This window comes from Exiguobacterium sp. PHA03 (assembly GCF_041945985.1).
Classification (GTDB): domain Bacteria; phylum Bacillota; class Bacilli; order Exiguobacteriales; family Exiguobacteriaceae; genus Exiguobacterium_A.
Genome location: NZ_JAUTYQ010000001.1, coordinates 55,976 through 171,318 on the forward strand (window position 1 = coordinate 55,976; position 115,343 = coordinate 171,318).

The following is a 115,343-nucleotide window of genomic DNA, read 5'->3' on the forward strand; positions in this document are numbered from 1 at the left end:
GGTGTCGTTGATACGGCACGTCAGGAAGGCTTGCACTACGAGATGGATCGTGTCATCCCAGCCAATACATTCGAGGCTCATCGCCTGACTCAATTTGCAAAAAAACATGGTAAGATGAATGCAGTATCGGAAGCTTTGTTCACAGCTTATTTCATGAATGGAGAAGATTTGAATGACCCAACCATTCTGACGCGGATCGCAGTAGAAGCAGGACTTGCTGAAGCAGATGTCACAGCGTTTCTCGCATCAAAAGAACTGGCGACAGATGTTCGAGAAGAAGAGGCGATGGCACAACAACTTGGTGTTCGTGGTGTACCGTTCTTCGTCTTCGACCGAAAATATGCTATTTCCGGCGCACAACCAGTAGAAGCATTCGAACAAGTCTTCGCGAAGATCCGCCAAGAACAAACACTTGAAATCATCGCTGAAGGTGATACGTGTGGTGTCGACGGCTGTAACTGATCACATTATGATTCCATCACAAAGGAGTACGAAACCCTTATGAAATTCATCTTCCATCCTGAGATTCGCGATGCGCGAATCAATCTCGCTGTCGAAGAGTTCATCTTGAACAACCTGAACGTCAATGAAGAAGACTATTTCTTGTTTTATATCAACGGTCCATCCATCATCGTCGGAAAAAACCAGAACACGAATGAAGAAGTTAATTTGAAGTATGTCGAGGAAAACGGCATCCACGTCGTCCGTCGTCTTTCCGGCGGTGGCGCTGTTTATCATGATGAAGGAAACTTGAACTTCAGTTTCTTGACGAAAGATGACGGTGATTCGTTCAACAACTATAAAAAGTTCACGGAGCCGGTCGTGCAAGCGCTGCATAAACTCGGTGTCGAAGCGGAATTATCTGGACGAAACGATATTCATGTCGGAAGCCGGAAAATCAGCGGGAATGCCCAGTTCACGACAAAAGGACGGATGTTTAGTCATGGTACGCTGATGCTCGATTCGAACATCGAAGAAGTCGTCAATGCGCTTGTCGTCAGTGAAGAGAAGATGCGTTCCAAAGGCATTAAATCGGTTCGGAGTCGTGTCGCAAACATCTCGGAATTCCTGACAGAACCGTTGACGATGGAACAATTCGTCGATCATCTCCTTGCCTCGATCTATGAAGGGAAAGAGATTGAACGGTATATCTTAACTGAAGAAGACTGGGATAAAGTACGTGCCATCTCGGCAGAACGTTATGGCAACTGGGAATGGAATTTCGGAAAATCACCGAAATTCGATGTCATTCAAAAAAAACGTTTCCCGATCGGAACGATTGACTTCCGATTGAATGTCAAAAAAGGCATCATTGAAGAAGCGAAGATTTACGGTGACTTCTTTGGCGTCGAGGACGCGGAAGAAATCGCACGGGCGCTTGAAGGTACACGTTATGATCGCGCGTCTCTTCGCGAAGTGCTCGGTCGGTACGAATTGAAAAAATATTTCGGCGCCGTCGAACTTGATGAGGTGCTAGACGTTTTAGCGTAAGTCTTTATGGGAAAACTCCTTCTATCAACAGCATAGGGGGAGTTTTTTTCATGGGCTATAATAAAGATAACTTTTTAGAAGGTTCGTTGACGGACTTTATCGATTTTGAACAGATTTCAAAACAATTACCGAAGACGGAGGATGAACAACCGTTACCTTATTATGAGCGTGATGATTATAAGGCAGCAGGTAAGCTTGAAGGAAAGGTCGCAATCGTCACAGGCGGCAATTCTGGAATTGGTCGTGCTGTCTCGATTGCTTATGTCCGTGAAGGGGCAAAGGTCGTCATTGCTTTCTATGGCGATCAAGAGGGAGCAGAAGAAACGAAGGCGCGTCTTGAAGAATTAGGAGGCGAAGTCCTACTTTCTAAAGGAGATATTGGGGACGCAGACTACTGTGAAACACTTGTTCAAAAAACGATCGACCATTTCGGTCGCTTAGATATCGTCGTCAACAATGCAAGTATGCAAAAACCAGAAGATAGTCTGAAGGATATCACGGATGAGTCGATGGAGAAGACGTTCAAGACAAATATCTTCGGAATGATGCGTCTTGCCCGTGCCGCACTACCGCACCTTTCACTTGGTTCTGCCATCATCAATACAACATCTTCGACAGCATACGAGGGGAACGCATTATTGATCGACTACTCCGCTACTAAAGGAGCAATCGTTAGCTTCACGCGGAGTCTTTCAATGAATCTGGCAAAAGAGGGAATTCGTGTCAACGCCGTCGCGCCCGGTCCGATTTGGACACCACTCATCACGGAGACGTTCCCGGATGAATCAGTCAAGACGTTCGGTAAGAATACACCTATGGATCGCCCAGGGCAACCGGCCGAGATGGCATCTGCTTATGTCTTCCTCGCCTGTAACGATTCAAGTTATATGACAGGACAGGTCCTTCACTTAAATGGTGGTGTCATCGTTAACGGTTAAAAAGAAACTCGGTGAAAACGTTTCCAAAAAGTGTTACACTATCCATACGGTCGCTTTTGACTACGTATGGATTTTTTTTACGTAAAAAATGAATAGTCATTCATTCGAAAGGGGAATTTTGCTCATGCTTGGATTGATTCAATCCGTTGAGGAGACAGCTCGAACACATCCGGACACAACGGCGTATGTGTTTGAGGACACGCAAGTCAGCTATCGTGAGTTCGTCGAGAAGTTTCACCGGGCAGCCGGCGCGCTTGAAGCAAATGGAATTCGAAAGGGCGATCATGTTGCGCTTATCTTAGGGAACAGTCCATCCTTCCTAGTCGCGTACTATGCCATCATGAAACAAGGAGCTATTGCAATTCCAATCAATCCTACATACACGCCGGATGAAATCGGGTATATCCTGATGAACGGTGATGTGAAAGGGATTTTAGGCATTGCTCCGCTTGTCGAAGCTGCAAAAGATCGTCTCGTTCATTTACCGAACCTCAAGATTGTCGTCTCTGTTCCCTATGCGGATCAGGAAGGACCAAACGAAACACATCAACAAGTTACGTTCATCACGCTCGATCGCTGGCTCGAAATCGAACATCCATTGACAGACGTGACGAATGAACTGGATGACATCGCCGTCATTCTCTATACAAGTGGGACGACAGGAAAACCAAAAGGTGCGATGTTATCGCACCGTAATCTGACGTCAAATGCGCGCTCAATCGGAGATTATCTACACGTATCAAGTAAAGACCGGACACTTGCCGTATTACCAATGTTCCATGTCTTTTGTTTGACAGTCGTCGTCAATGCTTCGCTCGCACATGGAGCCTCAATCATCATTGCTTCACGGTTTTCACCACAAGAGACGTTTGAGTTAGCGAAAAAAGAACAGGTGACGATTTTTGCAGGCGTGCCAACGATGTATAATTTCTTACTGCAAACCGTGAAGGCACATCCGGAATACGCGACCTATTTTGAGTCAACCCGTCTATTCGTCTCAGGAGGAGCGAGTCTTCCAGTACCACTCCTTGAAGCGTTTGATCAGACATTCCAGTGTCATATCCTCGAAGGATACGGTTTATCGGAAGCATCGCCCGTCACTTGTTTCAATCCGGTCGATGGTGTTCAGAAACCAGGCTCGATCGGTACATCGATCGTCGATGTTGAAAACAAAGTTGTCGATGAACTCGGACAGGAATTAACAGATGGTCAGGTCGGAGAATTGATTGTTCGTGGACCAAACGTCATGACGGGTTATTACAAGATGCCAGAAGAGTCGCAAGCGACGTTACGCGATGGCTGGTTATATACGGGTGATTTGGCTCGTCGTGATGAAGATGGTTATTTCTATATCGTCGATCGCAAAAAAGATATGATCATCGTCGGTGGCTATAACGTCTACCCACGTGAGGTCGAAGAAGTGCTCTATCAGCATCCAAATATCATTGAAGCCGCTGTTATCGGCATACCGGACGAGGAGATGGGCGAAGCTGTCAAAGCATTCGTCGTTGTCCGTGAGACGATGACAGAAGAGGAGGCGCGGACATTCTGTGGCACATCACTCGCGAAATACAAATGTCCGACACAGATTGAGTTCATCGATCGATTACCTCGTAATACGACCGGAAAGATTTTACGGACCGTGTTGAAGAAGCAACCGACGAATTCATGAGTGTTTCAAGAACTTCAGGTTTCTGAAGTTCTTTTTCTGTGCATAGACAAGAAGGAGGGGATACGAATGAATATCGCATTGATCGCACATGATGAAAAAAAAGATGAGATGATGGGGTTTACACGAGCTTATGCTGCATTCTTCAAGAAAAATACATTGTATGCGACAGGAACGACCGGGCAACGGATCATGGAAGCGACAGATTTACATGTTCATCGCTGTAAATCTGGACCACTCGGCGGTGATCAAGAAATCGGAGCCCTCGTGGCGCAAGGAAAGATCGATATCGTGATTTTTTTACGCGATCCGCTAACGGCGCAACCGCATGAACCGGACGTCTCCGCACTCATTCGATTATGCGATGTGTACGATCTGCCGCTCGCAACGAATGTCGGAACTGCCGAAATTTTAATCAATGGACTTGAACAAGGACAATTCGATTGGAAGGAAATCATTCGAAAACGTCATGAACTAGAACAAAAAAAGTTTTTAGATGATTAATTTTGTGAGAACGCTTCTCATTTTCGTTTAAGCATGCTATAGTCAGTTTGAGGATGATACTGATTATCAATTGCGATGGAAAAGGTGGCGAAGAAAATGGAGATTCTATTAATGACGGGTGTAACAGTATTGCTAGGAGGCGGCGTTGGATTTTTGACGCACGTCGTGAAAATGGAACGACTTCAACAGGTGGCACCTGCGACTTCAAAGAACAAGCAAGTAGCGTATCCAGCGCTCCGTCTCGTCAAATAATAGAAAATTTATGACTTCGCCTTTCTTTTCTTTTGAAAAGAAAGGTTTTTTTGAATTATTATCCACTCTCCCATAATTTTGCGGAATTCCTTTGATACACTGAAACAAAGCACATTAGTCGAGGAGTGAGAGCCATGCATACAATCTATTTGGTTGATGATGAAGTGAACTTGAATCGTGTACTCGTAAAGTACTTGGAACAAGAAGGTTGGCAGGTTAAATCGTTTACATCTGGTGAGGCAGCTGCTTCTGCGATCGTAGAGAAGCCAGATTTGTGGATTTTAGATATCATGCTACCGGATATGGATGGTTTTCAATTGATTAAGCGAATCAAGGCGCATGATGAAACGACACCCGTCATTTTCATTTCGGCGCGTGATGAGGATATCGATAAGATCATTGGTCTTGAGATGGGATCGGACGATTATATTGCGAAGCCGTTCCTTCCGCGCGAACTGGTCATTCGTGTCAAAAAAATCTTAGCACGTACGTATGCGACACCGAAAAGTGGAGTCATTCAATACGGCGATTATATGATTTATCCTGAGAAACGAATCATCGAGGAGAACGGTCAAGAAATTGATCTAACCTCAAAAGAGTATGATCTACTGATTTTATTTGCGACACAAATCGGGACGCCGATGTCTCGCGAGCAGATTCTCGTCAGTGTCTGGGGTGACGATTATTTCGGTTCGGACCGCGTCGTCGATGATCTTGTCCGTCGTGTCCGTAAAAAATTATCGAAACTGGAACTCGAAACGATCTATGGTATTGGCTATCGCTTGGTGTCTGCATGAAAAATCGCAGTCTCGGATTTCAGATTTGGGCGATGTTTCTGCTCGTCATCGTCACATTATCTGCAGTCATTCTCCTTGTCATCCGCTCATCGATCGGAAATTTCATCGATGAACAGGTCTATTCGACGCTTGAGAATAGTGAGGTCTTCTTCTCGAAGGATGCCTCTGTCATCGAGATGCTACAAGATAATCCGATTGAATTCGATCGTCGAAAACAAGAATCTCGATCAGTTAATATCCTATTGCTATCTAAGAACGGAAAACTTTATTACGGTGGGGCACCGCAACAACTGATCAATCAGATGTACCGTGATGCAATTGATCAAAAAACAGTTACGGCAAAGTATACGACGCGTCTTGATAAAGAAGACGTTTATTATAGTATTCGTAAAATGGAAGAGAGCGGCGAAACCTACTATCGTGTCTCTTACGTCTGGGATGCTTATCGACAAGAACTGATTACACAACTGTTTTCAAAAATCGGCTTCGTCGTCATCATCGGTAGTATCTTTACGTTATTCATTGCCTTCTGGTTGGCGCGTCGTCTAACACATCCGCTCGTCGAAATCGAAAGAGCAGTCGGGAAAATCGCGGCTCAAAAGTGGGATACACCACTTCCGCTCGATCGTGGGGATGAAATCGGTCGACTGGCACGGTCCGTCGATGCGATGCGGATGGATCTTGAAAAGCAGGATAAGGCACAAAAATCGTTGCTTCAAAATATTTCACATGATTTGAAGACGCCAATCATGGTCATTCGAAGTTATGCTCAGTCCATTTCAGATGGGATCTATCCAGATGGTGATTTAACCGGCTCCGTATCGGTCATTGATGAGGAAGCGGAACGATTAGAGAAAAAAGTGGCGGCTCTTCTTTACGTCACGAAGCTCGACTATTTCGAGCTCGATCGTTCTACGTGGGATAATGTCGATATCGATCGGATGATACACCTGCTGAAAAATCGTTTTTCTGGAACGAAGTCACTCGAATGGCATGTTAGTGGAGAAGCGGGGATCGTCCTTGGTGAAGGGGAACAATTACGAGTTGCACTCGAAAACGTCATGGACAACGCGATTCGTTATGCTGAAACACAAATTGACATCCGACTGTCTGGGACAGCGGATCAGGTTCATATCGAAATTGAAAATGATGGACCGCCACTTGATGACTCTTCGCCCTTGTTTCATCAATTTTCACGGGGCAAAGAAGGGAAGTTTGGGCTTGGTCTTTACATTGTCAAAAGGATCGTTGAGCGTCATGATGGTACGGTAGCAATTGAGAATCGCCCTGCGGGAAATGGAGTCGGGAAAGTTTGTGTGATTTTTAATTTCCCACGTCACTTTATTGAACAAGAGGAAAAAAAGCCAGAAGAATTTTAAAAACGGGATCCTAGGATCTCGTTTTTTTCATTAGGAAATAATCGGTATACTCATGCAGAGTAGAAGGAAGTTTGATATAACCAATATAATTCGGGAAGGGAGTGAAGGAGATGTCATACCCAGTTACGGAAGAAACGTTAGCTTTGATTCCACGATATGGTCAATATGGTGAACCACAGACACTTGTCATCAAGGAGCATTCGGAAAGTATTTTAGAGGGTCATCCGATTAAGTTGATTGAAGAATCCTGTTTATATTTTGGTTCATCGATGCGTGGACGGATCGAAGCAGCGCGACATATTCTTGGTCCGAACCGAAAGACACCTGTTTTAGTAGATTGGCAGGCACAAACGATATTTTTTCCGACGACCGCAAAAGAAAAGGCGGAATGCATTTGGATCAATTTCAAGCAAATGAAGACTGTTCAAAAAAAGTCTGGAAAAGTACAGGTAGAGTTTCAGACAGGTCAATGTATTGATACGGACGCATCCGCATACAGCATCGAACGGCAACGAATCAAAACGTTGGAACTGGCGTATGAAATGCAACGGCGCTTCCAATTGCCGGAGTTTAAGAATCGATGAAAAGTGGAAACACATAACAGGAATCTTACTTATGTAAGGAGAAAGAAGTAGAGAGAGAAATCATAGGGAGGTGAAGCGGTAACTTTTACCGCGACACGATGAATGAATCATATGAATGGTTAAATCGCCGAAAATTGCAGCCTGGATTTGGTGCGACTGGAGGCAGACGCTTTATCAGTTCCCGCATCGTGCGTCCGGAAAATACACCGGGTAAACGAATCAAAGGAATCAAACGCGCGCGACAACTAGTCGTCGATGATGCCGGAAATCGCCGTTGGGTCACGAAACGAATCGTTGTGACGGATGCTGCGAAGCATGTCACGATGAATCGTCGAACATCGATCGCCTTAAAAGAGACGAATGAATCGCGACTTGAACAAGTCAAACAAAAACTAGCATCTAATAAAAAAGTCTTACTTCCAATCTTGGCGGCAACAGGAATCGCTGTCGCAGGTGGCGTTCTTGCCTATGTCCTTCGCCGGAAGAAAAAACAATCCGATCAATAAAAAAGAAGCCGTTCTCCAGTTGGGAGGACGGCTTCTTTTATGTCTTAAAGGAATCGTTTCCGTAAAGAAGTCGAAAGTGCTTTGTCTGCGATTTCTTCTAGTTCCGTCAAGTTCGTCGGATCAAAGCTATCATTGTAGAACCGACCTACAAAGTCGACACGGTCGTAATCGAGTTCCTTGAAAATCAAGTGTTTATGATCGTCATAAAAAACGACACGGTAGTAATCAGAACCGCGTTCAAGGGTGACGAGACCTTTGATATGGTCCAATTTTTTTTGTTCTTCGGTTTGTTCTTCTTCGAGTGTATCGTCCTCGTTCGTCGATGCTTCTGCTTGCTCAATCGCATTCTTTACGAGTTCCGGTCGTTGTTCTTGTTCTTCCGTCATGTTATATCGCCTCCATTTATTATTTTACATGGAAATGGACAGATGAGAAAGAAAAATCCCTCAGTCCATCTGGTGTGCTTCGCAAACACGTAAGACATTCGTTGCGCCAATCCGTAATCGCTCGAGGAGTTGGAGTCGCGCTTCTTCATTTGGAATCGTATCAAGAGAAGCTATTTCCATCAGTTCCAACCAACGGATGGCATGCTCTTTTTGAATCGGCAATAGCCGGTGAATCATCGCTAAACTCGTCGGCGGTTGATTCGGATCGCGTGGACCTCCTGTCATTTGGGTCAAGAAGGCGAATTGTGCCTGTTCGACACGGTGTCGATCATCAGGGAATAACGGACGCAATAAGGAATCATGGTAGACTTGATGATAGAACGAATGAATCAAAGAGGTGAGTACTTGCTCGCCTCCAAGCATTTCATAGAGCGACAAAAATCATCACCTGCCTTACATTAGGATGTGTTCTGATTATAGCAAATCCATATCGAAAAGACATGCGTCGAAAACAGTACATTTGTTCTTATTTGTGCGATAATAATGATACATAAAAACGTAGAGGAGGTTTTCTTGATGAACCATATGCACATTGGTCGTGCTGGTAGTGGGAAAACGACACAATTGATTGAGCGCGTCGTACAAGAACTCGAGCAACGACCACTAGGCGAGAAGATGTATTTCATCGTTCCGGATCAGATGTCATTTGAAATGGAGCGTCGGATTGCGACAGATGAACGGATAGCAGGTCTTGTTCGTCTCGAAGTCATGAGTTTACGGCGCTTTGCGTTTCATATTTTACGCGATTACGGAAATCAAGCAATTCCATTTCTCGATGAGACAGGAACACAATTATTACTCCGACAGGTCGTCGAGGAATCAGAAGACGAGTTAAAGATTTTTAAGCGTACGAAAAATATGCCAGGATTTTTCCAAGGACTTGATGAACTCATCGCGTCGTTTAAACGCTCATTGATCGAGCCAGATATGTTGCGTCAAGTGAGTGATCGGTCTCTCGAACGGTCACCAAAATTGAACGATCTTGCGTTGATTTATGAGCGCTTTGCGGAACGAATCGTCGATAAGGCACTCCATGCGGATGATTATTATACGACGTTACTTGAGTTGCTTCCGAAAGCGCGACTGGATCAAGCGACGATCATCGTCGACGGATTTTATGAGTTTTCGCTTCAGGAACAACAAGTACTGCTTGCCTTGATGCAACAAGTGGCTGAAATGCATATTAGTTTTACAATGGACGCGGCGGATCCTTATGCAAAACAAACGTCTTTTGGTGTGTCCCAGCGTTGCTACATGCAGTTGATCGGGCAAATGCAGGAGCAATCGATTCCGTACGAAGAAATCTTGTATGAACAGCCAATCAAATTTCAATCAGAAGGGCTACGGCATTTAGAGCAGGCCTTGTTAAAGCCAGGTTATCCATCTGTCGATCATGACGTTGACGGCTTTCAGATGACAGCTGCAGTCAACCGGCAAGTCGAAGCAGAATCAGCCGTGCGGAAAGCGATTCAACTTGTTCGACAAAAAGGGTATCGATTTCATGAAATGGCATTCGTCGTACGACATCTTGAACCGTATGCGGATCACTTGGAACGAGCCTTCCACATGTATGATGTTCCGTATTTCTTGGATCAACGTGAGTCGATGATCCATCATCCGCTCGTTGACTTGATTCAATCTGCTTTAGACATCGTGACATCGGGTTATCGGGAAGAAACGGTCTTTCGTTTACTGAAGACGGAGCTCTTACCGATTCCAGCAGAAGATGCGCGTCTAGCGCTCGATCGTTTCGAGACGTTCGTGCTCGAACGCGGCATCAAAGGGTCGATGTGGCAACAACCGTGGCAATTAAAGCGACGCTTAGCAGAGGAAGTTCGCTTAACGGAAGAGGAAATCGCGCAAGAAGAGGAATTGAATCATCTCCGTACGTTCGTCGTCGACTTGATTGAACCGTTACACCGTCGGTTAAAGCAGGCAAAGACGATGAGCGCGTATACGAAAGGTCTTTATCAATTCCTCGAAGAACAAAAAATTGCAGAACATTTAATGGAATGGCGCAAGCAAGCATTAGAGCAAGATCAGTTACTTGCTGCTCGGGAACATGATCAAGTGTATGAAGCGATTCTTCACCTATTCGAACAGCTAGAAGCTGCTGCGCCTGAGCATACTTTATCAACGGACTTGTTCGTCCAAATGGTCGAGACAGGACTTGAGAGTCTGCGTTTTGCACTTGTCCCCCCATCGCTTGATCAAGTCATTGCGACGGATTATGTGCGTGGACGATTGCAACGAGTGAAAGTCGTCTTTTTATTGGGAGCGAATGATGGTCTGATTCCGTTCGTCCAAGATCAATCGAAGTTACTGTCCGAAAATGATCATGACTTTTTACATGAACATGGTATTCCGGTCGGAAAAGCGTCCCTCGATGTGTTTGATGATGAACTATTTTATCTGTATCAAGGGATGATGGCTCCAAGTGAAGCATTGTATGTCAGTTATGCGCTTGTCGATGAAGAAGGAAAGGCGTTGCAGCCGGCAGCAATTACGAAACAATTGAAGCGGCAACTGTTGCTTGATCGTCCGATCAAAACACAGTTTGCGGAGGCTGGCGAACATGCACCGCAAGAACAACTCGATTTCGTGACGAGTCCCGATCGCGCGGCAGCAGCGACGGCGATTGAACTCCGCCGTTTGCAACGACGTTATCCGATTCAGCCAATTTGGTTTCAAGTATATAATTCACTTCTTGAAAACGGACAAGGACGCGAACGAATGGGTCTATTCTCAAGTGCCTTGTTCTATCAAAATCAAGCGGAAGCGTTACCGGAAGGGTTGGCGCATCGCTTATATGGCGAGTCTCTGCAAGCGAGCGTTTCGCGTTTTGAAACGTATAATGCTTGCTCGTATAAACATTTTGCTCGGTATGGACTTCGTTTACGCGAGCGAAAGCTCTATAAATTCGAAGCGCCGGACATCGGAAATCTGTTCCACGGCGCATTAAATGATCTGTCGCTCAGTATCAAAGCTTCCGGACGGCACTGGCGCGAGCTCGATAGTGAGACATGTGGAACACTTGCGAAGGAAGCTGTTGAAAAGGTGACACCAGAAATCCAGAATGCAATTTTGATGAGCTCAAGTCGATTTGGTTATATCAAGAAAAAGTTGACGGATGTCGTCGAACAGACCGCTAAGATGCTCGTCGAGCAGGCGAAGCGAACGGATTTTGAACCAGATCTATTTGAAATCAGTTTTGGGAATGCGACGTTTCCACCATTACGCTTTACGCTACCAGACGGAACGGAAATTGAATTCACAGGACGCATTGACCGTATTGATCAGGCGATGATCGGTGACCAGTTATACGTCCGTATCATAGATTATAAGTCGAGTGCACGAGGACTAGATTTTGCGGAAATCTATTACGGACTCGCCATACAGATGTTGCTATATTTGAAAACAGTCGTGGAACAGTCAGAGTTGCTGTATCAACAGCAGGCAAAACCTGCTGGTGCGCTGTATTTCCATGTTAAAAATCCGATGCTACGAGGCGATTTATCTGCTGATGAAGCAGAACGTAATCGACTATTACTCGAGTCCTATCAGATGCAAGGCGTCATTCTCGAGAATGATGAGGTACTGCGAGCGATGGATCATATTGCATACGATGAACGAAAAAAATCCCCACTCGTCAAAGTGACCTTCACGAAAAATGGACTGCATAAATCACAGACGAAGGGTGTTGTACAAGAGGCAGATTTATCGGCACTGATGGATCATGCGTGGGAGGCATTAAAAGACAGCAGTCAAGATATCTATGATGGGGATATTGCAATCAATCCATTCGATTATCAGGAACGGACACCGTGTAGTTTCTGCGAATATCGTTCAGTCTGTCAATTCGATGAATCACTCGGAAATCAATATCGTCCATTAAAACCGATGTCTGAAAAAGAGGTACTGGAACGATTGAAGGAGGATGAAGAATGAGCGTGCGTTGGACGGAAGAACAACAACAAGCCATTTCAGCAAGGGGAGGACATATCTTAGTCTCAGCAGCTGCTGGATCAGGGAAAACAGCTGTCCTTGTCGAACGGCTGACGCAACGATTGATCGATCCCGAAGATGAGTTGTCGGCGGATCGGATTCTTGTTGCTACCTTTACGAATGCAGCAGCGCGTGAGATGAAAACGCGAGTCATTGAGGTCATGGATCAGCGTATCAAAGAGGCACCGGATGATCTGTATCTAAAAAAACAACGTCAATTAATGAACCGGGCACAAATTACGACGATCCATTCATTCTGTCTATCGATTCTACGTGAGAATTATTACCGGATCGGTTTGGATCCGGCGTTTCGGATTGCTGACGAATCTGAACTGTTATTACTGCAAGATGATGTCTTAGAAGCGGTCTTTGAGTCGTTCTATGCCTCTGAGGATCCGGGATTCTATGATTTGATCGATAGTTATACATCAGATCGGGACGATCAAGCGATGCTTTCGCTGATTTCAAATCTCTACCGTTTTTCTCGATCCTTACCTGATCCGGAAGCGTTTTATGCGCATTTAATCAATCAGTACGATCAACCAATCGATCCGGATGAGTCTCCGCTCATGCAACGATTGGTCGAACTGGAATGGGAGACGTTGTCGAATCTACTAGGACGTTATCGAGAACTTGCTTTTGAATTGGAACAGTCCGGATATACGGAAATGGGACAGATGATGCGACAGGATATCGCTCCTTTTGGAGTACTTGAAACGTCAGTACGGCAATGGTCGATGGTTGCTCTTGCGTTTCAAGCAGTAGAGTTCGGTCGTTGGAAAAGTCCGCGCGGAGATGAAGGCATCAAACCGTTCCAGACAGAGCGGACACGACTCGTTGCAGAATTCAAGAAAATGAAAGAACTGTTTGTCCAAAAAACAGGTGTCGATTACTTGGAGGATTTACGATCACAGCTCCGACATGTAGAAACGATTGTTACACTCGTGCGTCAATTCGCAAATGATTATCTCGAAGCGAAACAACAACGTGGAATTGTTGATTTTTCGGATCTTGAACATTTTGCATTAGAGATCTTGACGGAAGAGGGACAACCGTCGGATGTGGCAAAACTTCTAAAGGAACGCTTCGTTGAGGTACTGGTCGACGAATACCAAGATACGAATGAAGTCCAGGAACGCATCATTCAACTGGTTTCGAAAACGGACGAGGCAACAGGGAATCTATTCATGGTCGGTGATGTCAAACAGTCCATTTACAAATTTCGACATGCAGAACCAGGATTGTTCCTGGAGAAATTCAAACGATTCCAGCAGACCGACGTCGGAACACGCGTCGATTTAACAAAGAACTTCCGCAGTCGCCTCGAGGTGTTGGATGGAACGAATCAAATCTTCCGCCAAGTCATGGATGAGACAGTCGGAGAAATTGATTACGATGAAGCGGCGCACCTTCGACTCGGTAATTTAAGTTATTTAGAATCAGAGCAAGTCGACCCTGAATTACTCTTGATTGATCCGCTTGATAGTGAAAAAGAAGAAGTTGAAGCACGAGCGATTGCAACACGAATTCTAGAACTCGTCGACTCTAAACATCCACATCTGATTTACGATGCGAAATCGAACCGATTCCGGACATGCGAATACCGTGACATCGTCGTCTTGGCCCGTTCGCGCGGCAAGCGTGTTCAGGCACTCGTTGAAGTACTCGAACAGTATGAGATTCCGGTCTATGCAGATACGACGGGCGGATATTTCCAAGCGACGGAAATTCAAATCATGATGGCGTTACTCAAGACAATCGATAATCCACTTCAAGATATCCCGTTCGCCAGTCTGTTACGATCGCCGATTTTCGGTGTGGCGGATCGTGATCTAGGGCGGATTCGAGCAAAACAAAAAGAAGGAAGCTTTTATGAGGCGGCACTCGCGATGGCGACAGAGGAATCAGCACTTGGTATTCGAATAGACGAGATCATCCGTCAGATTCAAGCATGGCGAACCGAAGCACGTGGGAGTGCGCTTCCTGCCTTCATTCGATCATTGTTTGATCAGACTGGCTATTTTGAGTATGTCGGCTGTCTCGCTGGAGGCAGAAGTCGTCAAGCTAACTTAAATGCCTTATATGAGCGGGCAAAGCAATATGAGACGTCCGGTTATCGTGGGCTATATCGTTTTCTACGCCTGATCAATCGGTTGATCGAACGAGGAGAAGACTTCGCAGAAGCCCGTTCGCTTGGAGAAGACGAGGACGTCGTTCGAATCATGACGATCCACCAATCAAAAGGACTCGAGTTCCCCGTGACGATTGTCAGCCAATTGACGAAGCAATTCAACAAACAGGATCAAATGCAGGCCATTCAGTTGCATAAGACGTATGGCATTGCTCTAGACGCCATTGATCCGATTCGTCGTTTGCGATCTGGAACGCTATTGAAGGAAGTCATCCGTCGGGAAATGGATCGCGAGATGAAGGCAGAAGAGATGCGCGTCTTGTATGTTGCGATGACTCGAGCGAAGGAAAAATTGATTCTCGTCGGGACAGTCAAGGATTTAGAAGATCAAATGGTGGCCTGGCAGATGACGCCACTCGACGAAGTCTTACTACCTGAAAATGACCGGCGCCAAGCGAAGAGTTATGCGGAATGGGTCGTTCCGGCAGTCTTACGCAGTAGTTTACTACGTCCGGATGAGACGAACTGGTCGATTCGCATGATGTCTTTAGAGGAGTTAGCACCGTATCAAGAAATCTCAACACTCGTGGAGCAACTCGAACACGTCCAAAAGCTTGAAAAAATTGATGTGCCCGTCAATAATACGCACGTCAAAGAAATCGTTGAATCGGCATTTTCGTATCAGTATCCGCATCTACTCGCGACAGAGACGGCAGCGAAACAGACCGTTACGGAACTGAAGCGCGCGGAACAGTTGGAACGCGCAGCATTTGAAACGACGTATCGCCAGACGACGTATTACCGAACGCCACAATTCCTTGGACCTGTACTTAGTGGAGCGGAACGAGGAACGGTCCTACACCTAGCGATGCAATTATACAAACCGGATACAGCGATTTCAGAACAGATCGATCAATGGGAAACGATGGAACGAATCACACCTATCGAAGCGACGACGATGCGGGAAGCAACACCACAGTTGCAAGAGTTCCTAGACTCCGAGATCGGACAATTGTTCAGCGAACGACTACGGACAAACCACGTCTATCGAGAGTTACCGTTTACGTATAAAATCGGAGCATCACGTTTTCGGAAAGACTGGACGGGTCCAGTGGATGACGCAGTCATGCAGGGAATCGTCGACTGCTTGATTCAGGATGGGGAGTCATATATCTTACTCGACTATAAATCGGATCAAATCGTTACGACGGAAGTCGGACAGACACCTGCTGATGTGTTACGTGAACGGTATGCGACTCAATTGAATCTATACCAAGAAGCATTAGAAGCTATTCTTCATATTCGAATCTCGCGGAAAGTCATTTATGCTTTTGCTTTAGGAGAAACGATTGATTTAGTTTAATTTTACGACTGAGACCTCTCTTGTCCTCCTACTTCAGGTAGAGGCGAGGGAGGTTTTAGTATAGTTCGAAAGAGGGATGAGGAATAAAGGAATAAAATCAAGGTATGGAGTGATTTCCGTTTCTTATTGTGAAAAAACTGTGTAAAATAAAGAAGATATGTCACTTTAATGATGGATAATTTTGGGAGGTTTTAATAGATGGCACGTATTTTATTAGCAGAAGATGAAGATGTCTTACGTATGTTGGTACTTGATACACTAGAAGATGAAGGATATACGATTGATGAAGCGACGGACGGAGACGAGGCATATCAAAAAATCATGAACACGGAATATGACCTCGTTCTGTTGGATTACATGATGCCTGGGATGACAGGAATCGAAGTCATCGAAAAAGTTCGACAACATCCAGATAAGCAACACTTGAAAATTATGATGTTGACCGCTAAAAGTCAACAATCTGATCGAGAGCGCGCGGAAGAAATCGGTGCAAACTACTTCTTTTCGAAACCCTTTAGTCCTCTTGAGTTGATTGATGTAGTAGGAGGAATATTGAGTGATCACCAAGTGGATTAATCGAAAAATCGGACGCCAACTTATGGCATCCTTTTATGTCGTATTAGCTACATTGATGATTTCATCATTGATCGTCTACAACTACACGGATACGAAATTGCAAGCGACACGGGCGAAATTAGAAGACATCCGAGATCGCAGTGCACGCGCAGGGGCTCTATGGGAAGAATGGCAGGATGTTCAATTCAACATGCGTGGCTATGCCTTGATGGGAAATGAAGAATTATATACCCAAGTTATGGCTCAACAAGATAAGATTGCTCAGCAAACGGATTGGTTCGAAAAAAATGCAATCTACGATCAAGGAAAGGCATTCGCCCAGTCCTCGAGAGAACTATATCAATACTATTTCGATGCAATCTTGCCGCTTGTTCAATCCTATGTCAAAGCGAAAGAGTCAGGAGATATTACAGAATCCTTCTTGAAAGGAACGACGCTAGCCGAATTGCCACTCGGTCAAAAGTTGTTAACTGAAGGAAAGATTCAGTTAGATAGTCAAGGAAACATCGATGTATTATCAGAGATTAATAAAAGTGAACTGGCACTCGGCGGTTATCGTGAATTTTTGGAAGATTGGGCACAACGGACAAGTGATCAATTGGAGCAGGAAATCCGAACGACGCAACTGATTTGGTTAGCGAATATCGTCGTTTTGATCGCTGTTTTGATCTTCTTCATCTATCCATTCATTCGTCGCATCACGATTGAATTATTGTCTCTCGTTAAGAACAGTCAACGGCTTGCGAATGGTGAAGATGTTTTAAGCGTCAAAGTACCGAATCGTAAAGATGAGATTGGTATTTTAGCACTATCGTTTAATCAGATGGCAAGTTCGATTTCTGAGAATAAACAGCATCTATTGGCAAAAAATGAAGAGTTGCAAGCCCAGCAGGAAGAATTACAAGCGCAGCAAGAAGAATTGCAAGCACAACAACAGGAACTTGAAGAAGCATTGGAACTGACGATGCGCAATGAACAACACCTTCAGTACCGGAATGATCTGACAGAGACGCTCGCGGCACGTGAATCGTTGACCGCTTATCCGGAAATCATCGAGAAGCTCGTCACGATCACGGATTCTGAAATTGGTGCATTAGTATTCGTCGATGAGGAAGAGAGTTATTCCGTCGTCACCTATGGTATGACGGATGAACTGGCAGAGCAGTTACTTCAAAACGATGCGTCACTGTTAAAACGAGCAGAATCACTCAAGACACCAGTTCACTCCTCTAAACAAGTCGTGAGCAATCATCCGTTACCGTACCCGTACTATATGTATGAAACGGCTGTGCCGATTCTCGATCCAACCGCAGATGATATCATCGCGTATATCTATCTGGTCCGTTACCGCGATCAGTTTACGAATGAACAGATGCGGGATGTCATGTCCTTCTCTCGTCAATTGTCGTTATCCCTTCTCCGGATGCGTTTGTTTGACGAAATGACGAGAGAAAAAACGAAAACGGAACGGATTCTCGATTCAATTCGTGAAGCGGTCATCTATCTTGAGCCAGGGAAAGAAGAGGTTTTCGTCAATCGACCACTGTACGATCTATTCCCGGAACTGCGATATGGTGTCCAGGCGGAACAAGAAACACTTCAAACATGCTTAGAAGTCATTCAATCCGTCGTCGATGAACCGGAAAACTTCAGTCGATATGTTGATTCAGTTCTTCGTGGAGAATTACCGACAGATAGTCTACAGTTCTCGATTAGAAACGAAACGGTATTCATTCAATTTTATGTCGAGGTGATTCACATTCATCAGGTGCATAAAGGAACGATGCTTGTCATGCGGGATGTGACGAAAGAAACCGAAATGGATCGTTTGAAATCAGAACTCGTTTCGACTGTATCTCATGAACTTCGAACACCGCTTTCTTCGATTTATGGTTTTACAGAGCTCATGCTCAATCGAGATATTGAAGAATCGCGCCAAGATCGATACTTACGGACGATCCATTCCGAAACAGAACGTCTTGCGAATCTCGTCAACGATTTCTTAGACGTCCAGCGCATGGAGTCAGGTACACAATCGTACAAAAAGACATCTGTGAACATTCATGCGATTGCTGAAGAAACGACACACTTTTATGCGGCTTCGACACAAGCCCACCGGATTACGTTCCGTCACGAAGGAAATCAGTTGCCTGTCATTGAAGCAGATGAAGAAAAAATCAGACAGTTACTCAATAATTTATTGAATAATGCGGTGAAATACTCACCATCTGGTGGTGCGATTGATGTCGTACTCACGACATCACGTGATCAAGTCATTCTTCAAGTTCGGGATGAGGGAATCGGGATTCCGAAACAATCACTCAGTCGTCTATTCGAAAAGTTTTACCGCGTCGATAACTCGGATAGTCGGAAAATCGGTGGTACGGGCCTTGGTCTAGCCATCTGTAAAGAAATCGTCACCGGTCATGGGGGAGAAATTCATGTGGAATCGGTCGTAAGAGAAGGGAGTCTTTTCACTGTCAAATTCCCACTCGTTCAGTCCACACATGTGACAATCTCCTGAATAAACCATATAGCAACAAAATAACACTAGGTGTTCGTACGGAAATCAGATACGATGAAATAGGAAAAGAAAGGAGGAAATGAAATGCCAATCACAGCATTCGTTCACACACACGTCTTACTTTGGGTACTTTTATTGGTTACGTTCTTCGTCGCGTTTTCGATGTACAAGAACAATAAGAAAGCCGCAAAAGGCATTCATATGGCGTTCCGTCTTCTGCTTTTATTGACGTTCGCGACAGGTCTTTACCTGTACATTAAAATCATGGGGGTGTCTGAAAATCCAGATCCACTCTACCATGCGAAGATCACAGCAGGTCTTTTGACGCTCATCTTCGGAGAATTGACACTCGTTCGTGTCAAAAAAGGAAAAGCCTATTCCGGTTTCGTCATCGGATTCATCGTGCTTGTCCTTGTGACAGTATTCCTTGGCTATTCGCTTCCATACGGTATGAAGTTTTTCTGATTTTATGCGAAATCAAAGAGTCCTTTTCGACCTTTTGGGTCGAAAGGACTCTTTTTGTCGTGTCTGCTAGTAATTTTTGTTTACAAGTGGTTGTTATTTGGGAAAAGGGATGTATTACACAGTAGAGAGGGGAACGCTTGTGGCACAGTTGAAGGAATGGACGAAGGTCTTCCGGGCACGGAAATGGATGAAACGCGCAGAACCGGTGTTACCACTCTGGCATGGATACATCGGTTATAAATATGGGTTATTCGATGCTCTTCAATCGGGAGCGACGCAGGCGGAAGCGCAACTACGGATGCGACGTCCGCTGACACAGGAAGCGTTATCCCGCTGGTTTGAGGTTGGCGTAGCTGTCGGTCATTTAAAGAAAAAAGATTTACGTTATACGGCGACGCGTCATGTATTGCCAGAACTTTCTCAATCAGACGATCGTAGTATCGGTTTTATGTTATCTGAGATGATGGAGCTACATTTACCCGCCTTGTTCTCTTATCCACAATTCCTAGAAGAGGGGCAACAGAAAGTCTTTAATGGAGAAGAACATGGCGACATCGTTGCCGAAACGTCGGCACTTGTCGAGACCGTTGCTTTCCCGGCTGTACGTCATATCATTCGAAGTCGCAATCTGACATCACTGCTCGATATCGGCTGTGCCTATGGCGGTTATCTTCGCAAAATTCATGAGGCGTTGCCTGATTTGCGACTCGCTGGAATCGATATCGAAGAATCGGTCATTGCAGAAGCAAAACGACGAGATACGAGCGGAGAGATTGACTTCGTCGTCGGAGACATCAAAACGTTTGACGTAAAAGAAACGTATGATGGTGTCATGATGAATAATATTTTGTATTACTTCCCACAACCGGAACGTCTTGCTTTACTAAAAGGGGTACGCCGTTTTGTCAAAGATGATGGAACAGTCATTCTCGTCACTCCACTTCGTGACAGTTCACATGGTGCACCGTTCTCAGCAGCATTCAATGCCTTTATGACACTGCATGAGAATTTGTATCCATTACCAAGCCAGGAAGAATTGAAAGAAGATTTATCGAAAGCTGGGTTTGGAAATATTTCGATCACACCATTCTTAAAAGAAGGTGCTTGGTATATCGTGACTGCAAACGCCACTTCCTAAGCGAAGTCTGGCGTTTTTACAGTTGGAAGACAGTTCAAATTTGTCGCTCTTACTATGTGCTTAGTATAATAGTTGAAACGATGAGAGATAAAAAGGAGAGATTTGGGTGAAGCGACGCGTAGCAGTGATAGGAGCAGGACCAGGGGGACTTGCATGTGCCTTGTTATTAGCAGGAAAAGGAGTAGACGTCACCGTTTATGAAAAACAACCGCAAGTCGGTGGACGAACTTCTGCCGTCAAGCTAGGTGAATACACATTTGATCGAGGACCGACTTTTCTTAATATGCCGCATATTTTAGAAAACGTCTTTCACGAAGCCGGTCTACGGTTAGAAGATTATTTAGATCTAAAGGCACTTGATCCGATGTATACACTCTATTTCAAAGGTGGAACAGAACAGTTTACGATGACGACGGATCGGGACCGGATGAAAGAGACGATCGAGCGCCACTTTCCGGGAAATGGGGAAGGGTACGATCGATTCATGGCAGAGCAAGCGTTAAAGCTCGGTAAGTTGATGCCGATTCTACAGACACGTCATGACCGATTAACGGACTACTTGTCACCGCGTGTCTTAACAGCACTTCCGCGTCTCTCACTCGGGCGATCACTTTATGATGTCTTGTCCGACTATTTCACGAGCGAAGAACTGAAGTATGCCTTTACGTTCCAAGCGAAGTACTTAGGGATGTCGGCTTGGGAATGCCCAGGAGGTTTCTCCATCTTGTCTTACATGGAACATGCATACGGTGTCCATCATCCGATTGGTGGGATGCATCAGGTGCCACTTGCGATGCAACGTGCCATCGAAGAACTCGGTGGAACGGTTCAGTTAGGTACAGGCATCAAGCAATTGATCTTAAACGGCAAAGTCGTCGAAGGGGTCATCCTTGAGTCAGGTCAGCATGAGTTATTTGATGAAGTTATCGTCGGTGCTGATTTCGCACATGCGATGAATCACCTTGTACCGGAAGGAGTACTGAAAAAATGGTCCCGACCAAAAATTGATCGCAAAAAATTCTCGTGTTCGACGTTTATGTTGTATCTTGGCGTCAATCGGACATTCGATGCGCCACATCACACGATTTATTTTGCGGAAGACTACGAGAAAAACGTTCGCGAGATGACGCAGACTTTAGAATTATCCGATGATTTTTCATTTTATGTTCAAAATCCATCCGTTCTTGATCCGACACTAGCACCTGAAGGAAAGTCCGCCATGTATGTGTTAGTTCCGGTTCCGAACAACTACTCGGAACTCGATTGGTCGATCGAAGGACCAAAATTACGTCGACGTGTTCTGGATACGCTTGAAACGCGTTCACCGTATCAAGGGATTGAAGCGGCAATCGAAGTCGAAGAGATGTTCACGCCGGACGATTGGGAAGCGATGGGGATTCATCAAGGAGCGACGTTTAACCTTGGGCATCAGTTGACACAGATGATGTATTTCCGACCGCATAACCAGTTTGAAGAGCTGGATCACTTGTATCTTGTCGGGGGAGGCACACACCCAGGGAGCGGCTTACCAACAATCTTCGAATCCGCGCGTATTACGGCAGAACTCGTGCTCAAAAAAGAAGGGGTGCGGACATGAAAATAGGATTCGTAGGAGCAGGCGTCGGAACACTGCATGCAGCACTTTTGCTGACAGCAAGACATCCGGGAGTCGAGATTACGATTTTTGAAAAAGAAGCGCATGTCGGTGGTCGATTACGATCCGTCGATTTTGAATCCGGTGGACGCATCGATGAAGGTCCGACAATCGTCCTGATGCCAGGTAAGTTGAAAGAGCAGTTGGCAGAAGCAGGCGTGACGGGAGTAAAACTCGAACGGGTGGATCCATTGTATGACCTTCACTTCGACGACGGGACCGTCGTTACGAAAGTATCTGATGTCGTGGACCAAGCCATTGCGATCGAACGCCAATTCGGCGAAGGTCGTGGATTTTATGAATTCATGCATCAAAAAGAAAAGGATTATAAGACGAGTGTATCGAAATTTTTAGAACGTGGTTATCGTCGGAAAACGGAGCTGTTGCATCCAGAAATGATGCGTCCATTATTACAGATGCACGCTTTAGAGACAGCGCATGATCATTTGAAGCGATACTTCAAGAGTAAATATTTGCGCATGGCATACAGTTTCCCAACATTTTATATCGGAGGAAATCCGTATACGACACCATCCATCTATGGTTTGATTCCATACCGGGAACAAGCAGAAGGTGTCTGGTATGTAAAAGGCGGTTATTTCTCACTTGCTGAACGCATGTATGACACATTAGTCGAACGAGGTGTCCGGTTCGTCTTCGAGGCACCCGTTGAACGAGTCGTCGTTGACCAGGGACAGGCGAAGGAAATCGTCTTACAAGGTGGAACACATGAAGCATTCGATCAAATCGTACTAAATGGAGAGTTTCCATTAATGGAACGTCTTGTGGAAGGTAAACAACCTAAAACATATACTCCTTCAGGCGGGACGCTATTGCTGTATTTCAAGATGAAAGGGAAAGTTGACTTACCGGTGCATCGATTTTTGATGCCGAATGACTTGGAACCACTCATGACAAACATCTTTAAAAAAGGACGATTACCTGAACATCCGGCAGTCTATCTGTTCCATCCGAGTCAGATTGATCGTAGTTTAACAGGAACGGACGATAGCGTCGTCTATTCATTAATTCCTTCTCCCCGTGGCTATGGTGTGAAAGATTATGAAAAAGTAGACTTCGTCGAGACCGTACTCGAAAAAATCGAGCATCATCATCCGGGATTTCGGGAAAAGATACAAGAAATGAAGATTCGTACACCGAATGATGCACAGGCATTTGGACTATACGAAGGTGGCAGTTTTGGAATTGCTCCGACGATTCGTCAATCAGCTGCCTTAAAGACACAGGCAAAACCATATCCAGATATCGATCGACTATATGCCGTCGGTGCATCGGTGCATCCGTGTGGAGGAGTACCAGTCGTCATGATGGGCGCAACGATACTCGTAAACCGAATGGAACAAGAGATGGGGTGGAAACATGAATTCAGTGACGATCCAGAACGCGTATATCAAATGTGAGGAAGTCATTCAGTCCGGATCTAAAACGTTCTATAAAGCCTTTTCACTCTTACCAAAAGCAGATCGACAAGCTGTTTATGCGATTTATACATTTTGCCGGTTCCTTGACGATACCGTCGATGAGTCGGATACGCCGAAAGAGAGTTTACTAGCTTTCTTGAATGAATTCAAACGATTCCGCAATGGTGAAGTACTAAATAAACCGTTATGGATTGCGTTAGCAGATGTATTTGAACGTTACGAAATGGATGAGACACCCTTTCTCGAACTCGCGGAAGGTATGCGTTGGGACATCGAGAAAAATCGTTATCAGACGCTTGAGGAGACAGAGCAATACAGCTACTACGTAGCGAGTACTGTCGGTTTGATGTTGTTGCCCATCCTTGCACCGCAACAGCCTGATCTCCGTAAATCTGCTATTGATCTTGGAATCGCGATGCAACTAACGAATATATTGCGAGACGTCGGAGAAGATGCAAAACGCGGCCGCATCTACTTGCCCCATTCATGGATGGAGACATATGGTGTCACAGCGGAGTCATTACTCGCTGGTCGCCCTTCAGGAGACTTCATTGGTCTTTGGGAAGAGGTTGCACTTCGAGCAGAGCATCTGTATGATGCGGCGATTCCATCGTTTGATCGGTATCCGCGGGAGAGCAGACGCGCTTTAAAGGCAGCTGCCTTCTTATACCGTGGTATTCTCGATGCGGCACGGGATAATCATTACGACGTCTTTACGAAGCGGGCGTACGTCAGCCGTTGGCAAAAGATGAAGTTGCTCGCAACGATTTAATACAAGACCATAGAAAAAAGACCTTGGCGGGGACCAAGGTCTTTTTTCTATGGTCTGAGACCGGGGAGTCTCAGATTACTTCTACACCAGAGCGAACATCTGGACTACGAGATAGGTCTGTTTCGACCACGGGGATGGTCTTTTCTTTATCGAGCTATCTGTGGACCATTCGGATGAGACGATCTAAGGGGGAACGTCGTAAGTCATGCGAATGGACACACGATGAGTCACGTGATGAAATGGGTGGGTCCCATTTGATTTCGCTGGTTAGAAAAAGTAAGTTCTTCAACGCTCTTGACTCGGGGAAGTCACCTTGCGCTTGATTGAGGATGTGGGGTCAATCACTACCTCTTGAACTCGAAGTAATCGTATCAAATCTTAGTTGTCCGTACAAGTGATTGATATGCAATTCACATAACGTTCACAGGGTAGCGGCGACAGCAGAGACGATTCGTTCACTTGCTAATTTTCCTGAAAGCGTCACCATTGGACTACCACCACCAGGATGCGTTGATCCACCGGCAAAAAACAAATTGTGAACATTCTTTGAACGGTTGCTCGGACGGAGGAAAGACGACCGGATGCCATTGGATGACAAGCCATACAACGAGCCGTGATAAGCAAAGAAGGTTTGTTCGATATCCTGTGGTGTGACCCGTTGTTCGTAGACGACATCTGATGAAATATCAATTCCAAACGACTGCAACCGTTGATTGATCAGTTGATCATACGTATCAAAATCAATCGCATGTCCAGTATCTGTAGCAGGCGCGTTGACGAGTACAAACAGATTGTCACCCGCTTGTCCCATTTCTGGGGCTGTGACGGAAGAATTGGAGATATAGATCGTCGGTTCCTCCGCATAACGTTTTTCATCAAAAAGTGCTTTGAACTCTGCTTCGTAATCTGAAGAGAAGAAGACGTTATGATGAGCCAGTCCTTCGATTCGCCGTGAGAGACCGATGCAACGGACATAGGCAGAAATGGACGGTTCGACTTGAGCAGGCGTCGGATTTTTAAAATCAGGTCGTGCGGTTTCTGAGATCAGACGTGGATATTGTGTCAACAAATCACCGTTCATGACGACGAAGTCGACGGGTAGATACTCTAAATGATTCAATTCGATTTCCGTTGCTTGTCCGTCGACGACTTCGATCTGGGTCACCTCATCTCCAAGCCGGAAGACGACACCGAGTTCTTTTGCACGTCGAGCGAATCCTTCTGCGATTGCTGTATTGCCGCCATTCGTGAAGTAGACGCCGTCATTTAGTTCTAAATGAGCGATTAAACTGAAGGTAGCAGGTGTTTGATACGGACTGCTCCCGATATATGTCGCATAACGATCAAGTGCCTGAATTAACTCTTTATCCTTAAAGTAGTGTTTATGCAGTCCATGGAGACTTTGAAAGGGATGCACTTTTAGCATGTCACGCCAAAGGGAAGGGCGGACATATGAATCGATATTTGTGAAAAATTGTCGTTTGGCGATCGTATGCAACTTCGCGACTTCCTCTTGGTAACCGGTAATATCGTTTTTCGCCAACTGACCGTTCGTGAAACGATCTACTTCTGTTCGCATCGCTTCTCGCCCAGACGAAAAGGTTAACGTGCGTCCGTCTGAAAAGTGATTGATCGTATGGCGCTCGAGTTTCGTAAATGTAAAGTATTCATCGGGATCTGCTCCGGACTCGAGAATGACAGACTGAAAGACTTCCGGCATTGTGATCGTATTCGGTCCGAAGTCGAAGCGATGTCCTTCTGTGACGACCGGCATCATCTTGCCGCCAATATGTGCATTACGCTCGACGACAGTGACACGAAACCCTTTTGCCGCTAATGAAATGGCGGCGCTGAGTCCACCAAGACCGGCTCCGATGACAGCTATATGTTTCATACTATTGATTCCTCCTTATGAATAGGTTCGACCCTTCCATGTGATTTCCCGTTTCCTAAAGCTTCGAATCATCGCACTGGCTAGCAAGATGACATAAAGGAGTACCGCCAGTGGGTGAAGCCACCAAACATGTCGGATTTGTGCCGCACGATCGATCCGGAATCTTGCTAAGTAAAGAAGAATCAGTGCGCCACCCATCTGCCAGGATGGGTGAAGGATGAGATAAGGTAGGACACTTGCTTGAATCAAGTAAAAGAGTAGAAAGTATGATCCGACGACGTAGGAATCGTTCATCCCACGAAAGACATTCTTTAGAAAACCTTGCCAGACCTCTTCATTCGTGGCGTACATGTCGCAAGAAACAACTGGGGCGACTTCGACAAGTGTCGTTGTCCATCCATGTCGTTTAAATGTACGACAAAGCTCTAGGTCGTCTACAAGAGCCGTTCGAATGCTGTCATGTCCACCGACTTGTTCGTAAGCATGTCGTTCGACGAGGACGACCATTCCGTTCGCAGCGGCAAAAGCCGGATGTTTCACCTTGCGAAACGGAATCGGAAGATGCTGTGCGATAAGAACATGTTGTATCGGAATCAAACACTTCCCGAGAAACGTCGGTACAGGAAATGACGGAAAACCAGAAAGGAAAACGGCTCGTTCTGTTCGTAACGTTCCGTATAAGCGACAAATTGCATCAGGTGTCAGTGTCACATCAGCATCGAGAAATAAGAGATAGTCCTCTGTCGTTCGTCTCGCGAGTTGATGACACGCATGGACCTTTCCTGCCCAGCCTACTGGTAAGGGAAGACCATCAATCACCGTAAAACGATTGTCTTGACCAATCCGATCGAGCAATAACTCACGCGTCCGATCGGTCGAACGATCTTCATATAAGTAGACGTGCATACCTGATGTCAAAGCGGGTTCCAGTGCGTCTAATAATTTTCGTACATTGCGCTCCTCGTTACGTAACGGGATGCAGATTGCTAGACTATCTGGTTGAACGGCATCCGTTAATCGAGGTAAAAAAGCTAAATTGACCCATGTGTAGAGACAGACAGCTAGAGCGAGGAAAAAAAAGAACCAACTCATGACCGAAGTGCCCGTAACCAGCGCTCCGTTCGCGCAGGGAGTGGTTCCCTTCGTTTTGAGATACAGCGATACAAATCAACACGCTCTGCCATCGCATCTGCTCGTATGTCGTCATATAGTGCTGTTAGCTCTACTGTCAGACGTTTTACTTGGACACTGGATCGTTCGTCAGACAATGGATAAAAGCGACGCGTCCTTACATAGACATCCGGTTGCTGTTCATGTCCGTACGAATAGTAGAAGGCGACGAGAGACACGGTATCCGCATGACGCATTAATTGCGTTGCTCCACTTGCTAAGTGCATCGGTCGTTCTTCTTGATGCCGTTCCTCACCTTGAGGAAACATCCAGACGCTGCTGCCGTTTTGGAGTCGTGCTTTTGCATATTGAAGGCTTTTCTTGATATCAGAGAACGATGTCCGGTCGACAGAGAAAGCTCCGAGACGGGAGAAGAATGGAAAACGGGCGAGTCCTGCCTGGTCAATCATGACATAGGGGTCGTGATGGAAACAGGTTTGATCTAAATGAAAGAGAATCATACCGTCCCACCAAGAACTATGCGTAGCAAGCATGAGTCCTGGGACGGGTAAATCGTCTGCTCGATATAAGACACGGTGAAAATGACGCTGAATCAAAGCATGATCAACATACGCATGAAATACGGATTCAGCTAATTTGCTTTTGTTTGCTTCTTTCAACGATAACCCCTCGTTTCACAATGAAATAGACGATGAACGCACTTAAGCTGACCAAAGTGACGCCATAGAGACCAGCAACTCCTGCTGTTACACCGAATAAAGTGTGCAACATCAAAAAGAGATACTGATTGTTTTGTTCGAGTGCGGCATCCGTCGCTTTGACTTGATAGCGATTGATGAAAAAGGAAAAGACAAGCGCCGTTCCATACCACCCGAAGAAATTCTGTGTCGGAATATCGTAATACCAGCCACCGTCTTGCCAAAGCCAATACGATTTCACGTTAGCAGCAACAGGATCGATCGCTAAATCGAGCCAAACGGCAAACAATGGAACGAGAATCAGTGTACTATAGCGAAATGAGAACAAACGGGAGAAAGCGAGACTCGCACCCATGACCGACAACCATGCAGCCCCAATCGTAATCGGCACACCTAATAACTGGACACCGAAATCCGACTCGTAACGATATGTTCCGAACGGCCAACCGGTATGGACCCCAATCGACTCAATGATGATCGAACCAAAAAAGATAAAGAGGATGACAAGACGTCCCTTCGGTAAGACATGCCAAAAATAGAGAGCTGCGTATAAGCCGGAAGCGAATAAAAAGACGGCATTGGCCCACTCGAGCCAAGGGGGAAGCAACGAAAAACCCACTAAGATCAAGCCAATGGCGAACCAAATCGAAAAGAAAATCCAAAGAAGTTTATGAAACTGCTCCATGCGTGACATTCCTCCATTTCCAAAATAGCTTCTGTCATAAGTATACCCATATATCTTGAAAACGAGCGAGGGAGAAGCGGTCTTATAAAAAAAGTGGTTCGGCTTCTCGCAAGAGAAACCGAACCACTTCCTATCATCATCCGTTTGAATGTTGTTTTTGCTTCTTCTTTTTGATAAATGAGAAAAGGAGAAACGCGATATACAACGGAACAGCAACGAACCAAAACGTCGACCACTCATTGCTACGCGCAATCATGACATACGTCACGTACAGCAACGTAAAGGTGATGACGAACGTATGGCGCGGAACGGGAATGTCTTTAAAGCTTGGAATCTTGACACGACTGACCATCAAGAAGGCAAGACCTGTGAAGACAAGTGGGACCATCAAGTCGTTCATTCGTCCGCTAAACAACGTGACGACAGCCAAAATACCACCTGCCGCTGTAATCGGTACACCTGAAAAATAAGCAGATGCCACATTCGTTGCCGATAAATTAAACCGGGCAAGACGGAATGCGCCGAACAACGGGAACAGAGCAGAGATTAGTAAACCAACTTCTCCGAATTCGTAGAAATACGTATAGTAGGCCATCATTGCAGGTGCGACACCGAATGTCACGATATCTGCTAATGAGTCCAGTTCTTTTCCGAAGTCGCCTGCTACACCAAGCATCCGAGCAAGACGTCCGTCCAAACTATCAAGCATCATCGCGATGACGATTAGTAAGGTGGCATTTTGAAAATCACCTTTTGCTGCCATGACGATGGCTAAAAAACCACAATACAGATTTCCGAACGTAAATAGGTTGGGTATTGAATTACGAACACGATCTTTCCACAAAATGATTCCTCCTGCCACTTCATCGATACTACTCATCATACCATAATTAGGAGATGGAATTCAGCCGTTCGTAAAGAGAATCCCCTGAGTGAAAGATAAAAAATCATGAGGATTCAATCGAACTTGATGTCCACGTTTTCCAGCGGATATGATGATGAATGGTTCATGGATAGCACGATCCGATAAAAGAACCGGAAAATTCTTCTTAGCACCGATGGCAGAGACACCACCTCGAATATAGCCAGTCAGGAATTCTAACTCCTTCATCGGAACAAGCGCGACTTTTTTCGAATGCAATGCTTTAGCCGCTGCCTTTAGAGAGAGTTCTTCTTCCCCCGAAATGACGACGAAGACATATTTATTTTCGACCATTTTCAAAACAAGGGTTTTAAAAATGGTCGAAAGGGGGTAATTAATCTTTCTAGCGACGGCTTCAGCAGATAAATCATCAAGATCAACAGGATAAGTGAGGGATTCAAAGTCAATCTTAGACTGCTTCAGAAGCCTCTCGACGTTCGTTTTGCTCATGTGTTTCTCCTTTGACGAGTGAGTATTGGACCCATTTCCGTCCGTGCCAACGTTTCATGGCGAAAATGCCACGGAACCATTCGTCAGCAGAGAAGGCAATCCAGATTCCAAGTAAACCGAGACCGAAACCAAGACCAAGCGTATAACTTAGGACGACCGCGATTCCCCACATCGATAGAATACCGATGGCGACAGGGAAACGAACATCTCCTGCCGATTTAAGAGTTCCCATGAGCACGATGTTCATCGCGCGACCTGGTTCAAGAATGACGCTTGCCCAGAGTAGTGGGATACCGATTGCAATGATTTCGGGACTCGATGTGAACGCTGATAGAATCGATGAACCGAATGAAGCAAGAGCGACAGCTGAGATGAAGCTTGCGAAAACAGCGATCTTCAATGTTTTCACAGCACGTCCGTATGCTTGTTCAAATTGTTGAGCACCAACTTGGCGTGCGACGAGTAATTGAGTTCCTTGAGCGATGGCAAGCGTAAATAGGAAACAAAGCATCGTGATGTTTGATACATAAACACGAGCAGACAACGCTGCTTCACCAATTGTTGCGATGAATCCTGTGATGATGAGTTGTGAGAATTGATACGAGATCCCTTCACCAGCAGATGGGATTCCGATGTTCATGATTCGTTTCACATCCTCACGATTGAAATGAATCAAGTCTTTTACTGTAAAACGTAAAGAAAGTTTGCGGTAAACGACAAAGAACAACACAAGGACAGCGATTGTCCGGGCGATGACGATCGACCAAGCGACACCAGCAACACCGAGAACGGGAATGCCGAAGAGTCCAAGAACAGCGATGACGTTACCAAAAGCACTAACGAAATTCATGAGTAGCGTGACGTACATAGCATTTTTAGTGAATCCATGACTCCGAAGAATCGCACCCAGTGTCAGTGAGATGGCTTCTAAGAAAAGGAACAAACCAACGATCTTAATGAACGTTTCGCCATAAACGAGGGTCTCTCCTTCTAATGAGAAAAATCCAAGAAGTTGTCTTCCGAACAAGACGACGGTCAGAGAAACGATGAGACCGGTATACAAGTTAATTGCAAAAGCGGATCGAGCAGTTTGGCGAGCATTTTGTGTCTTTCTTGCACCAAGATACTGACCAATGATGATCGTTGCACCGACCGATGTGATATTGAATAAAATGATGAAGATATTCAAAATTTGATTGGATACGCCGACTGCCGCAGCAGCGCTATCCGAGTAATAACTTAAAATCAGCGTTGCAATGATTCCGAGACTCATATGCAGTGCGATTTCAATGAATAATGGCCACGTAATGTGGAATAAGCTTGGTTGCTTGACTGTTTTCATAAAATAAATCCCCTTTGTTTCATAAAACGAATAGTGTTTCTTTATCTTTTTGAAACTATACGCCTTCAATTTTCATAATGAAAGAGGGTTTTTTGTCTTTCATCGAAAAAATAGAGATTTAAAAGGATTTTCATAAAATATCACGAATACATCATAATGAACAATCATTCATTTTTAAAAGGTAGGGGAATCCGATGAAACGAGAACTGAATTATGTCGTCAAGGATCAGATTGCGACGTTAACGCTCGCTCGACCGAAACAATTGAATGCATTAACCTCGAATTTATTAGAAGAACTCGCAGACGCTTTAGAAGAAGCAAATCAAGATGAAGAAGTACGAGTCATCGTCTTGACTGGTGAAGGACGCGGTTTTTGCGCAGGACAAGATTTAAAAACTGTCTCTCCTGAGCTCGACCATGGTGAATATCTAAAGCAGTATTACCATCCTGTCGTTCGGGCAATCGCTAAATCGAAAAAACCGACGATTGCTGCCATCAATGGTGTAGCGGCAGGTGCCGGTTTATCATTGACGCTTGCCTGCGATTTCCGGCTCGTCCACGCGGAAGCGAAATTGTCGCTCGGATTCATCAATATCGGTCTTGTCCCGGATGCAGGAGCTCCGTATTTCTTACCTCGGCTAATCGGTGCAGCAAAAGCAACGGAGCTTGCGTTACTTGGTGATACGATATCAGCAGACGAAGCCGTTTCGCTCAATCTTGCGACACGAAGCATCGAATCAGAGAAATTTGGAGAAGAGGTCACAGCTTTTGCTCGTCAGCTAGCGAATCGTCCGACGAAAGTGATCGGGTACATTAAGCAGCTGCAAGCAGCGAGTTATGAAAATAATTTGGAGGAAATGCTCGCTCAAGAAATCGTCTACCAGTCACGTGCTGGAAAAACGGAAGACCATCGTCATGCTGTTGAATCCTTCATCGAAAAAAAACGCCCTGTTTTTGTCGGACGATGAATCGAAGAACATAGGAAGAACATATATAGAAGAAAGACGTCGGAAACGCACGATGCGCCGACGTCTTTTTAATTCAATTTCTTTTTGATTTTTCGTGCGGTCGCATGGGTGCGATTCGTTAATCCTGTAGAGATACGGAATAGTAAAATTCCAAGAAAAGCAGAAACAAAAATGTATATCCCAGTCAATGTCACGAATGCACCACTAGCGAGCGTGATGAAAAGTATCGAAAATTCACCACGTGGACCAAGACAGAAGCCAGATTCGATCGCATGATAATTCGATAGACCAAAGTACCTTCCGCCGAGGTAACCGACTAAGAATTTAGAGACGACTCCCCAAATGACAAGAGCGAAGAAAAATAGATCAATCGGTAATCCGTCAGTCAACTCGAATGACATTCCGAACGTGATAAAGAACAATGGTAATAATAAGTCTTGAAACGGCGTGACTAGTCGTCTAAGATAACGCGTCTCATCCAGTTCGGTTAACAGAATACCGATGATAAAGGCGCCAAGTACTTCTGACAATCCGAATAAAATACCGATACCGGAAAATAACAAGATTAACCCGATGATTCCGATGCCGGCATCAGGATGACGGTAGAGTGAATCGACGAGACGTTTCCGTCTTCGGATGAATAACGTCATGATGATTAAAGCAATGAAGAAGAAGGCGAACCCTAAAAAGATGATGCTGATTTTGGCAACCGAGAACGTCTCAGTCCCTAAAACGAACGGGGCCGTCGTCAGTAGGATCGGTGCCATCAAATCTTCGAAGACGAGTAAGGACAGCACGAAGCGATTCACATCCTGATGTTTATCCGGTTCCCGATCGAGCAGTCGAGCTGAAATCGAAGAACTCGTCGCATACAAGACACAGCCGATCAAAAACGATTCGGCGATGGAAAAACCGAACGATAAAGTCAACAGGATTGTTCCACCAAACGAAAGTAGAATATCGATGACTCCTGCTTTCCAAATGGAACGGAGCTGAATCAGCAGGTCCGCCACTGAAAATTTTAGGCCGAGTAAAAAGAACAGGACGATGATGCCCGCTTCTCCTCCGAGTTTCAGTTCTTCGGGAGGATCGTAATAAAATCCAAGGACGATTCCAATCAAGATGAAGGCCAGAATACTCGGGACGTGGAATCGTTCACTCAAGTAACTGATCGTAAACAATCCAATGAGGATGAGACCGGCGTAAAAGAAAATTTCCATGGAGGATGTCCTCCTTTCTGTACCCTATACCCTAATTCGATGGCATTCATTAACTTGTTTTTATCTTGGAGAACGGATACAGAAAAAAGCCTGTACACAAAACTTCTTTTTAGAAGGTGGGTGTACAGGCTTTTAGGTGGTTATAAGACTTGAACGATCGTTCCAGAATACGCGGGGAGAGAAACATCAAGTGTCTGCTGGTGCGTGTTCGTCAATAAATCAAGTCCTCGACCAGCTTGTGGAGCGGTCAGCGAAACAGGAACATCTGAATTGTTGAAGTAGATATAATACAATCCTTCCGGGCTCATGCGACGCATGATGATCGTATTCGTCTCATCATTCGCATGAACGAAAGAAATGTGACCTTGGTTCGCAAGCGTCTTATGCTGCTTTCGAAGCTGTAACAAGTGTCGCGTATAGGCGAATAACTCCTGATCCTGCTCCTCTGGATCCCATGGCATGCATTTCCGACAGCCTGGATCTTGATCGCCATCGAGACCGATTTCATCACCATAATAGATGACGGGACTACCCGAGAACGTCAACATCGATAACAAGAGAAGACGAAGCTTTTGTTTGTTATTGCCAGCACGCGTCAACGCACGTGGTGTATCGTGTGAACCGATTAAATTAAAGGTCACTTCATTGACATTCATCGTGTTTGAGAACAATACATGCGACATATCGTTCGCATACGAAGTTGCTTTAGTCTTATCTAAAGCAAAGAAATTCAAAGCGGCATTCGTAAATGGATAGTTCATGACGGCGTCAAACTGGTCACCGAGCAACCATTCCTGTGAGTCATGCCAAATTTCACCAAGGATATACGTGTCAGGGTTGACTTCCTTGACGACTTGACGGAAATCACGCCAAAATGCGTGATCGACCTCGTTGGCGACGTCGAGTCGCCAGCCATCGATTCCGAATTCCTCGACCCAATAGCGGGCGACATGGAGTAAGTATGACTTTACTTCATCGTTCTCGGTATTGAATTTCGGCATCTCAGGTACGAAAGCAAATGTATCGTAGTTCGGTAGCGGTTCGGTCACGAGTGGGAAATCGCGCAAGTGGAACCATTCCTTATATGTCGAATGACTACCATGTTCACGGATATCAGCAAAGGCTTTATGGTGGAAGCCAGCGTGATTAAAGACGGCATCTAGCATGATGCGAATACCATGTGCATGTAACAAATCAACCATTTCCTTGAATTTTTCTTTCGTGCCGAACTGTGGATCAATTTCTAAGTAATCGATCGTATCGTATTTATGATTCGATTTCGCCAAGAAGATCGGACAGAAGTAAATGCCAGTAATACCGAGCTCAACAAGGTAGTCGATATGATCGATGACACCTTGGAAATCTCCACCGAAGAGATTCGTCGTCGATGGTGCCGTGCTGTTCCACGGAAGTGTACCAGCAGGATCGTTCGTCGTATCACCATTTGCAAAGCGGTCCGGGAAGATTTGATACCAGACCGTATCCTGGACCCAATCCGGTGCAGTAAATACGTCGACTGCATTAAGGAAAGGAACGCAGAAATAATATCCAGTGTCATCAAGTGGTTTTTCGTCGAACCATCCACGCTCTGTAAAGATTTGGCTTGTCGCACCGTCATGGAGACGGAAACCATATCGTAGACGACGGAAGGGTGGAACGACATCAATGAACCAATAATCATATAGTTCATCAGAGCCACTACGCTTCATCGGCGTTTCGAATGTATTCCAGTAGTTTGATTTCGAGGGATCGAAGTTCCAGTCGGCGGCATCTGGGTTTTCAGTATGCCAATCATACGGATCGCCCCAAATCAAATCGACGCGATCAACGTCATTTTTTTTTGTTTGTAAACGGATGTGGATCGTTCGCTCGTCATACTTATAGACGAAGGGAGACATCGCACGGTGAAACACAGCTTCTTTGAACATGGCAGTCACTCCTTAACGCAATCGCTTGCATCGTATTGATTATATCTTCGACCTAAGAATAGTAAAGCGCTTTCTTAAAGTCAATTGCAATCCCATGAAATCAAGGATTCCTGATAAAAGTCGAGAGTATGATGCAATCGTTTGCATCATGTTGTGCAAACGATAAAAATGAAAACGTTTTCTTTTTGTTTGCTTATCCAATCTAGCATTTGATTCAAATAATGAAATCAGAAATAAAAAGTTTTTGAAATGTAAGAAAATAATTGATTAAAAGGTCTTGTCAAAAGGATTTTAGATTGTATAATAAAAATGTAAAGGTGATGCAAACGTTTTCATAAAACGCTTACAACCATTTGGTTGTTATCATGGGAAAATGGTTGTGCCTTTATGCAAACGTTGTGCATTAAAACGTATCATTCATAAGTTAACTTGGGGAGGAAATTTCAATCATGGAAATGAAAAAATTCGTAGCAGGTCTTTCTGTATCTGTCATGGCAATGGGTGCACTTGCAGCATGTGGCGGTGGATCAGATTCTGATTCTTCATCTTCAGAATCAGGCAGTAAAAAACCATCTAAAATCGTCGTCTGGGAAGATACAGACAAAGCTGAAACGACAAAAGCGGCAGCTAAAGCGTTCGAAGAAAAAGAAGGCGTGAAAGTCGAAGTCAAAGAAGTCAAAATGACGGATCAGCAAAAGAAAGTAGCACTTGATGGACCAGCAGGTAAAGGACCAGACATCATGCTTCTTCCTCACGATCAAATTGGTACAGTCGTTGACCAAGGGTTGATTGCTGAACTTAAAGACGGAGAAAAAGCACTTGAGCCGTTCCTCGATACTGCAAAATCAGCAGTAACGTTTGACGGGAAAGTCTACGGATATCCGAAAGCCATTGAAACACCAATCCTCCTTTTCAATAAAGATGAACTAAAAGAAGCACCAACTTCGATGGATGACTTATACAAACTGTCTACTGAAAAGAAAAAAGATGGTAAGTACGGATTCCTTGCTCTGTGGGACAACTTCTACTTCGCATACGGTCCAATCGGTGGATACGGTGGTTATGTCTTTAAAGACAATGGTGGCAAATTGGATCCAGCAGATATCGGCTTGAACAATAAAGGTGCCGTCGAAGGAATGGATTACATCGGTAAATGGTATAAAGAGGGTCTCTTCCCGAAAGGTCTCATCGGTGGTGGCGGTGGTCAAGCCATGGACCAACTCTTCGGTGATAAAAAAGCTGCAGCTGTCATGAACGGACCATGGGCTGTTGCAAGTTATAAGGAAAAAGGTATCAACCTTGGAGCTTCGGAACTTCCAAAACTTCCAAACGGTGAACCGATCAAAACTTTCGTTGGTGTAAAAACATACGCAATTTCAGCATACTCAGAAAATGCTGAGTGGGCTGAAAAGTTCTTGGCTTCTCTCACTGGTAAAGATAACGCGAAAGCAATGTTCGAGAAATACAACGAGATCCCACCAGTCACTGAACTTCAAGAAGATGCAACAATCAAGGACAATGAAGTCGCAGCAGCAGTCTTCGCGCAAGCGAAAAACGGTGTACCTATGCCGAACATCGCTGAAATGGGTCAAGTTTGGGAGCCGATGGCAGCAGCACTTCAACTTGTTGCAACGAACAAACAAGACGCACAAAAATCAGCAGATGATGCTGTTAAACAAATCAAGCAACAAATCGAAGCAAACAATCAATAAGCGTAAGTGGAACGCATGAATCCATGACAAAGAGATAAAGAGAGGGGGATCTTGGATTCCCCCTCATCTTTATGGTTGGAAGAGAAGCCTGAGGTCAGACATGACCTTTGGAAAGGAGAACGGACGATGGCTGCGATTGCAACACCACACCCGACGAATCCAACGCCTGAAAAAAAGACGAACCACCGCAAGATTGCGGCGCTGATGTCGATCATTCCAGGAGTAGGACAACTATACAATAAACAATTCCTTAAAGGCGCGACATTTTTTATTGTCGTACTTTCATATTTCCTCGTTAACTTTGAACTGTTCTTCAAAGGAGCCGGAAATGGTCCTGGCGATCGCGGAGCGATCTGGGGCTTGATTACACTCGGTGAGGTACCAGGCGTAAGGGGGGATCACTCGATCTTTCTAATGGTCGAGGGCATCATTGCCTTGATTTTACTTGTCTTTGGTATCGCCATTTACGTCTGGAACTTTATCGATGCGTATCGAATCGGTAAGTTACGTGACATGAACCTCGAAGTACCTTCCTTGAAGATGCAACTACGGAACTTCCGCGATAACGGGTTCCCGTACGCGATGTTGATTCCTTCACTAGTACTTTTAGTGTTCACGGTCGTCTTACCGTTGATCTTTACATTCTTGATTGCGTTTACGAACTACAAATTCAACAACTCACCACCAGCGAAGCTGGTCGACTGGATCGGCATCCAAAACTTCCTGAACATTTTCACCGTCGATATTTTCCGTGATACGTTCGTGAGCGTTCTTGGTTGGACGCTTGTCTGGACCGTCGCTTCGACGACAGGGGTCATCGCAATTGGAATTGGCCTTGCAGTCTTGCTGAATCAAAAAGGACTCAAAGGAAAACGTTTCTTCCGTTCGATCTTGATTCTTTCATGGGCAGTACCAGCGTTCATCACGATTTTGATCTTCCGCTCGATGTTCAATGAAACTTTCGGTGTTTTCAATACGACATTGTTACCAGCGATCGGTCTTGAGAATGGTCTCGACTGGATGACGGATCCGACGTATACGAAGCTTGCCTTGATTGGTATTCAGTGGTGGTTAGGATTCCCATACATCATGACGCTGACGACAGGAATCTTACAGTCGATTCCTGAAGATCTTTATGAAGCGGCGACGATTGACGGAGCAACAGCAGGCGAGAAATTCCGCCTAATCACGTTACCGATGATTCTATTTGCAACGGCACCAATCTTAATCACGCAGTATACGTTCAACTTCAATAACTTCAATATCATTTATCTCTTCAACAATGGTGGACCGGCAGTACCGGGACAATCAGCAGGTGGAACGGATATCTTGATTTCATGGATTTACAAATTATCGCTCGGCTCAAATCCGCAGTACGGATTCGCAGCAGCCATCACGCTTGTGTTGTCGTTCTTTATCATGACGATTGCCGTCATTCAGTTCAAGCGTTCAAAATCATTCAAAGATGAGGATATGATCTAATATGAGAAAACAAAACCGAATTAATATGGCGTTGTCATATCTCATTTTGACGATCGCCTCCATCATTATCGTCTATCCACTTCTTTGGGTCGTGGGTACCTCACTGAACCCAGGGAAAAGCATTACATCGGATATTTTCCCAAGTAATCCGACATTAATTCACTATTTCGATTTGTTTGATCCAGCAAAAACGGATTACGGCATGTGGTACTTGAATACGATTAAGATCGCCGTCATCACGATGGTGGTATCCGTCGCTTTGATTACGTTAACAGGATATATTTTTTCACGTTATCGCTTTGTCGGTCGGAAAAATTCACTAATCCTATTCCTCGTGTTGCAGATGGTACCGCAATTCGTTGCAATCATTGCGATTTATGTCCTGCTTAATATGTTAGAATTATTTGATACGCATCTGGCGCTTATTTTACTCTATTCAGGTGGCGCGATTCCAATGAATACGTATCTTGCCAAAGGATATTTTGATACGATTCCAAAAGAACTTGATGAGGCGGCACGGATGGATGGTGCCGGTCACTTACGAATCTTCTGGCAAATCATCTTACCGCTCGCAAAGCCGATGGTCGCCGTCATCGCGTTGTTCAACTTCATGGCTCCATTTAACGATTTCATCTTAGCATCGCTTGTGCTGCGTTCTCCTGAGAAACAGACGCTTGCGGTCGGGTTGTATAACATGGTGTCAGAGCAGTTCGACAACAACTTTACGTTATTCGCGGCAGGTGCCGTATTATCAGCAGTTCCAATCGTTCTTCTTTTCTTCGCATTCCAGCGTTTCTTCGTTTCTGGTTTGACAGCTGGTGGAACGAAAGGATAATCATAAGGGGGAAATCAGCGGCATGAGACGAGGCATAATGCTTCTCCTCTTGCCGCTTCTCTTGTCTATCGGACTTCAACCGATGATCGGGGAAGCAGCAAGTTGGGAAAAAGAACGGATGTATTTCATCATGGTTGATCGGTTCGAGAACGGAGACCCGAGTAATGACCGAGAGGCGGATCCTGAGAATCCAAAAGCCTTCCAAGGTGGAGATTTAGCAGGGGTGACGAAACGTCTTGATTACATCAAGAAAAAAGGCTTCACATCAATTTGGTTAACACCAATCTTTAAGAACCGTCCAAATGGGTATCATGGATACTGGACGGATGATTATTACGAGATTGATCCGCATTTTGGAACAAAAGAAGAGTTCAAGCGTCTCGTCAAGGAAGCGCATGACCGAGATATCAAGGTCGTTCTCGATCTTGTCGTCAATCACTTAGGACCGAATCACCCAATGGTCAAAGAAAAACCGGACTGGTTCCATAAAAATCAACCCATCATGAACTGGAATAACTCATCGGAAGTCGAAAATAATTGGTTATTTGATTTACCAGACTTCAATACGGAAAATCCTGAAGTTGTGAATTACTTAATTGATGTTGCGAACTACTGGGTCGATGAAACGGGTATAGACGGTTATCGACTGGATACGGTTCGCCATGTGCCAGCCGCATTTTGGAAAACATTCATTCCTGCAGTAAAGGAAAAGCATCCAAACTTATTCTTACTGGCTGAAGTGTTTGACGGAGATCCGCGAAAAATTGCCTCCTATTCAAAATTAGGCTTTGATTCCGTCACGAATTTCCCGTTTTATTATGGGGTTAAGGACCAGTTTGCCCGCAAAAATGGTTCAGCGGAAGAACTCGATTCAGTTTATAATCGAGATACTACGTTTAATCCGAATGCTAAAGGACTTGCAACTTTCATTGACAATCATGATGTCAAACGTTTCATCACGGAAGCGAAGATTAGTGGCGCAAAAGAAGAGGAGCGTCAACTTCGATTAGCGCTGTTTGCACTCTATGCTGCTCCAGGTATGCCAATCGTCTACCAAGGAACAGAGGTAGCGATGCCAGGCGGTGAGGATCCCGGAAACCGGATGATGATGACATTTGATGAAAACAAGAAGATGCAACAGTACGTAAAAACGTTGAATGAGATGCGCGAGGACTACCCAGCGTTTGCCACAGGGAAGCAACGCTTGATCGCAAAAACGGATCATATGGCGGTCTACTCACGGGAAACCAAACAACAACAAGTCGTTTATGCGATTAATCTTGGGGAGAAAAAAACGAGCTTACGTGTATCTGCGAAGGAAATCGGTAATGATCAGCGTTTGAGAGGTCTTTTATTCTCAGACTTGGTGCGTCAAGATGGTGACGCGTATGAAATCACGCTCGATGCAAGTAGCGCAAATAGCTACGTCATCGAAAAATCACAAGTCAATTGGTGGTCGATCGTCGCAATCGGTGCAATCGCTCCAATTTTAGCGCTCATACTTCTTCTCGTTCACCGTAAACGGATGCAACGTCAAACGAAATAAAATACTTAAGTAGGGGAAATGTGAGGTGAAGGGGATGCAGGTAACAATCAAGGATGTAGCACGGGAGGCAAATGTCGCACCCTCGACGGTGTCACGCGTCATCGCGAACAGTTCGCGTATCAGTCAAAAGACAAAAGAACGGGTACGACAGGCGATGGATGAACTCGGATACTATCCGAACGTTCATGCGCGCAGTCTAGCGAATCGGACGACACAAGCGATTGGTCTCGTCATGCCGAGTGCCGCAACAAAAACGCTTCAAAATCCATTCTTTTCGGAAGTCATTCGAGGGATTAGTACAAAAGCGCATCAAAATGGATATTCGCTTTATATGACGACAGGTGTCTCGGAAGAAGAGGTTTACGAAGGTGTCGTCTCGATGGTTCAGGGTCGCCGCGTCGATGGTGTCGTCGTTCTTTATTCCCGAACGGATGATAAAGTCGTTCAATTTTTGCAAGACTCGAAGTTCCCGTTCGTCGTCGTCGGGAAACCATTCAGTGATTCGTCGCACGTCACGTATGTCGATACGGATAATTATCTGGCAGGTCGAGAGGTAACGAAGTATTTACATCAACTCGGACACGAGTGCATCGCATTCGTAGGTGGCGCACAGGACTTAGCCGTGACGCAAGAGCGTGTCGGCGGATACAAGACGGCTCTCATGGAAGAGGGCATTCCAATTCAAGAGTCTTATATTGTCAGCGCACCATTTATGACGACAGGAGGGGCTGAAGCAGTCAAACGACTAATGTCACTTGAACACCCACCGACCGCTGTCGTTGTCAGTGACGACATGATGGCACTTGGTGTCATGAGTACGCTCAATGAGATGGGCATCAGTGTACCAGATCAAATGGCTGTCGTCAGTTTCAATAACTTGTTCATCGCAGAATTCTCAAGTCCACCGTTGACTTCTGTCGAAATCAATATCTTTGGACTTGGCTTTGAAGCAACGAATTGCTTGATTGAACAAATCAATGAAGATGCGACGCCTTATGGGAAACGCGTCATTGTCCCACACTATCTTGTCGTCCGTCAGTCTTGTGGCGGAAAATCCGAAGCATGAAACGAAAGTCTATGTTTAAACCGACGGGTTTAATCATAGACTTTTTTTGATGCAAGAGACATCTATTCCTAGTAAAAGGAAGCGGTTGCAGAAAAAGAAATTTATTTTCGTGCAAACGATTGCATTGAAGCTTTTTATGTGTACAATAAAGAATGTAGAGTACAGATGAAACGCTTACATGATCAGGCTAGCTGACATGTTTAGCATAAAAGGAGCGACTTGACGATGAAACGACTTTTTGAGGTCAATGAGTGGAAAATTACAGAGCTTGGTTTTCATCCAGAAGATAATCGACTAGCAGAATCGATGACATCGATCGGAAACGGTCATATGGGAATGCGCGGTACATTTGAAGAAGAGTACACAGGTGACACACATCAAGGCATGTATGTCGCAGGTGTTTATTATCCAGATAAGACACGTGTTGGTTGGTGGAAAAATGGTTATCCGGAATACTTCGCGAAAGTACTCAATGCTGTCAATATCATGGGCTTAAAAGTATCCGTTAATGGAAAAGCAGTTGATTTGAACACGTGGGAAGTCGTCGACTTCAAACGCGAACTCGATATGCAACACGGTGTGTTGTCACGGACGATGCTGTTGAAACATGGGGAAGAGGAAATAAAAGTTGAATCCAAACGTTTCTTCTCGATTGTCGATAAAGAAATCGCAGCCTTGCAATATACGGTAACACCTGTCAATTTCGAAGCAGAGATCATCATTGAATCGTATCTCGATGCGGATGTTGAGAATGAAGACTCAAACTATGATGAGAAGTTCTGGCTTCCCGTTGAACACGGAATCGAAGAGCGTTTTGGTTACGTCACGTCGAAGACGAAAAAGCTTGATTGGCATGTGACAGCAGCTATGATCACGGATGTCGAAGGCGCACGTTGTGAAGTCGTTGACGGCAATACGCAGTATGTCGCGAATCGTTTTACGAAACGAGCAGTAGTCGGAGAAGGTGTCACTGTCGAGAAATTCGTTGCGCTCGTAACGAATCGTGACTATGACATCGACGCATTACTGGAACAAGCGATGAAACGGGTTCATACCGCTTTCGAATCCGGATTTGATACATTACTTGCGACACATGAAGCAGCGTGGTTGCATCACTGGGAAGAAGCAGACGTGAAGATTGAAGGAGATGTCGAAGCACAACAAGGGATTCGATTTAATATCTTCCATATGTTCCAGACATACACAGGCGAAGATTCACGTCTTAACATTGGACCGAAAGGATTCACGGGCGAAAAGTATGGCGGTGCGACGTATTGGGATACAGAAGCGTACTGCTTGAACTTCTACCTCGCGACGTCGAAGCCGGAAGTGGCTTGGAACCTACTCAAATATCGGCATAATCAATTACCGCAAGCAAAAGAAAACGCGGATAAGAATGTCGGGATGAAGGGTGCGCTTTATCCAATGGTGACGATGAATGGAGAAGAGTGCCACAACGAGTGGGAAATTACGCATGAGGAGATTCACAGGAACGGCGCGATCGCGCATGCGATTTATAATTACACGAACTACACGGGTGACACGTCGTATCTCGGACAATACGGATTTGAAGTGTTAGTCGAGATTGCTCGTTATTGGGCAAGCCGTGTCAATTATGTGGTGCATAAGGATGTCTACATGATTCTTGGGGTGACGGGACCAAATGAATACGAGAACAACGTGAACAACAACTGGTATACGAATCTGATCGCAGCATGGTGTCTCGAATATACACAGACCGTTCACCGTCATCTAGCACAAGAAGAACCAGAACGTTTGCAAGAACTCATGCATCAATTAGCGTTGACGGATGAGGAACTGGCGAAGTGGGCAGATATCGACGCGAAGATGTATTATCCAAAAGATGAAGCAGCTCCTGGTATCTTCATGCAACAGGATGGCTTCATGGATAAGGAACAAATTTTGGTCGCTGAACTCGATCCCAAACATCTTCCGCTGAACCAGAATTGGTCTTGGGACCGGATCCTTCGCTCTGTATTCATTAAACAGGCAGATGTCCTGCAAGGTCTCTACTTCTTGACGGATCGCTTCAGTCTAGAAGAGAAGAAAGCGAACTTCGATTTCTATGAACCACGTACGGTTCACGAATCATCATTATCTCCATGTATCTACTCGATCATTGCAGCGGAAGTCGGCTATGAGGAAAAGGCAGTTGAATTGTACCAACGTTCGGCACGACTTGATCTCGATAACTACAACAATGATACAGAAGACGGATTACACATCACGTCGATGGTTGGATCTTGGATGTCGATCGTCCATGGATTCGCTGGATTACGGGTAGCGAACGATACGTTGTCCTTTAAGCCGATGTTGCCAAAAGGCTGGACGAGCTATGCGTTCCGGATGCAGTGGCGCGGTCATCATATCCATGTCCATGTTCAGCCAAACGCCGTCGAAATCACTCAGACGGAAGGCGAAGCATTCAGCTTAAACGTTCATGGAACGACTGTAGAAGTTCCGGCAGGAGGAAATATTACGGTGCCAGCTTCGATGACAGTATAAATACGATGAAAAAGAACTGATGCCAAGTCGGTTCTTTTTTTTGTAACACGAATTAGAGGACACCTTTGTCACAAATGAAAACGCCATCATGAAAAAGAACATCAATCTTTGGAAATCTTGACTATCCGACGACATTTGAATGTGCTAAAGTGTTTCAAGATAGTTATGAATGAGAGGAGAACGGCATGTGACAGCAGTAGTAAAGGAAAGTATGTTAAAAGTGATCGTGGCTACGATCGGAGGATTCGTCATTGCCGTTGCCATGAACTGGTTTTTGATTCCAAGTGGTGTTTATTCGACTGGATTTACAGGACTTGCCCAAATCTTGACGCAAGTCCTTCAAAATACAGCGTTTGCGTTTGGTGAAAACGTTTGGTTCTTAGCGCTGAACTTACCTTTGATCGTGCTTGCATGGATCATGTTAGGTCGGAGTTTTACAATCGTCACGTTGATTTCGGTTCTGGCAACGACAATTTTTATTGGTCTTATTCCTCAATATGCTGTCATACCAGGTGATCAGACACTGAATGCAGTGTTTGGAGGGGTCTTGCTTGCGATTGGTACCGGTATCACGATTAAATTCGGTGCTTCAACGGGTGGGTTTGATATCGTCGCCCTCATCTTTGCCCGTTTCTCCGATCGCAGTGTCGGCTTATATCTGTTCGTCTTGAACTTTTTGATCGCATTATTGGCAGGTGCGTTGTTCGGCTGGTCGACTGCCTTATATACGATCGTCTTCATCTACGTGACTTCTAAGGTCGTCGATGAGATTCATACAAGTAACCAACGCTTGACGATTTTTATTGTCACGAATCATGCGGATGACATCACGACGGCTCTGCATCAGCATATCATTCGTGGAATCACGCAGATTCCTTCGATCGGTACGTATTCACGAGCTGAGAAAGCGACGTTGATGATGGTCATTGAGCGTCACGAATTGCGGGATATCGAACGGATTTGTCGGGAAGCGGACGAGACAGTATTCATCAACGTCGTCGCGACGGACTCGGTCGTTGGATACTTCCGAAAAGGATAATGAAAAAGGCACTTGCTCTGCGATATGCAGCAAGTGCCTTTTCGTATCTCTTCATGCGAGTCCTAAGACATGTTTTAAATAGTACGCGATACCATCGTCCTCGTTTCGCTTCGTCGTGCCATTTGCCAGGTGTTTTAAGGCAGGGATGGCGTTTCCCATTGCAACACCATGACCAGCATACTCGATCATTTCCAAATCATTTTCCTCATCACCAAACGCGACGATCTGTCGGGAATCAATCCCGAGATGATGCGCGATGTGAGCAAGACCGATCGCCTTACTTGTACCTTTTCGCATCACTTCGACCATGAATTCAGGTTTTACCCATTGACGATTAAGTACTGTCTCAGCATGGACACCGGATAGTTCGGAACGAATCTCATCGACATGTTCTCCTTTAGCATGAATCAAAAGTGACGTTGGTTCGTGAAGAAGTACTTTTCGTAAATCTCCTGTTGTGACAGACAAGGCATGATCGGTATAAAATTCGTAGATACCGACTGGATCATATTGAAAATAGACATGATCCGTGACTTCACAAACGATATTTTGTGTCTTTGTTTCAGCGACGGATTCCAAAATATGTTGGACGGTCTTGAGTGGAATTGGATGGTGCTGGACTTCAAAATGAACATTCTGCGGGTGATGGACGAGACCACCGTTAAAATTAACGATCGGTGTCGTTAATCCAAGCTGTTCGTAATATTTTCGAGCGTGACGGAACGGTCGTCCTGTCGCAATGACGACTTCGTGACCGTTTGCACGTGCACGTTGAAGCGCAGCGATGTTCGCCACACTGATCGTTTTATCATCCTTTAAAAGGGTGCCGTCGAGATCGACAGCAATTAAGTGACGAGTCATGATGAAATCCTCCGCTTTCTTTTCGTTAGTTCTACTGTAGCATACGAAGTGACAGTCGCCTGTATGAATTGATGAAGTTTTTCAAGGAAAAGAAAGCGTTTGAAAAAAACGGAGAAAGGCTGTTGCTTAGATTAAAAAATGGTATACTACAAATCGTAGGACAACACTATAGTACGTTATGGAAACGGAGGGGAAATCATGCGTTTTCTCGTTACATTCTTTTGGTCATTCTTACTCGTGAACACAGCCGTGTTCATCGTATCAGCGGTTGATGCAGTATCGTATAGCTTTGGATTCGCGACAGCGATGTCTGTCGTCACTTCACTTGTCGTCTTCGCACTCGATGCCGTCAATGAAGATTTAGGTCTTGGTCAAGGGACTAAGGCAGAATAAGGAAAAGCGAGATATCGTCACTTGGACGATAGGCTCGCTTTTTGTCTTAAGGAGGAATGAGCGATGATCGTTATCGAACAGGTCATGTGGCAACAGATGCCGCAAAATATCTACATAGCAGGAAATCAGATCATCGGAATCGGTTCCTATACCATAGATGAAGCACTGATTACACACCGGATTGATGGTCGCGGCAAACGGCTAGTTCCTGGTTTCATCGATGGACACTTACATCCAATTGGTGGAGGAGGGGAAGGCGGATTTGCGACACGAACGGCTCCGTTGACTGTTCGTGACATATTCGAAGGCGGTGTCACGACAGTCGTCGGATTGCTCGGAACAGATGGCTGGACGCGAACCGGAATTGATCTACTGGCACACATACGAGGATATGCCGCATCCGGTATTCGTCCCTTTCTCTTGAGCGGAAGTTACATGGTGCCACCCGTCTTCCTGACACATTCGACAGGGCATGATATCGTCCTCATCAATGAAGTGATTGGCATCGGAGAGATTGCCATCAATGATCACCGATCGACACAGCCGACTGCCCATGAACTCGCGCGGTTAGCATCAGAGGCTCGAATCGCCGGCATGGTCAAAGGCGTGTCGGGAACGATGAACGTCCACATCGGAGACGGGAAACAAGGGCTTGATTTATTACATGAAGTGATTGAAACGACTGATATTCCAATAGGGCAATTTCTCCCGACGCATATCAATCGGAGTGAACGGATTTTTGAGGCGGGACTCGCTTGGGCGAAACAGGGCGGACGAATCGATTTCACGACGTGTACGACAGAAAGCTTCGTTGATGAAGGAGAGATTCCGGCAGGGCAGGCTGTTGCCCGTGCTCTAGCAGCGGGAATCCCACCCGAGCAGATCACGATGTCGAGCGACGCTGGTGCAAGTCTTCCGGCGTTTGATGATGCAGGTCGATTAGTGCGAATCGATACAGGAAAACCATCTTCCTTGATGCAAGCCGTGCGCGATGCAGTAGAGCATGGTGTTGCTTTTGATCATGCAATTTCGACGATCACGCGACATGTCGCGGATGCATATGGCGTTTCGGGTGGGCAGGTAGCGACCGGAGAACGTGCTGATCTGTTACTGATTGATGACGCTTTGCAAATCGATACGATTCTTGCGAATGGTCATGCTATAATGATTCAGAAAAAATGGCTTATACCAGAATGACGGAGGGATAGACGTGTCAAAGAAGTCGAAACGAAAAAACACGAAAAAACCGCAATCCAAAGCGAACTGGATTACAGCGGGAGTCATTGCCTTGATCGTATTGGTTGGGGGATTACTGCTCGTCTTCACGGATCGTGATGATTCCGCATCGAAGAATGGCAATCTAACAGCTACACAAGTCTCGGATAAAGTAAAATCCGGTGACGAATTCTATACGTATTTCTATCAAACGGGATGCGTGCACTGCGAAAAAGTAAAACCATATCTTGTTCCGCTTGGTGAAAAACAAGACATTCCGTTCGAACAAATCGATCTTGCTTTCGAACAGTCAGCTTGGGACACGTTTGGCATCGAGGGTACACCGACGGTCGTTCATTTTAAGGACGGTAAGGAAGTCGGACGGGTAGCTGGTGAACAAACAGAAGACAGCTATAAAGAGTTCTTTGCTGGAAAAGAAGTAAAGGATTCAAAAGAAGAATCGTCCGGTGATCTCAATGATTAAAAAATGGTTCTACTCTCGCGTGTTCGAGTTAAATGGACACCCGCTTGTTGCCAAACAGCTGAAACGGTTTGCGATGAGCCGGGTCAGTCGTCCGTTCATCGGTCCGTTCGTTCGGGCATATGATTTGAATATGGCAGAAGCGACTCGGAATTTAGAAGCGTATTCGAGTTTACATGACGTTTTCATTCGTCATGTCAAACCGGAAATGCGACCAATTGATCAATCAGAAGGCGCATTCGTCAGTCCGTGTGACGGTATGTTGTCTGTCGTTGACGACTTGACGGCTGATAGCCGCTTTACCGTCAAAGGACAATCGTATACGGTATCAGAGTTACTCGGTTCCCATCACGAGGCGCAACAATATGTCGGGGGACGTGTGATGATCTTTTACTTGAGTCCGCAAAACTACCACCGTGTCCATGTACCGATGGACGGAACGATCCGGACCAGTTATACGCTCGGTCGGGATTCGGCACCGGTGAATGAGATCGGTCTCACACATGCGCTTCGTCCATTGACACGGAACTATCGTCGCGTGACACGTATCGTCCAAGGAAAACATGCACTTGAACATGTCATGGTCGGTGCACTCAACGTCAACTCAATCGTTCGGACAAACGAAGCAAAGGAACTTCGTCGAGGAGATGAGTTCGGATACTTTTCTTTCGGTTCAACGGTCGTCCTGATCTGTCCGAAAGATGCATTGACATTAGATACACAAGCGATTGGACCAGTTTTAATGGGGCAACGCCTCGGACAATGGCATTCATGAGAGCGAGGCGCCCGTTCAGGGCGTCTCCTTACGTTTAGGAGGAATGAATCATGCCGGCAATGGCATTAGCAGAAATCGGAAGTACACAGGTCCAGACATATATCGCACTTATCATTTTTTTAGTGACCTATGGCTTCATCATCAGTGAAAAAGTAAGCCGGGCGATCGTCGCTCTACTCGGAGCGCTCGCGATGGTCATCGTCGGCATTGTGGATCTCGAGACTGCATTATTTGAATACATCGAGTGGGGAACAATCGTCTTATTAATTGGGATGATGATTCTCGTTACGATTGCCAATCAATCTGGATTGTTTGAATATATTGCGATTCGTGCAGCGAAGACAACAAAAGGCGACCCAATCAAAGTGTTGATTCTATTATCCGCATTGACGGCACTTGGATCTGCCTTTTTGGATAACGTCACGACAGTCTTATTGATTGTCCCAATCACTTTCTCGATTACAAAGATACTTAAAATCGCGCCGTTTCCGTTCTTGCTCGCCGAAGTATTATTTGCGAACATCGGTGGGACGGCGACCTTGATTGGCGATCCACCGAACATCATGATCGGTGCCGCGAATCCACACTTAACGTTCAATGCCTTTTTGCTGAATCTTGCACCGATCATCCTGATCATTACGGTCGTGACGATCGGCATTCTGTACTTCGTCTTCCGGAAGCAACTGCATGTCGAGGCAGAAGATCGACAAAAATTGATGGAAATCGATGAAAAGAGTTATATTGTCAGTCGAAAACTCGTCACGCGGAGTAGTGTCGTACTCGTTAGTACGATTGCACTCTTCGTATTGCATCCGATGCTTGATCGAATCGGACTCCATCTCGAAGCACCAGCGATCGCAATTCTTGGAGCGACCGTCCTGATGTTGCTAACGATTGAAAACGATCATCAGCTAGAAGGAATCTTTGCACGTGTTGAATGGACGACGATTTTTTTCTTCGCCGGACTATTTGTACTTGTTGGTGGAATTCAGGAAGCCGGTATCATTCGATATCTTGCGGAGAAGACGATTGATTTGACAGGCGGTGACATTCAGACGACAGCAACTGCTGTTCTTTGGTTGTCCGGTATCGCGAGTGCGACGATTGACAACATTCCGTTTGTCGCGACAATGATCCCGCTCATCAATGATGTCGCTGCTGGGATCGGACTTACACCAGCAGATGCGAAAGTGGATGTTTTATGGTGGTCCCTCGCACTCGGTGCATGTCTCGGTGGTAACGGGACATTGATCGGTGCATCGGCAAACGTCATTGTCGCGGGTCTTGCGACACGACAAGGTGAAAAATTCACCTATATGCGCTTTTTGATTTACGGAGCACCGATCACGATTGTGACGTTGATCCTATCCCAACTCTATTTGTGGATTCGGTATTATTAAGAAAACGGGAGGTTCGCCTCCCGTTTTCTTTTGTGCGTCGCTCTTGCTACCTGATTGTGCTATAATCGAACGATAAGAGCATAACTGTTTCTTAAACTTAACTATAGAGCTAGACCATTATCTGGAGGTTTTATTCTTGTTCAAACGACTTTATCCGAAACATTTCGTGGCTTCGATCTACGATATCGACCTTGAAATGCTCAAACGAAACGGTGTCAAAGCTATTTTGACCGATCTTGATAATACGCTCGTCGCATGGAATATCGCAGATGCTCCAGACGAATTGGTTGCTTGGCTGGATATGGTGAATAATCAATATGGTTTTGACGTCATCATCGTATCGAACAATAACGGAGACCGCGTTAAGAAGTTCGCGGATCCACTCGGACTGCATTATATTGCGCCTGCTCGAAAACCGCTTCCTATCGGGTTTAAACGGGCATTGACGGAATTCGGCTATCACGCGAAAGAAGTCGTCTTCTTAGGAGACCAACTCTTCACGGATGTACTCGGTGCAAACTCCGTTGGAATCGAAGTCATCCACGTTCAACCCGTCGTTAAGACGGACGGTGTCGTCACGAAATTCAATCGCCTGATGGAACGTGTCATTTTCCACCGGATGAAACGCAAAGGAATCTATAAATTGACACAACGCGTCAAGGAAGATCCTTCTGCACTGAAGCATCCGATCGAAACACTTCGTCAGGATAAGCAACAATAACCCTGTCAGATCGGTAGATGAAAGGGAAGGCAGTAGTCGCAACATGTACGGCGAGAGGTCGGAAGTTACGCTCTTGGAGTAGCGAGCAGGGCGCTACGGTGAAAAGAGAAGGGAAATCATTCCCGCATGCGGCTCAACATAATATGATCGAAGAAATCCACTGCGCTGGTTGTGGTGTCGCCATTCAAACGGAAGACACAAAAGCACCAGGATACGCACCTAAATCTGCACTTGATCGTGAAATGGTCATTTGCCAACGTTGTTTTAAATTAAAGCACTACAATCAAATTCAAGATGTATCTTTATCGGACGATGATTTTGTTAAAATCTTAGACGGAATTGGTCAAAAAGATGCACTTGTCGTTAAAATCGTTGATATCTTCGATTTTAATGGAAGCTGGTTACCGGGATTACATCGGTTCGTCGGAAAAAATGATGTCTTACTCGTCGGGAACAAAGCCGATTTATTACCGAAGTCACTGAATCCGAACCGTCTCATGAACTGGATGCGTCAAGCATCGAAAGAACTTGGATTACGTCCAGTTGACGTTCATCTGATCAGTGCGAAAAAAGGTCACGGGGTCGATGAACTTGCTGAGAAAATCGATTATTATCGAAAAGGACGCGACGTCTATGTCGTTGGTTGTACAAATGTCGGGAAATCGACCCTGATCAACCAAGTCATCAAACGTTTCGGTGAAGAGGATGAGGCCGTCATCACGGTCAGTCACTTCCCAGGAACGACACTAGATTTAATCGACATCCCACTTGACGATAACTGTAACCTGTATGATACACCGGGGATCATTAATCATCACCAAATGGCTCACTACGTTGATGCGAAGGACTTGAAGCTGATCACACCGAAAAAAGAGATCAAGCCGCAAGTCTTCCAAATCCATCCGCAACAGACGCTCTTCTTTGGAGGTCTTGCGCGATTGGACTATATGGAAGGGAACAAGCGTTCATTCGTCATCTATATGTCGAACGAATTGAAAGTTCACCGGACGAAGCTTGAAAAAGCAGACGATCTATATGCGAACCATAACGGTGAGCTGTTGTCTCCGCCGAACGAAAAGACGCGTGAGATGCTACCTCCGCTCGTCCGTCATGAATTCAGTCTTCGCGACAACATGAAGACGGATATCGTCTTCAGTGGACTCGGGTGGGTTGCGGTTCATGGAAAAGGTGGACGTGTCGCTGCTTATGCCCCGAAAGGTGTCGCTGTATCTTTACGTGAGGCGCTCGTCTGATGCGCTTTGCCGTCATCGGTCATCCGATTGCCCATTCACTTTCACCTGAGCTGCATACAGCTTGGCTGGAAGCGGCTGGGCTTTTCGGCTGTTATGACCTTATCGATGTAACGGAGCATGAATTGCCACGAATCATTACGAAATTACGTACGCATCAGCTAGATGGAATCAATGTGACGATTCCCCATAAGACAGCAATCATTCCGTACCTGGATCGGCTGGAGCCGGCAGCTCAAAAAGCGGGTGCCGTCAACACGGTATACTGGAAGAATGGGCAGTTGATTGGTGCGAATACAGATGGAATCGGATTCGTCCGTGCGTTGACAGAACGTCGTCCGTCATTTCAAAAGACACTTGTCCTTGGTGCGGGCGGTGCAGCACGAGGAATCATTGCTGCGCTACCGGGAGATGTGACGCTCACGAACCGCACAGAAGAACGCTCTAGGGTGGTTGCCGATGAATTCGGAACACACGTTTTGCCATGGCACGAAACATTTGATTTAACGAGTTACGACGTCATCATCAATACGACCTCTGTCGGGATGGCGCCACATGTCGAAGCACGTCCGATTGAATTGACAGAGACGAACGCTTTGATTTGTGATATTATTTATCGACCGACGCCGACCCGTCTATTACGTGAAGCGACTGAAAAAGGTCTCGACACACTCGACGGCGTCCCGATGTTCGTCTTACAAGCGGCTGAAGCATTTGAACGTTTCACCGGACAAGCACCTGATCTCGCACTTGGCGAGCAGGTGATACGAAAGCAATTGGAGGAATTTTAATCATGTTAACAGGTAAACAAAAACGTTTTTTACGCGCGACAGCTCACGATTTAAACCCGATTTTCCAAGTCGGTAAAAATGGAGTCGGTGAAGCGATGTGCGCTGATTTGATGGATGCGCTCGAAAAGCGGGAGCTCTTGAAAGTACAAGTACTACAAAATTGTGCGGACGCACCAAAGGATGTCGCACAAGAACTCGTCGCAGGAACGAATGCTGAACTCGTTCAAGTCATCGGAAAAGTCATCGTTCTCTATAAAGAATCAAAAGAGAACAAGACGCTCGAATTGCCACGATGAAAATCGGACTGATGGGCGGAACGTTCGACCCTCCGCATATCGGTCATCTCCTGATTGCCGAACAAGCGCAGGAACAACTCGAACTTGATGCGGTCTGGTTTTTACCAGCAAATGTACCACCGCATAAACAACGTACTGTCACAGACGCAACTAAGCGTCTCCGTCTTGTAGAAGAAGCAATTGCATTGAACCCTGCCTTCTCTGTCTCTGCGATTGAATTTGAGCGAAAAGAACCTTCCTATACGTATGATACGATTCGTGCACTCAAGCACCGATACCCAGAGCATGAGTTTCTGTTTCTAATCGGCGCAGATTCACTCGTTAGTCTCGATACGTGGTATCAAGCTGAACGGTTATACGAGGAAGTCGTCTTTGGTGCCGTCGCTCGACCGGGAAGTCGGTATTTGATTCCGCGTGGTGCCCGTGTGAAAGCGGTCGATATGCCATTATTAGAAATTTCTTCGACGGATATCCGGCAACGGGTCGCGCGCGGACGGAGCATTCGCTACCTTGTACCGGAAGCCGTTCGACAACGGATTGAGGAGTGGAATCTATATGCGCCTTGAAGAAGCACGTCAAATCATTGAAAACACATTGCCTGAGCGACGCTATGTGCATACGTTAGGTGTCGTCGAGACGGCACGACACTTGGCTCTTAAATATGGTGTTGACGAAGAAGAAGCAACACTTGCTGCCATGCTCCATGATTATGCAAAATACCGCGATACGAATGAGATGCGTTCGATTGCCGTCGAATTGAATCAACGGATCTTACTTGACTATGATGACGAACTACTTCATGCGCCAGTGGGTGCGGAGCTTGTGCGTCGAGAACTTGGTCTTGATTCAGACGTGATTTATCAGGCCATCGCGAATCATACAACAGGGGCACCTGGTATGCCGTTACTTGATCAAATCATCTTCGTCGCGGATGCGATTGAGCCGAATCGTAGTTATTCGGGTGTCGAAGCGCTTCGTGAAGTAGCCGAGCAGGATTTGACGGACGCCGTCATCGCAACACTCAGTCAGACGATTCATTTTTTATGTACAAAACAAGCTATCATCTTTCCGCGAACGATTGAGACCTATAATGCCTTCGTCGCGGCCAAACGAAAGGGGACCGTCCTATGACAGTCGAACAAGAATTACAATTAATCGTAAATGCCATCGACGATAAACGTGCTGAAGATATCGTCGTCCTGAATATGTCGAGCATCTCACCAGTTGCCGACTATTTCGTCATCTGTGAAGGAAATTCAGAAAAACAAGTACAGGCGATCGCGCGTGAACTCAAAGAAGTCGCGCACGAACATAACCTGCCGATCAAACGCCTCGAAGGATTCGATGCGGCACGTTGGGTGTTGGCGGATCTTGAAAACGTCGTTGTTCATGTCTTCCACCGTGACGATCGTGATTACTATAACCTCGAAAAACTATGGGCAGATGCTCCAAAGGTTGAAGTCGAGGTCAACTAATGGCATACGAACAGTTCGCCTACATCTATGATGAATTGATGCAAGACGTCCCTTACGATCAATGGGTTGACTGGGTCAAAGCATACGTTCCGATTGGAAGTACAATTGCTGATATCGGATGTGGAACGGGTACGGCGACGCTTGCATTAGCAGCCCACTATGAGATGCTCGGGATCGATTTATCTGAAGAGATGCTCGAAGTCGCGCAGGAAAAAGCGATGGAAGAAGGATTGACTATTCAATTCTGGGCGCAAGACATGCGCGAAATCGAATTGCCGACACCTGTCGATGCCGTGACGATCCTATGCGACTCCTTGAATTATCTCCAGACGGAAGAGGATGTCAAACAGACGTTTACACATGTAGCAGCGATTCTAAAGGAGGGTGGACGTCTCTTATTTGATACACACTCCCCTTACAAAATGGAGACGCTGTTCAATGGGAAGACGTACGCGACACATGCGGAACAAAGCTCGTATATCTGGTTCGCGGATCCTGGTGAAGCGCCGCTTTCTGTCGTCCATGAACTGACATTCTTCATCGAGGAGGAGGATGGTCGCTATGAGCGTGTCGATGAAACGCATCATCAGCGGACGTATCCTCCGGCACAATACGTAACATGGTTACGCGAAGCCGGATTCCGGGTTCTCGCGGTCACAGGCGATTTTGGACCGGACGCTCCTTCTGAGACAGTCGAGCGGATCTTCTTCGTTGCCGAAAAAATGTAAAAGTGATTTCATCCGTCTTCTTTTAGCGATACACGTTCGTGTTGCTTGAAGGAGACGGATTTTTTTGTTCGTGAAACAGATGCTAATTCAAAGTAACGGTATGGATGGTAGGACTTTCATCCGACGAAACACTGCAGGATCGTGCTGTAAAGAATGGTTAGTGCGTATTCCTTCGTTTCCTGAAGTCTGTAGTGACCTGTTAGAGTCGTGGGAAAAGGAGGGATTCGTCTTGACCGTTCCACGTTTGCAACAGATAGCAGGTCTCGTCGTCGTCCTGCTGCTCATCATTTTATTGTTCGTACCATTACCCTCTTGTTCAAATGAAGCGATGGTCGATCAACCGTCCTTAACGGATAAACAACAAGAGGCAAAAGCAGAGCCAGCAGAAAAGGACACCTCGATTCGTGACAAACTCATCATGGTCGACGTAAAAGGAGCAGTAGAAGCGCCTGGACCTTATCAATTCCATTTGGGTGATCGAGTGAAGGATGCAATCGAAAAAGCAAAGACGACTGAAAAAGCCGATATTCGACAAATGAATCTCGCGGCACGTCTCATTGATGGACAGGAAGTCATCGTGCCGGTGAAAAAAGGGAAAGGTCAGCCAAAACCAACGAAACGCTCAAAAGCAGAGATACCGAAAGGATTGATTGACCTCAATGCGGCAACGGCGGAACAGTTGATGGAGGTTCCGGGAATTGGTCCCGCCAAAGCAGAAGCGATCTTAGCCTATCGTGAGGAGAAGGGGGGATTTGCGACATATGAATCACTCGGAGATGTGAAGGGCTTTGGGGAAAAGACGTTAGAATCGCTTAAATCCTACCTGATCGTCTACTGATGCCACTTCATGTGCTGTTCGTCCTCTTACTCATCGTTGCCATCAAAGAATCGATTTGGTGGTTAGTGCTCCTCATGCTCTTCGCTGTCTTGAAATCATGGTCTTTTTCAATCGGTCGTCTCTTTTTTCTGTTCATTCTGAGTTGCCTATTCATCGGAATGGGTCATCTGTCACCTGAACCGCATGACGTCTCGTCTGTTGACATCTTGTCAGGGAAGCGTAATGGGGATCGAATTCGTTATGAGGCAGAGAGTAACGGTCAATCGGTTCTATTGACGGCAACGATTACGGAAGAAGAAACAGGATACGAACGAATCGGGCACTCCTGTCGCGTAAATACGGAACCGCTCGATGTCCGCCAACAATCGAATGCTGGAGGGTTTGATGAACAGCAATTCATGCATACACATCGTTACGCTGGAAAGTGGGAAGTCCGTTCATTTGATTCCTGTCATCGGACACCTGGGTATGCGGCAGAAGGAAGACGGGTACGTGAAGTATGGCTAAAGCGGATCGAAGAATTGTTACCACAAAAGCAAGCATTCTACGTCGAAGCGCTTGTGTTTGGTGAGGATCGACTAATAGATCAAGTGACGCTCGAACGGTTTAAGAAATTCGGCTTATTACATGCAATCGTCATCTCAGGATCACATATCGCTTTTTTAGTATTTAGTTTGCTGTATGTCTTACGAAAAATCAGAATGACAAAAGAAAAACGACTCGATATCGTTCTTATCTTACTGCCGATTTACGGATGGTTGACGGAGTGGAGCCCTCCAGTCACACGAGCTGTTCTTGTCGCGATCATTCTGTTACTCGGTCGTCGTTTCCACAAACCGTTAGATCCGGTGGAGGTCATTGCAGGGGTCGCGGCTTTTCAATTGGCGATTCAACCGACTGTCATTTACGATATCGGATTTCAATTGACGGTCGGACTGACGCTGTTTCTTGTGCTGTCGAGACGACTAATGGGTTCGGTTCGTCGTCCTTGGAACTGGCTGCTGATCAGTGCTTGGGCACAGTTTGGAACACTCCTCTTTTTGCAGGGGATTGAACAGACGACTGTTTCAATTTGGTCGCCATTGTTGAACCTATTGATTGGTAGCTGGATTGAATGGGTGATTCTGCCGGGATCGTTCATTCTCGCGACACTTCCGTTCTTACCGATTCGTTCAACGTTTCAGATCGCGCATCAGTATGCGATTCAATGGATGGATCAAGTGTTACGACTGGCGGAGGATTTACCGTTGGCGATGGTTGCCGTTCCGGCATTTTCTCCGATCGTCTTGACGATCGTCGTTGTCGGAATCGGAATTGCTTGGTTCATTGCTGAGCGGAGATGGTGGGGGCATGTTCTCCCGTTGATCCTTTTACTTGCGGCATGGGGCTACACCGAGTGGCGCGCACCTGAGCAAGTCACGTTTTTAGATGTTGGGCAAGGCGATAGTATCGTGCTTGAGAAAGCAGGAGAGACATTCGTCGTGGATACCGGTGGCGTTTATCAACAAACGACGCATCCACTGCTCCGTCCGTTTGATCCAGGTAGTCATATCGTCGCTCCCTTTTTATTCACACGAGGAGAAGCCGAAATTGACGGTCTGATCGTGACACATGCTGATCACGATCACGTCGGTGGACTTCTAGGTGTACTGCGCCAAGTTCGCGTGAAAACCATTTATTTAGGTGCATATGACAACATGGATGAGAAGCGAAATGATTTGATTCGTTCTATCGAAGCCACTGGAACGCGTGTTGAGTTCGTTCAAAAGGGGCAAACGATTCGTCCTTGGTTACAGGTACTTGCACCAACTGGACGAAAAGAAGAAGAAAACGATCGGTCTATCATATTACTCGCACAGATTGCCAAGCAACGTGTTTTACTGACGGGCGACGCTGGACTAGCAATCGAAGACGAGTTAAAGATTGGTCCGATCGATATTCTAAAAGCAGGTCATCATGGTTCGAACACGTCGACCGGTGAAGAACTCTTACGAAAGACGAATCCGAAGATTGTCATCTTGTCAGTCGGACGAAAAAATCGATACGGGCATCCACATCCGGACGTCCTCGAACGAATCGGGACAGATCGGATCGTCTTTCGAACGGATGAGGACGGGAGTGTAACTTGTTCTTCAGCGGGCTGTGAACCTATGATAAAATAAAAAAACAGCAACCCCCCAAGGTTGCTGTTTTACTGATTATAGACTTAAGAACTTAATTGCGACACCGATGATGAACAAGACTGCGAAGAAGCCGAATGATGCACCAAAACCAACGGCAGAGTCGAGCGCATCGTTGCGTTTTGATTGAATATCGTTCTCGAACGCGTTTTCACTTGGTGGGCGTACTGAATGTGCCATGCTGCATTCCCCCTTAATAGATTCCGCTTCTAGTATAGCGGAATAAAAGAGGATTATCTATGATGAAGTTAAGAACAAACTGTGAAATGTGGTGGGAATGATGAAAACTCCTTGGCTCGTCAACGGAAAATTAGCAAATTTATACTTATTATATGGAACGGAACGACATCTGTTAGAAGAATGGGAACGTGAAATCGTGAAAGCGGCTCTTCCGGACGGAGAACGCTTTGATTATATGAAAATCGATTTGAACGACCAACCGCTTGATGCGGTGCTTGATGAAGCAGAGACGGTGCCATTCTTGAGTGACTACCGTGTCGTCGTTGCAAAACCTGCAACGTTTCTGACAGGAGCAAAAGATAAAAAACAACATAACCTCGAACGGTTAGCAGATTATATCCTACAACCGGCAGACTATGCGGTCGTTGTCTTGATTGTCGAAGCAGAAAAGCTCGATGAACGAAAAACCGTCGTTAAACGATTGAAGGAGCGCGCGACGGTGCTGGAGGCGAAAAAACCGACGACCGAAGAGCTGTTCCGCTTCGTCCTGGATGCCGTCAATGACAAAGGGTACCGGATGGAACGTCCGGCGATCGAGCGGCTTATTTTCCTGACTGCTGAGATGTGGGGGACATTAGCGCACGAACTGGAGAAGTTGATGTTGTTCGCAGGAGATCGACCGACGATCGAAATCGAGGATGTCGATTTGTTGGTTCCGCGGACATTAGAGGACAACGTTTTTCAATTAACGGACTACTTGATGAAGCGTCAACTCGAACCAGCAATCCGTTTGATTCGTGACCTTGAAAAACAGGGACAGGAAGTGTTGGCCCTTCTTGGGCTGATGGCACGGCAATATCGGATGATGCTGTTATCGAAACGATTAGCAGAACAAGGATACGGAGAACGACAAATCGCATCGAAAGTCGGAGCCCATCCCTATGCGATCAAATTGGCATTACAATCTGCGAAGAGGTTTACCTTTGCGCAGCTCGAGCAAGCACTCATCGCCATCACGACGACGGATGAAGGCATGAAGACGGGGCGCGGTGATAAGAAGATTCTATTCGATGCGTTGATCGTTCGCTTAGCGACACTATAGAGGAGGAGAATGATGATGGAAGTCCAGCTCATAACAGCAGAAGAAGTCATCCCATTACGGCATGAAGTGTTGCGTCCGCATCAACCACGTGAAGCGTGTGTTTATCCAGACGATGCGCGTGCCTCGACGTTTCATCTCGGCGGGATAAAAGCACAACAAATTGTCGCGATCGGTAGTTTCTCGGAACAATCACATGAACAAGCGCCAGGAGCGACGTACCAACTTCGTGGCATGGCGTCGAGTGAACAAGTGCGTGGTGAAGGATATGGTCGGGCGCTGATCGAAGAAGTCCGTCGTCTCTTGAAAGAACGACAAGTGACAGCTTGGTGGTGTAACGCCCGCGTTACGGCCCTTCCTTTTTATGAGCGTCTTGGACTAGAACGTGTTGGAGAACCGTTCCTCATTGAAGGAATTGGTCTTCACTATGTCATGATCGACCGTCTAGACGACAACTAAGACAACAAATGGCGGACGAAGGAATCGTTTCACACGAGTCCTTCGTCCGCCATTTCACATCATATAAAAAAATCGCCACTGGAGATACCTCCTAGTGGCGACCCATCACCGTATTCTTCGGAAAGAATTAAAGTGCGTTTACGAGTTTAGCGAGACGTGATTTGTCACGACCAGCTTTGTTGCTGTGGATGAGACCTTTAGCAGCAGCTTTGTCGATTTTTTTAGAAGCTGTAGCGAAAGCAAGGACCGCTTGGTCTTTGTTACCTTCAGCTGCGAAAGTTTCGACTGCTTTAATCGCTGAACGCATTGCCGATTTACGTTGTACGTTAGCGACGCGGCGTTTTTCAGCTGTTTTAACGCGTTTGATTGCTGATTTAATGTTAGCCATGGATGATTCACCTCCAATAAAACTCATTCGAGATTTATATTCGCATATCTGCAGTTATCGTTCAACAGAACAAACACAATTGTAGCAAACGTTTTTCTTAAAAGCAATACGACGTCTAGGGAATCTTCACATTTTGTTTTTCGGGTAAAACAAAACGAGATAGTACAGTGAAGCGCTTTTTGGTATAATGAACCGTATGTACGTTTGAAAATAAGGTAAGGTGACTCTAAACATGACGAATGAAGACCGTTTAAAGCGGCAGAAGAGTATTCGTAACTTCTCGATCATTGCCCATATCGATCACGGGAAGTCGACACTCGCTGACCGGATTTTAGAAAAAACTGGCGCGTTGACATCGCGCGAAATGAAAGATCAGACACTTGATGCCATGGATCTCGAACGTGAGCGTGGCATCACGATTAAACTCAACGCTGTTCAATTGAAGTATACAGCAAAAGACGGGGAAGATTACATTCTTCACCTCATTGATACACCTGGACACGTCGACTTCACATATGAAGTCTCGCGTTCACTTGCAGCTTGTGAAGGGGCTGTCCTCGTCGTCGATGCGGCGCAAGGAATCGAAGCGCAGACGCTTGCGAACGTTTACTTAGCACTCGACAACGATCTCGAAATCCTTCCGATCATCAACAAAATCGATTTGCCTTCTGCAGACGTCGAACGCGTCCGTCAAGAAATCGAAGATGTCATCGGACTTGATGCGTCTGAAGCCGTTCCGACATCCGCGAAAGCCGGAATCGGAATCGAAGAAATTCTCGAACAGATCGTCGAGAAAGTACCAGCTCCGACGGGTGATCCGTCTGCACCACTCGAAGCATTGATCTTTGACTCCTATTATGACGCTTACCGTGGTGTCGTAGCATCGATTCGAATCGTCAACGGAACAGTTAAAGTCGGCGATAAGATTCGGATGATGTCGACAGGTAAGGACTTTGAGGTTCTGGAACTTGCCGTTGCGACACCAAAACCATTACGTCAGCAAGAATTGACGGTCGGTGATGTTGGAACGTTGTCTGCTTCGATCAAAACGGTCGGCGACGTACGTGTCGGGGATACGATTACGCTTGCGAAACAGCCAGCTGCTGAAGCGCTGCCGGGATACCGTAAGATGAATCCGATGGTGTACTGTGGACTCTATCCAATCGATGCTGCGAAATACAACGATTTACGAGAAGCGCTTGAAAAACTACAACTTAGTGACGCGGCGCTTGAGTTCGAACCAGAGACATCACAAGCACTTGGATTCGGATTCCGTTGTGGATTCCTCGGGATGCTCCACATGGAAATCATCCAGGAGCGGATCGAACGTGAATTCAACATCGATATGATCACGACGGCACCGTCCGTTATCTATCACGTGACGACGACAGCGGGTGAAGTCTTGCATGTTGATAACCCATCGAAGATGCCGGATCAGCAAAAAGTTGAATTCATTGAAGAGCCGTTCGTTAAGGCTGCTGTCATGACACCGAATGATTACGTTGGTGCAATCATGGAGTTGTGTCAGAAGAAACGCGGAACATTCGTCGATATGCAATACATCGATACGACACGTGTCAAAATCACCTATGAATTGCCGTTATCTGAGATCGTCTACGATTTCTTTGATCAGTTGAAATCGAGTACAAAAGGATATGCGTCACTTGATTATGAATTGATCGGCTATCAACAGTCGCGTCTCGTCAAGATGGATATCCTTCTTAATAACGAAAACGTCGATGCGCTCAGCTTCATCGTTCACCGTGACTTCGCGTACGAACGTGGAAAGGTCATCGTTGATAAGCTGAAGGAATTGATTCCGCGGATGCAGTTCGAAGTGCCGATTCAGGCAGCAGTCGGAACAAAGATTGTCGCGCGTTCGACGATTAAAGCATTACGGAAGAACGTTCTCGCGAAATGTTACGGGGGAGACATCTCTCGGAAACGGAAGTTGCTCGAGAAGCAAAAAGAAGGTAAGAAACGCATGAAGATGGTAGGCTCAGTAGAGGTACCGCAAGAAGCCTTCATGTCCGTTCTATCTATGGACGAAGATTAAACAGGTGGGGGGCGCTTGCGTCCCCTTTTTGGTTTTTATAGAGAAAGGATGAGGCGAAATGGGAATACGCGCCGCATATGTCCACATCCCTTTTTGTGAACATATTTGTTACTACTGTGATTTCAATAAAGTCTTTTTAAAGAATCAGCCCGTCGATGAATACCTCGATGCGCTTGAACGCGAAATCGAACTGACGCTGAAACAATACCCGACAGATCATCTCGAGACGATCTTCATTGGTGGTGGCACACCAACTGCTTTGAATGAACCACAGATGCAACGTTTAATGGAAATCATTCAAAAGCATTTGTTGCCACTAACAGGTGACGATTTAGAGTATACGGTCGAGTCGAATCCGGACGGTGTATCGGAAGAGAAACTTGATATCATGAAGACAGGTGGTGTCAATCGTGTCAGTTTCGGTGTCCAATCGTTTGACGATGGTTTGCTCGAACGCATCGGTCGAACGCACCGGGAAGCGAAAGTCGCGCAGACGCTCGATGCAGCAGCGAAACGATTTAATAACATCTCCGTCGACTTGATGTTCGGATTACCGAATCAGACGCTCGATCAGGTCCGCTACGACGTTACACGGGCGCTACAATTACCGATTACGCATATTTCATCCTATTCATTGATTTTAGAACCACACACGGTTTTTGCGATTCAAGAGCGAAAAGGAAAACTACCGCTACCGACGCAAGATCTCGAGGCAGAGATGTATCAAGTGATGATCGAAACGATTGAAGCAGGTGGTTATGCACAGTATGAGATCTCGAACTTCGCAGAAGTTGGAAAAGAGAGTCGTCATAATCGCGTCTACTGGGAAAACGATGAGTACTACGGATTTGGTGCAGGCTCACATAGCTATATCAATCAGACGCGTCGTGCGAACATCGCACCGATTCCGCACTATATCAAGGCGGAAGGGTTACCGGTTCGAAAAGAGACGCCGTTGACGAACGTTGAGCGGATGGAAGAAGAGATGTTCCTCGGTCTTCGAATGAAGGACGGCGTATCGCTCGAGCGTTTCCAGGAGAAGTATGGAGTAGCGTTTAAAGATGTATTTGGTGAAGTCATGAAACGGTTGTTGCCAAACGGTCTCGTCGAGCAGACGGAGACACATATCCGTTTGACGCCAGCCGGAATTCCGCTAGCGAACGAAGTCTTTGCAGAGTTCATTGGTGAAGCGCAAGTACAATGACATAAGAGTAGCTGAAATCAATGAAAATGAGAGAAGCGGTGTTTCCCAAATGTGGAACACCGCTTCTCTCATTTTTTCGACTTCCTTAAAAAATACGCAGTCGTTCCGATGACCGCGATGAACAGCCAGACAAAGACTCCCGCCATTGCCAATAATTCAATCATCCGATTCATCCTTTCCGTTCTTTGTTTCACTGTATCGCAGAATGGGAAACTGTTCAAAGGGTCACGCAATTCGGTTGACATCGGGCGGACAATTCCTTATAGTAAAAGATGTAATTAGCACTCGTTAAAAGTGAGTGCTAACAAAATAAGGTGGTGAAGAAGGTGCTGACGGATCGTCAATTGTTGATTTTACGTGCAATCGTCGATGATTATATCAAGACTGCTCAACCCGTCGGCTCACGGACGCTCTCAAAACGAGACGACGTGACGTTCAGTTCCGCGACCATTCGTAACGAGATGGCGGACCTCGAAGAGATGGGTCTGATTGAAAAGCCACACACTTCCGCAGGACGGATTCCTTCCGAACTCGGATATCGTTTTTATGTCGACCATCTGATTCGTCCGGAAAACATCACACCAAAAGAAGCACAGGCATTGAAGTCACTCTTTGCCCATTCCGTGAATGAGAATGATCGGTTGATTCGGCACACAGCAGACCTGTTGAGTGATTTAACCCATTACACGACACTTGTACTTGGACCAAAAGAAGACGGACAACGACTGCATCATCTAGAATTAATTCCTCTTGCCGAGGGTCGTGTCGTCATCGTTCTCGTCACAGAGACGGGACATGTTGAACACAAGACATTGCAATTGAATCAAGCGTTGTCCCAGGAAGCAGCGAGCCGACTGATGGAACGTCTGAACCAGACGTTGCGCGGTACGCCGCTCTCAGCCTTACGCAGTCGTCTGCTTGAGGAAATCCGTCGCTTCCGTTCAGAGCATTCTGAGCAGACGGTATTGCTCTCGAAAGCACTTGATCTCGTCTTGACGGATCAAGAGGAGCGACCGTTCATTTATTTGGGCGGGAAAGCCAACATGTTCGATCAGCCTGAATTTCAGGACGTCGCAAAACTACGACCTGTTCTCGAACTGATCGAACAGCAAGAAGCTGTTCTCGATTTCCTACGACCGAATCTCGATAATCAAATCTTGATTACGATCGGGAGTGAGAACAATATGGATGCATTAAAAGATTGTAGCGTCATCCGGGCCCATTATTCGGTCGACGGTGTCTCAATTGGGACACTCGCATTGATCGGACCGAAACGGATGGATTACAACCGGGGAATCAACTCGATCATCCATCTACTTCAAGCATTCCAAACCGAATTGCATAAGAACAATTTGGATTGAATATAGAAAGGGGCTCGATTCAGAGTGGAAGAAAAAGAACAGAATCAAAACCTCCAACAAGAAGAAAACGTGACAGAGCCGACTGAAACCGTCGAAGTCACAGAAGAAGAAGTCATCCAAGCGGATCTCGTCGAAGACGAGAAGCCGGACTTCGAAGCACAACTCGCAGAAGCAAAAGCTTCAGAATTACGCCTCCGTGCGGATTTTGAGAACTTCAAGCGTCGTAACCGTGTCGAAGCAGAGAACCGCGCGAAGTATTCTTCACAAGCGATCGTCGAAAAGCTGTTGCCACTCGTCGATAACTTGGACCGGGCGCTCCAAATCGAGACGGAAAACGAGGAGACGAAATCTGTCTTGACGGGTGTCGAGATGGTAAAACGTCAACTCGTCGAAACGCTTCAAAATGAAGGCGTCGTCGAGATTCCAGCTGTCGGTGAAGCGTTCGATCCGAACTTACACCAAGCGGTCGTTCAAGAAGCGAGCGAAGAACACGCATCAGGTGTCGTCATCGCTGAATTCCAAAAAGGGTACAAATTGCACGATCGTGTGATTCGTCCGAGTATGGTTAAAGTAGCTGAGTAATCAGCCTGTACTTCATTATTCCAATCATTGAAAGCGAGGAAATAGATCATGGCAAAAATCATCGGTATTGACTTAGGTACAACGAACTCATGTGTTGCAGTAATGGAAGGTGGCGAACCCGTCGTCATCGCTAACGCAGAAGGAAACCGTACGACACCATCTGTCGTCGCATTCAAAAACGGTGAGCGTCAAGTAGGGGAAGTTGCAAAACGTCAAGCAATCACGAACCCGAACACGATCATGTCGATCAAACGTCATATGGGTACAGACTATAAAGTAGAAGTTGAAGGCAAAGACTACACACCACAAGAAGTCTCTGCGATCATCCTTCAAAAATTAAAAGCGCAAGCAGAAGACTACCTCGGTGAAAAAGTCACAGAAGCTGTCATCACAGTACCGGCTTACTTCAACGATGCAGAACGCCAAGCGACAAAAGACGCTGGTACAATTGCTGGTCTTGATGTAAAACGGATTATCAACGAGCCTACAGCAGCAGCGCTCGCTTACGGTCTCGAAAAAGGCGAAGATCACACGATCCTCATCTATGACCTTGGTGGCGGTACGTTCGACGTGTCGATCCTTGAGCTCGGTGATGGCGTCTTTGAAGTAGTTTCAACTGCAGGTGACAGCCGTCTTGGTGGAGATGATTTCGACCAAAAAATCATCGATCATCTCGTAGCAGAGTTCAAAAAAGAAAACGGCATCGATCTTGCTCAAGATAAGATGGCGCTTCAACGTTTGAAAGATGCAGCTGAAAAAGCGAAAAAAGACCTTTCAGGTGTTTCTTCAACACAAATCAGCCTTCCGTTCATCACAGCTGGCGCATCAGGTCCACTTCACTTGGAAATGACGCTCTCACGCGCGAAATTCGACGATCTCACAGCAGATCTCGTTGAACGTACGATGGAACCAACACGCCGTGCTATGAACGATGCAGGTCTGACACCAGACAAAATCGACAAAATCATCCTCGTTGGTGGTTCGACTCGTATTCCTGCAGTTCAAAAAGCAATCCAAGACTTCACTGGTAAAGAGTCGTTCAAAGGGGTTAACCCGGATGAAGTCGTTGCCCTCGGTGCAGCGGTTCAAGGTGGCGTATTGACAGGAGACGTCAAAGACGTCGTTCTTCTCGACGTAACTCCACTCTCACTCGGTATCGAGACAATGGGTGGCGTGATGACGAAATTGATCGATCGTAACACAACGATCCCAACTTCGAAATCACAAGTCTTCTCGACTGCAGCAGACAGCCAACCAGCTGTTGACATCCACGTCCTCCAAGGGGAACGTCCAATGGCAGCAGATAACAAAACACTTGGTCGCTTCCAATTGACGGACATTCCGCCAGCACCACGTGGTGTGCCACAAATCGAAGTTAAATTCGACATCGACGCGAACGGTATCGTTAACGTTTCTGCGAAAGATCTCGGAACGAACAAAGAACAGTCGATCACGATTCAATCATCAAGCGGTTTGACTGAAGCGGACATCGAGCAAATGGTCAAAGATGCAGAAGCAAACGCGGACGCAGACAACAAGCGTAAAGAAGAAGTCGAATTACGCAACGAAGCAGACCAACTCGTCTTCGCAACAGATAAAGCAATCAAAGACCTCGGTGAGCAAGTCGCTGACGCTGATAAAGAAAAAGCAGAAGCTGCAAAAGAAAAAGTAACAAAAGCTCTCGAAGGAACAGACATCGAAGCAATCCGTTCTGCAAAAGACGAATTGTCGACAGTCGTCCAAGAGTTGACACAAAAAGTCTACGAGAACATGGCACAGCAACAAGCGGGCGCTGAAGGCGCACAAGCTGGTGGTCAAGACGACAACGTCATGGACGCTGAGTTCGAAGAAGTCGACGAGAAAGACAACAAGTAATTCATCCGACCGATTTTTCGGGCGCTAGAGAGAGCCAAAGCGTATCCGCGCTTTGGCTCTTTCCATGTCGCACGAAGTTCGGTAAAATCAAACAGTATGAAATGAATCGGAATAGAGAGAGGAAGACTGCACGTGGAAAAACGCGATTATTATGAAGTACTAGGCGTCGCGCGCGATGCCTCATCAGCGGAAATCAAACGCGCGTACCGTAAGCTTGCCCGGACGTACCACCCGGACGTCAACAAGGAAGCGGATGCGGATGCGAAATTCAAGGAATTATCGGAAGCGTATGAAGTGTTGTCCGATGACAATAAACGAGCACGTTACGACCAATTCGGTCACCAAGATCCATCACAAGGTGGCGGTGGATTCAGTGGAGCTGAAGGATTTGGCGACATCTTCGACATGTTCTTCGGTGGCGGACGTCGTCAAGATCCAAATGCCCCACGTAAAGGACAGGACTTACAATACGTCGAGGAAATCGACTTCATGGAATCGGTCACAGGCGTCGAGAAGACGATCACGATCCCAGTCGAAGAAGATTGCGGTACATGTCATGGTTCGGGTGCTAAACCAGGAACACATCCAGAAACATGTAAACGATGCGGTGGTTCGGGGCACATCAACGTCGAACAAAACACGATGTTCGGTCGTGTCGTCAACCAAACGACGTGTTCGACATGTCATGGGCGTGGACAAATCGTCAAGGAGCCATGTGAAACATGTCGTGGAGCCGGTCGTGTCCGTAAAAACAAAGATGTCCGTGTCAAAATTCCAGCAGGGATCGACAATGGGCAACAAATCCGCTTAGCAGGCAAAGGGGAAGCCGGTGTCAACGGTGGACCAGCAGGTGACTTGTATGTCGTCGTCCGTGTCGCAGCACACGAACTGTTCGAACGTGTCGATGATCATATCGTCATGGATATGCCACTTACATTCGCACAAGCAACACTCGGTGATGAGATCGAAGTACCGACCGTTCATGGCAAGGTCAGTCTGAAGATTCCAGCGGGCACACAGACAGGATCACGTTTCCGTCTCCGCGGAAAAGGGATGCCGAACGTCCGGTCCGGTCATCATGGTGATCAATACGTCAACGTCGTCGTCATCACACCGAAGAATCTGACGGAACGTCAAAAAGAACTATTACGGGAATTCAATGAAATCAGCGATGAAAAAGGTGTCGAAGAGCAACACGAAGGTGTCTTCAGCCGGATCAAGACATTCTTTACAGGGTGATCACTACAGAGGAGCGTGACAAGAAATGAAATGGTCAGAGATCTGTGTCCATACGACACAAGAAGCCATCGAAGCAGTTTCAAACATCTTACATGAAGCGGGAGCAAGCGGAGTCGTCATCGAGGACGTCGAAGATTTCGAGATGATGTCCCACCGCGAAGATAACTTCGGTGAAATTTGGGATGAGACGAAACGGGACGAGTACCCGACTCAAGGTGTACTCGTGAAGGCGTATCTTGCAGAAAGCAGCGATTTGACGGACACGATCAAAGGCATCGAACAGGACATCCAACAATTGACGAACTTCGGTCTGTCGATTGGCACGGGTGCTGTCACGCTGACTCAAGTAGATGAAGAAGACTGGGCACATTCATGGAAACAATTCTATAAACCGGTCAAAATCAGTCGTCATCTGACGGTCGTCCCGATGTGGGAAGACTACACGCCACAACCGGATGAAAAGATCATCGAGCTCGATCCAGGTATGGCGTTCGGAACAGGAACACACCCGACGACGGTCCTCTGCATTCAAGCGATTGAGAACTACTTGCAAGAGCAAGACCGTGTCGTCGATGTCGGAACGGGATCCGGTGTCTTAGCGATTGCAGCAGCGAAGCTTGGGGCAAAAGATGTCTTTGCACTGGATTTAGACGAAGTCGCTGTCAAATCAGCGACAGAAAACGTCGCTTTGAACAACGTCAGTGAGCAGATCACGGTCCGTCAAGGCGATTTGATGAAGGAATTGAGTGAGCCGGTCGAGTTGATCGTCGCGAATATCTTAGCGGAAGTCATCCTCCTCTTCGTCAAGGATGCCTATACGCTGACGTTACCAGGCGGGCATTTCATCGCTTCCGGTATCATTAGTCAGAAGAAAGATATGGTCGTACAAGCGATGCAAGAAGCAGGATTTACGATCGTCGAGACGACGAAGCTTGAAGACTGGGTCGCAATCATCGCGAAACGGGAGGCATAAGCGCATGCAACGGTATTTCGTCGAGCCCTCGATGCGTCAGGGAGATGTCTTTCATCTCCCGAAAGACGACGCACACCATATGAAAAACGTCATGCGGATGGAAGTCAGCGGAGAGATTCTCGTACTCGACGGGACAGGTCTTTACCGGTGTCGCCTGGAAGCACTCGATAAAGAAGCGGCTTCTGCCCGGATCGAAGAGACTTTACCGATCGAGACGGAGTTACCGATTCGTGTGACGATCGCCCATGGATTGCCAAAAGGCGATAAGATCGAACTCGTTGCCCAAAAAGCAACGGAACTCGGGATGCATCATCTACGGATTTTCGAAGCCGATCGTTCCGTCTCGAAATGGGATCAGAAGAAGGTTCCGAAAAAGATTGAACGCCTCGAAAAAATCGTCAAGGAAGCAGCGGAACAATCGTACCGTGCCCACTTGCCGACAGTCGACTTCGTGGCGTATGATGAAGTCTTACAGGATGCATCGAACTACACGGCTTGTCTGGTTGCCTATGAAGAATCAGCGAAACAAGGGGAGGCCTCCGTCCTCGCTATGACGCTTGCTGGACTGCAAGAAGGAGATTCCCTTCTTGTCGTCATCGGACCTGAAGGTGGGTTCGCTGAAGCAGAAATCGCACGTTTGACGGATGCCGGTTTTAAACAAGCCGCTCTAGGGCGCCGCATCTTACGGACGGAAACGGCACCGTTGTATGTCCTTTCCGCCGTCTCGTATCATTTTGAATTGAAAGGGTGAACGAAATGGCAACTGTTGCCTTTCAAACGCTTGGCTGTAAAGTCAACCATTACGAAACAGAAGCTGTCTGGCAACTGTTCAAGGACGCTGGTTACGCACGCGTTGATTTTGCTGATCATGCGGACGTGTATGTCGTCAATACATGTACGGTCACGAATACCGGAGATAAGAAAAGTCGCCAAGTCATCCGACGGGCGATTCGCCAAAATCCGGATAGTGTCATCTGCGTAACGGGCTGTTATGCCCAAACGTCTCCTGCTGAAATCATGGCGATTCCTGGCGTCGATGTCGTCGTTGGAACGCAAGATCGGCATAAAATGATTGGATACATTGAACAATTCCGTGAAGAACGCATGCCAATCAATGCGGTCGGAAACATCATGAAAGCAAAAGTCTATGAAGAACTAGATGTACCGGCCTTTACTGACCGGACGCGGGCTTCGCTGAAAATTCAGGAAGGCTGTAACAACTTCTGTACGTTCTGTATCATCCCATGGGCGCGTGGTCTCATGCGGTCTCGTCAACCAGAAGATGTCTTGAAGCAAGCACAACAGCTCGTTGATGCGGGTTACAAAGAAATCGTCTTGACGGGAATCCATACAGGTGGATACGGAGAAGACTTGAAAGACTACAACTTAGCGAAATTACTTAAAGCACTCGAATCCGTCAATGGACTTGAACGCTTACGCATTTCGTCGATCGAAGCGAGTCAAATCACGGACGAGGTACTCGATGTCCTGAAGGACTCACCAATCGTCGTTCGTCACTTGCACGTTCCGATCCAGTCGGCTTCCGATACGGTCCTTCGCCGGATGCGCCGCAAGTATACGATGGCGGAATTCGGAGAACGGATCACGCGTCTGAAGGAAGTCCTGCCTGACTGTGCAATCACGTCGGATGTCATCGTTGGTTTCCCAGGTGAGACGGAAGAAGAGTTCATGGAAACGTTCAACTTCATCAACGATCATAAGTTCAGTGAGTTGCATGTCTTCCCGTACTCGAAACGGACGGGAACACCAGCTGCGATGATGGACGATCAAGTCGAGGAATCAATCAAAGAAGAACGCGTCGCGCGCTTGATCGCATTATCAGATCAACTCGCAAAGGAATATGCTTCGAAATACGAAGGGGAACTGCTTGAGATCATTCCGGAAGAATTCTCGGAAGAAGCAGGCGGTCGTCTCGTCGGTTACACAGATAACTATTTGCGTGTCGCAATCGAAGGCGATGAGTCGATGATCGGACAACTCGTTCGTGTCAAAATCACGAAAGCCGGTTATCCGATGAACGATGGTCAATTCGTTCGCATCATGCAGACACTTAAAGACGCTGTAGTCTAATCGAAAGGGCAAAGGGAACCTCTGGTTTTCTTTGCCACTTTTTTTGTTTTCATTTCAGGAATGCGCTACACTGAATACAGTTCAATTAAGGAAAGAGGATATTATTCATGCGAATCAACAAATTCATTAGTGAAACGGGCTTTTGCTCAAGGCGTGCTGCCGATAAATTAGTCGACGCAGGTCGTGTGACGATCAACGGTCTGACGGCAGAACTCGGCTCGCAAGCTGAAGAGACGGACGTCGTCGAAATCGACGGTCAGCCACTCCAAACGAAACCAAAACCCGTCTACATCGTCTTAAATAAACCGGTCGGCATTACGTGTACGACGGAGCTTGATATCGAAGGAAATATCATCGATTTCGTTAATCATCCGAAGCGGATTTTCCCGATCGGTCGTCTCGATAAGGATTCAGACGGTTTGATTCTGTTAACGAATGACGGTGATGTCGTCAACCGGATTCTCCGGGCAGAAAACAATCACGATAAGGAATATATCGTGACTGTCGATGCCCCGATCACGGACACATTCATTCAAGGAATGGCGAGTGGTGTTGACATTCTTGGTACAACGACGAAGGAATGTATCGTTGAACCACTTGAGACACGGACATTTCGCATCATTTTGACGCAAGGGTTAAATCGTCAGATTCGTCGAATGTGTAAAGAGTTCGGCTACCGGGTCAAACGGCTGCAGCGCGTCCGGATCATGAACATCGAGCTTGGCGATTTACCGATTGGTTCTTGGCGTGATTTGACGGAAGAGGAATTACGCGAATTGTTTAAGACGCTTGACGCACAATAAGGTTCAATGAAAGTCGCCACTGGCGGCTTTCTTCATACATAAGGGGGATGACCGTGGATAAACGGGGTATGAGTGCGACATTCGTCGCCTACGTGATTGGTGGACTGTTGCCAATCTACAAAGTGTTTGCTGCTGGAATTCCAGCATGGACGGTCGTTTCAATCCGGATTTTAAGTGCGTTCATCTTCGTGACACTATTGTTACGCTTGACGAAGAAGTTTCAATTCGTTCGTCACCTGTGGCAAAACAAACGCCAACGTTATACCGTGCTTGCGGCAGGTCTCGTATTAGGTGGGAACTGGTCACTCTATCTGTATGCCATCGGAGAAGGGTATATCGTCGAGTCGTCGCTCGGGTATTATATCAATCCGCTCGTCAGCGTCTTGTTCGGTTTGATCTTTTTTAAGGAACGATTAACGCGTCCACAAATCATCGCGATTGTATCAGCAATCACTGGTGTGATGATTTTAACGCTCGGTTATGGACACTTTCCGATCATTGCCTTTTCACTTGCCATCTCGTTCGCATTTTACGGTGTGCTGAAGAAAAAGGCGGCAGCCGAGCCATTATCGGGATTATTTTTAGAGACGCTCGTCACGCTCCCGTTCGCTCTCTTGACGCTAGGCGTGACGGATAGTCAACCGCTTGCGATGCCGACGAGTGCACTGCTTGCAATCATCATGCTCGGAATCGCAACAGCAGTTCAATTGATGTTATTTGGATACGGGATGCCGAAAATCCCGTTCGTTTACGTCGGAATTCTGCAGTACATTGCACCAACGTTAACGCTACTTCTTGGAATTTATCTATTTAATGACGTCTTTACGACGATTCACTTCATCGCTTTCCTGTTCATTTGGATTGCCGTTGCTTTGTTTACGATCAGCGGTTTATCAGCAGGAAAGATACGGATGAAGAAGGTATCATAACGAAAGAAGGGATTATGTGAATCTACCGGGATTTTTTGCGACGCTTGTCGCATATATCATTTGGGGGCTCTTACCGCTTTACTGGAAGATGCTCGCTAATGTACCGAGTGAAGAGATACTAGCGCACCGGATCATCTGGTCGTTTCTATTTCTACTCATCTTACTGTCGTTTCAAAAAGCACTTGGAAAATGGAAGACGGCATTGCGTGATCCGTTCACGCGCCGACTCTTTTTCTTAAATGGACTGATCATCAGCTTGAATTGGTTCATCTACATCTGGGCTGTCAATCATCAATTTATCGTTGAGGCGTCGCTCGGCTATTACATCAATCCGCTCGTCAGCATCGTCTTTGGTGTCTTCTTCTTTCAAGAAAAGCTCTCACGGATTGAATGGATCTCGATTGTCCTTGCGACGATCGGTGTTCTGATTTTAACGATTGGCTACGGCGAATTTCCATGGATCTCGATTGCGCTTGCCTTAAGCTTCGGTTTTTACGGCGTCGTCAAAAAACGTCGTCCGCTTGAATCAACGGTCAGTCTGACACTTGAGACGATGGCGCCGCTTCCACTGGCTTTGATCTTCCTCGGATATTGGCAAGTACAGGGAACGTCTTCGATAACCGAATCTGTCGGTACGATGACTGGACTCATCTTAACGGGGATTGTCACCGCTGTGCCACTTTTGTTATTTGGATTCGGGGCACAACGAATTCCATTCACATGGGTTGGATTCTTGCAATTCGTCGCACCAACCTTATCACTTGGACTCGGTGTTTTGCTCTATCATGAACCGTTTACTAAAACACATATGGTGGCGTTTACATGTATTTGGACAGCAGCGATTGTCTTTACGCTCAATGGAGTCTGGATTCGAAAAAAACAGCTTCGAAAAGTCGCGTAAAAAGATAGAAGTCAGACCTCTTGCGTGATAGAATAATATCAGAGTCAAAGGGAAGCCTTAAGGAGGATAACAATCATGAATTTAGCAGGAATGATCGACCATACGGCACTGAAGCCAGAAACATCACGTGCTCAAATCGAAACACTCTGTAAAGAAGCATTAGAATACAAATTCGCAAGCGTCTGCGTTAACCCGACATACGTCACGTTAGCATCAGAACTCTTAAAGTCAGATGATGACGTGAAAGTATGTACAGTCATCGGGTTCCCACTTGGAGCAAACACGCCAGAAGTGAAAGCATTCGAAACAAAGGATGCCATTCAAAACGGTGCAACAGAAATCGATATGGTTTTAAACATCGGCGCACTAAAAGATGGAAATCTTGAGTTAGTAGAACGTGATATTCGTGCAGTTGTCGAAGCGGCGAACGGTACGCTCGTTAAAGTCATCTTTGAAAACTGTCTTCTTACAAAAGAAGAAATCAAAACAGCTGCTGAACTTTCAGTTAAAGCAGGTGCTAACTTTGTGAAAACATCAACTGGTTTCTCAACAGGTGGTGCAACAGTCGAAGATATCCGTCTCATGCGTGAGACAGTCGGTCCTGATATCGGTGTTAAAGCGTCTGGTGGCGTTCGTGACTTCGAAGGTGCAAAAGCAATGATCGATGCAGGTGCATCACGCATTGGTGCTTCAGCAGGAATCGCAATCGTTACTGGTGGTACGTCTGATAGCGACTACTAAGAATATGTCACATGTCTCTCTTTTTTAGAGGGGCATGTTTTTTTGTTGTGGGATTATTCTGAATTTGGATTTTGTATTAAAAAGTCAGACATCGCTTCCGATAATCAGATGTAGAATGTCGGAAGGGTGTGGAATGAATGAAACGATGGAGTGGAATCATACTGGCATCGACACTAAGCCTTGCAGGATGCGGTAGTGTCATCGATGATCCAGAACGGGCAGTCAAGGAGCGAAAGGAAATGGCGGTCGTCTTATCGGATGTTGGTCTTGGCGATCAATCATTCAGCGATGCAGCGATGAGCGGTATGGCGTTGTTACGGGAGAAGGAAGGCTGGTCGATCGATTACCGGGAATTAAACGAAACGAAGACCTATAAAACAGCATTTGAAGCGTTAGCGAAAAAGAAGCCGACCGTTATCGTCGGACTCGGCTACATGGGGCAGACAGATCTTGAGACCGTTGCTAAAAAATATCCGAAACAACAATTCGCCTTGATTGATGCCGTCTCGACGTTACCGAACGTACTCTCGGTTACGTTCAAAGAGGACGAAGGAAGCTACTTAGCGGGTGCCGCTGCAGGAATCCAAACCAAGACGAATACGATTGGTTTCGTCGGTGGGATGAAGTCGCCTTTGATTGAGAAGTTCGAAAAAGGATACATAGCTGGCGCTAAAGCCGTCAATCCGAAAACAAAGGTACTCGTCGAATATGCGGAGGACTTTGCGGCGCCCGAAAAGGGACGGACGCTTGCAAACGAAATGATGCAGAAAAAGGCAGACGTGTTATATGCAGCTGCTGGATTAACAGGGAGCGGCGTCCTTGAGGCAGCGCAAACGAAGGGGAAAAAAGCTATCGGTGTTGATAGCGATCAGACCCCGATCGCGCCTGACGCCGTCATGACGTCGATGCTAAAACAAGTTGATCTTGCGATTACGAAAATCGGACAAGATGTGGATGCAAAAGGACTCCAATCTGGACAAGTCGTCCTTGGTGTCAAAGAAGGGGCAATCCAGTTGGCTCCAATCCGTAATACGAACTTTACGGACGGGGAACGAAAAAAATTAGAGCAGCTGCAACAAGATGTGCTCGAAGGTAAGGTGACGATCCAATGACGTTACGGAAACGATTTTTACTCTCAACATTAGTGACGATTTTGAGTGTCGTCATCTTGATGGGATGGACCTTGTTCCAACTCCGTCAAATTCAATCCTATAACGAAGACTACGGGAAACAACTCGTTGAAATTTCAGAACTCGAAACGAAGCTCTTATATGAACAGGCAGCATGGAACCGACTGGCAAGCCAACCGTCTGAGAGTCAGGCGGAGCAGGTTCAGGCTCTTAGTAGGAAGAACGAGCAAGCTTTGAATCAGCTACAGAAGACATATTTGATTCCAGCGTTTCAAGAAGAGTTGAACCGGGCGGATATGAAGTATAAGACGCTCGTTGCAAAACGGACGGAACTGACGGACGCGGTGAATCCGATTGACATTCGCTCCCATGCCGCACGAATTGAAGGTGTCCTCAGTGATCTCTATACGTTACATACGAAAAATGGGGAGTTTTATGATGTCTTACAACGTGAGGCAAAAGACGAGACATTGAATTTGACGCGGACCGTCCTAATCGCGACATTCCTCCTCTTGATTGGTCTAGCGTTATACAATTGGTACTTCGCACGTAGTATCACGCGACCAATCAGCCGTGTCGTCCGGACAGCAGAGCAAATTTCGGATGGAGACTTGTCACAGGAACTGGTCGTATCCGGTCGAAAAGATGAGATTGGTCGACTCGAGACGGCTGTTGCGCAGATGCAAGGAACTTTACATGAGGTCATCGGAACGATCAGTCGCTCGTCGAACACGATTCGTCAAATGAGTACGGAAGCGACGACAGAGAACGCGAACATCGTCGAAGTTTCTGGTAACATGACCCATGCGATTAATGAGATGGCGAGCGGTACACAAACGGTGTCGGATGATATCCAGACAACGGTCAGTACGATGGCTGATATGCAACAACTCTTCGAGGAGAGCGAACAACGCGCACAAACCGCTTATGCAGAAGGACAGGCGGCAGACCACGTGATGGTTCAAAGTAGTTCTGTCATGGAACAACAGGCTACTTCATTACGTGCGTCAACAGAACAAAATCGTGAACTCGGTCAGAAATTAGAAGGTTTCCTTGAGCAAACGCAACAAATCGAACAGATGGCGCAACTCGTCGCTGGAGTCTCTGCGCAGACGAACTTATTGTCACTCAATGCGGCAATCGAAGCGGCGCGAGCAGGGGAAGCCGGTCGTGGATTTGCCGTCGTGGCGAGTGAAGTTAAAAAGTTAGCAGATGAGACACACGAAGCGACGCGTTCGATCTTCTCACTCGTCCGTTCGATTCGCCAAGACGGCGCTGTTTTACAAGAAGCACTCGTGCAAGCGGAGCGGGAACAGACGAACCAGGTCGAGAATTTTACACACGTCCAACAAGCATTCGGTGAGACGCGTCAAAAAGTAGCGAGTGTGACCGAAACACTCGATTATGTGACGAAACAACTCGTACATTCGAAACAACAAGCCCGCCATGTCGTTGGTCAAGTCAGTACAGTTAGTGGTGTCATGGAAGAACTTGCAGCCGGAAATGAAGAGATCGCTGCTTCGATGCGTGATCAACAGGCATCGTTCGAACAGATTCATCAATTGATGCAAGAACTCGAGTCGACGACGACGTCGCTTGACAGTCAGACACATCAATTCAAAATTTAATGAACACAGCAAAAGTGCACGCATTCTCAGGAAGAGAAGGCGTGCACTTTTTCTTGAATCGACTTAGAAGAAGCTTTCTGGATCGAGCTCATTCGTCCGTCCATTCGCATCATACTGGTATCCACCATCGTGGATTTCAAAATGCAAGTGTGGACCAGTCGAGTTACCGGTGCTTCCGAGAACACCGATTTGCTGTCCTTGTTTGACTTGTTGTCCCTGTTTAACGTTCAAGGCATTCATATGGGCATACACGGTCGTATACGTTTTTCCGTCGATATTATGAGAGATATAGACGTGGTTGCCGTAAGGACCACCGGAACTTGCTAAGATGACTGTTCCATTTGCAGACGCAACGATTGGCGAGTTGAGTGGACCAGCGAAGTCGGTTCCATTGTGGTACGCATAACCATTACTTCCGCTTGCTGCACCCATTCCTTGCGAAACAGAGCCTTGAGCAGGTTTGATGAATTTACCTTTTGCTTTTGAGATGACTTTCGTGCTGGCCTTGCTAACAGATGCTGGCACTGCCGATTGTTTTGCAGCTTTTGCTGCAGCTGCTTTCGCGGCACGTGCTGCAGCTTTTTCTGCCTCTTCCTGTGCCTTCAGTTGGGCCGATGCCTCTTTCAGGCTAAGGATACTGGATTCGATTTTTTTCTTTTGCGACGTCAGACGTTTCAGAAGTGCTGTTCGCTTTTGTTTTTCTTGTTTTAATTCACGTTGTTTCTTTTTTAAAACATTACGATCTTCAATCAAGTCTTGGCGTGTCTGCTTCAGTTCTTCTTTCGAAGCTGCCAGTTCTTTTTTGTTTGATTCGTAATCTTTTAATAAAGAAGCATCACTTTCCGCGATTGTATTGAAGGCATTGAAACGGCTAATCATATCACCGACATCTTTTGCGCCGAAGACGGCTTCAAGCAGCGGGGCGTTATCGGCTTTCGACTGACGGACCGCTAGACGATCACCGAGCATTTTTTCTTGTTTCTTGATTTTCTTTTGCAACTTCTCGATCTTATCTTCTAATCGAGCAATCTGTTTCGTGTTTTCGTCGATTTTCTTTTGATTCTCGACGACTTGTAATGTCAGCCCATTAATCTGTTGATCCAGGGCGTAGACTTGTTGCTGTGCTTTAGATAATTGATTATTTTTTTGAGACAACGCCTCGCGTTGCTTCGATTGTTGTTGCTGGTTTTGTTGTTGCTTTTCTCTATATGAACTTGCTGCGTCGACGGGAGTTGTCGTCATGAGCGGACTTGCGAGTAAAGTGAGTGTCATGAGCGATAGCCCGAGTGACTTTCCGAAAGGTCGTTTCATAAACTAAGCGTCATTCCTTTCCCTTGTGAAGTGTTACCTATCCCACTCTAACAAGAAAATCAGAAAATCCACTTTACAATTCTTTTAAAAAAATACAAGAGAAGCTAGCAGAAAGTATGAAGAATTTATGAAAATAATGATGCGTGAACAGAAGAATAAATAGAATATGTTGATATGAAAGGAAAAATCATTATGTAATTGATTGATTTCCGAATGATGTCAGAAGATATATTTTTGTAACATCGTATAAATAGAAGGTTTATTAATGTTTGAAAAAGGTATAAATATAGTTTTTGTGAAATGAAAAAGTGCCCCGAAAGGCACTCCATCCGAATCATTCTTCATAAATCATCTTTCGTGTCATCCCACCGTCTAGGACCAGTGTTTCGCCCGTCAAGAAATCGTTATCCGGGTGTGTTAGATAGAGAGCCGCACGAGCGACATCACTTGGTTTTCCGACGCGACCAGCTGGATGTTGACTATGATCTTCAGGTGATAATTCTTGATAGTCACCGGTTTCAATCCAACCAGGAGCAATCGCGTTGACGAGAATTCCGTCTTCTCCGAGTGAGACAGCAAGTGCATGGGTCAGAGCAAAAATGCCACCTTTCGTCGATGCATAAGATTCTGTATGCGGTTCCGACATGAAGGCGCGGGTCGAAGCCAGGTTGACGATCCGACCACCACTTTTACTTTGTTTCAAATAAGGTGTAGCGGCCTTAGTCGTTAAAAAGATACTACGCAGGTTCGTATGATGAACCCGATCCCATTCCTCAAGTGACAATTCGAGTAAGGGTTTTCGAATCATGATACCGGCGTTATTGATGACGATGTCGATACGACCAGTATGTTCAATCGCTTTCTCAATCAACAGTTGAACGTCTTTTTCGTGTTGGATATCGAGGTGATAGAAGTAAGCCGTCCCACCATCTTCTTCAATTTGTTGAACTAATTCGTCTCCTGTCATCTGATCGATGTCAGCAAGAACGACATTTGCGCCATGCGCAGCGTAGGTGCGGGCGAGTTCTGCACCAATGCCATTCGCGGCTCCCGTAATGATGACGGTTTGATTAACATGATTCATAAAAATCATCCTTTCTGTAACGCTTCTCTCCCTTTTTTACCGTTCCATCATATCCTGAAACCTGACAGGATTATCATCCGTAGGAACAGGGAAATAGAAAAGCGTCGAAGTTACTTTAGAATGGGGGAAAATAGGAATGAAATTCTCGAATCAACAATTAGAAAAACAACAAAATCAGTATGCCGAAGATGCAAAAGATTATATTGATCGCCCGAAAAAGACGAACTCGCTGTTACAACGAGCAACTGCAAAGGTAAACGGGAACTCTCGTTTGTCCGTCGTCTTTTCACCGTTAACGTTGTTCGTCGATATGATTCGCGCGTACCAGTCAGGTGAATACCGTAACATTCGTCGTACGACGATCTTAAAAGTAATCGGCGCATTGGTTTATCTCGTGTCACCAATTGACCTCGTACCTGATTTCGTACTCGGATTTGGATTTGCAGACGATATCGCAGTCATCCTTTTCGTCACGAAAACAGTCTTTGAAGAATTGACACGTTTCAGCGACTGGCAAGATGAACAACAAAAACGTCGTACGCAACCATTGCAAAGCGAGGATGCGTATTGATCAAATAGATGATCCGAGCGACTTCACACAAGAAGTCGCTCTTTCTGATGTAAAAAGAGCCGTTTCCTGTACGCCCTCTTGAAATTTCGATACACTAGAAATAGTTGGTAAAGAGAGAGGGAGGGCGAAAATGGGACACCACTGGATGGAATCATACGGTTATATCGGGATCATGATGACGCTCATGTTTCCATTCATACCGAGCGAAGTACCGCTCGCGTATGCAGGATATCTCGTGCATACGGCACAGGCGAATCTGCTATTCATGGTGTTCCTTGCTGTAGTAAGCTTCGTCATTAGTCAGAACCTCTTTTTTACGATTGGACAGTTCGGGAGTGAACGATTATTGAATCGTTTATTCAAATGGTTTCGGATTTCGGAAACAAAAATGCTCCAGTTTCAGACGCAAATGGAGACGAAAGGACGCTATATTCTTCTTCTTTCTCCGATGTGGCGTATCGGATTTGCGATTGGTGCCGGTCTAACTGGTGTTTCACGCTGGACGTTTACCGTCGTGACGACGATTTCCTTTTTCCTCTGGTCGACGCTCTTCATTTGGGGCGGGAAAGCTGTTGGTCATGAATGGCGAAAATTGCATCACCTCAATCATCCGATAGTTTGGATTGGTTTAGGCGTGTTGATTACGGTTGGCTATTTGATTCAGAAAAAGAGAAAAGCAAAAAAAGAGATGTAAAAGGAGTGGGAACATGGCAATTATCTTATTCGATATTGACGGTACATTGATTGACTCAACGGAACAAATGACAGAAGCAATCCATCGGGCGATGGAGGACATGCCGCATCTTCCAAAACCTTCGCAAGAAAGTGTTCAGGCAAGCTACGGTCTTGCAGGAAGCGCCTTTTGGCGAAAAGCGATTCCGGAAGCCTCAGAAGAGGATATTCGTTTAATTCGAAAAAAGAGACATGGTCATTTAGAAGATACGATGGTTGAACAGAATGTATTATTTGACGGAATTCGATCATTATTGCAAGCTCTTGTTTCAGCGGGACACACGGTCTCAACTGCAAGTAATTGCGGCAACCATTATCTAAACCTTGTGCTTGATAGTCAGGAAATCCGCTCGTTCTTCACAAGTCCGAAATGCTTGGAATCTGTCAATGGAAAAGAAAAATCGGATATCTTACGCGCTCACCGCGATGAGTTTGGAGAAGGATCTTACTGGATGATTGGAGATCGGTCTTCTGATGTCGAAGCGGCTCGTAAGGAACATATGCCGGTCGTCTTATGTCAATATGGTTTTGGTACGCCATCCGAGTGGAATTCGGCAGATCATGTCATCGAGACACCGCTTGATTTGTTAACAGTGATTGAAAAATAAAGAAGTAAAAAGCCAAGCTAGAAACGTCGATTTTTTCAGACGGTCGGCTTGGCTTTTTTGTGGTTAAAATATCAATCAAGATGCACTTACTCGAAATCGAGTCGGTACGATTCTGCGCTCATCCATGGACGGAACTTCCGGAAGAGTAGATGGAACAATAAACAGAGAATAATGGGTAAGACGATAAAAAGACCAAGCACGAATGTCATATTGAAGAGCGTCCATCCTCCTGACATCAGGTGTAGCGCATTGATTGGACCGATTAAACCAGACATTCCAAATCCGGCACTAAACGGTGTACCTTGAACACCGAGCATTCCTGCTAATGCACCAAGGATAGCGGCACTACACATGACAGGTAGAATCATCAATGGATTACGAATGAAGTTCGCCATCTGGATTTTAGGAGAACCAAGAAAATGAGCAATCGACGTTCCGCGTGAATTCGCTTGCCAACCGGCAATCGCAAGACCGAACCCAGCGGCACAGACACCTAGATTGGCAGCTCCGGCAGCAACACCCGATAAACTGATCGCGGTCGCAATGCCGACCGTCGAAAGCGGAGAGACGATGAGAACGGAAAAGGCGACCGCAATTAGAATGCCCATCAAGACGGGTTGAAGTGCCGTGAAGTCTGAGATGACATGTCCTATTGCTGTTGTGATCCGTGTGACGAACGGATACGTCAGAACACCAATTCCACCGGCACCGACAATCAAAATCGTTGGCATGACAAGCACCGTATATGTTTTGAAGCGTTCACCAATCAATAAGACGATTGCTGTTGCAATAGCTGCCGTCAAACCAGCATTGATGACATCACCTGTACCGACGAAAACGAATGTCGCATCCGCACGGGTCGCAACACCTGAGCCGACGACCGTCGCGAGTCCAATCGATGTGGTGGCGATCGGTGTCACTTTAAATTGCATCGCTACGGCGACACCAATCACCATTGGTAAAAGTCGCATCGCGAGTGTCGTTGCGTCCAAAACGTGTTGGGCACCAGAAACGTATGGTAATAATGCCTTAGCGAGTTCACCGAGTAAGGCTCCTGGAATAAGGGCAACGAGAATTCCAATACTGAGACCGTTTAAAACATGCACTGCAAATTGACGTGGCTGACGCAAAATAGATGAATCCACAAAATCCTCTCCTTATGTAACGCTTTTGTGCATAACAGTATAAAAGTTATGAATTGTGTTTTATCTTACGGTAAGAACAGAAGGACGTCAAGGAAAAGTTAGAAAATTCCAAACGAGCAAAGGATTCGTCTTTCAGAAACGGAATTGTTACAGTGAAGAAGTATATTGAATGAGGAGGTCATGAATCATGTCAGAACAACGTATCGTATTAGCGGAACGACCAAACGGAAAACCAACAGGGGAAACATTCCGTTATGAATCATTTGAGTTAGCAGATTTACGAGAAGGGCAAGTCGCACTGGAGTCACTCTATATCTCAGTCGATCCATATATGCGGGGACGTATGAACGATACGCGTTCTTATTCGCAACCGTTTGAGATTGATGAACCGATTCACGGGGGTGTCGTAGCGCGTGTCATCGAGTCTAAAAGTGAGGCGCTCAAGTCAGGTGATGTCGTCGTGGGGATGCTCGATTGGGCAACGAAAGCAGTCGTCGATGCGAAAAGTGTCCGTAAAATCGATGAGCAGATCGCTCCGATCTCAACAGCGCTCGGTGTTCTCGGAATGACAGGGATGACGGCGTATTTCGGGTTGCTTGATATCGGGAATCCACAGCCAGGAGAAACTGTTGTCGTATCGGCAGCAGCAGGGGCTGTTGGATCGATCGTTGGTCAAATCGCTAAAATCAAAGGTGCACGAGTAGTTGGGATTGCAGGAAGTGACGAAAAGTTACAGCACTTAAAAGCAGATCTTGGTTTTGACGAAGTCATCAACTACAAAACGGAAGACATCCGGAAAGCATTAGACCGGACGTGTCCAGACGGCATCGATGTTTATTTTGAAAATGTCGGTGGAGAGATCGGCGATGCGGTTCTGGATCGGCTTAATCCATTCGCGCGAGTACCGGTCTGCGGCGCTATTTCTGGGTATAACGCACAACAGGACATCGGTCCACGTGTTCAATCGAAATTAATCATTGCGCGTGCGCGCATGCAAGGTTTCTTAGTGGGGGATTATGGCAAACGATTCAAGGAAGCGGCTGAGCAACTCGGTCAATGGGTCAGTGAAGGGAAATTACGATATGAAGAGACGATCTTTGAAGGCTTCGATCGTGTACCAGATGCTTTCCTCGGATTATTCGATGGCTCGAACACAGGGAAACTATTAGTAAAAGTTAAGTAATACGCCAAAAGAGGTTGCGGAATTATTCCGCAACCTCTTTTTTATGGCATGAGATTCATGAATCCTTTTGATCGCGCTTGAGTTCTTCTGGATCTGGATCCGGATGTTGTGTTTCCGCAGGCTTGATTCCGGGATCTGATGTCTCAGCTGGATCAGGGTCCGGGTGAAGACCAACGTCTGCCTTTTCATCTGGTAAATCATGATTTTTTTCGTTTAACATGTCCAGTCATCTCCTTTTATCAGTACGTAGTAATGTTTCCCCGTTTTTTAAATCCAAAACAATGAGAGTGCATAAGAGTCGTTTTCGAAAACGCGTAAATGATTTCCACGGACAAGAAAGCGAAACCGGTCGATTTCCTAGGAAATACAGGTTGACTGAAATGGAATGTAAGGAAAATCCAAAAAAGCTTCACTAAGTCTTTACAAAAACCTTGCAAGTCCTTCAAGTAGCCTTTGAATTGCTTCCGTAGACTAAAAAAGAGTTGAAAAGAGGAAGGGTGTTTACGTGTGAGTGATCAAAAATGGAAACGACAAATCATGCAACAACTAAATTGGGTTCGCGAAGAGAAAAAACGGCTCACAAGCGACACGACAGCAAGTAAAGAGTCACTCGAAAAACTTCGTCAGCTGGACGTCTTGCGTCTGCCAACGGTTCGAACTTCTAAAAACACGACGACACGTTATCAACAAAATAGCCAAGCGTCATTACTAGATCAATTGGATGTCTCACATATTCCGGTACGGACGACGACGCGTTATTATGAAAAACGACCAATCGAGATGGCAATCGTCTGCTCGGAATTCATGTATGCCTATTATGAAGATGCCGTTCATCTCCATTATGTCAATGCGAACACATTCGAAGAAGTTTTCGAGCGCGAGATTGATCTCTTTTTGGTCGTATCTTCATGGAAAGGATTACGAGGGGATGATTGGAAAGGTGTCGCCACACCAAATTCAAAGAAACGCCAACGGTTACTTTCGATGATGCAGGAAGTCAAAGCTAAAGGAATTCCAGTCGTCTTTCAATCGACGGAAGACCCGAGTAACCATGAACGGTTTCAAGACGTGGCTCAAGCTGCCAATTATGTCCTGACTTCAGATGAGGCGATGATTCCTGAATATCGTGTTTTATGTGGACATGATCGAATCATGGCGATGCCGTTTGGAGTCAATCCATTGATTCACAATCCGATTGGAGCGACACGTAGCCGAAAGAAGGGCGTTTTATTCGCCGGTAGCTGGATGGCGAAATATCCGGAGCGTGTGAAAGATACGGAGATGTTGTTTGATGGGGTCATGCAGTCTTCGCACGAACTCGATATCGTGGACCGGAATTATCATCTCGACTTACCAGCCTATCAGTTTCCGGAACGCTATCAATCACGGGTCGCACCAGCGATTCCTTATGATGCCTTACAACAAGTCAGTAAATGTTATGACTGGGTCCTGAACCTAAATAGCATCAAATATAGTAAGACGATGTGTGCCCGTCGCGTCTATGAATCGCAAGCACTCGGTAATTTGATCCTGTCGAATTACAGTATCGCCGTCAACAACGAGTTTCCGAACATCTTCACCGTACATGACGCACAGGAGGCGACGGCGATCGTAGAACGCACATCGCAAGAAGAAATCGAACGTTTACGAGCAGAAGGACTTCGTGCCGTCATGACGGAGCATACAGTCTTCGAACGGATGGATCAGATTCTAGCGTTCATTAGACGAGTACCTGAAACACGAAAACATCGTTTACTAATCGTTGTCGCTCAGGATGGGGAAGTCATTCGTGACGTGATCAATCGTCAAAGTCTCACACCAGACGAAATCGTCTCAGCGGATGCATTGACGGAGCAAACCTATGATCAAGCGGATCTCGTTGCTTGGATGGATGGGCATGAATCCTACGGTGAATATTATTTAGAGGACCTCGTGAATGGCTTTAAATATAGCGATGCCAGCATTGTCCGAAAGGGGAGCCAACATCCATATCATCTACATGAGATGAGCGGTAGCCGAAACGGTGCGATTATCTGGCGGTCAGATATCGGATATGACGCGTTTCAAGCAGGTGAATTGAACGGAAAAACGCTGTTGCTCGATCAATTTGAGTGGAACGAGCAGACAGTAGTTCCGACGGATCACACACCGCAACTGTCGGTCGTTGTTCCCATCTATAACAATGGGAAACATCTCACGTATAAATGCTTCGCCAGTCTAACACGGATGGATCGATTCATGGAGTCAGAGATTTTACTCGTAGATGATGGATCGACGGACATAGAGGCACGTCAAGCCGTAGAACGTCTCGCGCGACGTTATGGCAATGTCAGAACCTATTTCTTCGAGACAGGTGGTAGTGGTAGTGCTTCGCGTCCTCGCAACAAGGGAGTCGAGATGGCACGAGCTGACTATGTGACGTTCCTTGATCCAGATAACGAGGTACTCAGCGATCGTTATGCCTTTTTGCTTCAGGAATTAGAGAACGATCCATCACTTGATTTTGTAGCGGGTCATATGAAAAAACTTGCCGAGAAGACGAGTATCATCGCCTTGCCGACGATTCGCAAACAAGGACGAACGGTTTGTGAAGATCCAAAAGCTTTTCTATTGAAACATCGCTTTGCGGTACAAAGCATTCAAGCACTCGTCGTCCGTCGTACCTTCTTGCTCGAACATCAATTGGAACAGGTCGTCGGTGCAGTCGGTCAGGACTCCTTGTTTTTCCAGGAATTGATGCTTCGCGCCAATCGTGTCTTACTCGTCAATCGGGTCATCCATTATTATTATGCAGCAGTTGCAGGATCGACCGTGAATGCATTGACGGTGAAATTTTTTGAACGCAGTGTTGTCCGAGAACGGGCACGAGCTGAGAAATTCGCTCGTTATGGAGTGCTTGAGGAATACAAGGGAACACGATTCGAGCATTTCTTCGAGCATTGGTATCTCGTTAAATTACGCTACTGCAGTGATAAGGATTTCGCACCAAGTGTCGCATTGTTGCGCACAATCATTGGTTTCTATGAGCCGATCACATTGACGAACCCGTTGATCCGTCGATTCATGGAGCTTGCAGACCGTCAGGAGACAGATCGCCTTCAACATCTATTACTTGAGGAGGTGCAGAAATGACGGCATCGATGAAGACAGCACGACCAAAAGATCAAATCCGAGCAGCTTACTACGATCAATTAGGGGGGGGATTCGGTAAAAAAGTGCGCGCGCGTGTTCACTGGATCGTTCGACAAGCAAAAGGGGAGCACATTTTAGATATCGGTTGTTCCGGTGGAGTTGTTCCGATTTTGCTTGGACGGGAAGGGAAACATGTCGTCGGAATCGATGTCTTACCAGAAGCGATTACTGAAGCCAAACAAGCATTGCTTGAGGAACCGGCATCCGTAAAGGAAAAAGTGGAATTACATGAAGCGAATGTCATGACTTATACACCTGACATTCAATTCGACACAGTCTTGATGACGGAAGTATTGGAACATATCGGGGAGCCGGAACGCTTCATCGCTCGTGCCGTCTCGTTCATCGCACCAGAAGGACGACTCGTCATCACAGTTCCATTTGGAGTGAACGATTATGCGGATCACAAACGGACGTATTATTTAAATCGACTGCTTGAACAGTTGACGCCCTTCGGTAAAATCGAGACGGTCGAGCGGCTTGATAAGTGGCTTGGAATCACGATTCAAGTCTATCCTGAACCACGAGATGGTCGAGCAATTGTACCAACGGAAGTCGAATGGCTCGAGGATGCCTTTGAAGAAGTGGAACGATTGCATCTCGCAACGATCATTGACTTAAAGCGCAAGCAACAGACTCTAGAACGAAAAGTTCAACGGTTAGCGGAACAAACAGATTTATTCGAGCAGGCACAAGCGGAATCACTACGTCATGAACAGCAACTACAGGAACAGCGTGAACAATATAAGATGCTCGAAGAACAATATGCCGCACTTCTTGATCGATTCGAAGCGTCATTGGTGTCAAATCTAGAATTGCTGGAGGTGAATGCATCATGGAAATCAAAATACCGCTCACTCGCGCGTTCAAAGCTCGGAAAAATCGTCGTCCGCTACTGGAAGTTCCGACGTCAACTCAAACAGCGCCGGAGTCGTCGATGAACGTCTTGATGATTTGTCAAAATTTCTATCCGGAAATTGGCAGTGCGGCAAACCGAATGAAGAATATCTTCAAGCGGATGGAACAAGCGGGAAGTGACGTTCATGTCCTGACGTCAGAACCGCTTTATCCGACGGCAGAACTCTATACGGACTCGATGTTCTGGGATGAACCGAGCCTCGACACGGCACATGTGACTCGTATCCAACCGCGTGACGTCCGGGCGACGAATAATTTATGGCGGCGCCTTCGCTTGTTCGTGGAACAATTCGTACTTGCGGTGAAAGAGGTTCGACATGATCCAAAATCCTACGCCTACATCTATGCGACGACGCCGTCTATCTTCATGGGGCTCGTCGGGGTCGTCGCGAAACATGTCAAAAAGGCTCCTTTGATTCTTGATGTGCGTGATTTATGGCCAGAATCGTTGATTGGCGTCGGCATTACGAAATCGCGTCTCTTATTGACTCCGCTCTACTGGCTTGAAAAGTGGATGTATCGACAGGCGGATCAATTGGTCATCAACAGTGAAGGTTTTCGATCGTATATCGAAGGACGAGGCATTGCACCGGAAAAAATTCATTATATCCCGAACTCGATCGAGGAAAACGAGTGGTTAATCAAACGTCGAAAAGTATCGGAACAAGTTCGCGTCGTGTATACAGGGAATATCGGACTCGCACAAGATGTGTTCTTGTTGCTTGACGTCGCACAGGAACTTCAACAAGAACAGGATATCTGCTTTCAAGTCGTCGGTTACGGCTATCACAAACAAACGTTCGAACGACTCGTCAAGGAACGTGGATTGACGAATATCGAGTTTCTTGACGCGATGCCACGCTGGGATGCGTTGAAACAACTCGCGAAGAGTGACATCGCCTTTGCGACACTTGTCGAGAGTACAGCGTTCGATACAGTGACACCAGGAAAGATCATCGACTACATGGCGATGGGCTGTGCCATCGTCGGTGCGGTATCCGGTCATGCGGCGCATGTCATCGAAGAAGCAGGAGCCGGTTATGTGTCTGTCCAGCGGAAAAAAGAGGAGATCGTCGATCATATTCTCGAGTTATCACGAAATCCAGAGAAACGTGCAACGATGGGACGGGCGGGTGTGGATTACGTCCAACGCCATTTCGATTGGGAACAAAATGAACAGCGCTTGTTTGAAGCCATCGAACAAACGCAGTCACGAAAGGCGGTCGCAGAATGAAGCGCATTGGAATGTTTGTTTGGAATCCTTTTACGAATGACGCCCGTGTCTTACGTGAATGTACGGCACTCGTCGAAGCAGGACACCGCGTGGACCTATACTGTCTAAATGACGGCACACTTCCAGAAGTCGAATACCCGATGTCAGGGTTTCGCGTCATTCGAATCGACCGGACGCCACCTTTTGCGAGGTGGCTCCCGTTCTTTCACAAACGGAAAAAACGGACACTTGCTATCGGATTGATGGGTGCGCTTCTTGCGCCATGGCTCATTCCCGTGATGCTCGTGCTCTTTTTATTCATGCGAAGTCGATTCATCCGTTACGCCCTATATAACAGTTTCGGCATTCTTCGCATGACACGTACTGCCCGGAAGCATGATTATGACGTCATGCATGCGAACGATGTCAATACGTTACCACAAGCGATTGGGGCGGCGCGTGGTGCACAAATCGTCTATGACTCGCATGAAGTCCAGACCGATCGGACAGGATACGGAAGCATGCAAGGGAAATTAGAACGCTGGTTGCTTCGATTCGTCGACCAGACCATCGTTGAAAATGACACGCGTGCAGATTATCATCAAAAATTATATGGAACCCGACCATCCGTCTTGCACAATTATCCGTTTTACGAACCGATTATTCCGCAACCGCGACCGTTACGCGAAGAGTTAGCACTCGCACCAGACGAGCCGATTTTGTTGTATCAAGGCGGGATCCAGGAAGGACGTGGACTGGAGCGACTCATTGAAGCGATGCCGTTCATCGATCGAGGAACACTTATTTTCGTTGGAGATGGAAAGTTAAAAGGGAAACTGATGCAACTGGCTGCGCAATCATCGGAAAAGTCTCGCATCCGCTTCATTGAGAAGGTTCCGCTTGCTGAACTACCCAGTTACACGGCAGCGGCGACTGTCGGCTTTCAGGTCCTTCAAAACGTCTGCTTCAATCATTATTCAGCTTCTTCGAATAAACTATTCGAATACATGGCAGCGTTAATTCCTGTCATCGCGGCCGACTTACCAGAAATCCGTCGTGTCGTCGAAACAGAAGGAATCGGTTTGATCGTCGATGTCGAATCGCCGCATAGTATCGCCGAGGCGGTCAATCGTCTAGTGAAGGATAAGAGCTTGCGCGGAGTGATGCAGGAGCGAGCAAGCGTAGCAAGGAGACAATACAACTGGGAGCAAGAAAAAGGCCGACTTCTTGCTGTCTATGACTCGATTTTCATGGAATCTGGGACAAAATAAGAAAAATAGTCAACGACTCGAAGGGAAATCCACGTGGAATGAAGGTGGATTCTTGACGGGTCGTTTTGTTTGATATGAATGGCAACGAAGTATTCGTGAAAGCTTCATAAGATTTACAAAAACAATAGAAAACGCTGGAAATGTAAGGTCTGTGAAGAATGGTTTAAGAGATGGTTAGAAGCATTGGAAAGCAAAGGAAATGTCGTTATGGTCTAGTTACAGCCAAGCCACAGACCGTTCGTTGGCTAGTATGACTAACTCGATGGAGGAATGACAAAATGAAACTTTGCACAATCGGACTAGGATATATTGGATTACCTTCTTCGGCGATGTTCGCGGATCACGGCACGGAGGTCGTCGGTGTCGACATCGATCCACACATCGTCAATCTTCTGAACACGGGAACGATTCATATTGAGGAACCAGGACTCGAGGATGTCATCAAACGAGTCGTCGCTAACGGAAAATTCCGAGCGACACTTACGCCAGAACGAGCAGATGTCTTTTTAATCGCCGTCCCGACGCCGAACTTGAACGATACGTATAAATCATGTGATTTAAAATACGTCGTGTCAGCCGTCAACAACATGTTGCCGTTCCTTGAAAAAGGAAACGTCGTCATCGTTGAATCGACGATCGCGCCACGCACTATGGACGATCATGTTCGTCCACTGATTGAAGAAGCCGGCTTTACGATCGGTGAAGACGTCTATGTCGTTCATTGCCCAGAGCGTGTGTTACCAGGGCAGATCTTACACGAGCTCGTTCATAACAACCGGATCGTTGGAGGATTGACACCGGCATGTGCAGAGGTAGGAGCAGCCGTCTATGAAACATTCGTTCAAGGAGAAATCGTTCGGACCGACGCGAAGACAGCCGAAATGTCGAAATTGATGGAAAATACGTTCCGTGATGTCAACATCGCACTGGCAAATGAATTGACGCAAGTATGTCACCAGCTTGAGATCAACGTCTTAGATGTCATCGAGATGGCAAACATGCACCCACGTGTGAACTTGCATCATCCAGGACCGGGTGTAGGTGGTCACTGTCTCGCAGTCGATCCGTACTTCATCGTCGCAAAAGTCCCATCACTTGCACGCATCATTCATACGGCACGACAAACGAACGTCCAAATGCCACAATTCGTCGCTGAACAAGCTGCTCGTCTCGTCGGTTCACGTGTTCGTCCAAAAATCGCTGTCTTCGGTGTGACGTATAAAGGAAATGTTGACGATATGCGCGAGAGCCCAGCTGTCGAAGTCATTGAACAATTGCTCGATCGTGGACTCGATGTCGCGGTCTGTGATCCACACGTCGAGCATTCCATCTCGACACGCTTTGAACTCGTTGATGAAATCGAAGCGATCCAAGACGCCGATCTAGCACTCGTCTTAGTCGACCACGATGAGTTCAAACAATTCGATTCACGTCGTTTCGCAAACTACATGCGGACACCGTTACTCTTCGATACAAAAGGAATTGTCCGTGAACTCGATGCGGTCAAGGTCCTCAACTTCGGTAACTTGCATACGCACAGCGTGACGGAAGTGGATGCAAAAGCAATATGAACGCGTTACGAACGATTGGAGGGGAGCTGAAAGATCATCTGTATCTGATCTTTCGGCTGTCACTCTATGAAACAAAAAGTCAGTATAGCATGCAGTATTTAGGTTGGTTTTGGGAGATCATGACGCCACTCCTCCAGATCGGGGTGTACTGGGTCGTCTTTGGTTTTGGAATCCGTGGTGGACATCCTGTCGACGGAATTCCATTCGTCTTTTGGCTCGTTAGTGGACTGATCGCATGGTTCTTCATCGGAAGTACGATTCCAAGTGGATCACGGTCGATCTACGGTCGGGTCGCGCTCGTCTCTAAAATGCATTTTCCGTTGAGTACGATTCCGGCATATGTCATTTTGGCTCAATTCTATCGACACCTTGCGATGATTGCCCTGACGATCGTTTTAGGAAGTGCATTTGGTTACTTCCCAGGATGGCATACGCTCGAGCTGTTTTATATCGTTCCAGCCGGCGTCATCTTTCTTTATGCCGTCTCGTTGTTATTGTCGGCTCTTGCTACGATGATCCGAGACGTCCAGAACATGGTGACATCCGCGATAAGGATGCTGATGTATTTAACGCCGATTATGTGGATTCCCCCAGAACATTCACTGTTTAAGATGCTATTGATGTTGAATCCACTCGTCTATTTGATTGAGGGGTACCGCTCCGCCTTGATCGGAACCGGTTACTTGATGGATCACATCTGGTATGGCGCTTATTTTTGGAGTGTGACACTCGGTATCCTGCTCGTCGGAGCAGCGGTCCATATTCGTTTCCGACGCTACTTCATTGATTATGTATAGGAGGAAAGACGATGAGTCACGTCGTGTTTGAGAACGTTTCAAAACGGTACATGCTCTATGAGCGTCCAATCGATAAATTAAAGGAAGTGCTCTTTGGAAAAGTGAGCGGAAAATCCTTTTATGCGCTCAAAAATGTCTCCTTCTCTGTTGAAGAGGGAGAAATCGTGGGTGTCGTAGGCATCAACGGTAGTGGGAAATCAACGTTATCCCATTTACTTGCTAACGTCACACCGCCTACGTATGGATGTGTCACGCTAGGAGGAAAATCAGCACTGATTGCCATCTCAAGTGGATTGAACAGTCAACTGACAGGTCGCGATAACATCGAGCTCAAAGGATTGATGATGGGACTGACCAAACGGCAAATCGAGGAGATCACACCGGAAATTCTCGAATTCGCGGATATCGGAGAGTTCATCGGTCAGCCAGTCAAAACCTATTCGAGTGGGATGCGGGCACGTCTCGGTTTTGCTATCTCGATCAATATCAATCCGGATATCTTGATCATCGATGAAGCCTTATCTGTCGGCGATCAAACATTTACGGAGAAGTGTCTCGATAAGATGCGCGAATTCCGGGATCAAGGAAAAACGATTTTTTTCGTCAGCCATTCTTTGAATCAAGTCAAAAGCTTTTGTACGAAGATCCTTTGGCTGGAATACGGTGAAGTGCGTTTATTTGGTCCAACGAATGAAACACTCGCGGAATACAATAAATATTTATATTGGTACAAACAGTTATCCAAAAAGCAAGCCACTCACTATGTTTCGAAAAAACGAACCGGTCGAATCGGTGACATTGAGCAACAGATGAGAGGCGAGACGATCGAACGATCGTCATGAAATGAGATAGGGGATGAAGTAGATGAAACGTGTCATGCTCGTATTCGGAACACGACCTGAGGCCATTAAGATGGCACCTGTCGTAAAAGCACTTGAAAACCGCCCAGACGTCGAACCGATTGTCGTCGTAACGGCGCAACACCGGGAAATGCTTGATCAGGTACTCGAATTGTTCCAGATCACTCCGGACCATGACTTGGATTTGATGCGTCCGCGTCAAACGTTAGAGGAGATGACGGCACGTATTCTGAATGCGATGCGTCGTGTCCTCGAAAAGGAACAGCCGGATCTCGTTCTTGTCCATGGGGATACGACGACGACGTTCGCTGCTTCGTTAGCGGCATTCTATCAACAGATTCCAGTCGGTCATGTCGAAGCAGGACTGCGGACATATGAAAAGTATGCACCGTTTCCGGAAGAGATGAATCGTCAATTGACAGGTGTGTTGGCGGATTATCATTTTGCTCCAACCGAACAAGCGGCGATGAATTTACGTGCTGAGAACAAACAGACACCAATCATCGTAACGGGTAATACGGTCATTGATGCACTTAAGACAACCGTTTCTGCTAGCTATACGCATCCTGTTCTGACACGACTTGAGAAGTCGGGGCGAAAACTCGTCTTGCTGACGGTTCATCGTCGTGAGAACCATTTACAACTGGCAATGATTTTTGAAGCGATTGAACAGTTGGCAAATGATCATCCGGAAATAGAAATCGTTTATCCAGTCCATCCGAATCCAGTCGTGCTAGAAGCAGCAGCTCGCCTAGAGCATCATCCACGGATTCAGTTGATTGAGCCGCTTGATGTCTTTGATTTCCACAACCTGGCAGCTCGTGCTTCCTTCATCCTGACAGATTCAGGCGGGATTCAAGAAGAAGCGCCTTCACTCGGTGTTCCCGTTCTTGTCTTACGGGAGACGACGGAACGACCTGAAGGCGTCGAAGCAGGAACCTTGAAACTGGTCGGTACGAATCCAGAGCATATCTATGCGATGAGCCATCAATTATTGACGGACGAAATCTTCTATCAATCGATGGCGCAAGCCGCGAATCCGTATGGCGATGGACAGGCAGCAGAACGAATCGTCGATGCGATCATGAGTGAGGTACCGGTATGAATAAGGAGCTGACCGTCGCGAGCTATCAGTTTTTTCCGTTCGGTACTCAGGAAAAGATTTTGCTCGAAGATGCAGCGCCGGGGGTGTGTTTTGATTTTCAGGATGCGATAGCGACTGACAAACTGTATCTGCAACTGTTCGATCAAGGCTTTCAACATCCGCCTTCAAAACTGTATCGAAAAGATGCTGAACTGATAGGTGACATCATTCAGGTAACGTGCCGTTTTGAAGTGGCGGAACCATGTCTCGTTCAAGTATTCAAGATGCAGTATGGGCAAAAGAAGCGGATGGTCTCTGAGACGGAGCATCTGACGTTGACGAATGAGACGATCGTCCAGTTCGAGATGGAGCGTGTGCCAGGAGCGGTTTATTTCAAAATGGCCTGGAAGTTTTTAAACGAAGGGAGCTTCCGGGTCCATCTCCGCGAACTCGCCATCGCGCAATACGTCAAGGCAGAGGAGGAAGCAACCTATGCTGTTTAGTTCGACGATTTTTTTATTTTTGTTCTTGCCGACAGTACTGCTCGTGTACTACGTGTTGCCTCGGACATTCCGTAACGGCTGGCTGTTAGTTGCCAGCCTGTTCTTTTATGCATTCGGAGAACCACGCTTTGCCTTACTGATGCTACTCAGCGTCACGATCAATTACTTCTTTGCCTTATTCGTTGATTTCTATCGGCAACGTGTCGGAGTGAAGTGGATCATGTTCAGCATGATCGTCGTCAACCTTGGATTGCTCGGTTGGTTTAAGTACAGCGGATTTTTCGTCCACTCCGTCAACGAATCGTTTGGTCTGAGTTGGTTCGTTCCAGAAGTCGTCTTACCGCTTGGAATTTCCTTTTATACATTCCATGCGATGAGTTACGTCATCGACATTTATAAAGGGAAGGAAGCGGTGCAAAAGAATCCACTCGACCTTGCCCTTTATATCGCGTTTTTCCCGCAACTCGTCGCGGGGCCAATTGTCCGCTACAACACGATTGCGAGTCAGATCGAATCTCGTCAAGAGACGGTATCTGATTTTGCACGGGGTGTTCGCCGCTTTACGATTGGTCTATCAAAAAAATTGATTCTTGCGAACGGATGTGGTCAGGTCGCAGACGCTGTTTTTAATATGAAAGACCTTTCGATGGGGCTAGCATGGATTGGAATCATCGCTTATGCCTTACAGATCTATTTTGATTTTTCGGGCTATAGCGATATGGCAATTGGTTTAGCATTGATGTTCGGATTTCATTTCTTGGAGAACTTCAACTACCCATATATTTCAAAATCCGTGTCAGAATTTTGGCGTCGATGGCATATTTCGCTCGGCTCTTGGTTCCGCGACTATGTTTATATTCCGTTAGGGGGAAACCGTGTATCGCCGTGGCGGCAGTATCGAAATCTGGCGATCGTCTGGATGTTGACGGGCCTTTGGCACGGTGCGAGTTGGACATTCGTCGCGTGGGGCGCATATTACGGAGTTTGGATCATGCTCGAGAAGGCATTTCTCGGGAGATGGCTCGAGCGTATGCCTGTCGTCTCGACAGTCTGGACGCTCATCCTCGTGCTCGTCGGTTGGGTCTTTTTCCGCTCAGAGACGTTTCCAGAAGCCGTTATGTATATTCAAGCAATGTTCGTACCGGATGTGCTATGGGATGAACGGGCGAGTTACCAACTCGTTCAGAACGGAGTCCTACTACTTGTCGCGTGTATCGCTGCGACACCGATTCCGAAGTATCTCGGAGAACGTGTCGTCGTCTCTCTCGGGAAGATCGGAACAACGATGCAGTATGGGTACGCCATGTTGATGTTGTTCCTTGCGACATCGGCACTCGTTGCGAGCACGTTTAATCCGTTCATCTATTTCCGGTTCTAAAAAGGAGGACTATCCATGGAGCAGCCATTGATGAAAACGCAACAGGAGACGAATCAAACACCTTCTTTCGAGCGAATCATGATGTGGGTGACGACTGTCAGTTTTATTCTCGTCTTACTGACGATCGGACTCGGAACGCTTGTCCGGGAAGACCGTGTCCGGTCCCAGCTGGAAAATCGTACACTTGCCCAGTCCGTTGAGCCCACCGTCGAGGGAATCGCGACAGGCAAGGATATGCTCAAAATGGAGACCTATTTCACGGATCAATTACTGTTGCGAGGAACGTTCGTCGAGATACAGGCGCTTTTATCAAAAGATGTCTTTCGACAGCCGTTTCGTAATGGCATTTATACGGCAAAAAACGATTATATGATTGAACCGAGTGCATCAGGAAACGTAAAAATTCCGCAAGCATTCAAACAATTCGTTGGAGAAGTCGATCGTCCGGTCTATATGGCGTTAGCACCGTCTAAAACCGTTATCGCAGAACGGGACAAACTAATTCCGTCTTATGTCGCTTCCAATGCAAACGAGCGCTATGAAAAAATGGTACGAGACTTTCAAGCGGCGGGGATGACCAATCTTTCTTTGCAAGGATTGAAGTTAAGTGACTACTTCAAGACAGATCATCACTGGAACATCGACGGTGCAACAGAAGCTTACCAAGTCATCACGAAAAGAATGGGACTGTCAACGACGTTACCTGAGACGAAGTGGCGGAAGGAAGATCAACACGCCTACTATGGATCATTAGCACGAAAAACGACGCTCTCCTATGCGGCGTCCGGTGACCGTCTAGATTATTATGCTCCTGCGTTCTTCAACGGTATCGATGTTTGTTATGAAGGGAAATGTGGACGTCCTGTCATTGATGAATCATTCGTCAAACAAGAAGGTGATTATGTCGATCGATATGAAGTATTTCTTCGCGGAAACCACGACATCATGTCAATGAAGTCAGCGGCGAATCGAAATCGCCCGACGATTTTGGTTTTAAAGGATTCGTTTGCAAATCCTGTGTTACCATTGCTTGCGAAAAGTGCCAACTTAGAAGTCGTGGATATTCGATACGTTCCAAAATCATTTGATGTTTCCCGATTTGCCAAACAAAAGCAGATCGATTCGGTGCTGTTTCTGCACAACTCGAACATTGCCGGTTTGATGAAGACGTACGAGGACAAATTGTGAAGGAGAACAGAGTATGAAATCACGCATCGATAAACGAAGACCTCCGATCCTCTGGCGCGTCATCAGTGCGCTTCTGCTCGTGATCGTCTTGATTGCTAGCGCTTCGACGGGACTGGCATTTTTAAAAATCCAACAGACGGCGCATTCCTTTTTACAACCGTTGGGTGGGGAAAAAGCAAAGCCACTCGCATCGATGAAGCCAGTCAATGTCCTCTTGATTGGCGTCGACGAGCGAAAGAATGATAAGGGACGGGCAGATGCCATCATGTTGCTCTCGTTTAACCCGAAAGCGAAGCAAGCGACTTCGTTGTCCATTCCACGCGACATGCAAGTTACGATACCGACAGGTGAGAAGACGAAAATCAATCATACGTATGCCTATGGTGGTGTGAAGGAGACGGTCGAGACGGTGGAACAAACGTTTGATGTCGATATCCCATATTACGCTAAGATCAATATGGATGGGTTGATTGAATTGGTTGATGCTGTTGGCGGTGTCACAGTGGATAATCCATCCGCCTTCAGCTGGAACGACCGTCGTTTACAAAAGGAGTATAAAAAAGGAAAGATTCATTTAACTGGTCTAGAAGCAAGTGGTTACGCACGTATGCGAAAACAAGATCCACTCGGCGATATGGGCAGACAGATTCGGCAACGTCAAGTTTTAGAAGCCGTCGGTGCTAAACTGGCTGGACCTCGTTTACTGACCAAGATGGAAGAAATCACGAATGTCATGAAGCATAATTTCGCGACGAACATCGGTTTTGACGTGGCGGCACAACTTGCTCAAGAAAATCAGCCGGGATTCAAACAGCTGAAACCATTAAAGCTAGATGGAGAAGGCTATATCGCAAACGATGGGGTATGGTACTTCTTTGCATCGGATGAATCCATGAGACAAACGAAAGCCAAGATTCATGCCATCCTCGCGTCTTCTTAAACCCGGTAAAAAGGACTGTCTACCACACGGACGGTTCTTTTTTTGTTGTTTTCCATCCAACCGAATCACTTTGGTTCAAAAGTCTTATTTTCTGTTCGAATCATCAAATAGGCTTTGACAGGACTTATAAACGGATGCAAAATGAAAACGATTACATAACAAAGGAGATGGCTATCGTATGAAACGCATAAGATCCGTTTGTATCGTTGCGCTAACGTTTGCACTAATATTTAGTGGACTGTCTTTATCCGGTCAAGCACTGGAAAAAGGAAAGTCTACATTGGTCATCATTCACTACAAGGAAGACCCGAATGCCACGAAGGATTGGAACTTGTGGTTATGGACAAATGGTCCGGATTATTTTCCGAATAAAGCACATGCCTTTAATGGTGAAGATGCTTACGGAAAAATCGCAGCCTATGAATTTCCAGTCGATCAGCCGGAAAAAGTCGGCTTCATCGTGCGAGATGATAACTGGAACAAGGATGGGGGATCTGAGAACGATCGTTTCATCACGAAAGATATGATTAAAAACGGAGTTGCTGAAATCTGGATCGAATCGGGAAGCAAGGATATCTCGACGGTCAATCCGACTAATGGAGCAGACGTCGAAAAAATCGACACGAATATCCACTATTATCGGTATGACAATGATTATGATAAATACGGCGTCTGGTCTTGGCCGGAAGCGCAAGATGGCAAACGATTCGAATTCGATCAGCAGGATGAGTTCGGTGCCATTGCCAAAGTAACGCTTGATAACCCAACGAAAGCACGTCTTGCAGGCGTCATTCCTCATCTTGAGGGCTGGTCGGAAAAAGACGGAGCCGATCGTTTCTTTTATGCAGGTGCGAAGGACATCTGGTTGATCGAAGGGGACCAGACAGTGTACTACAGCAAACCGGAAATTGATCGGACGCCAAAAATCACGAGCTTTTTGGCTGATGACTTCCGGACGATGACGCTTAAAACGAATACACCGATGATGGCAGAAGACTTAAAGGCATTTACGTTCGAAGGTGTGACGAATCCAGTCGTATCAGCGATCGATGCCAAGACGGCGAAAGTCGAAGTCGCTTCTGATATCGATTTAGCAAAAGTCGTCCGCGTGACGCATCCTGTTTTTGGAGAAGCAGTTCTTGAAGCAGGGAAGGTACTGCGTTCGAAAGCATTCGATCAAAAGTATGCCTATGGTGGTAAGCTCGGCGTCGACTATCAGAAATCGAAGACGACATTCAAGGTCTGGGCGCCGACAGCGCAAGCCGTTGAACTCGAGTTATATCGTTTACCGAAACAACAAGCAGCTACGACAAAAGATATCACGCGTGAAATCCAGATGAAACGGACGGATCGTGGTGTCTATCAAGTGACGGTCAAGGGTGATCTTGATGGTGTCGGTTACACATATGAAGTCAAACACGCAAAAGAATCGACGCGTGCCGTTGATCCGTATGCGACAGCGGTCGCTGTTAACGGAGACCAAGGTGTCGTCGTTGATTTACGCGAGACGGATCCAAAACGCTGGACGAATGGGAAAATGCCACTTCGTCACGCAACAGACGCGATCATTTATGAATCACATGTCCGTGATCTATCGATGTTTGATGTGACGAATTCAGGTTACGATTCAGGTATCAAACAAAAAGGAAAATATCTTGGTGTCATCGAGCCAGGTACACGTTTAACGAAGGATGGCAAAAAAACGAAGACAAAGACGGGACTCGATCACTTAAAGGAACTTGGTATCACGCATGTCCAGTTCATTCCTGTTTATGATTTCAATACAGCATCCGTCGATGAGACGAATCCGCTTAAATCATACAACTGGGGTTATGATCCGAAGAACTACAATGCACCAGAAGGATCGTATGCGACAAATCCATATGATCCAAAAGTCCGGATCACGGAAATGAAACAGATGATCCAAGGACTCCATGACAATGGTCTACGTGCCGTCATGGACGTCGTCTATAACCACATGTTTGACGCCAAAGCATCAAATCTTGATAAGATCGTACCGGGTTACTACTACCGCTATACAGAAGGCGGCGATTTAGCGAACGGTACAGGTGTCGGGAATGATACAGCCTCTGAACGTCAAATGATGCATAAACTAATCGTTGATTCTGTCTCGTACTGGGCAAAGGAATACCACTGGGATGGCTTCCGCTTCGACTTGATGGGCATTCACGACGTCAAGACGATGAACGCTGTCAAACAGGCGACGAAGCGAATTGATCCGTCGATTCTAGTGTTCGGAGAAGGGTGGAGCCTCGGAACTCCTCTTCCAGATTCAGAGAAAGCAAACCAAACGAACACAAAACAAATGCCGGGAATCGGACATTTCAATGACAACCTGCGTGATGCGCTCAAAGGTAGTGTCTTCGAAGACACGGATGCTGGATTCATCAACGGGAAAGCGGGTCTTGAGACACGTATCAAACGTGGTATCGTCGGCGAGATTGCTTACGATAAAGACATTCAAGGATTTACGCAAGAACCAGATCAAGCGATCACGTACGTTGAAGCACATGATAACCATACCCTCTGGGATAAGTTGAACCTGACGAATCCACAAGACAATGACGCAACGAAGACGAAGATGCACCGTCTAGCTTCAAGTATTTTGCTGACGTCACAAGGAACGACGTTCATCCATGCAGGTCAGGACTTCATGCGGACAAAAGGTGGCGATCATAACTCATATAAATCACCGGACTCTGTCAACCAGCTCGATTGGAAACGGAAGATGGATCGTCAACAAGACGTCGATTATATGACAGGATTAATCGAATTACGCAAGAAGAACCCTGCACTTCACTTAGCAACAGCGAAAGATATCCGTCGTTACTTGACGTTTGAAGCAGCACCGGCACAAGTCATTGCGTATCGACTAGATGACGACGCTCCACAACAGAAGAACGATTTATATGTCATTCACAATGCAAATCGAACAGTAGTTGACATGAAGCTACCGAAAGGGAAATGGAAGCTTCTCGTAGATGGTAAACAAGCAGGAACAAAAACGATCCGCACTGTTTCAGGTACGGTTCGTGTTGAGGGACTCAGCTCGTTCGTCTTAGCAAAATAATCAAACAAACGACAAAGGACGTTCCGCAAACTGCGGAACGTCCTTTCTTGGAGTAAGAGACATACGATTACGCATAGCGTTCATCGGTTTCTTCGCCTTCTTTGAGGTTACCTTCTTCTGATTTCGAGACGATGACGGCACATGCTGCGTCACCCGTGATATTGACGGCTGTACGCATCATATCCAGAAGACGATCGACACCGATGATCAAAGCGATCCCTTCGACGGGTAAATTGACCGACTGAAGAACCATCGTTAGCATGACGAGACCGACACCCGGAACACCAGCTGTTCCGACCGATGCGAGAACAGCTGTCAGAACGACCGTCGCAAGTTGCCCAGGTGTTAAATCAACCGCATAGACTTGCGCAATGAAAACAGTCGCAACTCCTTGCATGATTGCCGTCCCATCCATGTTGATCGTCGCACCGAGTGGCTGAACGAAACTAGAGACGGAGCGTGGAACCTTCAGCTCTTTTTGAGCCGTTTGCATAGCGACAGGAAGTGTTGCGTTCGACGAAGACGTCGAGAAAGCAAACAACATGACAGGTGCGAATTTTCTAAAGAAGAAGAACGGATTCATTTTCCCAAGAAGTGAGACAGTCGAGCCATATGTCAATACAGAATGAACGATCAAAGATAAAATGACGACACCCATATAAAGTCCCATCGCTTTTAAGGAATCAAAGCCTTGTGAACCGACTGCCGATGCAATCAAGGCGAACGCTCCGAGCGGCGCCATCTTCATGACGAGTGTGATCAAATATGTCATTAAATCGTTACCCTGTTCAATGAAAGTCCGTAACGTCGAGACCTTTTTACCGAGAAATGTGATCCCGAAACCGATAAAGACACTGAAGACGATGATCTGTAACATGTTGCCTTCCGCCATCGACGTGATCGGGTTCGTCGGGAACATACCGACGATCGTATTGATCAAACTCGTATCTGGTAGATTGCCGTTATCATATTCAAGATCTTGCGTTTCGAAGTTACCGAATGTACCCGGTTTAATCAATAATGATAAACCGAGAGCGATGACGATCGCGACAGCTGTCGTCGTCATGAAGTAAGTAATCGCTTTTCCACCGACACGACCCAGTTCTTTTGGATTACCGAGTCCCATGACACCAAGGGCGATTGAGAAGAAGACAATCGGTACGACAAGCATCTTAATCAAGTTCAGGAAGATTGTTCCGATTGGTTGTAAAGCATATTTATTCAATCCTTCATAAATCGACTTATCCGGTAAGCTAGCCAGAATGATTCCGAGAACTACGCCGAGAATCAAACCCCAGATGATGCGTTTTGCTTCTTTCATACGTGATGTCACACTCCTTTGTTTGATAATTGCCTATATTTTGACACATCATCACCCTTTTTGACAAAACATTTTAAAAAAATATAATAACGCTTACAAAAAAGTTTCTGAATTTTGATGCAGGAATGATCAGATTTTGTTGTCAAACGGATGCAAGCATGAGAGGATAGAAAAGAACAAAAAGGAACAGCGTAGGGTACAGAAAAGTCGCTTGAATCAACTGTTGACCAAATTGTATATTCCTACTATAATGTTGTATGACGTGTCTGACACGTTTCCTTTAGTCGGTAATATCGGAGGGAGGGAAAACTAGTGGAAACTCGTGTACGTAAAAATGAATCACTTGAAGACGCACTTCGTCGCTTCAAACGTGGTGTTTCAAAAGATGGTACGCTTGCAGAAGTTCGTAAACGTAAACACTACGAAAAGCCAAGTGTAAAACGTAAGCTTAAATCGGAGGCTGCGCGTAAGCGTAAGAAGTTCTAACGTTAGAGAGGGTGTATCCTCATGAGTCTTCAGGAGCGTTTGACAGCGGATATGAAAGATGCCATGCGTCTTCGTGAAAAAGATCGTCTTACGACGATTCGCATGGTGAAATCATCGCTGCAAAATGAAACGATCAAACTCGGTAAGCAAGAATTGACAGACGAGGAAGAATTAACGATTCTTTCACGTGAAATGAAGCAGCGCAACGACTCCCTCCGAGAATTCGAAAGCGCTGGTCGTCACGATCTCGTCGAGAAAATTCAAGCAGAGATTGTCGTGCTCGAAGCTTATATGCCAAAACAGCTTTCCGAGGAAGAAGTACAGGAAATCGTCGACGCAGCTATTGCGCAGACGGGTGCCTCTGCTCCTTCGGATATGGGGAAAGTAATGGGTGTCGTCATGCCGCAGCTTAAGGGCAAGGCAGACGGTGCCTTAATTAATCGACTCGTCAAACAACGTCTCGCTTAATACATGGAAAGGTGTCCCGAGGGACACCTTTTTTTGTCGTTCCTGTCACGTTTTTAAAGTTTCTTGATGAATTCAGAATAGTCATGAAACCTTTTTGTTTTGAAAGCGTATATAATTGTAGTAACGAATCAAAGTGCAAAAGAAGTAGCTTCTGACACGAATGAAAAGGGGTGAACGTACGCATGACGTTTAGCTTAGGGATGATTTTGACGGTCTTCATGATCGGGGTACTCATGTTACTGGTTGAAATATTCGTCACAGGGTTTGGAATCTTTGGCGTCCTTGGGATCGGTGCTGTCCTTGCTAGCTTGATTATGGCAGGTGCGACCGTCGGACAAGTCGGTTTAGCCGTTGGGCTTGCAGTTTTTCTGTCACTTGCGGCCGGGTTCTGGGCGTATCGCAGAATAAAATCAAATCAGTCATTGCTTTGGAGAGGTTTGATTTTGACGGATTCTACATCGTCTGAAAAGGGTTACCTTTCTCATCAAGACAAAGTACAACTGTTAGGACAAGAAGGAGTCAGTCTGACACCATTACGTCCGTCAGGAACGATTGAAATCGATGGGAACCGAATCGATGCCGTTACAGAAGGAACCTTCATTCAAGCGGGGGAAACGATCGTTGTAAAAGAAGTGACGCACGGACGCGTCATTGTTAGAGTCCAACATACGAAGGAGGAGTCCCACACATGACACCTGAATTATTGACCGTATTACTCATATCTGGAGGAATCTTAATTTTCCTCGCTATTTTCTTCACGCTCGTCCCGATTCCACTCTGGATTAGCTCGCTCGCAGCAGGCGTACGCGTATCAATCTTTACATTAGTCGGGATGCGTCTTCGTCGAGTAACACCATCAAAAATCGTCAATCCGTTGATCAAGGCAGTTAAAGCGGGATTGAACTTGAATACGAACCAACTGGAAAGTCATTTCCTTGCAGGGGGTAACGTTGACCGTGTCGTCAATGCCTTGATTGCAGCACACCGGGCGAATATCGAGCTGAGCTTCGAACGCGCAGCGGCGATTGATCTTGCTGGTCGTAATGTTTTAGAGGCTGTTCAAATGTCGGTTAACCCAAAAGTCATCGAAACACCGTTCATCGCCGGTGTCGCGATGAATGGGATTGAAGTGAAAGCGAAAGCCCGAATCACGGTACGTGCGAATATTGATCGTCTCGTCGGTGGTGCTGGGGAAGAAACGGTCATCGCGCGTGTTGGTGAGGGTGTCATCTCAACCATCGGTTCATGTAATGACCAAAAAGAAGTACTTGAGAATCCAGAAATGATTTCACGGACAGTCCTTGCAAAAGGACTCGATTCAGGAACGGCGTTTGAAATTCTCTCGATCGATATCGCGGACATTGATATTGGTAAGAACATCGGTGCGGTCCTTCAAACGGACCAAGCGGAAGCAGACAAGAACATTGCGCAAGCGAAGGCGGAAGAGCGTCGCGCAATGGCGATCGCAAGCGAACAAGAGATGAAATCACGTGTTGAAGAGATGCGAGCGAAGGTTGTCGCTGCTGAAGCGGAAGTACCACTTGCTATCGCAGAAGCGATGCGTGACGGAAATTTTGGCGTCATGGATTATGCGAACTACTTGAACGTGACAGCCGATACGAAAATGCGTCAAGCAATCGGTGGACAATCATCACCACATGACTCACAGTAAAGGGTGAGACGGTATGGATATCATATGGGTCGGATTGATGATCGCATTCGGTGTCATCTCCGTCATCTCAAAAGCAGCAGATAAAAAACCGAAGCAGACGAACCGGACACCTTCAAAAGAGTTCGGGGAGTATGTGAAGCAAATGGTCGAACAGGTGGATACGGTTCGACAAGAGACGACACCTCCACCTGTCGTTCGTAAAAAAGCACCTGCGAAGAAACAACCTGGGGTAACCCAAACGAAAGCACGACCAGTTCATGAACGAACGGAATTGCAACAACGTTTGGACCAACGTCAGAAACAACATTCGAAAAAAGGGGTGCCTTCTTCGAGTATTGGTGAAATCAAAGACAGCGTCGCAGACGGTGCTATTGGAACATCGAGTCGTTCGGCATCAGCAACGACGCTTTCGCAAGACGAAATGCGACGTGCGATCGTCTGGAGTGAGGTTCTCGGAGCGCCTGTCTCTAAACGAAAACGATGATGGTTGGACAGGAAGTCGATCCTACGAAACGTGTAGGATCGACTCTTTTTGTTTTCCAAAAGGTGGAAACGGGTTTTTCTTTCCATCTTTTCGGTGGAAGTGCTAAAGTGGAAGAGATTAGATATGAAGCGATGACAACTTGTTATCCATGACTAGGAGGCCATTCACAACGTGATATTCAACGAAAGAATCCCATTTGCATTTTCGAATTCAGAACAGATTCAAGCATTCGTCGGTCCGAATGACGCAGTCTTACGTACGATGGAAGCGGAACTTGAAGTCCAGCTTACACATCGAGGAGATGAGCTGTTGGCACAATCCGAACAGGAACAGTCTGTGATCTTGGCAGGACAAGTCGTTGGTGTCCTGAAGCAACTCGTCAATCGTGGAGCTGTTTTGACGGAGCGTGACGCAACGAGCGCCATTCAACTCGCACGTCAAGATCGGGTGGATGAACTACTGGAACTTTACGATACGGTCATCCATACGAATCATAAAGGAAAACCACTTCGTGCGAAAACGCTCGGTCAAGCACGTTACGTCCGTGGAATTGATCGCTGTGATTTGACATTTGGTATTGGACCAGCGGGGACCGGAAAAACATATCTCGCAGTCGTGATGGCTGCAAAAGCACTGAAGGAAGGACATGTCAAACGACTCGTCCTGACGCGTCCAGCAGTAGAAGCAGGAGAGAATCTTGGATTTCTTCCTGGTGATCTTAAAGAAAAAGTTGATCCATATCTACGTCCTCTATACGATGCGTTACACGACGTCCTTGGTGTCGAACATACGGCTCGACTACTTGAGCGTGGTGTCATCGAAATTGCGCCACTCGCTTATATGCGTGGGCGGACACTTGAACATGCATTTGTCATTCTAGATGAAGCGCAAAACACGACACGTGAACAAATGAAGATGTTCCTGACACGTCTTGGTTTTCATTCGAAGATGATCGTCACAGGCGATTTGACACAAGTTGATCTTCCGCGCGGAAAAACGTCTGGTCTACAAGAAGCATTGCATCTGCTCGGAAATGTCAAAGGCATTCATTTCGAACACTTCGGCTCAGCTGATGTCGTGCGTCACCCACTTGTCCGGAAAATCGTTGATGCTTACAGTCAGGAATTGACATAAGCCGTTACGGGAATAATGGAAAAAGGGGGAGATGATATGCGCAAGGTTAGGGTCTGGGTTGGACTTTTGACAGTAGTGTTCTATCTCGTCGTATCGACGATGATGTATGTCAGTGTCCGACCAGAAGCCTTGTCCGCAGAACCATTCTCGATTGCAGAAGAAGACATCCGGTCGCCATTGACGATGGAGGATCGGGTCGCGACGAATCAAATCAAGGAAAATGCGATTGCTGCAATCGAGAGTCAGTATACGATCAAACAAGAGTATGCAGCACAGCAAATTGATAAAGTCGAACAACTTTTTGCTAGTTTATCCGGCATTAAAAAAGCAGACGAGATCAGTAAAATCAAACAGCGTTTGCGTGGGACAGAAGCGGCAACTCTTTTAAAGGACGACGAACTACGTTTACTTGTAGCTTCAACGACAGCGCTTCGAGACACGACACGGGATGTCGTCATTACAGCAATCGAAGAAGCGATGCGTCAGCGCATCTCGTCTGATGGCGGCGAAGTGGCTGAAGCACGTGAAAATGCCCGAACTGATATCGAACGTTCACCGCTTTCTTTCTCGCTAAAGGCGATTGCCAAGGCGTTGACCGATCAACTGATCGTGACGAACTACGTCTATGATCCGGAAAAGACGGAACAGCTTCGTAAACAAACAAGTGATAAAGTGGAACCGGTCATCATCTCGGAAGGGGAAGTGATCGTGAAGCGAGGCGAAGTGATTTCGCAAGATGCTTACCGCCAGCTACAACTCGTCGGCTTGATTTCTGACCGTCAGTCGTTGAAACCGTTACTTGGAGCGATGCTTGTCAGTGCATTGATGACTGCTTTCCTATTCGGCTTCATTCATCGCTCGAAACTACGGTATGCACAGATGGGGCGGATCCGGTTGTTTGGGCTTGTCTACCTCGTCGTCAGCTTACAATTGCTTGTCATGTATGGCATGGCGTTTTTAGCAAACGATATCAATCCTGCACTTTACTTACTCACACCGACCGCTTTTGTTGCTCTTGTTCTGCGCAATTTATTAAACGAACGGATTGCATTGTCAAGTTCACTCTTCACGGCACTTGCCGGAACATTCTTCTATAGTACGAATCAAAACTTCAGCTTCAATATCGCGATCTATTTGTTAGTCGGTGGTTTAGTCGCAACGTTTTTCCTACAGTCTAGTTTGTCACGTCGTCGTATTTTCATGAGCAGTATTTCGATTGCCGGAGCAAACATCGCGATTTTCTTTGCATTCGTTCTATTACGTAGTGGCACATTCGAATTACGTGAAACATTGACTTTAGTCGGTTTTGCGATTGCTAGTGGGATCTTGAGTGCCATTCTTGCGATTGGGTTATTGCCGTTCCTCGAAATGACATTTGGTATCTTAGCACCGACGCGTCTGCTCGAACTGTTGAACCCGACGCATCCCTTGTTGAAGAAACTCTTGGTCGAAGCGCCAGGAACGTATCATCATAGCATGATGGTCGCGAACCTAGCAGAAACAGCCTGTGAAGCAATCGGTGCAGATGGGTTGCTTGCGCGAGTCGGTGCCTACTATCATGATTTAGGAAAAACACGACGACCACTTTATTTCATTGAAAACCAGCATGGACGCAATCCGCATGATCGATTGACACCGGAAGAGTCGGCACGTGTCATTTTGGCACATACGGAGGATGGTGTTGAATTGCTCGAAAAAGCAAAACTCCCGGCAGCGATCATCGATATTTGTCGCCAGCATCATGGAACATCGTTGCTCCGATATTTTTATGTCAAGGCAGCAGAACAAGGTGAAGTCGATGAGGATACGTTCCGTTATACAGGACCTAAACCACAAACGCGTGAAGCGGCGGTCATCATCATCGTCGACTCGATTGAAGCGGCTGTTCGTTCAATGAAAGCTCCTTCGGAAGAAGGAATTCGGGACCTAGTCGCGAAAATCATTCGTGAAAAGATGATGGACGACCAATTTGCGGAATGTGACATCACGACACGCGAGATTTATCGCGTTGGTGAAAGTGCATGTCATACCTTATCCGGTTTGTTCCATGAACGAATCGAGTATCCAGAATTAAAGAAAGAGGCAACGAAATGAACATTTATATGACAGACGAAAATAATCGTCTAACGGAAGAGCAACGACAGCTTGTCGAATCGATTTTGATTTACACGGCGGAACAAGAAGAAGTCGATCCGAACAGTGAGTTGTCCGTGACTTTCGTCTCAAACGATGAAATTCAAGAGATTAATCGTGAATGGCGTGGGAAAGATCAGGCGACAGACGTCATTTCCTTCGCGATGGAAGAACTCGGAGAAGATGAAATCGATTTTGGATTATTGGAAGATGAACCAGTCGTCCTCGGTGATTTGATCATTTCCGTGGAACGATGTCGCGAACAGGCGGCTGAATATGGCAATCATTTCGAGCGTGAACTCGGTTTTCTCGCCGTCCATGGTTTCCTCCACTTACTCGGATATGATCACATTGAAAAGGCAGATGAGGAAATCATGACGAAGCGACAGGAGGAAATCCTGCATCACTTCGAGTTATTCCGGGGCACATTGTGAAAAGCTGGTGGCAACCATTTCGACATGCGATGCATGGGTTGCGCCAATCGATTCGAGAAGAACGGCATATGAAAGTTCATGTCATCATTGGCGGCATCGTATTACTTGTCGCCTTTTTATTACCGTTGACATCTGTCGAGCGAGCGATTCTTTTTCTGACGGTCGGGATCGTCATAAGTGCCGAGATGTTCAATACAGCGTTTGAGCGCGTCGTGGATCTCGTGACACAGGAGTGGCATCCACTGGCAAAAGCAGTCAAAGATATCGCGAGTGGTGCTGTTTTAGTGTTGGCGCTTACATCTGTTGCGATTGCGCTATGCATCTTCATCCCATATTTGGTACAATAAGAATCCGGCCTTTTTGGCCAATACCGTTCCTAAAAAGGGGATACTCACATGAAAACAGAACAATTACTCGAACAAGCTAAACGTGCACGCGAAAAAGCGTATGTTCCATATTCAAAATTCCAAGTCGGTGCTGCTCTCTTAACGAAAGACGGACAAGTCTTCCATGGCTGCAATATTGAAAACGCAGCGTATGGTCTTTGTAACTGTGCAGAACGGACAGCTATCTTCTCTGCGTGGGCACAAGATGCGCGCGAGTATGCAGCGATGGCTGTCGTTGCGGACACAGAAGGACCGGTCGCACCATGCGGACAATGCCGCCAAGTGTTATCAGAGATGTGTGATGCGGATATGCCAATCTATTTGACGAACCTTAAAGGGGATGTCACAGAAACAACAGTGGGCGCTCTATTACCGGGAGCATTCACGAAAGGAGATTTACATGTTTAAAGAAGGATTCAAATCGGGCTTTGTCTCGATCATCGGACGCCCGAACGTCGGAAAATCGACATTCCTCAACCGTGTCATCGGACAAAAAATTGCCATCATGTCTGATAAACCACAAACGACGCGTAATAAGATTCAAGGTGTCTACACGACAGAAGATGTTCAGACGATTTTCATTGATACACCTGGGATCCATAAACCAAAACATAAACTCGGCGATTTCATGATGAAGGTCGCGACGAACGCATTGCGTGAAGTCGATGCGATCTTGTTCATGGTCAACGTGACGGAACCAAAAGGAAAAGGTGACGACTTCATTATTGAAAAATTGAAGGAACTCGATACACCAATCATTCTCGTCATGAATAAAGTCGATTTGATTCATCCGAATGATATTCCACCGATCATCGAGTCGTACAAAAATGAACTCGAGTTCGCGGCAGTCGTTCCGATTTCGGCGCTACAAGGGAATAACGTCGGACCGTTACTTGAAGAAATCGCAAAAATTCTACCAGAAGGACCGATGTATTACCCAGCGGATCAAGTCACTGACCACCCAGAGCGCTTCATCATCTCAGAGATGATTCGTGAAAAAGTCTTGCAAAAGACACGCGATGAAGTACCACACTCGATTGCCGTCGCGATTGATCAAATCAAGACGCGTGAGAATGGAAATATGGTTGATGTCCATGCGACGATCTTGATCGAGCGCGATTCCCAAAAAGGAATCATCATCGGTAAACGCGGAGCACTTCTAAAAGAAATCGGCTCTGAAGCACGAACGGACATCGAGATGTTACTCGGGACGAAAGTTTACCTGAACTTGTGGGTCAAAGTCCAAAAGGATTGGCGCAACAAGGCCGGTCAATTGCGTGAACTCGGCTTCCGCGATGATGAGTATTAAGCGATGATCGATAAGGCGGAAGGGCTTGTATTACGAACGGTCGTATATGGTGAATCGAATAAGATCGTTACGCTACTGACACGTGAATACGGCAAGCTCGCCGTCATGGCGCGAGGAGCGAAGAAGCCGGGTAGCCGTTTTAACGCGGCTAGTCAGCCTTTCGTCCGAGCTGTCTATATCTATCCACGTTCACGGGGTCTCGGTCAGTTAAAATCAGCAGACGTCATTACAAGTCATGCGCATATTCGGCAAGATGTCGTGTTGATGGCCTATGCGATGTATCTATTGGAGCTTGCGGATAAAGCGCTTGATGAACGGGTGCCGCAACCGGCGCTGTACGATTTATTCGTCGAAGGACTAGAGGCGATGGATGAAGGACTAGATCCTGACGTCGTCTCTTTCATCATCGAATTGCGTCTGTTGCGTCATCTAGGCATTGCTCCACATTTGAATGGTTGTACGATTTGCGGAAGTGCTGAAGCGCCATTCGCTTTTTCGTTACACCACGGCGGTCTACTCTGTCGCCGGCATCGCCATGAGGATGAACATGCTGTCTATATGTCAGAGGCAGTTGCGAAGATGCTCTATGTGTTTTCCGTCTATGATTTCTCACGGATTGGTACCGTGACGGTAAAGCCAGAAACGAAGCGTCTATTGCGTCAAATCATGGATGCTTATATGGAACGCTACAGCGGGTTACGTCTGCGTTCAAAACGTGTCCTCGACCAGTTGATTGATTTCGGCAACGATTGACAGCAACAAGCGGGTTCGGTAGAATGAATGCGGAAGAAGTAACTAAATGAACACGATGACGAAAAGGAGTACCGTCTTTTTTCTCAATCAAGCGATTCCAGGGCGGTGTGAGCTGGGAGTGAGAGGGGCGCGAACGGCGTTTCGGAGTGTTTTTTGTCAAAAAGAGTGGCATGCGATGCATGCAAGTAGGGTGGAACCGCGGGCTCGTCTCGTCCCTATGTGCAACGATTGTTGTACATAGGGGCGTTTTTTGCGTTCCTTAATCATTTCGGAGGTGAAAGTCGTGAAGATGACAGTACAAGACATGATCTTGACATTACAAAAATTTTGGGCAGAACAAGGCTGCTTGACGATGCAAGCATACGACGTAGAAAAAGGAGCCGGTACGATGAATCCGATGACGTTTTTACGGAGTCTCGGACCGGAACCGTGGAACGTTTGTTATACAGAACCATCACGCCGTCCGGCTGATGGTCGTTATGGAGAAAACCCGAACCGTCTGTATCAACACCATCAATTCCAAGTCATCATGAAACCATCACCTGACAACATTCAGGAATTGTACTTACAAAGTCTCGAGTTGCTCGGGATCAATCCACTCGAACATGACATCCGTTTCGTAGAGGATAACTGGGAGAACCCAACGTTCGGTGCTGCTGGTCTCGGCTGGGAGGTATGGCTAAATGGAATGGAAATTACACAATTCACGTACTTCCAACAAGTCGGTGGAATCGAGTGTAATCCAATCGCAGTAGAGATCACTTACGGAATCGAGCGTCTCGCTTCTTACATCCAAGATGTCGAGAGCGTCTTTGATCTCGTTTGGACAGATGGGTTCAAATACGGTGATATCTTCTATCAACCGGAATTCGAACATTCGAAGTATACATTTGAAACATCAGATGTCGCTTTACTCTTTACATTATTCGATCAATATGAAAAAGAAGCGAATCGTGCCTTGGATGAGAATCTCGTTTTCCCAGCATATGATTACATCTTG

107 protein-coding genes and 1 pseudogene (2 of these 108 running past the window's edge) are annotated in these 115,343 nt (G+C 46.3%); 89 read left to right on the forward strand and 19 right to left on the reverse strand.

Annotated elements, in window-relative coordinates; translation table 11 throughout:
- The 10 genes from Q7C19_RS00345 to Q7C19_RS00390 form a co-directional block, all read left to right on the forward strand.
- Nucleotides 1-462, forward strand: the 3' portion of a protein-coding gene (locus tag Q7C19_RS00345; RefSeq protein WP_375091403.1) for a DsbA family oxidoreductase. 219 nt of this gene lie to the left of the window's left edge; 462 of the gene's 681 nt are visible here — the last part of the coding sequence; its start codon lies off the left edge, out of view; its stop codon occupies nucleotides 460-462.
- A 39-nt stretch (nucleotides 463-501) separates the two neighbouring features.
- Nucleotides 502-1,491 (forward strand): lipoate--protein ligase, encoded by a 990-nt coding sequence (lplA, locus tag Q7C19_RS00350; RefSeq protein ID WP_214856732.1) that lies wholly within the window; start codon nucleotides 502-504, stop codon nucleotides 1,489-1,491.
- A 50-nt stretch (nucleotides 1,492-1,541) separates the two neighbouring features.
- Nucleotides 1,542-2,429, forward strand: coding sequence for a glucose 1-dehydrogenase (locus Q7C19_RS00355; RefSeq protein WP_035409372.1), 888 nt, complete (start codon nucleotides 1,542-1,544; stop codon nucleotides 2,427-2,429).
- A gap of 124 nt (nucleotides 2,430-2,553) precedes the next feature.
- Nucleotides 2,554-4,101: a fatty acid--CoA ligase family protein gene (locus Q7C19_RS00360; protein ID WP_375091404.1), complete on the forward strand. Its 1,548-nt coding sequence runs from the start codon at nucleotides 2,554-2,556 to the stop codon at nucleotides 4,099-4,101.
- 66 nt (nucleotides 4,102-4,167) lie between these two features.
- On the forward strand, nucleotides 4,168-4,602 hold the full coding sequence (mgsA, locus tag Q7C19_RS00365; protein ID WP_029340960.1) for a methylglyoxal synthase: 435 nt from the start codon (nucleotides 4,168-4,170) through the stop codon (nucleotides 4,600-4,602).
- 96 nt (nucleotides 4,603-4,698) lie between these two features.
- Complete coding sequence (locus Q7C19_RS00370; protein WP_290748659.1) at nucleotides 4,699-4,854, forward strand: hypothetical protein; 156 nt, start codon at nucleotides 4,699-4,701, stop codon at nucleotides 4,852-4,854.
- 134 nt (nucleotides 4,855-4,988) lie between these two features.
- The gene (locus Q7C19_RS00375; RefSeq protein WP_023467381.1) at nucleotides 4,989-5,651 is read left to right on the forward strand and encodes a response regulator transcription factor; all 663 of its coding nucleotides are present in this window, start codon (nucleotides 4,989-4,991) and stop codon (nucleotides 5,649-5,651) included.
- Nucleotides 5,648-7,030, forward strand: coding sequence for a sensor histidine kinase (locus Q7C19_RS00380; protein ID WP_035409370.1), 1,383 nt, complete (start codon nucleotides 5,648-5,650; stop codon nucleotides 7,028-7,030). The genes Q7C19_RS00375 and Q7C19_RS00380 overlap by 4 nt, the downstream gene beginning before the upstream one ends.
- Before the next feature lie 110 nt (nucleotides 7,031-7,140).
- Nucleotides 7,141-7,614: a competence protein ComK gene (locus tag Q7C19_RS00385; protein WP_035409368.1), complete on the forward strand. Its 474-nt coding sequence runs from the start codon at nucleotides 7,141-7,143 to the stop codon at nucleotides 7,612-7,614.
- Nucleotides 7,615-7,712: 98 nt separating this feature from the next.
- Complete coding sequence (locus tag Q7C19_RS00390) at nucleotides 7,713-8,120, forward strand: hypothetical protein (protein ID WP_023467385.1); 408 nt, start codon at nucleotides 7,713-7,715, stop codon at nucleotides 8,118-8,120.
- A 44-nt stretch (nucleotides 8,121-8,164) separates the two neighbouring features.
- On the opposite strand, the gene Q7C19_RS00395 is transcribed toward Q7C19_RS00390, so the two are convergent.
- Together Q7C19_RS00395 and Q7C19_RS00400 are read right to left on the reverse strand one after the other, a co-directional pair.
- Nucleotides 8,165-8,506 carry a hypothetical protein gene (locus tag Q7C19_RS00395; RefSeq protein ID WP_029340963.1) on the reverse strand — a complete coding sequence of 114 codons (342 nt, stop codon included), beginning with the start codon at nucleotides 8,504-8,506 and terminating at the stop codon, nucleotides 8,165-8,167.
- A 60-nt stretch (nucleotides 8,507-8,566) separates the two neighbouring features.
- Nucleotides 8,567-8,944 carry a truncated hemoglobin gene (locus tag Q7C19_RS00400; protein ID WP_231496881.1) on the reverse strand — a complete coding sequence of 126 codons (378 nt, stop codon included), beginning with the start codon at nucleotides 8,942-8,944 and terminating at the stop codon, nucleotides 8,567-8,569.
- A 138-nt stretch (nucleotides 8,945-9,082) separates the two neighbouring features.
- Between Q7C19_RS00400 and addB the strand changes: the two genes are divergently transcribed.
- From addB to Q7C19_RS00445, 9 genes are all read left to right on the forward strand, one after another.
- Complete coding sequence (gene addB, locus Q7C19_RS00405) at nucleotides 9,083-12,514, forward strand: helicase-exonuclease AddAB subunit AddB (protein ID WP_313490952.1); 3,432 nt, start codon at nucleotides 9,083-9,085, stop codon at nucleotides 12,512-12,514.
- Nucleotides 12,511-16,065: a helicase-exonuclease AddAB subunit AddA gene (addA, locus tag Q7C19_RS00410; protein ID WP_375091405.1), complete on the forward strand. Its 3,555-nt coding sequence runs from the start codon at nucleotides 12,511-12,513 to the stop codon at nucleotides 16,063-16,065. The genes addB and addA overlap by 4 nt, the downstream gene beginning before the upstream one ends.
- Nucleotides 16,066-16,263: 198 nt before the next feature.
- The gene (locus Q7C19_RS00415) at nucleotides 16,264-16,641 is read left to right on the forward strand and encodes a response regulator (protein ID WP_035409361.1); all 378 of its coding nucleotides are present in this window, start codon (nucleotides 16,264-16,266) and stop codon (nucleotides 16,639-16,641) included.
- On the forward strand, nucleotides 16,622-19,165 hold the full coding sequence (locus Q7C19_RS00420) for a HAMP domain-containing sensor histidine kinase (protein WP_035409359.1): 2,544 nt from the start codon (nucleotides 16,622-16,624) through the stop codon (nucleotides 19,163-19,165). Before Q7C19_RS00415 ends, Q7C19_RS00420 begins: the two co-directional genes overlap by 20 nt.
- A gap of 84 nt (nucleotides 19,166-19,249) precedes the next feature.
- Nucleotides 19,250-19,630, forward strand: coding sequence for a DUF1516 family protein (locus Q7C19_RS00425; RefSeq protein WP_056060012.1), 381 nt, complete (start codon nucleotides 19,250-19,252; stop codon nucleotides 19,628-19,630).
- Nucleotides 19,631-19,769: 139 nt separating this feature from the next.
- On the forward strand, nucleotides 19,770-20,768 hold the full coding sequence (locus Q7C19_RS00430; protein WP_290788129.1) for a class I SAM-dependent methyltransferase: 999 nt from the start codon (nucleotides 19,770-19,772) through the stop codon (nucleotides 20,766-20,768).
- 106 nt (nucleotides 20,769-20,874) lie between these two features.
- Nucleotides 20,875-22,365: a phytoene desaturase family protein gene (locus Q7C19_RS00435; RefSeq protein ID WP_035409353.1), complete on the forward strand. Its 1,491-nt coding sequence runs from the start codon at nucleotides 20,875-20,877 to the stop codon at nucleotides 22,363-22,365.
- Nucleotides 22,362-23,843 carry a phytoene desaturase family protein gene (locus tag Q7C19_RS00440; RefSeq protein ID WP_035409351.1) on the forward strand — a complete coding sequence of 494 codons (1,482 nt, stop codon included), beginning with the start codon at nucleotides 22,362-22,364 and terminating at the stop codon, nucleotides 23,841-23,843. The genes Q7C19_RS00435 and Q7C19_RS00440 overlap by 4 nt, the downstream gene beginning before the upstream one ends.
- Entirely contained in the window at nucleotides 23,803-24,636 is an 834-nt protein-coding gene (locus Q7C19_RS00445; protein ID WP_056060016.1) for a phytoene/squalene synthase family protein, read from the forward strand. The genes Q7C19_RS00440 and Q7C19_RS00445 overlap by 41 nt, the downstream gene beginning before the upstream one ends.
- A 421-nt stretch (nucleotides 24,637-25,057) precedes the next feature.
- Here Q7C19_RS00445 and Q7C19_RS00450 read toward each other — a convergent pair whose 3' ends face one another.
- From Q7C19_RS00450 to Q7C19_RS00480, 7 genes are all read right to left on the reverse strand, one after another.
- Nucleotides 25,058-26,530 (reverse strand): phytoene desaturase family protein, encoded by a 1,473-nt coding sequence (locus Q7C19_RS00450; protein ID WP_375091406.1) that lies wholly within the window; start codon nucleotides 26,528-26,530, stop codon nucleotides 25,058-25,060.
- Nucleotides 26,531-26,545: 15 nt separating this feature from the next.
- Nucleotides 26,546-27,622 carry a glycosyltransferase family 2 protein gene (locus Q7C19_RS00455; RefSeq protein ID WP_056060018.1) on the reverse strand — a complete coding sequence of 359 codons (1,077 nt, stop codon included), beginning with the start codon at nucleotides 27,620-27,622 and terminating at the stop codon, nucleotides 26,546-26,548.
- Entirely contained in the window at nucleotides 27,619-28,320 is a 702-nt protein-coding gene (locus Q7C19_RS00460; RefSeq protein ID WP_290748686.1) for a lysophospholipid acyltransferase family protein, read from the reverse strand. The genes Q7C19_RS00455 and Q7C19_RS00460 overlap by 4 nt, the downstream gene beginning before the upstream one ends.
- Nucleotides 28,289-29,044 (reverse strand): carotenoid biosynthesis protein, encoded by a 756-nt coding sequence (locus Q7C19_RS00465; RefSeq protein ID WP_375091407.1) that lies wholly within the window; start codon nucleotides 29,042-29,044, stop codon nucleotides 28,289-28,291. The genes Q7C19_RS00460 and Q7C19_RS00465 overlap by 32 nt, the downstream gene beginning before the upstream one ends.
- A gap of 136 nt (nucleotides 29,045-29,180) precedes the next feature.
- On the reverse strand, nucleotides 29,181-29,927 hold the full coding sequence (gene pssA / locus Q7C19_RS00470) for a CDP-diacylglycerol--serine O-phosphatidyltransferase (RefSeq protein WP_174316042.1): 747 nt from the start codon (nucleotides 29,925-29,927) through the stop codon (nucleotides 29,181-29,183).
- A gap of 21 nt (nucleotides 29,928-29,948) precedes the next feature.
- On the reverse strand, nucleotides 29,949-30,416 hold the full coding sequence (locus Q7C19_RS00475; protein ID WP_035409337.1) for an aminoacyl-tRNA deacylase: 468 nt from the start codon (nucleotides 30,414-30,416) through the stop codon (nucleotides 29,949-29,951).
- Entirely contained in the window at nucleotides 30,376-31,758 is a 1,383-nt protein-coding gene (locus tag Q7C19_RS00480) for an MATE family efflux transporter (protein WP_035398439.1), read from the reverse strand. Before Q7C19_RS00480 ends, Q7C19_RS00475 begins: the two co-directional genes overlap by 41 nt.
- A gap of 194 nt (nucleotides 31,759-31,952) precedes the next feature.
- On the opposite strand from Q7C19_RS00480, the gene Q7C19_RS00485 reads away from it, so the two are divergent.
- A complete protein-coding gene (locus Q7C19_RS00485; RefSeq protein WP_035409335.1) occupies nucleotides 31,953-32,726 on the forward strand; it encodes an enoyl-CoA hydratase/isomerase family protein in 774 nt (257 codons plus the stop codon).
- A 68-nt stretch (nucleotides 32,727-32,794) separates the two neighbouring features.
- Here Q7C19_RS00485 and Q7C19_RS00490 read toward each other — a convergent pair whose 3' ends face one another.
- The gene (locus Q7C19_RS00490) at nucleotides 32,795-33,946 is read right to left on the reverse strand and encodes a cation:proton antiporter (protein WP_375091408.1); all 1,152 of its coding nucleotides are present in this window, start codon (nucleotides 33,944-33,946) and stop codon (nucleotides 32,795-32,797) included.
- A 140-nt stretch (nucleotides 33,947-34,086) separates the two neighbouring features.
- Nucleotides 34,087-35,874: a glycoside hydrolase family 13 protein gene (locus Q7C19_RS00495; protein WP_290786531.1), complete on the reverse strand. Its 1,788-nt coding sequence runs from the start codon at nucleotides 35,872-35,874 to the stop codon at nucleotides 34,087-34,089.
- 455 nt (nucleotides 35,875-36,329) lie between these two features.
- Between Q7C19_RS00495 and Q7C19_RS00500 the strand changes: the two genes are divergently transcribed.
- The 7 genes from Q7C19_RS00500 (at nucleotide 36,330) to Q7C19_RS00530 (ending at nucleotide 46,080) form a co-directional block, all read left to right on the forward strand.
- Nucleotides 36,330-37,586 (forward strand): extracellular solute-binding protein, encoded by a 1,257-nt coding sequence (locus Q7C19_RS00500; protein ID WP_035409778.1) that lies wholly within the window; start codon nucleotides 36,330-36,332, stop codon nucleotides 37,584-37,586.
- A gap of 126 nt (nucleotides 37,587-37,712) precedes the next feature.
- The gene (locus tag Q7C19_RS00505; RefSeq protein WP_035409329.1) at nucleotides 37,713-39,068 is read left to right on the forward strand and encodes a carbohydrate ABC transporter permease; all 1,356 of its coding nucleotides are present in this window, start codon (nucleotides 37,713-37,715) and stop codon (nucleotides 39,066-39,068) included.
- A 1-nt stretch (nucleotide 39,069) separates the two neighbouring features.
- On the forward strand, nucleotides 39,070-39,903 hold the full coding sequence (locus tag Q7C19_RS00510; protein ID WP_035409327.1) for a sugar ABC transporter permease: 834 nt from the start codon (nucleotides 39,070-39,072) through the stop codon (nucleotides 39,901-39,903).
- A 22-nt stretch (nucleotides 39,904-39,925) separates the two neighbouring features.
- Complete coding sequence (locus Q7C19_RS00515; protein WP_375091409.1) at nucleotides 39,926-41,449, forward strand: alpha-amylase family glycosyl hydrolase; 1,524 nt, start codon at nucleotides 39,926-39,928, stop codon at nucleotides 41,447-41,449.
- A 34-nt stretch (nucleotides 41,450-41,483) separates the two neighbouring features.
- Nucleotides 41,484-42,515 (forward strand): LacI family DNA-binding transcriptional regulator, encoded by a 1,032-nt coding sequence (locus Q7C19_RS00520; RefSeq protein ID WP_056061891.1) that lies wholly within the window; start codon nucleotides 41,484-41,486, stop codon nucleotides 42,513-42,515.
- Between the two features lie 225 nt (nucleotides 42,516-42,740).
- A complete protein-coding gene (locus Q7C19_RS00525) occupies nucleotides 42,741-45,041 on the forward strand; it encodes a glycoside hydrolase family 65 protein (RefSeq protein WP_375091410.1) in 2,301 nt (766 codons plus the stop codon).
- 187 nt (nucleotides 45,042-45,228) lie between these two features.
- Nucleotides 45,229-46,080, forward strand: a complete 852-nt coding sequence (locus tag Q7C19_RS00530; protein ID WP_035409321.1) for a YitT family protein — start codon at nucleotides 45,229-45,231, stop codon at nucleotides 46,078-46,080.
- A 51-nt stretch (nucleotides 46,081-46,131) separates the two neighbouring features.
- Here Q7C19_RS00530 and Q7C19_RS00535 read toward each other — a convergent pair whose 3' ends face one another.
- Nucleotides 46,132-46,941 (reverse strand): Cof-type HAD-IIB family hydrolase, encoded by an 810-nt coding sequence (locus Q7C19_RS00535; protein ID WP_056060040.1) that lies wholly within the window; start codon nucleotides 46,939-46,941, stop codon nucleotides 46,132-46,134.
- Nucleotides 46,942-47,139: 198 nt separating this feature from the next.
- Between Q7C19_RS00535 and Q7C19_RS00540 the strand changes: the two genes are divergently transcribed.
- From Q7C19_RS00540 to Q7C19_RS00610, 15 genes are all read left to right on the forward strand, one after another.
- On the forward strand, nucleotides 47,140-47,334 hold the full coding sequence (locus tag Q7C19_RS00540) for a YjzD family protein (protein WP_035409317.1): 195 nt from the start codon (nucleotides 47,140-47,142) through the stop codon (nucleotides 47,332-47,334).
- 63 nt (nucleotides 47,335-47,397) lie between these two features.
- On the forward strand, nucleotides 47,398-48,531 hold the full coding sequence (iadA, locus tag Q7C19_RS00545; RefSeq protein WP_375091411.1) for a beta-aspartyl-peptidase: 1,134 nt from the start codon (nucleotides 47,398-47,400) through the stop codon (nucleotides 48,529-48,531).
- Nucleotides 48,532-48,544: 13 nt separating this feature from the next.
- The gene (locus Q7C19_RS00550; protein ID WP_035409313.1) at nucleotides 48,545-49,033 is read left to right on the forward strand and encodes a thioredoxin family protein; all 489 of its coding nucleotides are present in this window, start codon (nucleotides 48,545-48,547) and stop codon (nucleotides 49,031-49,033) included.
- Entirely contained in the window at nucleotides 49,026-49,805 is a 780-nt protein-coding gene (locus tag Q7C19_RS00555) for a phosphatidylserine decarboxylase (RefSeq protein ID WP_290753160.1), read from the forward strand. The genes Q7C19_RS00550 and Q7C19_RS00555 overlap by 8 nt, the downstream gene beginning before the upstream one ends.
- A 59-nt stretch (nucleotides 49,806-49,864) precedes the next feature.
- Nucleotides 49,865-51,205 (forward strand): ArsB/NhaD family transporter, encoded by a 1,341-nt coding sequence (locus Q7C19_RS00560; RefSeq protein ID WP_035409769.1) that lies wholly within the window; start codon nucleotides 49,865-49,867, stop codon nucleotides 51,203-51,205.
- A gap of 136 nt (nucleotides 51,206-51,341) precedes the next feature.
- Nucleotides 51,342-51,926, forward strand: a complete 585-nt coding sequence (locus tag Q7C19_RS00565) for a YqeG family HAD IIIA-type phosphatase (protein WP_035409311.1) — start codon at nucleotides 51,342-51,344, stop codon at nucleotides 51,924-51,926.
- 143 nt (nucleotides 51,927-52,069) lie between these two features.
- The gene (gene yqeH / locus Q7C19_RS00570) at nucleotides 52,070-53,179 is read left to right on the forward strand and encodes a ribosome biogenesis GTPase YqeH (RefSeq protein WP_023467421.1); all 1,110 of its coding nucleotides are present in this window, start codon (nucleotides 52,070-52,072) and stop codon (nucleotides 53,177-53,179) included.
- Nucleotides 53,179-53,967 (forward strand): shikimate dehydrogenase, encoded by a 789-nt coding sequence (aroE, locus tag Q7C19_RS00575; RefSeq protein ID WP_035409309.1) that lies wholly within the window; start codon nucleotides 53,179-53,181, stop codon nucleotides 53,965-53,967. Before yqeH ends, aroE begins: the two co-directional genes overlap by 1 nt.
- Nucleotides 53,968-53,969: 2 nt before the next feature.
- Nucleotides 53,970-54,263 carry a ribosome assembly RNA-binding protein YhbY gene (gene yhbY, locus Q7C19_RS00580; protein WP_023467424.1) on the forward strand — a complete coding sequence of 98 codons (294 nt, stop codon included), beginning with the start codon at nucleotides 53,970-53,972 and terminating at the stop codon, nucleotides 54,261-54,263.
- Complete coding sequence (gene nadD, locus Q7C19_RS00585; RefSeq protein ID WP_035409307.1) at nucleotides 54,260-54,829, forward strand: nicotinate-nucleotide adenylyltransferase; 570 nt, start codon at nucleotides 54,260-54,262, stop codon at nucleotides 54,827-54,829. The genes yhbY and nadD overlap by 4 nt, the downstream gene beginning before the upstream one ends.
- The gene (yqeK, locus tag Q7C19_RS00590) at nucleotides 54,819-55,394 is read left to right on the forward strand and encodes a bis(5'-nucleosyl)-tetraphosphatase (symmetrical) YqeK (protein WP_035409306.1); all 576 of its coding nucleotides are present in this window, start codon (nucleotides 54,819-54,821) and stop codon (nucleotides 55,392-55,394) included. The genes nadD and yqeK overlap by 11 nt, the downstream gene beginning before the upstream one ends.
- Nucleotides 55,391-55,738: a ribosome silencing factor gene (gene rsfS / locus Q7C19_RS00595; protein ID WP_023467427.1), complete on the forward strand. Its 348-nt coding sequence runs from the start codon at nucleotides 55,391-55,393 to the stop codon at nucleotides 55,736-55,738. Before yqeK ends, rsfS begins: the two co-directional genes overlap by 4 nt.
- Nucleotides 55,738-56,466: a class I SAM-dependent DNA methyltransferase gene (locus Q7C19_RS00600; protein WP_035409303.1), complete on the forward strand. Its 729-nt coding sequence runs from the start codon at nucleotides 55,738-55,740 to the stop codon at nucleotides 56,464-56,466. The genes rsfS and Q7C19_RS00600 overlap by 1 nt, the downstream gene beginning before the upstream one ends.
- Nucleotides 56,467-56,695: 229 nt before the next feature.
- Nucleotides 56,696-57,304, forward strand: coding sequence for a helix-hairpin-helix domain-containing protein (locus tag Q7C19_RS00605; protein WP_035409301.1), 609 nt, complete (start codon nucleotides 56,696-56,698; stop codon nucleotides 57,302-57,304).
- On the forward strand, nucleotides 57,304-59,466 hold the full coding sequence (locus tag Q7C19_RS00610) for a DNA internalization-related competence protein ComEC/Rec2 (protein ID WP_375091412.1): 2,163 nt from the start codon (nucleotides 57,304-57,306) through the stop codon (nucleotides 59,464-59,466). Before Q7C19_RS00605 ends, Q7C19_RS00610 begins: the two co-directional genes overlap by 1 nt.
- A 36-nt stretch (nucleotides 59,467-59,502) precedes the next feature.
- On the opposite strand, the gene Q7C19_RS00615 is transcribed toward Q7C19_RS00610, so the two are convergent.
- Nucleotides 59,503-59,664, reverse strand: a complete 162-nt coding sequence (locus Q7C19_RS00615) for a YqzM family protein (protein ID WP_023467431.1) — start codon at nucleotides 59,662-59,664, stop codon at nucleotides 59,503-59,505.
- A gap of 100 nt (nucleotides 59,665-59,764) precedes the next feature.
- Between Q7C19_RS00615 and holA the strand changes: the two genes are divergently transcribed.
- Nucleotides 59,765-60,766 carry a DNA polymerase III subunit delta gene (gene holA, locus Q7C19_RS00620; protein ID WP_023467432.1) on the forward strand — a complete coding sequence of 334 codons (1,002 nt, stop codon included), beginning with the start codon at nucleotides 59,765-59,767 and terminating at the stop codon, nucleotides 60,764-60,766.
- Between the two features lie 12 nt (nucleotides 60,767-60,778).
- The gene (locus Q7C19_RS00625; RefSeq protein WP_375091413.1) at nucleotides 60,779-61,222 is read left to right on the forward strand and encodes a GNAT family N-acetyltransferase; all 444 of its coding nucleotides are present in this window, start codon (nucleotides 60,779-60,781) and stop codon (nucleotides 61,220-61,222) included.
- Nucleotides 61,223-61,349: 127 nt separating this feature from the next.
- Here Q7C19_RS00625 and rpsT read toward each other — a convergent pair whose 3' ends face one another.
- Entirely contained in the window at nucleotides 61,350-61,610 is a 261-nt protein-coding gene (gene rpsT, locus Q7C19_RS00630; RefSeq protein ID WP_023467434.1) for a 30S ribosomal protein S20, read from the reverse strand.
- A 232-nt stretch (nucleotides 61,611-61,842) separates the two neighbouring features.
- On the opposite strand from rpsT, the gene lepA reads away from it, so the two are divergent.
- From lepA to Q7C19_RS00705, 15 genes are all read left to right on the forward strand, one after another.
- A complete protein-coding gene (gene lepA, locus Q7C19_RS00635; RefSeq protein WP_035409294.1) occupies nucleotides 61,843-63,666 on the forward strand; it encodes a translation elongation factor 4 in 1,824 nt (607 codons plus the stop codon).
- Between the two features lie 58 nt (nucleotides 63,667-63,724).
- Entirely contained in the window at nucleotides 63,725-64,870 is a 1,146-nt protein-coding gene (hemW, locus tag Q7C19_RS00640) for a radical SAM family heme chaperone HemW (RefSeq protein ID WP_035409292.1), read from the forward strand.
- 326 nt (nucleotides 64,871-65,196) lie between these two features.
- Complete coding sequence (gene hrcA / locus Q7C19_RS00645) at nucleotides 65,197-66,231, forward strand: heat-inducible transcriptional repressor HrcA (protein ID WP_035409289.1); 1,035 nt, start codon at nucleotides 65,197-65,199, stop codon at nucleotides 66,229-66,231.
- Between the two features lie 24 nt (nucleotides 66,232-66,255).
- The gene (gene grpE, locus Q7C19_RS00650) at nucleotides 66,256-66,813 is read left to right on the forward strand and encodes a nucleotide exchange factor GrpE (RefSeq protein ID WP_290748740.1); all 558 of its coding nucleotides are present in this window, start codon (nucleotides 66,256-66,258) and stop codon (nucleotides 66,811-66,813) included.
- A gap of 48 nt (nucleotides 66,814-66,861) precedes the next feature.
- Complete coding sequence (gene dnaK, locus Q7C19_RS00655) at nucleotides 66,862-68,688, forward strand: molecular chaperone DnaK (protein WP_035398411.1); 1,827 nt, start codon at nucleotides 66,862-66,864, stop codon at nucleotides 68,686-68,688.
- A gap of 132 nt (nucleotides 68,689-68,820) precedes the next feature.
- Nucleotides 68,821-69,927: a molecular chaperone DnaJ gene (dnaJ, locus tag Q7C19_RS00660; RefSeq protein ID WP_023467442.1), complete on the forward strand. Its 1,107-nt coding sequence runs from the start codon at nucleotides 68,821-68,823 to the stop codon at nucleotides 69,925-69,927.
- A 25-nt stretch (nucleotides 69,928-69,952) separates the two neighbouring features.
- Nucleotides 69,953-70,900, forward strand: coding sequence for a 50S ribosomal protein L11 methyltransferase (gene prmA, locus Q7C19_RS00665; RefSeq protein WP_035409285.1), 948 nt, complete (start codon nucleotides 69,953-69,955; stop codon nucleotides 70,898-70,900).
- Nucleotides 70,901-70,904: 4 nt separating this feature from the next.
- Nucleotides 70,905-71,651: a 16S rRNA (uracil(1498)-N(3))-methyltransferase gene (locus Q7C19_RS00670; RefSeq protein ID WP_375091414.1), complete on the forward strand. Its 747-nt coding sequence runs from the start codon at nucleotides 70,905-70,907 to the stop codon at nucleotides 71,649-71,651.
- Nucleotides 71,652-71,656: 5 nt separating this feature from the next.
- Nucleotides 71,657-72,991 carry a tRNA (N(6)-L-threonylcarbamoyladenosine(37)-C(2))-methylthiotransferase MtaB gene (gene mtaB / locus Q7C19_RS00675; protein ID WP_035409280.1) on the forward strand — a complete coding sequence of 445 codons (1,335 nt, stop codon included), beginning with the start codon at nucleotides 71,657-71,659 and terminating at the stop codon, nucleotides 72,989-72,991.
- A 107-nt stretch (nucleotides 72,992-73,098) separates the two neighbouring features.
- Entirely contained in the window at nucleotides 73,099-73,794 is a 696-nt protein-coding gene (rluF, locus tag Q7C19_RS00680) for a 23S rRNA pseudouridine(2604) synthase RluF (protein ID WP_056060072.1), read from the forward strand.
- A 47-nt stretch (nucleotides 73,795-73,841) separates the two neighbouring features.
- Entirely contained in the window at nucleotides 73,842-74,723 is an 882-nt protein-coding gene (rarD, locus tag Q7C19_RS00685) for an EamA family transporter RarD (RefSeq protein ID WP_375091415.1), read from the forward strand.
- Between the two features lie 16 nt (nucleotides 74,724-74,739).
- The gene (gene rarD, locus Q7C19_RS00690; RefSeq protein ID WP_035409275.1) at nucleotides 74,740-75,624 is read left to right on the forward strand and encodes an EamA family transporter RarD; all 885 of its coding nucleotides are present in this window, start codon (nucleotides 74,740-74,742) and stop codon (nucleotides 75,622-75,624) included.
- Nucleotides 75,625-75,699: 75 nt separating this feature from the next.
- Nucleotides 75,700-76,365 carry a deoxyribose-phosphate aldolase gene (gene deoC / locus Q7C19_RS00695; protein ID WP_375091416.1) on the forward strand — a complete coding sequence of 222 codons (666 nt, stop codon included), beginning with the start codon at nucleotides 75,700-75,702 and terminating at the stop codon, nucleotides 76,363-76,365.
- A gap of 137 nt (nucleotides 76,366-76,502) precedes the next feature.
- Entirely contained in the window at nucleotides 76,503-77,477 is a 975-nt protein-coding gene (locus tag Q7C19_RS00700; RefSeq protein WP_056060078.1) for a BMP family lipoprotein, read from the forward strand.
- A complete protein-coding gene (locus Q7C19_RS00705) occupies nucleotides 77,474-79,123 on the forward strand; it encodes a methyl-accepting chemotaxis protein (RefSeq protein ID WP_375091417.1) in 1,650 nt (549 codons plus the stop codon). Before Q7C19_RS00700 ends, Q7C19_RS00705 begins: the two co-directional genes overlap by 4 nt.
- Before the next feature lie 63 nt (nucleotides 79,124-79,186).
- Here the strand turns inward: Q7C19_RS00705 and Q7C19_RS00710 are convergent, their stop codons facing one another.
- Both Q7C19_RS00710 and Q7C19_RS00715 read right to left on the reverse strand, forming a co-directional pair.
- Complete coding sequence (locus tag Q7C19_RS00710; protein ID WP_375091418.1) at nucleotides 79,187-80,434, reverse strand: murein hydrolase activator EnvC family protein; 1,248 nt, start codon at nucleotides 80,432-80,434, stop codon at nucleotides 79,187-79,189.
- A gap of 334 nt (nucleotides 80,435-80,768) precedes the next feature.
- A complete protein-coding gene (locus Q7C19_RS00715; protein WP_035409264.1) occupies nucleotides 80,769-81,518 on the reverse strand; it encodes an SDR family NAD(P)-dependent oxidoreductase in 750 nt (249 codons plus the stop codon).
- A gap of 136 nt (nucleotides 81,519-81,654) precedes the next feature.
- On the opposite strand from Q7C19_RS00715, the gene Q7C19_RS00720 reads away from it, so the two are divergent.
- The 3 genes from Q7C19_RS00720 (at nucleotide 81,655) to Q7C19_RS00730 (ending at nucleotide 83,429) form a co-directional block, all read left to right on the forward strand.
- On the forward strand, nucleotides 81,655-82,089 hold the full coding sequence (locus Q7C19_RS00720; RefSeq protein ID WP_035409261.1) for a YkvA family protein: 435 nt from the start codon (nucleotides 81,655-81,657) through the stop codon (nucleotides 82,087-82,089).
- Between the two features lie 130 nt (nucleotides 82,090-82,219).
- Nucleotides 82,220-82,783 (forward strand): DedA family protein, encoded by a 564-nt coding sequence (locus tag Q7C19_RS00725; RefSeq protein WP_035409260.1) that lies wholly within the window; start codon nucleotides 82,220-82,222, stop codon nucleotides 82,781-82,783.
- A 13-nt stretch (nucleotides 82,784-82,796) separates the two neighbouring features.
- A complete protein-coding gene (locus Q7C19_RS00730) occupies nucleotides 82,797-83,429 on the forward strand; it encodes an HAD family hydrolase (RefSeq protein WP_035409257.1) in 633 nt (210 codons plus the stop codon).
- 86 nt (nucleotides 83,430-83,515) lie between these two features.
- Here Q7C19_RS00730 and Q7C19_RS00735 read toward each other — a convergent pair whose 3' ends face one another.
- The gene (locus tag Q7C19_RS00735) at nucleotides 83,516-84,574 is read right to left on the reverse strand and encodes a PTS sugar transporter subunit IIC (RefSeq protein WP_290748772.1); all 1,059 of its coding nucleotides are present in this window, start codon (nucleotides 84,572-84,574) and stop codon (nucleotides 83,516-83,518) included.
- A 187-nt stretch (nucleotides 84,575-84,761) separates the two neighbouring features.
- Here Q7C19_RS00735 and Q7C19_RS00740 point away from each other — a divergent pair, with 187 nt between their 5' ends.
- Complete coding sequence (locus Q7C19_RS00740) at nucleotides 84,762-85,757, forward strand: NADP-dependent oxidoreductase (RefSeq protein WP_290786492.1); 996 nt, start codon at nucleotides 84,762-84,764, stop codon at nucleotides 85,755-85,757.
- A 55-nt stretch (nucleotides 85,758-85,812) separates the two neighbouring features.
- Here Q7C19_RS00740 and Q7C19_RS00745 read toward each other — a convergent pair whose 3' ends face one another.
- Nucleotides 85,813-85,977 (reverse strand): hypothetical protein, encoded by a 165-nt coding sequence (locus Q7C19_RS00745; RefSeq protein ID WP_197026223.1) that lies wholly within the window; start codon nucleotides 85,975-85,977, stop codon nucleotides 85,813-85,815.
- Nucleotides 85,978-86,294: 317 nt separating this feature from the next.
- On the opposite strand from Q7C19_RS00745, the gene Q7C19_RS00750 reads away from it, so the two are divergent.
- The 13 genes and pseudogenes from Q7C19_RS00750 (at nucleotide 86,295) to pulA (ending at nucleotide 103,763) form a co-directional block, all read left to right on the forward strand.
- Nucleotides 86,295-88,889 (forward strand): glycosyltransferase, encoded by a 2,595-nt coding sequence (locus Q7C19_RS00750; RefSeq protein WP_375091419.1) that lies wholly within the window; start codon nucleotides 86,295-86,297, stop codon nucleotides 88,887-88,889.
- Nucleotides 88,886-89,890, forward strand: a complete 1,005-nt coding sequence (locus Q7C19_RS00755) for a class I SAM-dependent methyltransferase (protein WP_035409251.1) — start codon at nucleotides 88,886-88,888, stop codon at nucleotides 89,888-89,890. Before Q7C19_RS00750 ends, Q7C19_RS00755 begins: the two co-directional genes overlap by 4 nt.
- Complete coding sequence (locus tag Q7C19_RS00760) at nucleotides 89,785-91,101, forward strand: glycosyltransferase family 4 protein (RefSeq protein WP_231496879.1); 1,317 nt, start codon at nucleotides 89,785-89,787, stop codon at nucleotides 91,099-91,101. The genes Q7C19_RS00755 and Q7C19_RS00760 overlap by 106 nt, the downstream gene beginning before the upstream one ends.
- Nucleotides 91,098-92,351 carry a glycosyltransferase gene (locus tag Q7C19_RS00765; protein WP_375091420.1) on the forward strand — a complete coding sequence of 418 codons (1,254 nt, stop codon included), beginning with the start codon at nucleotides 91,098-91,100 and terminating at the stop codon, nucleotides 92,349-92,351. Before Q7C19_RS00760 ends, Q7C19_RS00765 begins: the two co-directional genes overlap by 4 nt.
- A gap of 278 nt (nucleotides 92,352-92,629) precedes the next feature.
- Nucleotides 92,630-93,922: a nucleotide sugar dehydrogenase gene (locus Q7C19_RS00770; RefSeq protein ID WP_375091421.1), complete on the forward strand. Its 1,293-nt coding sequence runs from the start codon at nucleotides 92,630-92,632 to the stop codon at nucleotides 93,920-93,922.
- Nucleotides 93,919-94,719 (forward strand): ABC transporter permease, encoded by an 801-nt coding sequence (locus Q7C19_RS00775; protein ID WP_035409242.1) that lies wholly within the window; start codon nucleotides 93,919-93,921, stop codon nucleotides 94,717-94,719. Before Q7C19_RS00770 ends, Q7C19_RS00775 begins: the two co-directional genes overlap by 4 nt.
- Nucleotides 94,720-94,730: 11 nt before the next feature.
- A pseudogene (gene tagH, locus Q7C19_RS00780) lies at nucleotides 94,731-95,471 on the forward strand (teichoic acids export ABC transporter ATP-binding subunit TagH); the annotation flags it as partial.
- A 112-nt stretch (nucleotides 95,472-95,583) separates the two neighbouring features.
- Nucleotides 95,584-96,684, forward strand: a complete 1,101-nt coding sequence (gene wecB, locus Q7C19_RS00785) for a non-hydrolyzing UDP-N-acetylglucosamine 2-epimerase (protein WP_375091422.1) — start codon at nucleotides 95,584-95,586, stop codon at nucleotides 96,682-96,684.
- Nucleotides 96,681-97,166, forward strand: coding sequence for a hypothetical protein (locus Q7C19_RS00790; RefSeq protein WP_035409236.1), 486 nt, complete (start codon nucleotides 96,681-96,683; stop codon nucleotides 97,164-97,166). Before wecB ends, Q7C19_RS00790 begins: the two co-directional genes overlap by 4 nt.
- Nucleotides 97,156-98,544 (forward strand): MBOAT family O-acyltransferase, encoded by a 1,389-nt coding sequence (locus Q7C19_RS00795; protein ID WP_290748795.1) that lies wholly within the window; start codon nucleotides 97,156-97,158, stop codon nucleotides 98,542-98,544. The genes Q7C19_RS00790 and Q7C19_RS00795 overlap by 11 nt, the downstream gene beginning before the upstream one ends.
- Nucleotides 98,545-98,559: 15 nt before the next feature.
- Nucleotides 98,560-99,732: a DHHW family protein gene (locus tag Q7C19_RS00800; protein WP_035409231.1), complete on the forward strand. Its 1,173-nt coding sequence runs from the start codon at nucleotides 98,560-98,562 to the stop codon at nucleotides 99,730-99,732.
- Nucleotides 99,733-99,745: 13 nt separating this feature from the next.
- Nucleotides 99,746-100,672: an LCP family protein gene (locus Q7C19_RS00805; protein WP_375091423.1), complete on the forward strand. Its 927-nt coding sequence runs from the start codon at nucleotides 99,746-99,748 to the stop codon at nucleotides 100,670-100,672.
- 178 nt (nucleotides 100,673-100,850) lie between these two features.
- Complete coding sequence (pulA, locus tag Q7C19_RS00810; RefSeq protein ID WP_375091424.1) at nucleotides 100,851-103,763, forward strand: type I pullulanase; 2,913 nt, start codon at nucleotides 100,851-100,853, stop codon at nucleotides 103,761-103,763.
- A gap of 67 nt (nucleotides 103,764-103,830) precedes the next feature.
- Here pulA and Q7C19_RS00815 read toward each other — a convergent pair whose 3' ends face one another.
- The gene (locus Q7C19_RS00815; RefSeq protein WP_329470289.1) at nucleotides 103,831-105,084 is read right to left on the reverse strand and encodes a dicarboxylate/amino acid:cation symporter; all 1,254 of its coding nucleotides are present in this window, start codon (nucleotides 105,082-105,084) and stop codon (nucleotides 103,831-103,833) included.
- Nucleotides 105,085-105,396: 312 nt separating this feature from the next.
- Here Q7C19_RS00815 and rpsU point away from each other — a divergent pair, with 312 nt between their 5' ends.
- The 13 genes from rpsU to glyQ all read left to right on the forward strand — a co-directional run.
- A complete protein-coding gene (gene rpsU, locus Q7C19_RS00820; protein ID WP_012369719.1) occupies nucleotides 105,397-105,570 on the forward strand; it encodes a 30S ribosomal protein S21 in 174 nt (57 codons plus the stop codon).
- Between the two features lie 21 nt (nucleotides 105,571-105,591).
- Nucleotides 105,592-106,038: a GatB/YqeY domain-containing protein gene (locus Q7C19_RS00825; protein ID WP_035409225.1), complete on the forward strand. Its 447-nt coding sequence runs from the start codon at nucleotides 105,592-105,594 to the stop codon at nucleotides 106,036-106,038.
- Between the two features lie 182 nt (nucleotides 106,039-106,220).
- Nucleotides 106,221-106,730 (forward strand): NfeD family protein, encoded by a 510-nt coding sequence (locus Q7C19_RS00830; protein ID WP_035409223.1) that lies wholly within the window; start codon nucleotides 106,221-106,223, stop codon nucleotides 106,728-106,730.
- Nucleotides 106,727-107,710 carry a flotillin-like protein FloA gene (gene floA, locus Q7C19_RS00835; protein ID WP_035409222.1) on the forward strand — a complete coding sequence of 328 codons (984 nt, stop codon included), beginning with the start codon at nucleotides 106,727-106,729 and terminating at the stop codon, nucleotides 107,708-107,710. Before Q7C19_RS00830 ends, floA begins: the two co-directional genes overlap by 4 nt.
- A 13-nt stretch (nucleotides 107,711-107,723) precedes the next feature.
- The gene (locus Q7C19_RS00840) at nucleotides 107,724-108,194 is read left to right on the forward strand and encodes a hypothetical protein (RefSeq protein ID WP_035409220.1); all 471 of its coding nucleotides are present in this window, start codon (nucleotides 107,724-107,726) and stop codon (nucleotides 108,192-108,194) included.
- 171 nt (nucleotides 108,195-108,365) lie between these two features.
- Nucleotides 108,366-109,328 (forward strand): PhoH family protein, encoded by a 963-nt coding sequence (locus Q7C19_RS00845; RefSeq protein WP_052019074.1) that lies wholly within the window; start codon nucleotides 108,366-108,368, stop codon nucleotides 109,326-109,328.
- A 36-nt stretch (nucleotides 109,329-109,364) separates the two neighbouring features.
- Nucleotides 109,365-111,422, forward strand: coding sequence for an HD family phosphohydrolase (locus Q7C19_RS00850; protein WP_375091425.1), 2,058 nt, complete (start codon nucleotides 109,365-109,367; stop codon nucleotides 111,420-111,422).
- Nucleotides 111,419-111,895, forward strand: coding sequence for an rRNA maturation RNase YbeY (gene ybeY / locus Q7C19_RS00855; protein ID WP_056060122.1), 477 nt, complete (start codon nucleotides 111,419-111,421; stop codon nucleotides 111,893-111,895). The genes Q7C19_RS00850 and ybeY overlap by 4 nt, the downstream gene beginning before the upstream one ends.
- A gap of 29 nt (nucleotides 111,896-111,924) precedes the next feature.
- Nucleotides 111,925-112,242: a diacylglycerol kinase gene (locus Q7C19_RS00860; RefSeq protein ID WP_251137938.1), complete on the forward strand. Its 318-nt coding sequence runs from the start codon at nucleotides 111,925-111,927 to the stop codon at nucleotides 112,240-112,242.
- 48 nt (nucleotides 112,243-112,290) lie between these two features.
- Nucleotides 112,291-112,689: a cytidine deaminase gene (locus tag Q7C19_RS00865; protein WP_023467498.1), complete on the forward strand. Its 399-nt coding sequence runs from the start codon at nucleotides 112,291-112,293 to the stop codon at nucleotides 112,687-112,689.
- Complete coding sequence (gene era / locus Q7C19_RS00870; RefSeq protein ID WP_023467500.1) at nucleotides 112,682-113,590, forward strand: GTPase Era; 909 nt, start codon at nucleotides 112,682-112,684, stop codon at nucleotides 113,588-113,590. The genes Q7C19_RS00865 and era overlap by 8 nt, the downstream gene beginning before the upstream one ends.
- Before the next feature lie 3 nt (nucleotides 113,591-113,593).
- A complete protein-coding gene (gene recO / locus Q7C19_RS00875) occupies nucleotides 113,594-114,343 on the forward strand; it encodes a DNA repair protein RecO (protein ID WP_214854844.1) in 750 nt (249 codons plus the stop codon).
- A 289-nt stretch (nucleotides 114,344-114,632) separates the two neighbouring features.
- Nucleotides 114,633-115,343 carry the 5' portion of a glycine--tRNA ligase subunit alpha gene (gene glyQ, locus Q7C19_RS00880; RefSeq protein ID WP_029341034.1) on the forward strand. It continues 180 nt past the right edge of the window, so only the first 711 of its 891 coding nucleotides appear in the window; it begins with the start codon at nucleotides 114,633-114,635; its stop codon lies beyond the right edge, outside the window.

Excerpts from the sequence above, each read along its gene's own strand:
- mtaB (WP_035409280.1), top strand. The coding sequence starts at position 71,657 with ATGGCAACTGTTGCCTTTCAAACGCTTGGCTGTAAAGTCAACCATTAC.
- Q7C19_RS00815 (WP_329470289.1), bottom strand. The coding sequence starts at position 105,084 with ATGAAAGAAGCAAAACGCATCATCTGGGGTTTGATTCTCGGCGTAGTT.
- Q7C19_RS00610 (WP_375091412.1), top strand. The coding sequence starts at position 57,304 with ATGCCACTTCATGTGCTGTTCGTCCTCTTACTCATCGTTGCCATCAAA.
- Q7C19_RS00790 (WP_035409236.1), top strand. The coding sequence starts at position 96,681 with ATGAATAAGGAGCTGACCGTCGCGAGCTATCAGTTTTTTCCGTTCGGT.
- wecB (WP_375091422.1), top strand. The coding sequence starts at position 95,584 with ATGAAACGTGTCATGCTCGTATTCGGAACACGACCTGAGGCCATTAAG.
- Q7C19_RS00370 (WP_290748659.1), top strand. The coding sequence starts at position 4,699 with ATGGAGATTCTATTAATGACGGGTGTAACAGTATTGCTAGGAGGCGGC.
- Q7C19_RS00555 (WP_290753160.1), top strand. The coding sequence starts at position 49,026 with ATGATTAAAAAATGGTTCTACTCTCGCGTGTTCGAGTTAAATGGACAC.
- Q7C19_RS00700 (WP_056060078.1), top strand. The coding sequence starts at position 76,503 with ATGAAACGATGGAGTGGAATCATACTGGCATCGACACTAAGCCTTGCA.
- Q7C19_RS00720 (WP_035409261.1), top strand. The coding sequence starts at position 81,655 with ATGAAATTCTCGAATCAACAATTAGAAAAACAACAAAATCAGTATGCC.
- Q7C19_RS00450 (WP_375091406.1), bottom strand. The coding sequence starts at position 26,530 with ATGAAACATATAGCTGTCATCGGAGCCGGTCTTGGTGGACTCAGCGCC.
- prmA (WP_035409285.1), top strand. The coding sequence starts at position 69,953 with ATGAAATGGTCAGAGATCTGTGTCCATACGACACAAGAAGCCATCGAA.
- Q7C19_RS00745 (WP_197026223.1), bottom strand. The coding sequence starts at position 85,977 with ATGTTAAACGAAAAAAATCATGATTTACCAGATGAAAAGGCAGACGTT.
- Q7C19_RS00770 (WP_375091421.1), top strand. The coding sequence starts at position 92,630 with ATGAAACTTTGCACAATCGGACTAGGATATATTGGATTACCTTCTTCG.
- Q7C19_RS00625 (WP_375091413.1), top strand. The coding sequence starts at position 60,779 with ATGATGGAAGTCCAGCTCATAACAGCAGAAGAAGTCATCCCATTACGG.
- lplA (WP_214856732.1), top strand. The coding sequence starts at position 502 with ATGAAATTCATCTTCCATCCTGAGATTCGCGATGCGCGAATCAATCTC.
- yqeH (WP_023467421.1), top strand. The coding sequence starts at position 52,070 with ATGATCGAAGAAATCCACTGCGCTGGTTGTGGTGTCGCCATTCAAACG.
- Q7C19_RS00445 (WP_056060016.1), top strand. The coding sequence starts at position 23,803 with ATGAATTCAGTGACGATCCAGAACGCGTATATCAAATGTGAGGAAGTC.
- Q7C19_RS00535 (WP_056060040.1), bottom strand. The coding sequence starts at position 46,941 with ATGACTCGTCACTTAATTGCTGTCGATCTCGACGGCACCCTTTTAAAG.
- Q7C19_RS00540 (WP_035409317.1), top strand. The coding sequence starts at position 47,140 with ATGCGTTTTCTCGTTACATTCTTTTGGTCATTCTTACTCGTGAACACA.
- Q7C19_RS00865 (WP_023467498.1), top strand. The coding sequence starts at position 112,291 with ATGAAAACAGAACAATTACTCGAACAAGCTAAACGTGCACGCGAAAAA.
- deoC (WP_375091416.1), top strand. The coding sequence starts at position 75,700 with ATGAATTTAGCAGGAATGATCGACCATACGGCACTGAAGCCAGAAACA.
- lepA (WP_035409294.1), top strand. The coding sequence starts at position 61,843 with ATGACGAATGAAGACCGTTTAAAGCGGCAGAAGAGTATTCGTAACTTC.
- Q7C19_RS00860 (WP_251137938.1), top strand. The coding sequence starts at position 111,925 with ATGCATGGGTTGCGCCAATCGATTCGAGAAGAACGGCATATGAAAGTT.
- Q7C19_RS00510 (WP_035409327.1), top strand. The coding sequence starts at position 39,070 with ATGAGAAAACAAAACCGAATTAATATGGCGTTGTCATATCTCATTTTG.
- yqeK (WP_035409306.1), top strand. The coding sequence starts at position 54,819 with ATGCGCCTTGAAGAAGCACGTCAAATCATTGAAAACACATTGCCTGAG.
- Q7C19_RS00465 (WP_375091407.1), bottom strand. The coding sequence starts at position 29,044 with ATGGAGCAGTTTCATAAACTTCTTTGGATTTTCTTTTCGATTTGGTTC.
- Q7C19_RS00805 (WP_375091423.1), top strand. The coding sequence starts at position 99,746 with ATGAAATCACGCATCGATAAACGAAGACCTCCGATCCTCTGGCGCGTC.
- hemW (WP_035409292.1), top strand. The coding sequence starts at position 63,725 with ATGGGAATACGCGCCGCATATGTCCACATCCCTTTTTGTGAACATATT.
- Q7C19_RS00830 (WP_035409223.1), top strand. The coding sequence starts at position 106,221 with ATGACGTTTAGCTTAGGGATGATTTTGACGGTCTTCATGATCGGGGTA.
- Q7C19_RS00800 (WP_035409231.1), top strand. The coding sequence starts at position 98,560 with ATGGAGCAGCCATTGATGAAAACGCAACAGGAGACGAATCAAACACCT.
- Q7C19_RS00375 (WP_023467381.1), top strand. The coding sequence starts at position 4,989 with ATGCATACAATCTATTTGGTTGATGATGAAGTGAACTTGAATCGTGTA.
- Q7C19_RS00760 (WP_231496879.1), top strand. The coding sequence starts at position 89,785 with ATGGAAATCAAAATACCGCTCACTCGCGCGTTCAAAGCTCGGAAAAAT.
- Q7C19_RS00520 (WP_056061891.1), top strand. The coding sequence starts at position 41,484 with ATGCAGGTAACAATCAAGGATGTAGCACGGGAGGCAAATGTCGCACCC.
- Q7C19_RS00710 (WP_375091418.1), bottom strand. The coding sequence starts at position 80,434 with ATGAAACGACCTTTCGGAAAGTCACTCGGGCTATCGCTCATGACACTC.
- Q7C19_RS00515 (WP_375091409.1), top strand. The coding sequence starts at position 39,926 with ATGAGACGAGGCATAATGCTTCTCCTCTTGCCGCTTCTCTTGTCTATC.
- Q7C19_RS00440 (WP_035409351.1), top strand. The coding sequence starts at position 22,362 with ATGAAAATAGGATTCGTAGGAGCAGGCGTCGGAACACTGCATGCAGCA.
- rsfS (WP_023467427.1), top strand. The coding sequence starts at position 55,391 with ATGACAGTCGAACAAGAATTACAATTAATCGTAAATGCCATCGACGAT.
- Q7C19_RS00755 (WP_035409251.1), top strand. The coding sequence starts at position 88,886 with ATGACGGCATCGATGAAGACAGCACGACCAAAAGATCAAATCCGAGCA.
- era (WP_023467500.1), top strand. The coding sequence starts at position 112,682 with ATGTTTAAAGAAGGATTCAAATCGGGCTTTGTCTCGATCATCGGACGC.
- Q7C19_RS00385 (WP_035409368.1), top strand. The coding sequence starts at position 7,141 with ATGTCATACCCAGTTACGGAAGAAACGTTAGCTTTGATTCCACGATAT.
- Q7C19_RS00730 (WP_035409257.1), top strand. The coding sequence starts at position 82,797 with ATGGCAATTATCTTATTCGATATTGACGGTACATTGATTGACTCAACG.
- Q7C19_RS00600 (WP_035409303.1), top strand. The coding sequence starts at position 55,738 with ATGGCATACGAACAGTTCGCCTACATCTATGATGAATTGATGCAAGAC.
- recO (WP_214854844.1), top strand. The coding sequence starts at position 113,594 with ATGATCGATAAGGCGGAAGGGCTTGTATTACGAACGGTCGTATATGGT.
- Q7C19_RS00705 (WP_375091417.1), top strand. The coding sequence starts at position 77,474 with ATGACGTTACGGAAACGATTTTTACTCTCAACATTAGTGACGATTTTG.
- aroE (WP_035409309.1), top strand. The coding sequence starts at position 53,179 with ATGCGCTTTGCCGTCATCGGTCATCCGATTGCCCATTCACTTTCACCT.
- Q7C19_RS00455 (WP_056060018.1), bottom strand. The coding sequence starts at position 27,622 with ATGAGTTGGTTCTTTTTTTTCCTCGCTCTAGCTGTCTGTCTCTACACA.
- Q7C19_RS00490 (WP_375091408.1), bottom strand. The coding sequence starts at position 33,946 with ATGGAAATTTTCTTTTACGCCGGTCTCATCCTCATTGGATTGTTTACG.
- Q7C19_RS00740 (WP_290786492.1), top strand. The coding sequence starts at position 84,762 with ATGTCAGAACAACGTATCGTATTAGCGGAACGACCAAACGGAAAACCA.
- rarD (WP_375091415.1), top strand. The coding sequence starts at position 73,842 with ATGACCGTGGATAAACGGGGTATGAGTGCGACATTCGTCGCCTACGTG.
- addB (WP_313490952.1), top strand. The coding sequence starts at position 9,083 with ATGAACCATATGCACATTGGTCGTGCTGGTAGTGGGAAAACGACACAA.
- Q7C19_RS00485 (WP_035409335.1), top strand. The coding sequence starts at position 31,953 with ATGAAACGAGAACTGAATTATGTCGTCAAGGATCAGATTGCGACGTTA.
- Q7C19_RS00500 (WP_035409778.1), top strand. The coding sequence starts at position 36,330 with ATGAAAAAATTCGTAGCAGGTCTTTCTGTATCTGTCATGGCAATGGGT.
- Q7C19_RS00775 (WP_035409242.1), top strand. The coding sequence starts at position 93,919 with ATGAACGCGTTACGAACGATTGGAGGGGAGCTGAAAGATCATCTGTAT.
- Q7C19_RS00765 (WP_375091420.1), top strand. The coding sequence starts at position 91,098 with ATGAAGCGCATTGGAATGTTTGTTTGGAATCCTTTTACGAATGACGCC.
- yhbY (WP_023467424.1), top strand. The coding sequence starts at position 53,970 with ATGTTAACAGGTAAACAAAAACGTTTTTTACGCGCGACAGCTCACGAT.
- Q7C19_RS00750 (WP_375091419.1), top strand. The coding sequence starts at position 86,295 with ATGCAACAACTAAATTGGGTTCGCGAAGAGAAAAAACGGCTCACAAGC.
- floA (WP_035409222.1), top strand. The coding sequence starts at position 106,727 with ATGACACCTGAATTATTGACCGTATTACTCATATCTGGAGGAATCTTA.
- nadD (WP_035409307.1), top strand. The coding sequence starts at position 54,260 with ATGAAAATCGGACTGATGGGCGGAACGTTCGACCCTCCGCATATCGGT.
- Q7C19_RS00475 (WP_035409337.1), bottom strand. The coding sequence starts at position 30,416 with ATGAGCAAAACGAACGTCGAGAGGCTTCTGAAGCAGTCTAAGATTGAC.
- Q7C19_RS00505 (WP_035409329.1), top strand. The coding sequence starts at position 37,713 with ATGGCTGCGATTGCAACACCACACCCGACGAATCCAACGCCTGAAAAA.
- Q7C19_RS00525 (WP_375091410.1), top strand. The coding sequence starts at position 42,741 with ATGAAACGACTTTTTGAGGTCAATGAGTGGAAAATTACAGAGCTTGGT.
- addA (WP_375091405.1), top strand. The coding sequence starts at position 12,511 with ATGAGCGTGCGTTGGACGGAAGAACAACAACAAGCCATTTCAGCAAGG.
- rpsT (WP_023467434.1), bottom strand. The coding sequence starts at position 61,610 with ATGGCTAACATTAAATCAGCAATCAAACGCGTTAAAACAGCTGAAAAA.
- Q7C19_RS00425 (WP_056060012.1), top strand. The coding sequence starts at position 19,250 with ATGCCAATCACAGCATTCGTTCACACACACGTCTTACTTTGGGTACTT.
- Q7C19_RS00670 (WP_375091414.1), top strand. The coding sequence starts at position 70,905 with ATGCAACGGTATTTCGTCGAGCCCTCGATGCGTCAGGGAGATGTCTTT.
- rluF (WP_056060072.1), top strand. The coding sequence starts at position 73,099 with ATGCGAATCAACAAATTCATTAGTGAAACGGGCTTTTGCTCAAGGCGT.
- Q7C19_RS00825 (WP_035409225.1), top strand. The coding sequence starts at position 105,592 with ATGAGTCTTCAGGAGCGTTTGACAGCGGATATGAAAGATGCCATGCGT.
- Q7C19_RS00355 (WP_035409372.1), top strand. The coding sequence starts at position 1,542 with ATGGGCTATAATAAAGATAACTTTTTAGAAGGTTCGTTGACGGACTTT.
- Q7C19_RS00495 (WP_290786531.1), bottom strand. The coding sequence starts at position 35,874 with ATGTTCAAAGAAGCTGTGTTTCACCGTGCGATGTCTCCCTTCGTCTAT.
- Q7C19_RS00395 (WP_029340963.1), bottom strand. The coding sequence starts at position 8,506 with ATGACGGAAGAACAAGAACAACGACCGGAACTCGTAAAGAATGCGATT.
- Q7C19_RS00360 (WP_375091404.1), top strand. The coding sequence starts at position 2,554 with ATGCTTGGATTGATTCAATCCGTTGAGGAGACAGCTCGAACACATCCG.
- Q7C19_RS00850 (WP_375091425.1), top strand. The coding sequence starts at position 109,365 with ATGCGCAAGGTTAGGGTCTGGGTTGGACTTTTGACAGTAGTGTTCTAT.
- ybeY (WP_056060122.1), top strand. The coding sequence starts at position 111,419 with ATGAACATTTATATGACAGACGAAAATAATCGTCTAACGGAAGAGCAA.
- Q7C19_RS00560 (WP_035409769.1), top strand. The coding sequence starts at position 49,865 with ATGGCATTAGCAGAAATCGGAAGTACACAGGTCCAGACATATATCGCA.
- iadA (WP_375091411.1), top strand. The coding sequence starts at position 47,398 with ATGATCGTTATCGAACAGGTCATGTGGCAACAGATGCCGCAAAATATC.
- Q7C19_RS00415 (WP_035409361.1), top strand. The coding sequence starts at position 16,264 with ATGGCACGTATTTTATTAGCAGAAGATGAAGATGTCTTACGTATGTTG.
- Q7C19_RS00390 (WP_023467385.1), top strand. The coding sequence starts at position 7,713 with ATGAATGAATCATATGAATGGTTAAATCGCCGAAAATTGCAGCCTGGA.
- dnaK (WP_035398411.1), top strand. The coding sequence starts at position 66,862 with ATGGCAAAAATCATCGGTATTGACTTAGGTACAACGAACTCATGTGTT.
- holA (WP_023467432.1), top strand. The coding sequence starts at position 59,765 with ATGAAAACTCCTTGGCTCGTCAACGGAAAATTAGCAAATTTATACTTA.
- Q7C19_RS00480 (WP_035398439.1), bottom strand. The coding sequence starts at position 31,758 with ATGAAAACAGTCAAGCAACCAAGCTTATTCCACATTACGTGGCCATTA.
- Q7C19_RS00725 (WP_035409260.1), top strand. The coding sequence starts at position 82,220 with ATGGGACACCACTGGATGGAATCATACGGTTATATCGGGATCATGATG.
- pssA (WP_174316042.1), bottom strand. The coding sequence starts at position 29,927 with ATGATGAGTAGTATCGATGAAGTGGCAGGAGGAATCATTTTGTGGAAA.
- Q7C19_RS00380 (WP_035409370.1), top strand. The coding sequence starts at position 5,648 with ATGAAAAATCGCAGTCTCGGATTTCAGATTTGGGCGATGTTTCTGCTC.
- Q7C19_RS00840 (WP_035409220.1), top strand. The coding sequence starts at position 107,724 with ATGGATATCATATGGGTCGGATTGATGATCGCATTCGGTGTCATCTCC.
- Q7C19_RS00715 (WP_035409264.1), bottom strand. The coding sequence starts at position 81,518 with ATGAATCATGTTAATCAAACCGTCATCATTACGGGAGCCGCGAATGGC.
- Q7C19_RS00795 (WP_290748795.1), top strand. The coding sequence starts at position 97,156 with ATGCTGTTTAGTTCGACGATTTTTTTATTTTTGTTCTTGCCGACAGTA.
- Q7C19_RS00615 (WP_023467431.1), bottom strand. The coding sequence starts at position 59,664 with ATGGCACATTCAGTACGCCCACCAAGTGAAAACGCGTTCGAGAACGAT.
- mgsA (WP_029340960.1), top strand. The coding sequence starts at position 4,168 with ATGAATATCGCATTGATCGCACATGATGAAAAAAAAGATGAGATGATG.
- pulA (WP_375091424.1), top strand. The coding sequence starts at position 100,851 with ATGAAACGCATAAGATCCGTTTGTATCGTTGCGCTAACGTTTGCACTA.